Source organism: Paenibacillus sp. B2(2019) (assembly GCF_008370385.1).
In the GTDB taxonomy this organism is placed as follows: Bacteria; Bacillota; Bacilli; order Paenibacillales; family Paenibacillaceae; genus Paenibacillus_AQ.
On sequence record NZ_VTZR01000002.1, the window covers coordinates 980415 to 1095757 of the forward strand.

Here is a 115343-nt window from a genome sequence, read left to right on the forward strand (position 1 = left end):
AGCGCCAGCTTTCCGAAGTAGATGATATTGTCCTTAAAGCTCAAGAAGCAGTCATGAAGCACCATTCATCAAAAAGAGATAATAACTTCTTAATTGGAGAGATTTGCCCTTTCAATTACTGAAATGGCAGGCCGCGAACGATGAAGGAGGACAATGATACAAGCCCAAATTCTAAACCAAAAAACCAATATTGAAAAAAGGTGATGGATGTGCAAATCAATAAAGAGTCATGCCGAGGGATCATTCTGGAATTCGACATTAGGAGAACAATTATTCTCAATTTATATATTAAAGAATGGTCTATGCCAGAATATAGAGTCATAATGACAAAACCGGAGATTGGCGTATATATTGAGTTATTTTATTTTCCATCAATTGACGTTAATATTCCTGCAAGATTCGCAACAGTCGGCTTATCTAATTCCATTCGGAAAACTGGAAAACCTATTGAGAATGAATGGATGATAGCTTTAAAACCCGATTTGGGACAAGAAAACATTGATCGCATATTCTCATATTTCTGTGACATAATTGCCCATAATATTGAACATATACAATCTTCGGAAGTACCACGAGTAATGACTGAGAGCGCACTCGCACCAGAAAATTGGACTACAAAAGCCCTCTTGATTGATGAACTAAGAGGAGAAAGTGAGGATTTAGAACAAATAAAAATAGGTGAAGAAATAATTAATGTCTTGTGGGTAGTACCAATTACCCCCAAAGAATCTCGTATAATTTTACAAGAAGGCATAGATGCTTTTGATGCTTACATAGATAATCATCACTATTCCATAATTGATCCCACTCGTCCTGATTAATAAGAGCAGTTCAATATCATTTGCACTAAACCAACCATACCCCTACAGGTGGGACCTTGGCTCGCGAACCACGTTGTGGAAATTCAAACCATGTCTACGGTGGTGCCAGAAAGTCCAAATGACACTGTGAAGCGCTTGCTCGGCTAGGGCATTATTTTCCTTGAACAGGGGTAATGGTTCTAGAGTATGACAGCGGAATTCTTGGATGAGAGTACAGGATTACTGATGTACAAGGTAGAAGACAACTGAAAGTAGAACAAAAGAGTGAATTCCTTCCAAAAGCGCCGCAAGGCGTTTTTCATTGTGCAGTTTGTCTTTGAAATCCGATATGATACTATAAGCTTAATGTGCCGAAAACGTATAAAAGAGAGGGATACATATATGACCAACAAACTATACTACAATTCTACATACCTTACTGATTGGAAGACCTGTATTACTGAAACCATAGAACGAGAAGATGGACTCTATGTTATTTTGGAGAAGACCGCTTTTTATCCGCATGGCGGTGGGCAACCTTGTGATTTAGGGACTATTGGGGATATCCCGGTACTTGATGTAATCAGTGAGGAAGATCTTGTCCTGCATAAGCTGCAACGTCTGCCTGATGATTTATCCGTCACTTGTCAAATCGATTGGAAGAGAAGATTTGATCATATGCAGCAGCATAGTGGACAACACTTGCTCTCAGCCATCTGTCTCAATTTGTACCAGTTTATGACTCTAAGCTTTCATTTAGGTGAGGATTATTGCACCATTGATATAGAAGTGCCAGAACTGTCGCCTAAACAACTTCATTCCATAGAGTGGGAGGTTAATCGGCAGATTTACCAGAACCATAGTATCCTGAGCTATTTTGTAACAGGGGAAGAGGCTTCACAGCTTAAATTGGTCAAACAACCTAAAGTGACGGAGAACATCCGGATTGTAGAAATTAAAGATGTTGAATATAACGCTTGCGGTGGTACGCATGTATCTTCAATAGGTGAGATTGGTATAATTAAGCTTCTGAAAGCGGAGAAACAAAAAGGCAATACGCGGATCTATTTTAAATGTGGATACCGTGCTTTGGAGGAGTTTAATAGCAGTCTGCAAATTGTTGGAGCTCTATCTTCCAAGTTCAATACGGGAAAAGATGAAATTATCGATCGCATTGAAAAATGGGAGAATGAACAAAAGCAGCTGCAAGCTGAAATTACCCTACTTAAAGAGAAGAATGATGATTATGTCGTACAGGAGCTTTTAGCACAGCAAGAAGGAAAGCTGATCTCAAAAGTGTTCGAGGATAAATCGCTGAAAGATTTACAAAGTTTAGCTAACAAGCTTACCGCGAAATGCGATGTTCCGGTTTTATTGGCTAGTTCTGCTGAGAATAAGGTTGTATTTGCACAGAATGGCAGCGCGGAGATCTCCTGTGGAGCTTTTTTCAAAGAGCACCTAAGTACCTATAATGGAAAAGGCGGAGGCAGTGATAAACTAGCGCAAGCAGGATTCCAGACATGGGGAGATGCCTTGGCGTTTTATGAGTTTGCAGGAAGTTAAGATTACTTTATAAAAGACAGAAGACCTGACTGCGGTAGTCTACCATGGATCAGGTCTTTTTTATACGTAAAACGGAAACAAGAAACTTTTTCCAAATCTTGTCGTCTAATTACATATGACTATAGAGTCGAGGGAGACGAAAAGAAATGAATAAATGGAAGGTAACGCTAGGAATCTTGACTGTTTTGATTTTAAGTACGGGGTATGGATCGGTATCAGCCCAAGCAGAAAACCAAATTCAATTCAACTATAAAGAAATCGGAATCAGCAGCAAACAGGTGATCACGGAGAATACAACTTTTGTGCCCCTGAAATCACTCGCAGATGCTATGGGGTATACATTATCATGGGATCAACCGTCCAAAACGGCCAAACTGGTTCGTCCTGGGCGTGAGGTTATCTTCACGGCTGGTACTGTAAAGTCAAAAGTGAATGAGGCAGTGGTGACCTTAACAAAGTCCCCACGTATTATAAAAGGCTCGGTGTACGTGCCATTGGTCTCGGCGGTCAGTGCGCTTGGAGGTAAAGCGGGGCTTAATAAAACGGATGGGGTTATCCAAATTATAGATGAAGCTAGATTGGTTTCTGCTTCTGTAGATGGAAGATCCTATTGGATATCTCAAAAAAACGGCGATTTGTATTACCGTGCAACGGAAACTGGGAAACCAGTAATTATTGGTCGACTACCTTTTAAGAAATCTGCGTACAACTACGCTTTTGAGATTGAAAAAATGGGCAATGGTACGGACTTACTCCAGTTAACGGACAATCATTATGCCATGTTCACCGATTTTAATAGCAGTTATCAAGTATTGGTTAAAGCGGGCACTATTCTCAAGCAAATGGACTATCATTACAATAACTCGGCTTATATCCATGCACCACAAGTGCCTTCCACTCAGGTGTATATAACCGACGGGAAGAACGTTCAATATATTACTAAGGATGGCGGTTTGGGCAAGTTATTTGAGATGGAAAAGTTAACAGGAGCAACCGGAGATTTCATAGTGGAGTATGCTGCGGAAGACGTTGTGCTCGTTCGTTTATTAGATACGACACACTTATATTTAGTTTATAGCAACACCGGTGAAATCATTAATCTCTATGAAAAACTAATTACTAGTGAAGATTGTAAGGAATGGGATAGAGTAAATGATGGCAGAGATCCATATGTATTGACCAGAATGTTAGTGTTGAAGAGTCGCAAAGGGAATGTAATGACATTCACCTATACTCCAATCCTTGAGGAAAAAGCAAAAACAGTGACATTTACACTTCAATCCAAATAATTGCACTCACTTTTATGTAACTAGCAAAAAGAGCGATGTTTAAAATCGCTCTTTTTTGCATTTTGGATTATTTCATCATCATCGTACTTCCACCTTTAATCTGAAGAGGTTGATCATTTACGGATACCCAAACATCAATAGCCGAGTTGTTACGGATGACCGTTTTGTCAGCACTCATCTTCAGTGAATATAGCGCAGCAACATAATCATAAATCTCTATATTGGTAGCGTACCAAATATCCGAATGTCTACCTGCTTGTTGGCAAAAGGATTCGATAAGCTCCCAATTGTTCTGCTGTGCAAATTCATAACTATGACCCCAAACATAACAGAGTCTCAGTTTTTGGGATGGCCCTTCCGTTGTAAATCGCTCCCATACGTGATGCAGATCTTCTATATGATGACATGTTGGATGCCACTCCATGAAATTCAAAGGCATATCAAACTGTTTGGTAGAATGGACAGTTCGGCTGTATTCAATCCCAACAGACTGTAGATGAGCAATGATTTCCTGAGAGTATGTACCGTATGGATAGGACATGCCTCGTACCGGATAATCCACTAGTTTCTCCAGTCGCTTACGGTCTTCGAACAGCTCATCGATTACCATAGGTAAAGGTAGACGCTCTAGATGTGGATGGGTAACGGAATGGGCAGATACCTCATGGTTTCTGAGCGAATGTTTAACATCAGCAGATGATAAGAATCCGGGTGCGTTTATCATTGCGCTATTTAAATGGAAAGTACCTTTAATCCCATATTGATCAAAAATCTCCGCCAAGCGAATATCGTGTTTCTGTCCGTCATCATAGCTCATGGTGAGCGCCTTGGGCAATCCGTCCGGGAATAAGTTAAATTGAAGTTTCATGAATGTACACTCCTGTTCGTTTGGTCATTTCGAAAATCACCTCTTCCAATTATAAACATTAAACGTTATAATCGGTTTCCACGTCTAAACAATGAAAGTGTTTACAGAATGGAATACACTTATAAGGAGAGATGCTGCCTGCCTGACTTTCTCTATGTTGTAAAACTATTATATGTGAAAGACAGAAGAAACTCACTTTTATATTTTATCACTAACTTACTGAGTGCCCCAATCCTTTTTGCAGAATTATTCACAACGAAATATGTGGTTGACCTCATTCAGAACTTCAATCCTAACACCTACCAACATATCTTGTTATTAGTAAGTTTGCTTATGGTAATGTTATATCTCGCGGGCCTTAATAGTTCTCTTCGAGCGATTGCTATCACCAATTTAACATCCACCAGTATATATGAACTGGAACATAGCATTTTGGAAAAGACTTCTAAATTATCTACGGCACTTTTGGAGGACCCCGCTACAAAAACTAAAAGAGAAAAAGCAAAACGGCTTTCCTTGATTGATCTGTTAGACCAATGGACAGGTGTGACAGTTCACCTAATAACATTAGTTGCGTTAATGGTTGTCTTATCTGTTTATGGCTTCTATATTCTGGCTTTGATTATTTTAGGGGTGCAGATTCTACAGCTTTATCTTATGAAGCGAATGTCACAGAAAGTAGAGTCCATTTCAGCGAATCAAACCTCCTCTGTGCGAATGATCAACTATTTAGTCGATTTGTTGATTAACAGAAATTCCATTCCGGAAGTAAGAATGTACAGAATGTCCTCCTATTTGTTTTCCTCGATGAAAGAGAGCTTTACGAATAACTTCAAACAAATGCACCGTAAGGTTATTTATTCTGAAACCCACAACTTCTCCCAAAGCTTAATCATGATCTTATTAAATGGGACTACGATTGCCATTCTAGCAATTACGATCGGAAGTAGCGGACAGAGTGCTGGGCTTTTTGTGTTATTACTTCAGATATCCAGTCAATTATTCATCGTTATTCCTGCATTAACAAGAGTTTACGCTGACTTAGCTAAGAGTCGTTTACGGTACGAGGATTATACGTCTTATTTAGATTTGGAAGAGCAAGTGCTTAGAGATCAGGAGGTGAATTCCAATAAGAACACCGATCCGATGAAGGTCCAAGTTCATCAGCTGTTTTTTAGATATCCGACCAACGCTAAGAACACCCTGAGTAATATAAACATGACTATTCATCCAGGTGAACGAATTGCTTTTGTAGGTGAGAATGGCTCGGGTAAATCTACGCTTGTTAAGTTGATCTTAGGGTTGTATCCTGCAACAGCTGGAAACATCCAGTGGTTTAAAGGTGAGAATGAAGTCTTAGCGCATAACGTGACACAGGATACCAGAGTTGTTTTTCAGGATTTCATTAAGTTACAAAGACCAATTAGAGAAAACATTGCATTAGGTAATATGGCTACTATTCATGACGATTCAAGATTATTAGCCGCGATGAGAACAGCAGAAGCTGATAATTATGGTGTTCGGTTAGATACTTTAGTAGGTCCTCAGTTTGGAGGGATAGATTTGTCTGGGGGACAATGGCAAAGACTAGCGATTGCTCGAGCCTATCTCAAGGATGGCGCTCTTATGATTTTTGATGAGCCGACTGCTGCCTTGGATCCTTATGCGGAACAACAGGCGTTTGATACCTTTATGAAATTAGGAGAGCAGCGGACCTCCATTATTGTGACTCACCGGCTGTATATGTCCAAGTTCGTCGATAAAATTTTTCTATTTGAGGATGGAGAAATCGTAGAAAGTGGAACTCATGAAGAATTAATGAGGGTGGATGGTAAATACAAAAAGATGTTTAATCGCCAGTCCTCTTTATATGTATAAGAAAGGAGAAATCCATGCTGAAGTCTGACATCACTAATCTTGTAATGATACTCGTGAGAATGGTTAGAAAAAGTCCGATGATCTCAACAATCACTATCATAGTCCCTATAATCAGTGGATTATTAACTTTTTATTCTTACGCTGTCCAAGTGAATATCATTAACGGTGTGGCTCGCGGTGTTATGACGCTGCTCCCTATTCTATGGTTTGTTGTGATTCATGGCGTACAAGCTTGTTCATTAAGCATAACCAACATGATGAAGAATCGAATGAATGCGGAACTAACCCTCGCTTTTCAAGCCGAATTGATAGATATTGCAAACCGGGTTGATTTTGAGGATTTTGATGATGAAGAGTTTGGAAATAAACTGCAAAGAGCTAAAAAGGTAGTTGGAGAAGATTTAGAGGGGATTACAGGTTTTTTGGTATCGAGTGTAGGAATTATCTCAGGACTAATAAGCATCATCTGGTTGTCTGCGACAAGTGGTTATTTCTTGGTCACATTCGTAGTAACACTAATGATCGTGACTACCTTAACCATTCGATTATTTACGGAAATTAAAGTGAGAAGAACAGGAAGAGAGCTCACCTTTGATGGAAGAATGGGAGACTATCTTGCTAACACTTTGGAAGACCCTAATGCGATTCGAGAAATGCGAATTTATAACTCCATCTCTTATTTTACAAATCTCTGGGCAATGATTATGAAGAAGCAGCATAATAAAAGATTTAGCGCCAGAAAATTCGAGATCAAAACAGGGATGGTCGTGGCTATGGTCCAGACGAGTGCTATCTTTGTAGTTCTAGTGTACCTGTTAAACAAAATGGGGGAGTCTAATACAGTTACAATTGGAACAATTTCGGTGTTATTTCTGGCGCTGTTATCGAGTGGTGGTAAAATTATGAGTTTGACCTGGCCATTAAGCAAGCTTTACATCAGCAGTAGCAAATTATATGACTTAAATGAAGTACTTACATATAAGAACAGGGATTTTCGCAAAAATAACATCAATAATTCAACTGATGCTATGCTCCCAATTACCGTTTCAAATGTCTATTTTAAATACGCCAAATCGAACAAGAATGTCTTATCTAACATCAATATGACCATAAAGCCGGGTGAGAAAATAGCCATCGTCGGGGAAAATGGAGCAGGGAAATCTACGTTGATTAAAATGCTATTAGGTCAATATAGACCGAGCTTCGGAACGATTTGCTGGAAGGATCATTTAGAACCTCACGGAAAGGTGTCCGTCGTATTCCAGAATGCTGTAAAGTTTGAACTGACACTAAGAGAAAATATCCTATTGGGCGATGCGAATACACCTTCAGATGATGCTAAAATACTAAGGGTTCTAGAACAATGTGAGCTGATAGATATGCTCCATGAATTAGGTGGATTAGATGTGAATTTGGGGCAATTAGTAGAAGGAAGCAGGCAGCTATCAGGTGGACAATGGCAAAAGCTGGCGATTGCGCGCGCGTTATACAATGATGCGGAGCTTATAGTATTCGATGAACCTACTTCTGCAATTGACCCGAATGCCGAGATGGAGATCTATACGAAATTATTAGAAATCTGCCAAGATAAAGCAGCTATTTTTATTTCACATCGCTTGGGTTGGGCGAAGAATGTTGATACGATCTATGTTATGTATCATGGAGAAATTGCTGAAGTAGGAGATCATCAAGACTTAGTACATCACAATGGGATTTATGCAAACATGTACGCTTTACAATCCTCTTGGTATAAGTAGCTTATTAGATGTGATTGCGGTTGATATAAGATGGCATATTCTCCTTAACTATACTCATGAGGTTTACTAAAAAAATCCACAACAAATTTCTGGAATTGTATAGCCGCTTGTGATAAAAAGTGTTTTCTGCTCCAAGCGATGCCAAAAGTGCGCTGACAAAGCGGATCGGTTATTTTCAATTGAACGATTTCTGTGTTTTTACTTCTCCTGCTTAAGGCTAAAGGGAGAGTAAAGGTGATACCCAGTCCCATCTCGACTAAGGTTTGAACGGCACTCACTTCTTCGAGCTCGAAAGCAATTAGCGGTTCAAATCCAGCTTGACGGCAAAATGCATCTGTAATTTCACGGAAATTAGATCTAGAAGACAAAGAAATGAAATTCTCACCAGCAGCTTCAATCAAAGAAATACTCTCGCGATTGGCAAAACGATGATTCTTCGGCACACTTAAACATAATTCCTCTTCTACTAAGGTAAACCATTCGATGTCTGGTCCGGTAACAGGTGTCGAAGATATGCAAAAATCAATCACTGCACTCTCCAGATCGTTTCTCATTTCTAATGCTGAGCCAAGCTGACGCTGAATGATCCGAACGTGCGGGTGAAGGGTAAGAAACTCTTTTAGTAAAGTGGGCAATACATACGGTAGAGTAACTGCTATAGATATTACACCATGTTCAAGTCCGGCCATATCCATGAGCTCATGCTGACCTTCATCCAGTTCCAGAAATGCTTGCTCCACACGACGAAGATATGTTTTTCCGAATTCGTTCAATTTTAAATTTCTGCCTTGGCGTTCAAATAAGGGAACACCTAAGGTTTTCTCTAACCGTTGGATGGAATTGCTAAGTGAGGGTTGAGATACATTTAATTCTTTGGCGGCATTAGTCATGTGCTCAAGACGAGCAACTACACGGAAATATTGAAGCTGAAGGAATTCCATAACATTGACCTCTCTTTATTCATAACTCTAATGTGATATATCCATCATATAATATGTATTTTACTTAATTAATTTTCGGTCCTATACTATTGTAACATATAAAAAGATATAGGTAGGATGGAGAGAGTCTGCTGTGATTAGAGAGAAAATATGGACCCGGAATTTTATTGTTGTTTGTTTGAGTAGTTTTTTTATGTTTCTGACCTTTTACATTCTGGCGACTGCATTCCCGTTATACGTGAAGGAAAGCTTGCACGGGAATCAGCAGCAAATGGGGTTAGCCATTACCATCTATGTCCTCGGAGGTGTATTGATCCGTCCTTTTTCAGGACAATGGGTTGATAAATTCGGTAAAAAGAAAATGGCGGTTATTGGGCTAGTCTTATTTCTACTCGCCTGTATAGGATACTTCGGAGCTAATGGAATTGTATTGTTTCTGGTGATTCGTTTCATTCACGGTATGAGTTATGCGGTTGCCTCGACAGCGACAAGCACAATAGCTTCCACGCTAATCCCGTATTCACGCCAAGGTGAAGGCATCGGTTATTTCAGTATGTTTATGAGCATTGCGATGGTCATTGGACCAGCTTTGGGTCTTTTTCTATGGAAAGATGAGAACATTCATGTACTGCTGTTAGGTGTATGTGTGATTGCTGCGCTTTCGCTGTTATTCACATTAGGCGTTCGTATGCCCAAAGAAGAGAAGGATACGGTTAAAGAAGCCGTTAAGGAACCTGTGAAGATGCGAAAGGGTCTTCGCTGGAGTGACGTCATTGAACCCAAAGCACTGCCCATCTCGCTTGTTGGATTTACGCTTGCGTTCTCCTATAGTTCTTTATCTGGTTTTATCGCTTCTTTTACAAAAGAAATTAACCAATCACAGCTTACCGGTTATTTTTTTGTGGCCTTTGCGATTATGATTGTGCTGTTTCGACCGCTAATCGGTAAAGTATTCGATAAATATAACGAACATATTCTCATTTATCCCGGAATTCTGATCTTCGCTGTAGGTCTGCTTAGCTTAAGTCAAGCTAAATCCGGATTCATGCTGATGTTCTCAGGCATCATTATGGGGGTTGGGTATGGCGCACTTATGCCATGCTTTCAGACGCTTGCACTTAAATTAGCTGATAAAGAACGTAGAGGAAGCGCAAACGGAACCTTTTTCTTGTTATTTGATTTGGGGTATGGAGCGGGTTCTTATATTATGGGTGTAGTTGCTTCTTATACAGATTACCGTATGATGTACGAAGTTGCAGGGTTCGTGACGCTTATCTCAGTTGCTGTATACTATTTGCTTCATCACCTACCTCAATCTAAGCTTCGCGTTCAAAAATCTAAAGCTGACGTTGCATAAATGTATACGTTCAGCTGTATGATATAATTGTTGAAAAAAATGCATGGGGAGAACAATATGACAACAATCATTGATAAAATCGCCTGGATTCATATCGAGAATGGACAAGTCTTATGTGCGCGTTCCAAAGGGAAAGATATGTATTATTTACCTGGGGGAAAAAGAGAAGCCGGAGAAACAGACGAAGAGACGCTCGTGCGCGAAATCGAGGAAGAGATTTCTGTTCAGATCAAGACAGAGACTGTCTCTTATTTTGGAACGTTTGAGGCAGAAGCTCATGGGAAAGCAGAGGGTGTTACAGTCAAAATGACCTGTTATATTGCGGATTATGAAGGGACATTAACGCCAGCGTCCGAAATCGAGGAATTATCTTGGTTAAGCTATAAGGATCGGGATCGCGTGTCTGTTGTTACCCAAATTATTTTTGATCAATTGCATGAGAAGAATTTGCTCTCATAATCAACCATATACAGCATTTGAAGTCCGTTTTAAGCCAGCAAGTTGGCTTGAGACGGTCTTTTTATTTCTACGAGCCAAAGGTCGTTGTTGGGCGATAGCAACGTTTCTTCTCATTAAGGACAGATGTCCTTTTTTAAACCCTTGAATTGCTATTTAATATGTAAGAGATCGAAGTTGAGGAGAGAGAGAAATGAGAGGAATTATATTTGCATTTTTAGCGGGGGCTTGTATTACGCTACAGGGCGTGTCAAATGCTCGAATTAGTCAAGATATCGGGACTTGGCAGGCGGCTACAATTACACAATTAACAGGGTTCATCATGTCCTTTCTCATTCTTTTGTTCGTTAGAGATGGGAAAAGGGGAGGCTTTAAGCAAGTAAAACCCTTATATTTGATCGGTGGCGCTTTTGCGGCTGTTATTATTTTCAGTGAAGTAACGGCCATTCAGCAAATTGGTGTTACGTTTACGATATCCTCATTGTTGATTGCTCAGCTATGTCTGACGTTCTTAATTGATATTAAAGGCTGGTTTGGAATGGAAAAGAGAAAAATGAGACTGCCGCAGTTCATCGGCATCGGGTTGATGATCGTTGGCGTAGTGATACTGAAATTCTAATGGCCTTGCGTAAAGTCGATAAATGGAGGAGTTAAGTTATGATTATTGGTTTGATATTAGCGCTTATCGCGGGATCACTAGTGAGTCTGCAAAATATATTTAATACAAAAGTTAATGAAAAGGTTGGATCTTGGGCCACGACAACTTTAGTGTTAGGGATGGGATTCCTAGCTTCATTTATCATGAGTCTTATCGTTGAAGGAAACCGTATATTTACTTTGAGAAATATGGAGCCTTGGTATTGGATCAGTGGTTTGATCGGGGTTGGGGTAGTAATATGCCTTGTGCAAGGAACTAAGCGGTTGGGCCCTACGTATGCGATTTCGATCGTATTAATCTCTCAGCTTGGGTTTGCACTGCTCTGGGATTCACTAGGCTGGTTAGGGCTTGAAAAGGTTCCTTTTACTTGGAAGCAGTTGGTCGGAGTGATTGTTATTGTTGGAGGTATTCTCGTGTTTAAGCTAGGTGGTGAACGGGAGACGCAGAAGGCGGTTTAATTTATGCTCAGACTCATGTCTGTCAAAATAGAAGTGATGGCAGTCACACGAGGATGGAAGCAAAGCAAATTATACTTTGGGAAAGTAATAGCTCAATTATAAATAAGGAGTAGATCATCCTATGTTCATACAATTGAACTCCCAAACTATTGAAAAGTTAGAAAAAAGCCTTGGTGAACGACCAGGATATTTTAAATTATTCTTCGATACAGAGGGCTGTGGTTGTAATGGCGTGATCGTAATTCAGGTCATTAGTGAACCTCATGCTACAGATATTGAAGTTCAGAAAGAGCCTTTTACTTTTTTTGTTGACCGGCAACAGGAGTCTTTATTTGATGAACAGATGCGACTTGAAGCAGATGAGAATTACCCGTCATTCCGATTAAGTAGTGATTCGAGTCTGTTAGGAAGTAATATTCGTGTAAAAGATATTCGTTAGGCAGGTTGGAGCAGTTGAATGCAGAGTGTGTAGAATGGCTGATGAAGCGATTCTACACACTTTTTTTATTTTTTTTCGAGCATTAATATTGTCTACTATGTCACGACGTGATATAGTCACGTTAAGACATATTTAAATGCGACGTATAAATAAAGGGAGCTGGGCATGTTGAACCCTGAGAAAGTATTGAAGAAATACGTACCCATGACTGAAACAGCGTTCTATATTCTTTTATCCTTAGATGAACCACGTCATGGATATGGAATAGTGAAGCATGTGGAGAAAATCACGAAAGCACGTCTTTTGTTAGGTTCAGGTACAGTTTATGGCACGTTAACGAAGATGCAAAAAGATGGGATGATTACTGTTTTTGCTGATGAAGAGAGAAAAACAGTTTACGAAAGAACAGACTTAGGGATGCTAATTCTTGCTACGGAGATTAATAGGCTTAAAGAGCTACATGAGAATGCTATAAAATTTGGAGGTGACATAGATGATTATCAAAATATTTAGACCCTTTTGGAGTTATGATGTTCAGAAAACCGAAGAATGGTTAGCTTCTATGGCCCAAAAAGGCTACGTACTTATCCGAATCAACCGTTTAACAAGATATTTTTACTTTCAGCAGGGCGAACCGAAAGCAGCAAACTATCGGTTCGTATTCGATAAAGTTCCAAATCAATCCCTTTCTAAAGGATTATTAAATTTTGGATGGACGAAGGTGTTAAAGAGCGGCAAATGGGTTGTGACGATGAATAGGCTGCCTTTAGAACAGATAAGGACATTTCCTGATCGAGAAGGGATCGTAAAGCATAACAAGAAGATCATGTATATTTTTACGGGGATATTGATTTATTTAATGGTTGCATTACTCAATGTAATTTTAATAAGTACGATAGCAATGAGTGTTTCCAAGTCTGGTCATTTTAATGTCTTCAACGGACCTTATGGTTTTATTCCCGCTACTGCATTAGGACTTAGCATTATCTTATGTATTTTCACCGTATATTCTTTGATCACATTAAACAAGACGAACCAAAGATTAACAGAAGAATTCATACAACCAAACAAGCAAAATGGTGAGGGGACATCCTTTCTTCAAGGCAGTCTAAGTAAGAATGAAGAGAAACGCTTGAAAAGCTCAGGTCAACTTGTTATGAAGTGGAAGCTTGGATGGATGTATGCTCCTGATCGGCTTGAGGCGTGGCTAGAGGGAATGGAAGAAAAGGGATATAATCTGTACAGAGTTGGCAAAACAGGAACTGCCTTTTATTTTAAAAAAGGGAAGCCTCGTAAGCTGTGTTATTGTGCGGACTTACAAAATACTGCTGATACCAATTACTTCAACATTCATACGGATTCTGGCTGGGTATGTCTGTATAAATCGAGTTCATGGAGTCAGAAATGGGTTTTATGGGGCCAAGAATATGTACCAGGTAAAGCCAAACCGCAAATATACAGCGATAAGTTAAATCAGTTGAAACTAGCTAGACGTATAGCTTTAACGTATTCTGCTATGTTCTTACCCCTCACTATTTTATATATGTATATCATTGGTTTAAATGTAAGATTATCGACTTATTCTAACCTGGATCGATTGCAGATCATAAATATGATCTTGTACGCCATCTTAATTCTAATGTTTGGATCATATGTTAGTCGAACATGGCTATATTACAACCGGCTTCGTAAACATCATCAATAATATCTTGGAGGTGTATGATGCAACAGAACATTTATGACAACCCTGAGTTTTTTCAAATGTATAAGAACTTAAGGGAGTCAAGAATTACATACAATGACTTTATTGAACAACCTGCAATAAGAGGGTTACTTCCAGACCTACAGGATTTAAATGTTCTCGACCTTGGCTGCGGTTTTGGAGAACAGGCGAACTATATAATTGATAACCACGCTTCACAGGTGACAGGTGTAGATATATCAGAGAAGATGTTAGCTATGGCAAGGAAACGACCTGAGATCCGTTATATACAGGGCTCTATGGAAGAAATAGAATTCAATCGAAATGAATTTGATTTGGTAGTAAGTTCGTTAGCTTTTCATTATGTCGAGGATTATAAAACACTCATTAGTAGGATTTCAAAGTGGATTAAACCAAATGGCTACCTAGTATTTTCAACAGAACATCCTGTTGTTTTATCAAATAAGATTCAAAGTGGGTGGGTTAAAGATTCCGATCAAAATATCCTACATTGGCCCATTGATAATTATGGAGAAGAAGGTCTCAGAAATCAGTTTTGGGGAATCGATGGTGTCATAAAATACCATAGAAAACTTTCAACATTACTTAATACTTTGATCCAAAATGGACTGACTGTTGAAGAAATTGTTGAACCTGAATCCAACCTTGAGGGTCTTGAGAAGATGCCCAAATTAATAAATGAAAGAAGGAGACCTTCATTTTTATTAATTAAGGTTAGGAAAACAGTTATGCATGGACAGTAATCTTCAGTTATGAATAAACTTTACCAACCGATGAAGGACGATTACTTTATACTTAAGAATACAGCATTTTGCAATGATAATAAGGGGAGTGTTTGTATGCATGAAATACCTCATGAGGATTATTATAAAGTGAAGCCACTACTTCAAGGAGAGCATATCCATCCCGAAATTCTCTCTGTGATTGAAGGCAATAATCCTGGTTGGATCTTTGTCGATCAACTTACAGCACCAAAGAGTGCGTTAGTATGGAGTCAGGGGATTGAAGGATTTTATCTTATCGGCGATCACACCAATCAAGCCTTTATCCATGCACTGGACAGTTATGTAACAGATCATATTGTACCTAGAATGAAGGAACTCGGGATGGAACATTTCGAAGTTTCTGGTCAACATGATGAATGGAATCTGGAATTGATGTTTCCTTCTAGGAAGCTATATCCGTTTGAACAGATGGTGTTCAAGTTACTTCACAAGCCGACTACGACGCAGACTAATGGGACTAGAACTATAAATCTTAAAATGCTGGATTGGGAGAACTCAGATCTAAAGAATATAGAATTTGTACATGAAAATATTGATTTATTCTGGTCATCGAAAGAAGACTTTGCCGAAAAAGGCTACGGATATGCTGCTGTTGAGGGATCTGAGGTTATGGGTGTGTGTTATTCTAGTTTTGTTACACGGGATACACACGCAATCGGAATTGAAACCCTTCCTAAATATCAGAAACAAGGAGTGGGGACACATTTAGCAACGCTAGTAGTTGAAGATGTGCTTGCCAATGGCTTTATTCCTTACTGGGATTGTTCACTAGATAATGAAGCTTCGAAAAAATCGGCACTACGGCTAGGGTTTCAGCAGATACATCAATATAAGTGTGGTGCTTTTGCAATTTAATCCTTTTAGAGACGTCTATTCCATGGAGTAGACGTTTTTATTATATTTACCGTGGAGTTGTAAATACTTTAATATGAATTGTAATTTGGTATAACTCTATAATTATGAGAGAATGATCATCGGAACGAATGGAACGATTGAATATATTATAAGGTTAGGATGATCATCCATGAAAATTTTTCTTGTCGAGGACGATAGAACGATAGCATCAGGACTTGAATATTCATTACAGCAGGATCATTTTGAAACCCTTCTATGTTATGACTTCACCTCAGCCAAAGCGGTGTTATCTGAGCAGTTATCAGAGCTCACCTTATGCATCTTTGATCTCTCACTGCCGGATGGCAGCGGTTATGAACTGTGCAAGATCGTGAAAGCGCAAAGTGATATACCGGTAATTTTTTTAACGGCGATTGATGATGAGGTCAACGTGGTGATGGGACTCGATATGGGGGCAGATGATTACATAACCAAGCCTTTTCGGATTCGGGAGCTGCTATCGCGGATTAAATCCGTCTTAAGGAGATATAACAAGCAGGCTCAGACCCAATCCAATATCGAATTAGAGAATATACGGATTAACACGCTTGAAGGAAAGGTTTATAAGAACGGCGATGAAGTGCTATTGACCGCATTAGAATATCGATTATTACTGATCTTTGCTAACCATGTTGGTCAGGTTCTCTCAAGAAATCAATTGTTAGAACGGATTTGGGATGTGGCAGGTGAATTCGTGAACGACAATACATTATCGGTTTACATAAAAAGACTTAGGGAAAAGTTAGAAGATAACCCCCAAGAACCAACACTGATCAAAACAGTTCGAGGGTTGGGTTACAAGGTTGGTGATTAGGATGCTTCGTAATAGAGAATTTAGATGGTTATTGTTTACGATGTGCTTGATCAGTCTTGTGGCTACAGCGGTGGCGACATTTATATCGTTAGAGGCGGTAGGGCTCACAGCTGGGACTTCAGCTTTGCTTATAGCTTGCAGTGTATTGTTTACCCGCTGGAGATATGGTGAAATTGAAAAGCTCTCAGGGTATCTACGTCAAATCAGTAGTGGGAATTATTCGCTCGATGTTCGTGATAATCAGGAAGGTGAGCTTAGTATCCTGAAGAATGACATTTATAAAGTGACGCTGATGTTATCCGAGCAGAGTGCGCAATTACAAGAAGATAAAATGAAGCTTACTAATGCGATTTCGGATATCTCTCATCAGCTCAAAACCCCGCTTACTTCCATGACTGTGATGGCAGATTTATTAAGTGATCCTGAGCTGCACACTGAGAAGAGAATGGAGTTTACCCGGAAAATTACGATCCAACTCGAACGAATTGGCTGGCTGGTCTCCTCTTTATTAAAATTCTCCAAGATCGATGCAGGAACCATTCATTTTAAAAAAGAGCTTGTTCTGGTGAACAAGCTAGTTCAAAAATCTTTGGAGCCCATGTTAATTCCAATGGATATTAAAGAACAACGGGTCTTGATTGATGGAGATGATAGCACCACATTTATGGGCGATCTCAATTGGACAACTGAGGCGATCATTAATATTCTGAAAAACTGTGTAGAGCACACACCTGCTGGGGGAGAAATTTCGATTTCTTTTGAAGAAAATGCACTGTTTACGGAAATTATCATTACAGATAACGGCAAAGGAATCCCAAAGGCAGAGATCCCCTATATCTTTAAACGATTCTATAAAGGTAAGAATGCAAGCGAAGATAGTGTAGGGATTGGACTTGCCTTGGCACAAAGCATTATCACAGGACAAAACGGAACGATCGATGTGAAGAGTGAAGTGGGAAAAGGTACACAATTTCAGATTAAATTTTATAAGCAAGTCATTTAGCACTTGTAACATAGTGACTAGAATGTCACTTTAGAGTCACTGGATAGTCATTGTAGACAGATATACTGATCTCATCAACAAATGGAGGTCTAACAATGGACATTTTAAAGATTGAACATCTGTCTAAAACATATGGAAAAGGCGAAACAGCGGTAAAGGCACTGGATGATGTATCTTTTTCAATTAAAAAAGGTGAATTCGTAGCGATTATCGGGCCATCTGGCTCCGGGAAATCGACCATTCTGCACTTATTAGGCGGAGTGGATAGACCGACAAGCGGCAAAGTATTCGTAGATAACACGGATATTTATGAATTGAATGAAACACAGCTGGCGATCTTTAGACGCAGACAAATTGGGCTGATTTATCAATTCTATAATCTTATACCGGTCTTAACGGTCGAAGAGAACATCACACTTCCTTTACTCCTTGATCAGCACAAGGTAGATAAGAAACAATTTGCGGATACTGTAAAGGCGTTAAATTTGGAGAATCGCTTAAACCATCTCCCAAATCAGCTGTCAGGCGGACAACAACAGCGGGTCTCTATTGGTAGAGCGTTAATTAGTAATCCTGCAATCATGCTGGCAGATGAGCCAACCGGTAATCTGGATAGTAAGAACAGTGGTGAAATTATAGATTTATTAAAAATGTTTAATAAAACCTATAATCAAACACTGATTGTCATTACTCATGATGAACGGATTGCATTACAAGCGGATAGAGTGATTACCATTGAAGATGGAAGGATCGCCAAAGATGAGGTGATTCGTCCGTGAATATCGTAAATAAATTAACGCTTAGACATTTGAAGCAAAATAAACGAAGAACATTGGTTACTATCATTGGAGTCATCATTTCTGTGGCTATGGTGACGGCTGTGGCAACGCTTGGTTTTTCATTTATGGAATTAATGAGGCAGCAGAGTATCTCAACAAATGGAGAATGGCATGTCCAATATAGAAATGTTACTAAAGCTCAGCTTAAAGCGATAGAAGCGGATGATGCAACGAAAACACTTGTCATCTCAAATGATCGTGGCTATGCCCCTTTAGAGGGGGGACAGAATGAGAACAAGCCCTACTGGTATATTAAGGAATATAATTTAGCTGGTTTTAAACAATTTCCGATTGAACTTCTGGATGGAAGACTCCCGAAGACTAACTATGAAGTAGTCATTTCTGAGGAAATTGCAAAAAACGCTAAAGTAACATACAAGATTGGTGAAACTTTAACTCTCGATGTCGGAGAGCGAGTCACTAGGGATGATAAAAATAGTGGGCAGCCCTTATCTCAGAACGAACGATTACGGACTGAAGAGGATACCCTGAATGAAGAGATCATTCATAAAAAACCAATGAACTACACGATTGTGGGAGTGATAAAGCGCCCTACTTGGGAACCAACATGGTCCCCGGGTTATACTGCTCTAAGTTATGTGGATGAAAGCTTGATTGGAGCAGCTGAAAAAACTACAGCGACGGTTGTATTAAATAAGGTGGATAGCTCCATATACAAGCATGCAGAGGAATTGGCACAAGAAAACAATATCGAGTCGATCTCTTATAATAATAGTTTGCTCCGCTATTATGGTGTGACGAATAACGATGGCTTACGTAACACACTTCTTTCATTGTCAGTCATCGTTATGACTGTGATAATCATTGGTTCCGTTTCTTTAATCTATAATGCTTTCGCAATTTCTGTCTCGGAACGTGCACGCCATTTAGGAATGCTCTCCAGCGTAGGTGCTACAAAGAGGCAGAAGCAGAATTCAGTGTTTTTTGAAGGGATGATCATCGGTTTAATTAGTATACCTATTGGGATCCTTTGCGGAATTACAGGAATCGGGATCACTTTTATGTTTATCAATTCGATGATTCAAGATGTATTAGGGATAACAGAAAAATTAACGTTGGTTGTTACACCTCTATCTCTTCTAACCGCTTGTGTAGTTTCAATTATGACGATTTTTATATCCACCTATCTTCCAGCCCGAAAAGCTTCAAAGATCTCGGCAATTGATGCGATCAGACAATCAACCGATGTTAAGCTCTCTGGTAAAGAGGTGAAAACATCCAAGTTCGTTCGCAAGTTGTTTGGAATTGAAGCAGAGATTGGTTTGAAGAATTTAAAGCGAAATAAACGCAGGTACCAAGCAACCGTATTCTCACTTGTCATTAGTATCGTTTTATTTTTATCCGTAACTTCGTTCACTTCTAATATGAGAAAGTCGGTAGAACTCTCACAGGATGGTTTGAACTATGATATCCAAGTCTATATGGGGACTGAGGACGCTCAAAAAGTAGATCGGCTGACGAAATCGATAACTGCCTTACCTAATATAACGGAATATAATGTGGTCAGGGAACTAAGTTTGAGTTCATGGATTGATGAAAAAGATATGGCAAAAGAATTGCAAGAGATCGTGGAGAAGGATAGCAGTATTTTAAAGAACGGGAAATATCCTTACTACATTCAGATCCATGCACTAAATGAACAGAGCTTGAGAACCTATGCAGAATCGGTCGGTGTAAGTTATGAACAATTAACAGATCTCAATCAGATGTCTGCTATTGTGAATGATACGGTCACCTTTGAGGATGAGAACGCCAAAAAGATTATTGAGACCAAAGCTCTTCATTCGGAAATCGGCCAGAAGCTTGATTTAATTTATACGGATTGGAACACAGAGAAAGAGACGAAATTACCACCAGTAGAAATCGTCGCATTAACTGATAAACGCCCTATGGGTGTTCATTCAGCACTAGTTGGTGGATTAAACATCATTGTCTCTGAACAAGTCTTCGATCAATTAACAAATGATACGATGAGTAACGATATACAAAGCCGACTAAACTTGAACAGCTCTGATCCATTAGCGACACAACAAGCCATTGAGGAAATGAAAGAGCGGAATGTCTATGTTCAAAATGTGTTTCAAAATAGACAAAATAGTGAGCAGATGATCATGTTAATGTCTATTTTTACCTATGGTTTTATTGCTTTGATTACATTAATATCGATTGCGAATATTTTCAATACGATTTCAACTAGCATATCACTTCGTAAAAGAGAGTTTGCGATGTTGAAGTCTGTAGGGATGACGCCAAACGGTTTTAATAAAATGATTAATTATGAAAGTATCTTCTATGGGATAAAATCACTATTTTACGGGCTTCCGATTAGCATAGTCGTGATGTACTTGATCTATAGATCCATGATGAGTAGTTTCTCCTATGGATTCGCACTTCCGTGGATGAGTATCTTGTATGTCATAGTCGCAGTCTTTATCATCGTTAGCTCAGCTATGCTTTACTCCAGTTCAAAAGTGAAGAAGGAAAATATTATTGATGCTTTAAAACAGGAGAATATATAAAGATTAGCCGCGATAATCGCGGCTTTTTTGACTTTTCTGAAGGTTTATATTTTTTGGGGGTGTTTTGTGTCATATATGACACGAACGGTATGTTATTACATATAAATCCCTATGATATAATGTATTCAATTGAATTTAACAGATTATAACTTTAGAGGCAGGTGTCAACGCTTGAGAACGGTCGTCGTGATTGGCGGGGGAATTACTGGATTGTCTACCGCTTACTATCTACAGAAATCTATACAGCATAATAAGTTGGATGTAAAAATCATTTTGGTTGAAGCCAGTGATAGACTGGGCGGCAAAATTAGAACACTTCAGCATGATGACTTCATCATGGAGTCTGGTGCTGATTCAATTGTCACTCGTAAGACAAATGTAGCACCATTGATTGAAGAATTAGGCATTCAGGATGAGGTTGTATATAACGCGACAGGAATATCATACATCTACACAGAAGGTAAGCTGAAGCAAATTCCTAAAGATGCAGTCTTTGGCATCCCTCTCAGTATTGAATCGCTTGCTACTACAGATTTGATCTCTGCTGAAGGTAAAGTTGAAGCACTTAAAGATTTCTATACTCCGAATGATCGTTTTACGAAAAACGATTCTGTAGGTGACTTTCTGGAAGCTTTCTTTGGAAAAGAACTTGTCGAGAAGCAAATATCACCTGTCCTATCAGGTGTATATTCCGGGAAATTGAGCGAACTTACCATTGCCTCGACCCTTCCTTATTTGATTGATTATAAAAATGAATATGGAAGTATTATTCAGGGATTGTCCGCGAATAAGGCTAAATTCCAGGGGAACGGCGATAAGAAGTTTATGTCTTTTAAGGGTGGCGTATCTGCTCTGATTGATGCCATGGAAGAACAGCTGTCCGATGTTGAGATCATCAAAGGGATTCGGGCAGAGCGCATTGCAAAGGATGGAGAACGGTACCGGGTAACACTAGCAGATGGACGAATCTTGGAGAGCGATTTTGCCGTACTAGGAACGATGCATTCTACTGCACAAGCATTACTTCAAGACGAAGCGCTGAATGAAGATTTCAAACAGTTGTTTAACAGCTCAATGATTAGTGTGTATATAGGATTTGATATCCCTGACAGTCAACTGCCAGCGAACGGTACAGGGTTCATAACAGCCAACAGTGACGATGTTCTTTGTAATGCTTGTACGTGGACAAGTCGTAAGTGGGAGCACACGTCTGGTCAACAACGTCTGCTTGTCAGACTCTTTTATAAAAGCTCAGGACCGCATTATGAGTCCTTGATTAAGCTTTCAGAAGAGGAATTATTAAAGGTGGCGTTGAATGATATACAGACCAGTCTTGGAATTACTGGACAGCCAGTTACCCACGATGTGACCAAATGGCATGATGTTATGCCAAATTACCACAAACGCCATCACGAGATTGTAGTATCCTTAGAGAAGAAGATTGCAGATCATTATCCGAATGTAATCCTTGCTGGATGTTCTTATTATGGCGTGGGTATTCCTGATTGTATTGCAAATGGAGAGAAGACAGCGGAACGCATTTTGGAACAAGTAATTACACATTAAACAAAGGAGGGCGGACAATAGTGAGAAAATTAGCGATAAGCTCTATGCAAAGTCTAGACTATAAACAACGGCGGTTGTTTGTATAGAGCGAATGAAAATTGATTTACCGCCAGTGCACTGTGCAGGGTTGTTTTTAGAATAGACTTTGCTACCTTCAAACTCAAAAAAAGTTTAAGGAGCAGAGCGACTATGAAATATGTAAATGCAGATACGATTTTTCCAAAAGAATTATTAGAGGAAATTCAGAAATATATTAACGGTGGTTTGGTGTATATTCCTAAGCCTGAAGAAGCACATGTAAAATGGGGCGAGAAGTCAGGGAGCAGAAAATACTTAAGATCTAGAAATATTGAGATTTGTTTAAGGTTTGCCGTTGGAGCAACGGTTGACCAGCTTTCGGATGAATACTGCCTATCAAGGGACAGTATTAAGAAGATTGTTTACACAAAAAAATAGCTATAATCCCAAAAAGCCACGTTAGAGGAAGCTCTGACGTGGCTTTTTGGGATTTAATTATCATTCAATCTTAAATACCGTACTTTTTCCGATATTTATCGATCCCATCTACAAACTGTCCTTCATATTTCACGCCTTCATCCATCTTTTTATTTGCTGCTTTAAAATCGTTGCTAGAAATTTTTGTTTTGTATAAGGCCTCTTTCATCATTGTCATTGCTTCCAGTTGTGTTTTTATAGCTTTTAAATAGATTTGATGCAAAGCCTGCAATTCTGGATTGGGTGCTTTAATTTTTTTTGCTTCTACTACCAGTTTAGTGTAATTAGGAAGGATCACATTATTAAACGCAGTGTAGCGTTGCTTTCTATTGGTACCCGTGTCTATTCTGTTCTTAATATATGCCTCATTGGCAATTTCGTCATATTGAATAATAGCTGCTATCTGATTAGAATAGGTTGTGAAATCTAACACTTCTTGAGGTGTTTTCATCTTTTCTTCGTAAGCAGCCTTGGATAGAACGGTAATTGGATATCTTTCTTCAGTCCAACCAGGAATGTTGAAGACTACTTCTGCAGAACCTTCTTGAACGCCTGTAACAATATAATCTGAATATCCATCCAATTCAACGGTAAGTATGGATTCATCAGAAACTTCCGGTGTCAATTTTGCATATGTAAGACTGGTCATTTCAGCTAGTAAGCGAACTTTTATTTTTGTAGTTCCACCCACAGGAATAACATCGCTAGACAAAGTAATACTTGCCTCATTGAGTAATTTCTTATCAGCAGCAAACACAGTGGATGGCATTAATAAAGCAAAAACCATAGTACAAAGTATAAAACATTGATTAAACCTTTTCATTAGCAATCATCCTTAACGTTTGATTTTGTAGTCACTCGAAGTAATCTTGTATTCCATAAAATTCCTGATTCCTCCTGAGTTTTACTATAAATTGTTTCTTCGCAAATACCAACTATTTTTTAAAAGCTTTGGGGTGGATCACCGAAACAAACGAATTCAAATATAAAGATGGATAGGGCGACAACCTGTATTTTTGATACAAGTAGTCGCCCTATCCATTAAATATGTAAAGCTATACGATTTGTTTATTCATATTCAAAGAGGCTTCAAATGCATCAATAATATAGAGGAATCTTTCAGCTTCTCGGAATACATGATCCGCAAGCAGTGGATGAATGATGCTTTTTATACGACATTCTTCAATAAGATCTCGAGCGGTTTTCTTGAAATCACGGAGGGATTTAACCGAGACTTTATTCTCGTCAAGTTGTTGACTTAGCAGGGGTTTGGTTTGGGATTGAGGACGCATGGAGCTAAGATCAATAGCTTGATACAACAATGTATCGAAATCATGGCTGAAATTTCTCGCTTGTTCAACGAGTTGACGTTCAGAGGGGTCCAATAAATGTCCAATGAATTTGGCATGATCCGCCATTATACGTAGAAAGAACACATTTTCATTGATAATTGCGTCAGGCAAAGGATCTAACCTACCTAGATTCAATTCTTCCAGTCGATTTCGAAAATAATTGGCTTCCCTGCTGACATGATCCACTAATAAAGGGAAATTCGTACCTCCTGGAAGTTTGCATTGTAAAATTAATCCTAATATTTTCCTTTTAAAAGCCCAGATATGTGAAGCAGCACTATGAACTTCCTCATTAAACTTCCGTATAACTGCCGGATCAGAATCCACAGTAAATCCGAGGGATCTATTCTCGATGGCTTCGAATGTGGCGTAGAAATGGTTCGCTTCATTAATTAGTTGCGTGTCTTCACAACGAAATCCTAATTTAAGAAAAAAAGAATGTTCTTTCATAATTCGTGACCAGAATCTAATTTCATCAAGAGATCTCGAAACAAAAGGATCCGGCATTTTTAAAACGCACCTCCCATTTTTATACAATCATAATATGCGTGAAGTTTGTACTATATCCGCAAGAATTCAGGCGAATATGCCGAAGTACACAAACGCTTACGATCTGGAACTACTGTAGTATATAATTGACTGTATGTTCATTAACTACGAGGTGGAAGATTTATGGCAGAAAAAACATACTTAGATTTACGGATAAGGAAGACAAGAAAAGCAATCCGGAATGCTTTTATAGATTTATTAGCAGAGAAAGAACTGAATAAGATCTCGATCAACGCTATTACGCAAAAGGCTGAAATCAATCGAGCCACATTTTATTTACATTACAAAGATATTAATGATTTGATTGATAGTATCTTGGATGATTTATTAGCAGATTTAAAGAAAATACTCATTGATAAATTTGAAGAATCCTATAAACCAGGGGATGAACTTACCTCGCTGATTTTATTGCTTGAGCATATTGCAGAGAATTCTCATATGTATAAGGTGTTGCTTGTAACCAAAAATATTCCTTATTTCACACCGAAATTGATGGATCTGTTATATGAATTGATATTAACAACAACAGAACAACAATCGATTCAAAAAACAGAGGATTTCTTAACCGTCGATACTCCATCTGATATTGCAGCTTGGTATGGAACATCGGCTATCATTGGTACAATTTCCATGTGGCTAGGCAATGATATGCCTTATACACCTAAATATTTAGCAGAACGAATCATACAGTTAAATCCATTTATACCTGCAAAAAATAAAAAGATATAGTGAATTGTTTCACTATTTAAATTTTAATTAACACATATTTATCAACTGTTGCTTTATTAACGCTTTCAGTATTATTGTAGATTGCTTAGCTCCTTAATAACTACTACCATGAAAGTAATAGATAGTAATAAGGAGTGTTAATGAATGATGAAAGTCGGCATTTATCACGGTCAAAATTGTGTGGGGATAGAAGAGCGTCCGATGCCTCAAGTAGGAGCAAAAGATGCGTTGGTTCGGATTTTAGCTGGTGGAATTTGTGGTACAGATATCAATATAGTAAAAGCAGGCTCAGAAATGGGTATCCGTTTCGGCTCAGAGTTTGGACATGAAATGTTTGGTGAAATCGTCGAATTAGGTTCTGATGCGGAAACCGATTTGACAGTTGGCATGCGTGTAGGTGTGAATCCAATTACTGCAAAACGTGCAGGTCGTCGTTATTCGTTGGAGGTAGGAGCCTTTTCACAATATGTCTTAATTGAAGATGCAGCACTTAATTATAACCTTTATGAATTTGATGATTCCGTTTCGGCAACAGAGGCCGTATTAATGGAACCCATGAGCGTAGGCTTCCATGGCGCTTTTAGCGTACTGCCCAAACATGGAGACAAAATCGTAGTTCTTGGTGCTGGTCCTATTGGCTTATCTGCAGCTGCAGGATTAATTGGTGAAGGCATTAAAGATGTTTGCGTAGTGGATATTGACAACTGGCGTTTGGATAAAGCAAAAGAATTAGGCGCATTAACAGTTAATACGTCGACTAAAACATTGGCAGAGGGTTTAATCAAACACTTCGGCGAAGTGAACGTATACGGTGTGAATGTACCCAATGTAGATGCTTTTGTGGACGCAGCGGGCGCTCCAATATTATTTGAACAAGTGATGCAGATTGTAAAGCCACAAGCAAGAATAGCAATCATTGCCGTTTATAAAAATGAAGTACCTATAAGCCTTGCTCAAGTGATGAGTAAAGAAGTTAACATAGTTGGAGCTAGTGGATACACACATGAAGATATTGTAAAGGTAATTGAACATATAAACGACAAGAAAACGAATATCTCTACAATGGTGACACAGACTTATAAATTAGAGGATATTCAAGCCGCCTTCGATAAAGCAATTGCAGCAAAAGAAACGATCAAGGTTATTGTAGATCTAACTTAATCATCAGGTAATTATATTGGAGTTCATTTGAGTGTAAAACTCAGGTGAACTCTTTTTATTTTAGAAGAATAATGACGTTATATAAAATTTAATTCTAATTGAACATGGCATATTACAAGTGTGTGGTCGTAATTATACTGAGTATAGAAGTGAAATTAGAGAAAAAACGTGGAGGTATGATGGAAATTAATCTTGTTCCAGTAACGTTTGAAGATAAAGAGGTATTGACTAATCTATATCAATTTTACAATTATGATTTCAGTTTATTTACAGATCAAGACGTAAACCAGCATGGGGAATTCGAGGTGAATATTGATTATTTTTGGGAAGGGGATCATCGATGGAATCCATATTTGATTGAGGTTTCAGGAAACGTAGCTGGATTTGTGGTTGTTCTTTTTGAAAACTTAGATACAGACCCAGATCCAACTCATGTGATCTATGACTTTATGATTTTGCAGAAATACAGAAGAACTGGAATAGGTACTGCTGCCGCAATAAAAACACTTGATCTATTTAAAGAAGCTAAATGGAAACTAGCTCAAATGGAAAATAATAAATCTGCCATACATAGCTTTCTGGCGAAAAGTTCTTAAGGATTATACAAAAGACAACTATACAGAACGTTATTTGAGTGATCTCCAAAAATATATTCAAGCATTCGATAGAAGGGGGAGAACGAAATGAATATCACCGTAACATTAACTGATAGCACAACGAAGTTTATGATTAACAATCTCTACCCACTATACTTACACGATCTATCAGAGATATGGGGGAATCTTCCTAATCAATACGGGGTATACGAGGATAATGAAACACAGACGCTGAATGAACAGAATAAAGTCTTCGACATATGGTGGGAGAAGCTGGGGATTTTATATCCTTATTTAATAAAAGAGGATGGAATTCCTGCTGGCTTTGCATTAGTAGCGACACCACCTCATACACCACCAGGTTGTGAATTTTATTTAAACGAATTCTTTATCCTGCGGCCCTTCCGAGGTACGGGAATCGCTGAACGTGCGGCTAAGGAGGTATTTAATCTTCATATTGGAAAATGGGAGCTACAAACCAATCCCACAGCTACTAATAGGAGAGCCCAGCATTTTTGGAGAAAGACACTAAAAGAATATACTGGTAATAGCTTTCAAGAAGAATGTAAGAAGTCTTTTGATGATGAATTAAAGATGATTTTTAATTTTTGCAATGGATAAAGCTAATCAAATCGAAATAAGGGAATTATATCTTCTATTGACTTATAGTGGATTAGGGCTTACAATTAGAAAAATTATATATCAAAACAAATGCTTTGATGGAGAAAAGTAGTTCAATACCTCTTTACAGGGAGGAAACGCCGGAGATTGAGAGCGTTTCTAGAGAAAAGGGTTGATCGAAGTTCACTCTGGAGCAGTCCCTTGAAACCATTGTTGGCAAGTAGAGGTGTACCGGTGTTAACCGTTAAATATTTAAGTGAGAACATTTCTGTTTGTTGTACAGAATAGTTCTAATTTAGGGTGGTACCGCGGCTCCTCGTCCCTTTTCGGACGAGGGGTCTTTTTGTTTCCGTTTAGAAGAAATATTTGTATCCTTGTAAGGCTCGGTAGCTCAGTTGGTAGAGCATAGGACTGAAAATCCTAGTGTCGGCGGTTCGACCCCGTCCCGAGCCATCTTAATTTTAATAGTAAGCTTTCTATAAAAACAGCCTGTTTGATCACTATGGATTGAGATCTGCCTGAGGTTTGCTGCTGGTGCAACCGTCGACCAGCTCTCAGGTGAATACTGTCTTTCTAAAGATAGTATTAAGAAAATTGTTTATACTAAAAAATAGCCGGTCAACCGTAGGGTTGACCGGCTATTACATTTATTTGAAGCGTTAACTCGCAAATATATGCTTACCAATTTTTAAGTTCTGAGGACGAGTCCAGATCCATGCACTAGTAGCTGTATCTGGATTGAAATAATAGATTGAATTGTTTGTTGGGTCCCAACCTCGGACAGCATCAAGAGCAGCTAAATAGGCAGTCCGGTTTGGAGTAAGCCAATACTGGCCGTCAGATACGGCTGTAAATGCGCCTTTTTGAAATACAACGTTTTTTATATTGTTTGGAAATTGACTAGATTGTATGCGATTCATAACTACAGCACCAACTGCGACTTGTCCTTTATAAGGCTCACCGCGCGATTCACTGTAGATTACTTTCGCCAAAATATCCATTTCCTCAATATTAAGCGTGTATTTTTTTAGAGCATTCCAAGTTTTTGTACCAGTAACTCCATCGGCATTTAATCCGTAGGCCTTTTGAAATTTAGCAACGGCAGCTTTCGTTTGTGCTCCATATACACCATCTAAAGGCTGAGTATAGAAATTCAGAGTTTTTAATCGATACTGAAGATCCCACACATCTCCAGAAGAACTCCCTACGGTTAATACCGGAGCAGCACTAGCAAAACCGATCATAGTAGCCATACTTACCAGACCCAAAAGAAGCTACAAAGTGAATATTTTAGTCTTCATTGTAGTAGCCTCCTTTCAGAAAACATTATAAATAACCTTCAATAACTGAGACAACACTCATTTATTGGTAATCTAATAATCCATTTAACATTTTCGCAAATACTTCATTAGGTTTGTGATCTTATGAAATGGGTAAATGAATAATCAGAGGCACATCAACTTCGGAGGTTTTATATATGAAAAAGCAATTATATCTATTCATAATCGCAGCTGCACTCACTCTTAGCGCATGTGGTAATGATAATAGCTATGGCAATAAGATAATGGAAGATACCTCATATTCCAGTTCAAGCGACGTACCTGAAAATTTGAAGGTGTCAGAGAATCCTACTTTTAAAATAGGAAGTAAAGCGATCATCCAAGCGGACCATATGGAAGGTATGAAGGGGGCTACTGCAACAATAGTTGGAGCTTTTGACACCACAGCGTATATCGTTTCTTATAGACCTACAACAGGCGGATTTCCAGTTACAAATCACAAGTGGATTATTCATGAGGAAATCAAAAAAGCAGCCGACAAACCCTATGAATCCGGCTCGGAAGTTATAATGGAAGCTGACCATATGAAAGATATGAAAGGTGCAACAGCTCAAATTAACGCAGCGGAACAAACCACGGTATATATGATTGATTACACACCTACTACGGGTGGAGATAAAGTGAAAAATCATAAATGGGTAACGGAAGATGAGCTTTCAGCAATAAAGTAACCAATAGAAATTAAGCTCTTAAGTAATGAAAAATGATCAAGGTAGGAACAGTCATGGACTTTGTTAAAGTTCTAGGCTACTCCTACCTTTTTGATTGCTTCTTTTATTGGTAGTGAAGTGTTAAAATATCTTTATAAAGCACTGCTATACAAAATATACCATTCTAATTGATATTTTCTTAGAAGGTAGGAGCGTGATTGAAATGCCTAGCTGGCAGGTGAAATTCGATGAAGAAATGCTTAAACAAGCTGCACAACAGATTCAAGTCGATTGGACAACGATTAAGTATATTGGTGGTTTTGAAAATGTTGTCTATAGCTTTCCAAAAGATGATCATGAATATATTTTACGTGTAACACATCATTCTCATCAGGAGCAGGAGATGGTCATCTCTGAACTTGACTTTATGGACCATCTTGCAAAACATGGCGTGCAACTGGCTCGCCCCATTCCCTTTCTGGATGGCAGCTTGGTACAAACGCTATTCAAAGATGAGGAAAGATTTATGATCTGTGTAATGGAGAAAGCACCAGGTGGTCATGTTAATGCTTCCGATCCCAATTGGGGAACGGAGCTTTTTGAGCAATGGGGTGAGGTAACAGGAAGAATGCATGCTTTAACTCTGCAATACAATCCGGAGACTGTTTTGGCAAGACCACATCAGGGTAAGCTAGATTTTGACTTTGCTAACTTTGGTACTGTTGAACAGCAGCTTTTTGAAAAGTTGCTTCAAATAAATGATCGGATTAACCAGTTGCCGCGGAATCGAGAAGGCTATGGACTATGTCACCGTGATTTGCATCCGGGTAATTTCTTCGTGCATGAGGGGCAGATCACCGTGTTTGATTTTGATGATTGCGGATACGACTATATGGTGCATGATATTGCCATTGCCGTTTATTATTCGACCATCTTTGGGGATTGGCGAAAACCGGAGGTAGAGCAGAGTAGAACTTCTAGTCTTGCGGCAGCCATGCTGAGGTCTTTTATGAAGGGATATAATCGAGAGTACTCACTCGACAATAAGTGGCTAGAAGAGCTCCCGCTCTTTATTGAGAAGCGCCGACTGGAATTAGTGCTTTTGTTATTTCAAGAGTTTTCGGAGTCACAGCGTGAGCAGGATAGAGAGTGGCTTGCCCGTAATATTCAGGATGCCCTAAATGACAAAGCTTGTTTAGAGCTTTAATAAATCCTTTTGAGTAGTTTTTAATATATTTAGAATAGATAATGAGGATATATCATATAAAAAAGGAGCATTTATTTGAACCTAGCAACTCCTGTAACACCTATTCAACTTATGCAAGTACTTCTAAACGTTTCTGTGATCCGCCCTGTTTTTATTTGGGGGGCGCCTGGTATTGGAAAGTCTTCTCTTGTAGAAGCTTTTGCTGATCAGGTGGGTCTTCCATGTGTTTCTCTTCTGGGTTCTCAACTAGCACCGGAAGACATCATTGGGGTCCCTCAAATCGTTAACGGCAAGAGCCAATTTTGTCCTCCGAAAATGATTGCTCGGGACGAACCGTATTGCTTGTTCTTAGACGAGCTTAATGCCTGTTCTCAAGAGGTGCAAAAAGCTTTTTATAGTCTTATCCACGAACGCCGCATCGGCGATTATCACCTACCTGAGGGCTCTATAGTAATAGGAGCTGGTAACCGTGCACAAGATAGTGCAATTGTTAAACCTATGTCCTCCGCGCTTATCAATCGGATGTTCCATATACAGCTAAATGTATCTTTTCAGAATTGGATCTCTTGGGCATATGAGAATAGCATTCATCCTATGGTTATTGAATATCTGGAATTGCGTCCCGATCATCTGTGGAGTGCACCTCCAAAGACTGAAGAGCCTTTCTCCACGCCACGCTCTTGGCATATGCTTAGTGATGCACTACATGAGTTTGGGGATGATATAAATGTGGATACCGTGGGGATTTTAGCGAATGGTTCACTGACACCTTCTCACGCCACACACTTCAGGGCTTTTTATAAAAATCTAACTGGAAAATATGAACTTAATCAAATTATTGATGGTAAATCCTCATTCCCAACGGCTCCAGAAGATCGGGATCTCCTGTATTTCCTAGCGCAATCCTTGCGAGCCCAGATTATTAAAGAACTCCCTCCGATTAAAGATAACGTACGAGATGGACATCGCCAATTTGCACACACTGTTAAAAAACTGATTAAAGACCTGTCAGTCATTAGCTTTGAAATTGCACAGCTAGTAGTTGCTAAGCAGGAGCAAAGTGATAATATTCCAGATTGGTTAATGGTTGAAATTGTGCGTGATTTACCACGTCTTGCAATAAAAGATAGGGGGTAAATATGGCTAAAAAGACAACTCCAGAAAACCCCGCTTTGAAAAATTTTAATGAAGCATGTTCGTTAATCGCGGATCATCCTATTTTTGCACCGTTATCTGTTCGAGCTTCGATTATCCATAATGAAAATAGTCCCTATCCTGAAAACGGCTGGGCAATTGTCACTAATAACGGTTATATTTACACTCATCCTAAACGGCGTGGTGAGGTTGCTGAATGGATGTACGTTTTGGCACATTGTTTTCTTCATTTAGGACTTGGGCATTTAAAGATTAAAGAGAATCAAGTGGCGTGGAACGTTGCATGTGATGTGTACATAGCAAAGTTTTTAAATGACTTGAAGTTTGGGAAAGTACCCGCAGATATGGAGTCGCGAATTAATCTTACAATTAAAGATGAACAACAGCTTTACGAGCAATTTATGATAAAAGGAATTCCGGACAACTCCAGATATTTTGGCACTGCGGGTGTTTCAAAGCTGGACATGAATGTTCGAGATACCACCAAAAGATACTGGGGAAAAGCACCAGATTGGGAAGCCTATCTTGCTTATGGGTTATCCAATGCTGTGACGAATGCAGTTAGTGTTGCTGGAGGACACGCTAATACTATTAGTGACCCTGCACTTTCATTAACAGCTCCACAACGTGCAAAACGATGGTTCATGGACAGATATCCTTTATTAGGTGCGCTTGCCGCCGGCTTTGAGATTATAGAAGATCCAGCGATATGTCGGCGATTAGATATTTCCATAGCTGCCATTGACGTTGTTGATCGCAAAATATTTATGAACCCTGCAGCCGGACTAAACGATGAGGAGTGTATTTTCGTGATGGCGCATGAGCTTCTGCATGCGGGGCTTCAGCATCACGAGCGATGTCTTGGTCGAGATCATTATCTTTGGAATGTGGCTTGTGACTACGTAATAAATCTTTGGCTAATAGAAATGAGTGTAGGGGAGTATCCGCGAATTGGACTCTTATTAGATCCTGAGCTTAAAGGTTTATCTGCTGAAACGATTTATGATCGTATGGTCGGAGATATCCGCACTTATAAGAAACTGGCAACCTTGAGAGGCAACGGACTCGGTGATATTTTAGATAACGGTTCATCTAGTTTTTGGGATGTGAGAGAAGGACAAACGCTTGATGATTTTTGTAAGAATGCTATGCAACAAGGACTTATGTATCATGAAGAGCAAAGCCGCGGTCTTTTGCCATCAGGACTAGTTGAAGAGATTAGAGCGCTGGGCCAGCCACCTATTAAATGGGATGTAGAGCTTGCTCGTTGGTTTGATCATTATTTCTCACCGCTTGAGAAGACCAGATCTTATTCACGAATTAGCAGACGTCAATCTTCTACGCCTGATATCCCTCGACCACAGTGGGTTCATAGCGGCGCTGCAGATGATGGCCGTACTTTTGGAGTTATTTTAGATACCTCAGGCTCAATGGATAAAAAGCTTCTGGCCAAAGCATTAGGGGCCATTTCAAGTTATGCGCAGGCTCGTGATGTTCCTTTTGCACGGATTATATTTTGTGATGCTTGTCCTTATGATGCAGGTTTCATGCCCCCCGAGGCTATCGCAGATCGAGTACAAGTGAAGGGAAGAGGGGGAACGATCTTACAACCAGCTATTGATTTGATTCAACAAGCTGAGGATTTTCCGAAAAAAGGACCGCTTCTAATTATTACAGATGGTTATTGTGACAAGCTGACCATTAAAAGAGAGCATGCTTATATTTTGCCAAAGGGAAATGACTTACCTTTCTCACCCAAAGGACCTGTATTCAGAATTAACTAAGGTAGAAGATCTTAGAAATGATTAGAGGGAGTAACCGATATGACAACCCCAAAACATATTCTTTCCGCAGCTACCGTTGTATTCAATGAACAGGGAAACCAAAGAAGAATCGGGTATTGATATAGAGATTAATAAGTTCTGCGGCGTCTTTCAAAATGTAGATCGATCTATTTGCACTACATTATTTCTGGGTAAAGCTATCGGTGGTGAGCCTGCTACTAGTTCCGAAAGCTTGGAAGTGGGTTTTTTTTCAATAGAACAAGCGATGGATATGCTCACATGGAAAAACCTCAGATTGCGGCTAGAGTATTGTTTAAATGATGATGCGCAGCCGTTTTACGTAGAATTACGGGGCACAGAAGTTGAAAAAATTATTATTACACATCTGAGTTAATGTAGGGAGCACAATGGACAAGTGTTACGATCAACAAAGATTCATTTTTTTTATTTTATAACATTTTCACTTGATTACAGAACTTTTCATACGTTTACAGCGTCTTACTTATGAACGATAAATCGACGGTAAGGACTGAAACATTATGAAAGACAACACGAAGCTTTTCAGAAATAATATGAGGAGCCAGTCTTCTATACAATCTGTAGGCGGCAGGCGTTATGTGCCAGGAATTGATGGTCTAAGGGCTTTATCAGTACTCGCTGTAATCGCATATCATTTGAATCTGAATTGGGCTGAGGGTGGACTTCTCGGCGTTGGAATATTTTTTGTAATCTCCGGATATCTCATTACTGACCAAATCATTAGCCAGTGGGAGCGGCACCGAAGGCTGAACCTTGTAGACTTTTGGGTTCGTAGGGCGCGGAGGCTGTTGCCTGCGATGGCCGTTATGCTTTTTGTGGTTGCCATATGGCTTTTAATTATAGAACCATCAAGATTGTTTGGGCTCAAGGGTGACTTTATGTCTTCCTTATTTTATTTCAATAACTGGTGGCTAATATTTCATAATGTTTCCTATTTTGAAAGCTTTGGCCCACCATCTCCTATCGGACATTTATGGTCGCTTTCTATTGAAGGACAGTTTTATATTCTATGGCCAATAGTTCTCATCATCGTGATGAAAATCGCTCGTCGGCGAGGTAAGCTTATTGCATGGATAATGGCTTGCGCAGCAGTCTCTGCTTTAGCCATGGCATTGATCTACGTACCGGGGACTGACCCAAGTAGAGTGTATTATGGAACGGATACCCGCTTATTTGCGCTTCTCATTGGAGCAGCACTTGCAGTTGCTTGGCCAAGTCAGAAACTTAATGATAACGTCTCAGAACCGGCTCGGCGTGTGCTTGATATTGTAGGGGGATTAGGACTCATTCTATTGTTGGTACTTTTTAATCAGGTTAATGAGTTCGATGATTTACTTTACCGTGGTGGGTTTTTAGTGATTTCTTTGATTGCAGCTGTAGTTATTGCCGTTCTAGCTCATCCTGCTAGCCGTCTGGGATCGATCGTAGGCTGTAAACCTTTGCGTTGGATCGGGCTGCGATCATATAGCTTGTACATATGGCATTTTCCAGTCATTATCCTTAGCAGTCCGAATGTGAGTACTGAAGAAAGCAGCATGCTTCGGATCATCATTCAGGTAGCAGTAAGTTTTCTTCTAGCTGCATTGTCATATAAGTATGTGGAGGAGCCCATTCGTCGAGGTTCATTTAAAGAAACATGGAAGAACATCAGTGTAAAACGAAGGGGTGGTCTTCGTCCAGGCTTCTTAATGGCTATTATTGCTGTGATTCTTATCCCAATCGCATGCAAAGGTTATTTGTTAAACGCTGGATCGGATACGTCTGCGATCGAATCGGCAGATTTGCAGTATGAACAACAACAACAACAACTGCAACACCAAGAACAACGACTGCAGCAGCAAGAACAACAAGATATGGGAAGAAAGAATGATCCCGCAGATCATAAAGCGATAGACGAAAATGTAACTGATAAACCATCAATACCAGCCTTGGCAACAGCTACAACTGAACCTGAAGTGAAAAAAGCTGATACTAAGGTGGGAACTACAAATACAGAAATAGCAAAGCCTGAATCAGAAGTGGAAAAATCTGTTCCTGAAGAAAAGAAACCTGTGGCTGAGAAGAGTCAAGCTGGAACGGATGTTACGGCCATTGGAGATTCTGTCATTTTGGATGCAGCACCATACCTTTCAGAGGAATTACCTGGCATTGTCATCGAGGGAAAGATTGGTCGGCAGATGGCTAAAGCTCAGGAGGTAGTGGATCAGCTTAAAGCTCAAGGCCGGCTGGGTAAAAAGGTTATAATCGAGCTTGGGACTAACGGATCCTTTAGTTCAAAGCAATTACGTAATTTACTGGATTCATTAAGTGATGCTGAGCAGATTTTTTTGGTCAATACACGGGTCCCAAGAAAATGGGAGAATAATGTGAATCACAATATTTCAAAAGTTTCCAGTGAATATAGTAATACGACCGTAGTAGACTGGTACTCTGCAAGTGAAGGAAAAGACGATTATTTCTACCAAGATGGTGTACATCTTAAACCAGAGGGCTCCAAGTGTTACGCCTCACTTCTTGCGAAAGCCTTGGAAAGTAAGTAAGAATTAATTGAATCTCCAAACTTTTTGATATTATATTTTAAAAGACCGGCAAGAGAGTTCTCTCTTTGCCGGTCTTTTTTTTTCATAAACGAATGATCTTTGAAGAGCTAATTAATTCCTAGTCGTAGATAAAATGCTCCACCACAGCCACAGTCTTAGTTATGTCTGGATCAGAATTATCGATCACTTTCACATTAGAACTTGGAAGCGGCCACTTCACACTGCGGTTTCCAAATGATTTGCGAAATTCATCCCAATGCTGGAACTTCCATTCATCTAATGGTGATTGTCGATCGTGAATTCGTGTCCGATACAATTCCTCATTGGCTAGTTCGACCAAGACAACTTTAACCTCAACATCTTGCAGCGAACGTCCGATTCGAGATAACTCACTGCTGATCCAGTCAGGGTTGGCAGCTTCTTTAGTAAATGGTCCAACCACAAATGCATCTACATTCAGGCCTATATTGTCTAGCGCTGCGTCCATCGTAATCCGGTAGCCCAAATCACGGCATAATCTTTTGTAATCGGCAGAGTCTCTGTCTGCCGGGTCCAATCCGTGAAAGGTCATGATGGCGTCTGCCGCTGGTCGTAAAAGGATATCCATATCAAAGAAGGGGACTTTACGCCGGGAAGCGATCGCTTTAGCTAATGTCGTTTTGCCTGCCCCAGCTGGCCCTAGAAAAAATACAAGTTTGTTCATCATTGTCTCTCCTTAGAACCTCAATTCATTGCTACAGTCTATCTCTAAATATTATCATATAAAAGAAGATGAGTAATCGCCAGCGTAAAATCCTCATCTACCGTAGGTTTTGAGAACCTGAGATATTTCGCGTTACGGTCCATAATATGATATTTTTTTGCTTCTCCATTGAGTTTTTGTGTAATCCTGCTTATAATATAGCGAGAAAAATAAGAAAAAGGTGTCCATAAATGAGCATATTAAATGTAGAAGGATTAAGTCATGGTTTTGGAGATCGTGCGATCTTCAAGGATGTTTCATTCCGTCTTCTAAAAGGCGAGCATATCGGATTATTCGGCGCTAACGGCGAAGGTAAATCCACTTTTATGAATATTGTTACAGGAAAGCTGCAACCGGATGAAGGTAAGGTCGAATGGTCCAAACGGGTGCGTGTTGGCTACCTCGATCAGCATGCAGTGTTGACCAAAGGCATGACCATTCAAGATGTACTTAGAGGCGCTTTTCAATACCTCTTTGATCTTGAGCAAGAGATGAATGATATGTACGGCAGAATGGGTGACGTGTCGCCTGAAGAGTTGGAAAAGCTGCTTGAAGAAGTTGGTACGATCCAAGATACGCTTACAAATCAAGATTTCTACATGATCGATGCGAAGATACAAGAAACCGCGCGCGGTCTAGGAATCACAGATATTGGATTGGATCGTGACGTAGCTGATCTTAGTGGTGGTCAGCGTACCAAAATCTTGCTTGCGAAGCTGTTGCTTGAAAAACCAGATATTTTGCTCCTAGATGAGCCTACGAACTATCTGGATGAGCAGCATATTGAATGGCTGAGACGTTATCTTCAAGAGTATGATAATGCATTTATTCTGATCTCACATGATATGCCTTTCTTGAACAGCGTTATCAACCTGATCTACCATATGGAAAATCAAAAGCTGACCCGTTATGTGGGTGACTATGAGCAATTCCAACAGGTCTACGAAATGAGAAAACAACAGCTTGAATCTGCTTATAACCGTCAGAAACAAGAAATTGCAGAGCTGAAAGACTTCGTTGCACGTAACAAAGCCAGCGTAGCTACCCGTAACATGGCAATGTCCAGACAGAAGAAGCTCGACAAGATGGAAATCATCGAGATTGCAAAAGAGAAGCCAAAACCACAGTTTAACTTTAAAGAAGGTAAAACTGCGGGCAAGATGATTTTCGAAGCTAAAGAATTGGTTATCGGATATGACACACCGTTGTCCAGACCGCTAAATTTGTTAATGGAGCGTGGACAAAAGATCGCGTTGGTCGGTGCGAACGGGATCGGTAAAACCACCTTGCTTCGCAGCATCTTAGGCGAAATCCAAGCATTGTCCGGTTCGGTAGAACGTGGATACCATCAAGAGATTGGATACTTTGAGCAAGAAATGAAAGAAGGCAATTACAAGACTTGTATCGAGGAGATATGGGATACATTCCCATCCCTATCACAATTCGAAGTACGTGCTGCCCTTGCCAAATGTGGACTGACCACGAAACATATCGAAAGTAAGATTGCTGTTCTAAGTGGTGGAGAAAAAGCTAAAGTGCGTCTATGTAAACTCATTAACAGTGAGACCAACATTCTCGTATTAGATGAGCCGACGAACCACTTGGATATCGATGCCAAAGATGAACTGAAACGTGCGCTGAAAGCATATAAGGGAAGCATTCTCATGATCTCTCACGAACCAGATTTTTATCAAGACATTGTCACCGATATCTGGAATTGCGAAGATTGGACAACAAAAGTATTCTAATAAGCAAATCTTTATTAAACAAGCCTATGAGGTGTTAACGAATCAGTTACGCTTTATAGGCTTTTTTATGGATAGTGGGGAGGGTCTATGTGTTAGAGAATAAAATGGATCAGCTTAACATCAGTGTTCAACGAATTTTTGGAGAACAAGAAATAGAAATAGTCAATTTCACTTGCGAGGATTTAGATTATAAAACACCTAACTTTACAACAGCGGGTATCTTTCATCTTCAGGGTATCGCACTAATTAATAACGAGCAGCTTCCATGGTCAATCATATTAAAAATCATCAAGTCTGATAGTGTAGAAAAAGAGGATCCAGCACATCACAATTACTGGCGACGAGAAGCCCTAGTCTTTGAATCTAAGATTCTGGATGAGCTTCCTAGCTCAATCCAAGCTCCTAAGTGTTATCTTGTTGAAGAACAAGTAGATGGTACCGTATGGTTATGGATGGAACGAATAGACGGGGGATATGCGCATACGAAGGAGCGGTTTGATTTTATCGCCGAGCAGTTGGGAAGATTCAACGGGGCATATCTTAATGTGAAGAACATTCCTGATGCTAAATGGATATGCAGAAGCTGGCTTAAATCATGGACTACTGCAAGTAAAATGTATGCACCTAACCCTGAGGAATATATTCATCAATTACTTAGAGACAATGAAAAAAATCTTTGGACATGGTTCAAAGACTTTACTAATCAGATAGACAGTAACTTGAATGCTCTCCATCGCTTGCCGCGAGTATTAGCCCATCAGGACCTCAGTCAAATGAATATGCTGTTAACTCAAACCGGAGAGTTAGTCTTGATAGACTGGCAATTTATGAGCATATCAGGTTTAGGTGAAGATCTTGGTAAAATGTTTGGCGTAAATATGAGTCTTGGTGTGATTCCTATCGATCGTTACGAGGAATTCAAAGAGTCTTTATTCCATTCGTATATCAAAGGATTAAAGGCTAGCGGATGGCAGGGGGACGAATCCCTTGCAAGATATGGTTATTGTTTAAGCACTGCTTTACGTAGTGTCTGGGAAGTGCCACAATACTTTTCTCTGAATGCTCAGCTACAATCTGACCTGTTAAACGCTAATCTTCAGGAGCGGGTTAATCGTCTAGAGCAAATCATTATTATTCATCAAAAAATGACGCTAGAAGCAGAGACATTGAAATTATGGATAACATAGTTCTTAATTCTCATTAGATATGAAAAAGGAGCCCCTATTACAGGAGCTCCTTTTTACTACACCTCAATAATGATGGGGAGAATCATTGGACGTCGTTTCGTTTTTTCGTACAGGAATCTACTTAGGGTCTCCTTGATGGTCTGCTTGATGATATTCCACTCGCCTAGGTCAGCCTCACTCATCTTTTGAAGGGTGGAGGTTACAAGCTTGTTGATCTCCTCCATTAAAGTTTCTGAGTTACGGACATAGATGAATCCTCTGGATATGGTATCCGGCTCGTTTAATAAACGTCCATCTTCTTGGCTTAATGTAATCACTGTAATCAAAATACCGTCTGCTGACAGCTGGCGACGATCGCGAAGAACGACATTACCAATATCTCCAATCCCAAGGCCATCCACTAGGGTTTGTCCAGCTGCCACTCGGCCAGATTGACGGACGACACCTGATGATGACTCGACGATATCTCCATTTTTTAGAATAAAGATATTATTGGGGTTAACACCAACTGCCTCTGCTAATAAGCTGTGATGATGTAGCATACGGTATTCACCATGAATCGGTATGAAATATTCAGGTTTCATCAAGGTTAACATTAATTTAAGCTCTTCTTGGCTTGCATGCCCAGATACATGAAGCTCGCTGCGTGATCCATAGATGACTTTAGCGCCAAGCACGTATAAATTATCGACGATTCTAGATACATTGCGTTCATTCCCGGGAATGGGATTAGCTGCTATCAGAACAGTGTCGCCTGCCTGGATTTCCATCTGCCTATGACTTGCGTTAGCCAGTCGAGATAACGCAGCCATGGGCTCTCCTTGACTGCCTGTACATAATACAGTTACTTGCTCTGGAGGGAGTTTGGCAGCTTCTGTAGGCTCGATCAGCATGTTATCTGGAATGCTCAAGTACCCGAGTTCCTGGGCTACTCGGACAACATTAACCATACTTCTGCCAAGTAAGGTTAATCTACGATCGGTTAAACGAGCAGCTTCAATGATCTGTTGTAGACGGTGTACATTTGAAGCAAAGGTAGAGATAAAAATTCTACGGTTAGCTTTCATGAATGCTTCTTCTATATGAGCGCCAACGAGTTTTTCAGAGGGGGTGAAGCCTGGGCGTTCTGCATTGGTACTCTCTGAGAGCAGGAACTTTACACCATTCTTCCCGATGTCAGCCATTTTATGTATATCGGGATACTGCTTATTAACAGGGGTCATGTCAAATTTGAAATCCCCTGTATGAACAACGGTCCCTTCTGGGGTATCGAATACAACACCAAGGCAATCCGGAATACTATGATTGGTATTAAAGAACGTTGTAGTAATCGCTCCTAGCTGTAAAGTAGACTCAGAATCAATGACATGAAGCTTGGTCTGACGTAATATTCCGTGTTCCCTCAGTTTATTTTCAATTAGACCTAAGGTTAACCGAGATGCGTAGATCGGAAGATTTAATTGTTTGAGTAGATACGGAATTCCTCCAATATGATCCTCATGTCCATGTGTAACTACTAATGCTCGAATCTTATCAAGATTGCTTAATAAATACGTAACATCAGGAATAATGAGGTCAATCCCCAGTAGACTTTCGTCCGGAAATTTAGAACCGCAATCAATGACAATAATATCATCAGCATATTGCAGGAAATACATATTCTTACCAATTTCATTCACACCGCCTAATGCTGCAATCCAGAGCTGCTTAGCTGCCACTTTCATTAAAGTCCCTCCTTTTATAAATTCACCTATATTATGTATGAAATCCCTTATAATTATCCTTTCATTGAGGTGGTACAATAGTATAACAATAGATTGATATTCAAAAGTTAGGGGACAGATTGATCATGAACATCAGAAGAATACATAAGAACGATAATCGTGCGATTGAACAGATTATTAGGAGCTGTCTGATTGAGTTTGGCGGGAATAGGGCGGGGCTTGCGTGGGAAGATGACAGCCTGCAGCATTTATATGAGTATTACAATCATAGTGATAATCAGGCCTATTGGGTTGTAGAAAAAGATGGAAATATATTGGGCGGGTGTGGCATTGCGCCTTTCGGCAATAAGGGCGACATATGTGAGTTGCAAAAAATGTACTTATCTCCGTCCGTTAGAGGTAATGGGATAGCTTCTGAACTCCTAAATACGGCGCTGGATTTTGCCAAGCTTCATTACAATAAATGTTATTTGGAGACATTACAGAACATGCATGCAGCTAACCGTTTTTATATGAAAAACGGTTTCGAACTTTTAGATGCCCCTTTAGCTGGCTCAGAGCATTTCGCATGTGATGCTTGGTATATTAAAGAGTTAATTTAATTATGGTTTAGTAAGCCTGGATTAGCAGGCTTATTTTTTATTTGACAATAAAACCGTCCAGACGGTATAGTAAATAACAGAGGTGATTAATGTGAACAGTAATTCTAAACGTAAAACTATTTTATTGGCTGCTTCCACAGTTGTTAAAAATAATGGAGTAGAGAAGCTTACGCTTGAAGCTGTGGCTAAAGAAGCCGGGGTCAGTAAGGGCGGGCTACTGCACCATTTTCCAAATAAAGAAGCTTTGATCATAGGGATGGTCGAAGATCTAACGAACCATTTTTTTACCAATGTTCAAGATAGAGCAATGAGCGAAACGGTTGAAAAAGGGAAGTGGAGTCGTGCTATTACTGAAGCCATGGATGTTGATATTAAAGAGGGCAAAGAGATTGGTACCGCGCTTCTTGCTGCTCTTTTCACAAATCCAGATATTCTTAACAAATTTCAAAGTCAATATGCAACATGGCAACAAAACATAGAGAACGATGGCATTGATCCTGTACGCTCCACTATCATTAGGTTGGCAGCAGATGGGTTATGGTATTCCGAAATGTTCGGATTGGGTGTGCTAGATGATGAATTACGCACGAAAGTCATTCAAGAATTGATAAATATGACGAAGTAAGGAGAGGTTATCTTTGAATTCATATGTATTACTTGCAACAGCGATCATCTGTGAGGTATTTGGCAGTTCAATGCTAAAAGTGTCTAACGGGTTTAAAAGGGTATTCCCATCCATTGGCGTGATCCTTGGTATGGGCTTAGCATTTTATAGTCTTTCTTTAGCGCTAAAAACAATTCCATTAGGTACAGCTTATGCGATTTGGTCAGGGGTAGGTACAGCTTTGACAGCTATAATTGGCGTAGTTTTTTATAAAGAGAATTTTAATCGTAAGAAATTACTAGGTCTTCTACTTATTATTGGTGGTGTAATCATTATGAAGCTCTCAGGTGGGGCTCATTAGAATTTGGAGGCTGCAGCATGAAAAGAAATGTAGGATATATTGCTCTAAGTATAGCGATTGCTAGCGAAGTCGTAGGGACTACTATGTTGAAAATGTCAGAAGGATTCACGCAATTACTCCCTTCTATAGGGGTTATTATTGGTTTTATTATTGCTTTTTATAGTTTATCCATAAGCCTTAGAGAATTACCGTTAAGCTTAGCTTATGCGATTTGGTCGGGAGTAGGTACTGTTCTAACTGCAATTGTGGGTATTGTTGTGTGGGGAGATCCATTTGGTATTCTTACTTTTGCCGGAATAGTATTAATAGTAGGAGGAGTGGTATTATTAAACTCTCCTGCCAAAAGTGAAGACAAAGAACGGGCCTGATAAATCAGGCTCTTTTTTTATTTTTAAACGGATGTCATAGATTCCATAAATCGCATAGTTTCGCGATAATGGTATCACTTACCTTTTCCGTAGAATTACATCTTATAGTTTGAGCTACTATTTATCTATAATGAGTGTGTCTGAAAGTGAAGGGAGGGTGTGGTTCTTTTTAATGTGCTCTGGATGATCTCTATTGAAAACGCTACCATTTGAGCACTCTGATAGGTTCGTGAATTTTTGAGAATCTAACATATTTAAGGAGGATTAAAATTAAAATGCGTAACAAGTATGTTGTATGGTCGCTGGTAGTATCCATGCTGATTTCAAGTTTATTCTTGGCTGCGGGCCCACTTAATTTTGTTTCAGCCTCCGGAGGACCAAACCTGACACTGGGCAAAAATGTAACTGCGAGCGGTCAATCACAAACTTATAGTCCTGACAATGTTAAAGACAGTAATCAAAGCACGTATTGGGAAAGTACGAATAATGCATTCCCGCAATGGATTCAAGTCGATTTAGGTGCAAATACGAATATTGATCAAATCGTTCTAAAGCTCCCTTCTGGTTGGGAGACGCGGACGCAAACATTGGCTGTTCAAGGTAGCACAAACGGTTCGACATTCACAAACATTGTAGGGTCTGCGAATTATGAATTCAATCCATCAGTGGCAGGGAACAGTGTTACCATCGACTTTGCCTCAACCAGTACGCGTTATGTTCGTCTGAATGTAACAAGCAACACAGGTTGGCCGGCAGCTCAGCTCTCTGAATTCGAGATTTACGGCACTAGTGGCCCTACTCCAACTCCATCGCCTTCCGGCACTCATGAAGCTGAATCTGCTTCACTGTCTGGAGGAGCTAAAGTGAACACGGATCATGCCGGTTACTCCGGCGCGGGCTTCGTGGATGGATATTTGACACAAGGTGCAACAACGACATTCACGGTTAGCGTGCCAGCAGCAGGTAGTCGTGAGGTGACATTGAAATACGCTAATGCAAGTGGCAGTGCAAAGACAATAAGTGTCTATGTCAATGGTGCTAAAATTGGCCAGACCTCATTATCTAACTTACCAAATTGGGATTCATGGAGCACTAAAGTAGAAGTTCTTAATCTAAATGCGGGTAACAACACCATAGCATATAAATATGATGCTGGTGATTCTGGCAATGTTAACCTTGACCAAATCACTGTAGCGTCGACGACAACAACACCACCTGCAACACCTACTCCGACACCGACAGCCACACCAACACCGTCAGCAACACCAACACCAACACCAACGCCAACACCAACGCCAACAACCACACCAACACCGACGGTCACACCAACAGCAACGCCGACACCAACACCAACACCGACGGTCACACCAACACCTGCTCCTGGGAGTAATATTGCTGTCGGCAAGACGATTACCGCTTCTTCCAGTACACAAACGTTCGTAGCAACAAATGCGAACGATAATGACACAAGCACGTACTGGGAAGGTGGCAGCAATCCAAGTTCACTCACCCTCGACTTAGGGGCGAACCACAACATTACGTCAATCGTTTTGAAGCTGAATCCAGCCTCTGCATGGAGTACTCGCACACAAACGATTCAGGTGCTCGGTCACAATCAAGACACGACTACCTTCGGTAATTTGGTATCGGCTCAATCGTATACGTTTAATCCAGCTTCGGGCAACACAGTAGCCATCCCGGTTACGGCAACGGTTAAACGTCTGCAGTTGAATATCACTTCGAACTCTGGTGCTCCTGCTGGGCAAATCGCGGAGTTTCAAGTATTCGGTACACCAGGGGCGAACCCTGATCTAATGATAACGGGTATGTCCTGGTCACCTACTACTCCTGTCGAGACAAGTGCAATTACATTAAATGCAGTTGTTAAGAACAACGGTAATGCTAGCTCCGCAGCAACCACTGTCAACTTTTACTTAAACAATGAGCTCGTTGGATCTGCTCCAGTAGGTTTATTAACTGCAGGCGCATCAACAACAGCCTCAATGACATTAAACGCTGGAGCCAAAACCGCTGCGACCTATGCTCTCAGCGCTAAAGTAGATGAGAACAATGTGATTTTCGAGCAGAACGAAGGGAATAACAGCTATACGAACGGGGCATCTCTTGTTATCGCTCCAGTCTCCAGCTCTGACTTAGTTGGTGTGACTACATGGACACCAAGTAATCCAGTGGCTAATAGTACAGTAGCTTTTACCGTAAATCTCAAGAATCAAGGAACCATTGCTTCTGCAAGCGGTTCTCATGGTGTTACTGTAGCTCTTAAAAACTCAGCGGGTACCACGATTCAAGCATTTAATGGATCCTATTCCGGGACCCTTGCTGCTGGAGCTTCCGTTAACGTCACGATTCCAGGGACATGGACAGCAGTCAACGGTAATTACACTGTAACCACTACTGTTGAAGTGGATGCTAATGAGGTAACAGCGAAGCAATCAAACAATATAAGCACAACTAATCTGGTGGTCTATGCTTTACGTGGTGCAAGCATGCCTTATAGTCGGTACGATACCGAAGATGCTACTCTCGGTGGTGGTGCTACGTTGAAATCAGCACCTACGTTTGATCAAGCACTAATTGCTTCAGAAGCATCTGGTCAGCGTTATGTAGCCCTTCCTTCAAACGGCTCGAACGTGGGATGGACAGTCAGACAAGGACAAGGCGGCGCGGGTGTGACTATGAGATTTACTATGCCTGACTCTTCGGATGGTATGGGACTGAATGGTTCACTTGACGTGTATGTGAATGGAGTAAAAGTCAAAACGGTATCGTTGACATCCTACTACAGCTGGCAGTATTTTTCGGGCGATATGCCTGGTGATACTCCTAGTGCTGGGCGTCCGCTCTTCCGATTTGACGAAGTCCACTGGAAATTGGATACTCCTCTTCAGCCTGGAGATATCATCCGTATTCAGAAGAACAATGGAGATAGCTTGGAGTATGGTGTTGATTTCCTCGAAATCGAACCCGTTCCTACTGCAGTCTCTCGTCCGGCGAACTCCGTGTCAGTGACAGATTATGGTGCTGTAGCAAATGATGGTCAAGATGACCTTGCAGCTTTTAAAGCAACGGTGAATGCAGCTGTTGCAGGCGGTAAGAGCATGTATATTCCTGCCGGAACATTTAATCTTAGCAGCATGTGGGAAATTGGTTCTGCCAGCAATATGATTAACAACTTTACGGTGACGGGTGCTGGAATCTGGCATACGAACCTCCAGTTTACTAATCCTAATGCGGCGGGAGGCGGTATTTCACTCCGTATTAGCGGCAAGCTAGATTTTAGTAATGTATACATGAATTCGAATTTGCGATCCCGTTATGGACAAAATGCAATTTACAAAGGATTTATGGATAACTTTGGTACTAATTCAATTATCCATGATGTCTGGGTAGAACATTTTGAATGTGGCATGTGGGTAGGGGACTATGCTCATACACCTGCTATTTATGCCAGTGGGCTTGTGGTTGAAAACAGCCGGATTCGGAACAATCTTGCCGATGGTATCAACTACTCCCAAGGCACTAGCAATTCGATTGTTCGAAACACCAACGTAAGAAATAACGGTGACGATGGTCTTGCAGTATGGACTAGTAACACCAATGGTGCTCCGGCGGGTGTAAATAACACATTCTCCTACAACACGATTGAGAATAACTGGCGTGCAGCAGCCATAGCATTCTTTGGAGGCGGCGGTCATAAGGCTGATCACAACTACATCATCGACACTGTAGGTGGTTCTGGTATTCGTATGAACACCGTTTTCCCTGGTTACCATTTCCAGAATAATGCGGGCATTGTTTTCTCAGATACTACGATTATCACAAGTGGTACCAGTAAAGATCTGTATGGTGGAGAACGTGGAGCCATCGATTTAGAGGCATCGAATGATGCCATCAAGAACGTCACCTTTACCAATATTGATATCATCAATACACAACGCGATGCAATCCAGTTCGGTTATGGTGGTGGATTTGAGAATATCGTGTTTAACAACATCAATATTAATGGTACTGGGCTTGATGGTATTACTACTTCACGTTTCTCTGGGCCACATCAGGGTTCGGCAATCTATACTTACACAGGCAATGGTTCAGCAACGTTTAACAACCTGACGACTACGAATATCGCTAACCCCAACCTGAATTATATTCAGAGCGGTTTTAATCTGACGATTCATTAAGCGATAGTGTGAGGGAGGAGTTCTTCGGAACTTTTCCTTTTTTTATATTGTGGATAGTGAAAATTTAAAACTTCGGAGAAGGATATTGACTTGATGAGCAAGAAATAAATGGTAGGATATAGTATTTATCTCATAAGAAATAAATTTTTAGGAATGTGTCGATTTCATCATCTTCCGTTCGTCGTTTAAATAGAAGTCCGGATATCAGACGTTAAAGCGAAGGAGAGATGAAATGCATTTAGTAACTTCAATGGACGGAACTAAGATTGCTTATGACAAAATGGGTCAAGGGCCAGCACTTATATTAGTGACAGGTGCATTTAGCTACCGAAAATTCCCAGGTCAGGTACAGTTAGTTGATCTGTTGTCTGAGAATTTCACAGTCTTCAATTACGATCGACGAGGTCGTGGCGATAGCGGAGACACTCAGCCATACGCAATAGCTCGTGAGATCGAAGATCTGCAGGCTATAATTAATGCGGCCGGAGGATCGGCATATGTCTGGGGATTGTCTTCTGGAGCAGTTCTTGCTCTACAGGCAGCAGCGGATGGAGCAAATATTACAAAATTAGCTCTGCATGAGCCTCCATTTGTTGTCGATGCTTCGGATCCTAAGCCGCCTCTAGATTTCGTAATGAATGTTACTGAGCTTATTGCTACAAATCGCCGATCTGAGGCAATTAAGTATTTTATGACTAAAGGTATGGGAGCACCTGCGTTTGTTGTTAAATTGATGCGCTTAATGCCAAGTGTATGGTCTAACCTAATGGCTGTAGCGCACACTCTTCCCTATGATGCTGTTTTATTGGATGGGTATATGGACGGAAAGCCGCTTCCTGCCACATTGTGGAGCGCAGTTACCATTCCAACGCTGGTCCTCGAAGGTACGGAGAGTCCTGTTGGCTTACGGCATGGTGCTCAAGCAATAGCTAAAGTACTACCTAATGCGAAACTGTTAAGTAAAAAGGGGCTCGGTCATACGAAGAAACTCAATACAAGGATCATTTCAACTGAGCTTACTGCATTCTTTATGGGAAATTAAAAATAGGAGGGATACACCTATGAGATTTATGATGATTGTTAAAGCTACCACAGATTCAGAGGCGGGAATTATGCCTAGTCAAGAACTGATTGATGCTATGCAGAAGTATAATGAGGAATTGGTGAAAGCAGGTGTGTTGCTGGCTGGCGATGGATTGCAACCGAGTTCCAGTGGTATTCGAATTTCATATCCGGAAGCTGGCGGCAAACCGAAAGTTATGGATGGTCCGTTTACAGAAGCTAAAGAAATGATCGCTGGATATACGCTGATTGAGGTCAAATCAAGAGAAGAAGCCATTGAATGGGCTTTACGTATGCCGGACCCTCATGGATTTGGCCAAGGAGAGATTGAGTTAAGGCAGGTATTCGAGCCGGAGGAATTAATGGACGATCCCGAAACATTGGCGAAAGAAGCAGCACTTCGTAAACAGGTTGAGGAGCAGAAGCAAACGTGAGTTTCTCCCATACGCATCGAACGATTGATACAATATGGCGAATGGAATCGGCAAAAATCATTGCGGGTTTAACGCGCATGGTACGGGACGTAGGTCTCGCAGAAGATCTTGCTCAGGACGCATTAGTAATTGCCCTTAATCGATGGCCAGAGACGGGGATTCCAGATCATCCAGGTGCTTGGCTGATGACCACCGCGAAACGGCGTGCGATTGATCTTATTCGCAGGACCAAGCTTCGAGATCAGAAATACGTAGAGGTTGCACATAGCATGGATTTATACACTGAGGTAGATATAGATGATGCGTTAGATGAGGAGATCAGTGACGATCTCCTTCGTCTGATCTTTATGACCTGTCATCCTGTGTTGTCACAAGATGCCAGAGTAGCCCTGACCCTTCGACTGTTATGTGGAATGACGACAGATGAAATCGCACGTTCTTTTCTAGTCGCCGAATCAACGATTGCTCAGCGAATTGTTCGGGCGAAGAGAACCCTAAGTGCTAACAAGGTTCCTTTTGAGGTACCCGTTCAAGAAGAGCTTAAAGACCGTTTGTCTACGGTGCTTGAAGTCCTTTACCTTATGTTTAATGAAGGTTATTCTGCAACCTCTGGAGTGGATTGGATCCGTCCGCTGTTATGCCAGGAGGCGCTGAGGTTAGGACGGGTACTAGCTGAGATTGCCCCTTATGAACCTGAGGTTCATGGACTGGTCGCCCTTATGGAGATTCAATCTTCGCGTTTTAGGACGAGGGTTAATAGCAAAGGGGAGCCTATTCTACTTATGGATCAAAACCGGGCACAGTGGGATCAATTACTGATCCGCCGTGGCCTGACTGCATTAGAGCGTAGCCGAAAGCTTGGACGTCCGCCCGCACCTTACTCACTTCAGGCTGCAATTTCTGCTTGTCATGCACAGGCGTCTACTGCAGCAGAGACAGACTGGATCCGTATTTCTGCACTGTACGAAGCGCTTTCGAGAGTCATGCCTTCGCCGATCGTCGAATTAAACCGAGCGGTCGCCATATCCATGGCGTTTGGCCCAACCTTTGGACTGCAAATTGTGGATGAGCTGAATACTGAACCATCCATGAGGGAATATCATCTGCTGCCCAGCGTTCGTGGTGATCTTCTACTGAAGCTGGGGCGATATGATGAGGCGCGTACAGAGTTTGAACGTGCCGCATCCTTAACCGAGAATGAACGTGAAAGGATTCTTTTGCTGAATCGGGCGGCAGCGTGTAACTTAGGAACATCGTAGTTAATTCAATAGTATTTTAAACCGATACGTACATAAAGGAGAGATAAAATATGAATCAAGAAGTCATCGATTTTATTGAAGCATTAAAAGAACCATGGCAGGTGGAGTTATCTACTAATCTTCGTGAGGTTGTTCACCAAGCAATCCCAGATGTACAAGAACGAATTCAGTATAAGAAGCCTCATTTTTTGAAAAATGGTAAGTACGCAGCAGCTATTTCAACTTCAAAAGATGCGGTAAGCTTTGTTATTTTTAATACGAATGAGCTTGAGTTTCCAGAAGGAATGTTCGAGGGCCCTCCGGAGAGAAAAACACTGAAACTACGAAAAGGGGATACAGTGGATACGGCTCAATTAGTGGCTTGGGTCAGCCAATCCTCAGCTTCCCTTTAATTGCAAGATTCATGATGTAGGACGGTATCTCAAAGTCATTTGACTTCATGGGATATCGTCTTTTTTGGACGGATTTGGCTCCATCAATACATAATCATTCAATAAATTGTGAAAAATACATCAAGAGCTAGCAATGAAGGGAATGAAACCCATGAAGATATTAAAACAAACTTGTTTACTACTGCTTACGGTCCTTGCACTTAGTGCATGCTCAAGACCAGTAGCAGATAAATCCCAGCTACCACCTCCAACGGTTGTGCCAAGTGGAGCTGAGGAAAGATTTAGCCTTGAGGAACTTGCCACTTTGATTGGAAAAGAGGATGCTCAAGTTGTCCAAGCTCTCGGCAAAGGCGCACCTAATCGTAATGAAGGTACGAATTCTACTCTTTTATCCCGCGAATATAACGAGAAGATTGTGAATCACGAAGCAAATCTTCAGGTCTCCTATGATCACACTGGAAAAGTGATTGGAGAGACGATTCATTTTGAAGAAGCTACCAAGGAAAAATTAACGCAAGAGATAACGCAACAACTTGGAGAGCTTACGACTAAGAGTGAAGGTAGCACAGCAGATATGGAAAAAGAAGGCGAAGGTACAAACTTTCGTAGGGTATGGCAGACGGATAACGCCAAAATTTCTTTAATTGAATCCAATGGAAAGCTGTCTATTTCCATAGATACGAAGTAACATTCGAATAATGTGAGAAAAAAAAGGACAATACCCATTGTAATTAGACAATGGGTATTGTCCTTTTTTGATGAATAATTAAGGCTTAAGTAGAAGAATTATTGTTTGTTGCGGAGCTTAGACGATGAATCTGCTCTTCCAGAACCGCACTTGCTTTGCCAACAAATTGTGTAATAAGTTCAAGCTCTTCATCCGAGTAGGTGGAAGCTAATTTAAGCATCTCGGCATGCAGGGGAAGGTAGGCATTCCCGACCTCATTATTTTCATACAAAGGGACAATAATTACCTTACGACGATTACTGGGGTCATTTTGTCTGCGGACAAAACCGTTATTTTCAAGTCGATCAATTAATGCCGTAACACTGCCTGTAGCCAGTCCGGTTAGTTTGGACAGTTCACCAGCGGTGATGGGACCTCTTTCATGGAGGATATCTATGGATAGATAATCATTATTATATAACCCAAGTGAAGCTGCCACATTTTGCTGATATAGTATCGTTCGACTTCCTAGGCCCCGCATACGCAAGGTGAAGTCTTCCTGCTGATTTTTCGCTTGATTGTGTCGATCTCTTGACAAAAGAGAGCCCTCCTTTTAAAATATTAATATCTTGATAATCGAGATATTAGATAATAAAGATACTCGATGAACGTGCGATTAATTGAATTCATTTTATCGGAATTATTAAAGTTTTGCAAAAGGTAATGCATCAAGAAGTTTAGAGAGAGGCTGGTGTGCGATCTTATAACGATAAGATTAAATTCGAAAATAAGGAAAAGTGGAGGGAACAAAAGAGAATGGTAAAGAACTTGGAGAAGAAAAATAATGTAGGGATTATTATAGCGGCTCTATTGCTGGCCACACTTATGGCATCCATGGATAACACTATATTAGCAACTGCAATGGGAACAATCGTAGGGGATCTTGGCGGTTTTGACAAACTGATGTGGGTGACTTCTGCTTATATGATAGCTGAGATGGCAGGAATGCCGATTTTCGGAAAATTATCGGATATGTATGGCCGCAAGCGTTTCTTTATTTTCGGAATTATTGTATTTATGATCGGATCTGCTTTATGTGGTACCGCAAACTCTATAGTTCAGCTGAGTATTTATCGTGCGATTCAGGGTATTGGTGGAGGGGCACTCGTTCCGATTGCGTTCACCATCATGTTCGATGTGGTTGCTCCGGAAAAACGGGGGAAGATCGGTGGATTATTCGGAGCAGCTTATGGTATATCAAGTATTTTCGGACCTCTTATTGGCGCTTACATAGCGGATTACATTCATTGGTCTTGGGTCTTTTACATCAACTTACCTATAGGTGTTATTGCCTTCTTTTTGATTGCTTTCTTCTACAAAGAGTCTGTCGAGCATTCCAAGGAAAAGATCGATTACCTAGGTGCGTTTACACTTGTAGCTTCCATCCTATGTCTCATGTTTGCGATTGAGCTGGGTGGAAAAAAATATGCTTGGGACTCTGCTATGATTTTGGGGTTGTTCTTAGCTTTTGTAGTGTTTATCGTGGGATTTATTTTTATCGAACGTCGTGCAGAAGAACCCATCATTACTTTCGGCATGTTCAAGAATCGTCTTTATTCTACGAGTAATGTTATGGCTATATTTAGCGGAGCAGCATTTATTACAGCCTCGGTGTACATTCCAATCTACATTCAAGGGGTGCTTGGCGGCTCAGCAACGAATTCGGGTCTTGTTCTACTTCCTATAATGCTCGGCTCCGTTATCACTGCAGCGGGGGGCGGATTCCTGCTCTCGAAGTTCAATTATCGCACCATCATGATATCGACGTTAATACTGCTTGTTTTAGGTATCGCCTTGCTAACCACATTAACACCAGATTCTTCACGGTTCATGGTCACCATATTTATGTTTCTAGTAGGTCTTGGAATAGGTTCTTCATTCTCTGTTCTAAGTAACGCAGCCATTCATGGATTTACAGCAAGGCAGCGTGGTTCCGCAAGTTCGACACTTAGTTTTACAAGGGAACTAGGAATGACACTCGGCATAACAGTATTCGGTATTATCCAAAGTCATGTGTTTTCGAATAAATTAGCATCCATGTTCAGTAGCGGTGGTGCGGCACCTATAGGGGTAAATTTAAGCGATCCAAGTACTATTTTGACTCCGGATACTCGTGAGAAAATCCCTACTGAAGTTCTTGATAAGATTACAGAGGGATTATCCTCATCGATTGTTCACACTTTTGCATGGGCAATTATTCCGTCTGTTATCGCTCTACTGGCTGCATTTGTGATGAGTAAGGAAAAGTTTGATCCGGCTTCTGAATTGGGAGAGTATACGGCTTCGCATTAAAGGATGGTTGCTTTGTAATATTAACGAATGCACTAGTGAAATGTTACATTTAAACAGATTGAGCCCTCTATTCATAGGTGCTCAGTCTATTTTTTTAAATAATGATTTACATTATATTCCTATTGTAATATTATCAAATTTGACAATTGTAAAATTAGATAATAATGGAATTAGTTGGAGATAGGAGGATTTTCGTGTCAATTGTAGGTATTTTAGGAGTGGTTCACGATGATGAACTTAGGCAAAAATATCATTTTTCTTTAGAGTTCATAAAGGATTTAATTTTAGAGTTTAATCCAGATATTATTTGTGGAGAAGTCCTTCCTAGTAGTTGGGAACATTATAAGAAGGACAGTAACTACCGTGGATATTGGGGAGAACCTGCAAGTGAATATTGGGATCTCATTTTCCCTTTGTGTAAAGAAGAGAATTATGAATTTGTCCCTATTGATTGGGTTGAATTGGATGTTTGGACAGATTTTGATCCTTTTAATAGCTATAAAGAAGATCAGAGAAAAGAATTGGAATATGAGTTAGAGCAATGGTTTCAAAGACAGCTTTCTACAGTGGATTCAAGTGCAATTCCCTTTAATTCATTAGAATATGACACTATTACGAGACAGAAGTATGAATGGTTAGAACGAATCAATCCGCAAGCACATCAGTTCAGATGGGGTTGTAGACATCTTATAATGATTCAGCGAATCAAAAACGCCATAAAAGGCCACTCAGAGAAAAGAATCTTGTGTATTGTAGGTGCAGACCATAATCATTCGTTATATGAAGGACTAATTACAGAGAAGGACATACAACTTATATATCCTTTAACTCGAATTACTCAAGCTTGAGCAATATTGTAGCGTGAATGCAAATACCAAATAAGTTCTCTACGGCTGCTGACATTTGCTTTGCTAAAAATGGACTTTAAATGATCCTGGACGGTGTATGCAGAAATATGCAGTGCAGAAGCCAATTCTTTAGTGGATAATCCTCGAATTACACCGTGTAATAGCTGTTGCTCACGTTCCGTCAAACCATAAGCTTCAGCAATGATGGGGAGCATGTCAGCAGGACGCGCGGGTTCGAATGAAATGGCAATTTGGTTCTGACCGTTGGAAGCCTTAAGAAGACTTGCCCGAACGACTAAATAGGGCCCCTCAGTCATACGAATGCATGCCTTCGCTATCCCCATAGATTCGGAAGGGCTGTTTAACGCTTGCGTGCTTACAGCACGGATTGGACGAGGTAGAACATGAGCCTCGATCATTTCCAATGAGCGGAGTTTGCCTAACCAGCGATCCGCTGAGGGATTGGAGGAAAGAAGAGCCAAGACATCAGATAAAACTGCAATGCCCGAACCGTAATGATCTTCAAGCCAAGTCTCATCTCTCTCTGGAAGCTCAAGACTGAAAGCCCGCATTCTTGCTGCAATCAGAGGGATGAGCAAGGTGATCCAATCACATTCCTCTTGTGAGAATTTCGATTGATCTGCATTCCTGTACAGCGTCAAATATCCCCAACAAGATTCGCCAAGAATAAGGACTGCACGTAGTTCATCCCCAAAGCCTGCAGGAGACAAAACCTTTCGATAGCGTGCACTCCGCTCGGGTTTCTGCATGGTTGCCTCATATATTGTAGCGACGAGGAGCTTGCTATGAACCATTTGCTCATAGGTGTTAACATCATCCTCACCGTATTCGATCTGGAACAAGTGGGGATGAATGGACTCTACATTGTCTTCAGTAACCGCACCTGTCGAAAGCAATGTCTGTGGATCAACATGAGTACAGCAGGCAGCATCAAAGGGAACAGCTTCACGTAAGAGAGTCAGCAAGGAAGTACGGTAGTTGTGAGATGAATCAGTAACCATACCTAGCTTAACGATTTGTTTCTTTATTAGAATGAATTGTTTATGGGTATTCATTGAGTAGCCCTCTAGTCCTTAATGGATTATATCGAACTCCCACATTTGTGGGATAGTGAACGGAAGCGAAATCCGTATAATTGAGAATGATTCTTAATCAACTCTATTATATAGGATGCGGTGATAATAATGCAGGAAAAAGAAGATATTGTTGTTGTTGGTGGTTATGGACATGTAGGGCGTACCATATGTGAAATATTAGAGAAGAAGTATCCAGGTAAAGTATTTGCTGCAGGGAGAAGTCTTGAAAAAGCAGAGAGGTTCAGTCAATCTACTCACGGCAGGATCAAGCCGTTACAGTTAGATATTAATAAGCCGATACCTCCACATTTACTAGATCAAGTGAAGCTAATCATTATGTGTTTGGATCAAACGAATACGGATTTTGTAAAAGCCTGCTTTCGTAGTGGTACGTATTATGTGGATGTATCAGCGAGCGGTCCGTTTTTATCTCAAATTGAGGCGTTATACGAAGAAGCTGCACGACATGGATCTAGCGCCGTTCTTAGTGTAGGGCTTGCACCCGGAATAACCAATCTAATGGCTCTTGAAGCAGAAAGACTGATAGAACAGACGGAGGAAATCGAAATCGCGATTATGCTCGGACTTGGTGATTCTCATGGTAAGGCGGCGATCGAATGGACAGTGAATAGTTTAGGAGAAAAATTTGAAGTTAAGCAGAAGAATTGTCAGGTAGAGGTTGAGAGCTTCACAGACAGCAAACCGTATCATTTTGGTGAGGATTTAGGGAATCGATATGCTTATCGTTTCCCATTCTCAGATCAACAGACGCTTGCCCGAACGCTCAAAGCATCGTCCATCTCCACGCGATTTTGTCTGGACTCAGTTTTCGTTACTAAAGTGCTGGCTATAGCCAAAAAAACAGGGGCCGTTCGTTTGTTAAAGACAAGCTGGGTGAACAGGTGGATGGTTCGTGCTATGGAGCGGCTGCATATTGGGAGCGACCAGTTCGCTATCAAGGTTGAGGCTCGTGGAAGAAATCGAGAGGGGAAGCCAATGCATGCTGATTTAATATTGCAAGGAAAGAATCAATCCATTATCACTGCAAAAGTGACAGCAGCAGTATCAAAGCTCCTCTATGATTATCCGTTTCCTGGCGGCGTTTATCATATCGAGCAGATAACAGATTTAGCATATATACAAAAGGAATTAGGATCGACGCTCTCGCTAAAGATCCAAGTAAAGGAGCATAATGCAGATTAATCTAAATAGAATAATTTGTGTATAGTTATTTTGAAAGAAGCTTGATTAGTCAAGCTTCTTTTTCGTAACCCAAAAGAGTTTTGACCGTATTAACTGATGAACATTTCATTCAGGAAGAAATTCTGTTCTTCCCTAATGGGGCATGTTAACAAAAAGAGAAGTTGAGGTCATCACCTATGAATGAAAAATTTACAGATTACGCCGATACAGGATATTCGATCGCTGAGCAGAAGGCAGCTCAGTATTTTGCATCTCTTCGTGAACAGTTCAAAGAAAAAACTTATGTGTCTACCTTGATTGAAGATTTTCAATTGTGGAAGAAGAACCATATTCATCGCCGTTCATGGTTGTCCTTTTTATCAAGAGGAAAGAGGAAACCTGATTCTCAGGATTGTCATAGATATCTAGGATGGCTGAATCAGACCGGTAAATTGGATGATTATTTGGATCGAAGTGTTTCCTATCTTTATATGAGAGATCTGGGGCAAGCTTTGGATTCACCGAATACACAGCTCCGGATTAAGCGTATGGTTGCCGACATTAGAAATCAAATGATTCTTCCAGGCTCCACAAGTTCGGAGGATCAGTCAGATTTCATGAATTTCACCGGGATTTACCGTTGGGCTCAGAAGGAAGGCGTTGAAACGGCCACGATTTGGGTGATAGACAAACTTAAGCGGGTATCAGCACATCTTCCGAAGGAAATGAATCCCGAGCAAGCGCAGCGTAAATTAATCAAGATCATTATTGGGGTGATTCTCCATGTGATGGAAGAGATGGACGATGACGTACCACCTGTGGAGCGATCTAAGAGGATTGGTGAAGCCATTAGACTTGGTTATTCATATGGCCTAACTTATCCATTCATTGATGATCTCCTTGATTCCAGTGTCTTAACCGACCAAGAGAAAGAACAGTATTCTCATATGATACACACTGCGATCCTTAATAGAGTTGTACCGGAATTGGGTGAATGGTCCGGAGAGAACATGCCGTTCATTCGATTTGTACATTCGGAGCTCAAGGAGGCTTTTGAGTATATTAGAGGGTATCAGCGGGAAGAAATGCAGGATGCATTTTTCGAGCAGTCTTTTGTATTTTTCCATTCTCAGGAATTGGATCGTATGAAGGATCTTTCTAACTCTGAATACAGCAATGAAGAGCTTTTCATACCCATCATTTTAAAATCCTCTTCTTCCCGTTTAATTGTCCGATCCGTAATTAGTGCTCCAGCAGATGACGGATTTGATCAACGTACCTTTTTCTATGGGTTATATAATCAGCTGGCTGATGATTTTGCGGATATGTTTGACGATATGAAAGCGGGAGCGGTAACCCCCTATACTTATTATTTAAAATACCGTAGTCAACGTACAGATCTGATCAATCCTTTTGAATTATACTGGACGGTCATTTCCCATTTAATACACACTGTGTATCGCTCTGATCCTAAAACCCGTGAAGTAATATTAGATCGCGCCATTAATGGTCTCAAGCGATGTAAAGAACGTGTAGGAATTGAGAAGTATAAAGAGATCATGGAGATTTTTGCTTCTGGTCACCCAGCGTTTAATCGGCTTGTCCAGCAGATGGTGCAGAAAGCGGACGATGTGGATTTTTTTGATAAACTGCTTCGGGATCAGTTGCTTTTGAATCTAAAAAACAGCAAGAAGGAAAAAGCGGAATTTCGAGATACGATTCAAAGGGTCCGCGATCAAATCAATAAACAATTGCTGATAGCCAAGCCAGACGGGACGCCAGAAATGAAAGAGTTGCTTATTGATGCGGCTAATTATAGTCTAGCAGGCGACGGCAAGCGGATAAGACCTATATTGACTTGGGTCATGGGTGTTAACGAATATGGTCTAGATGCATCCGCAATTGTGCCACTTCTGAGATCTTTGGAATATATGCATACCGCTTCTCTAATCTTCGATGATCTTCCATCCCAGGATAATGCCTCAACTCGAAGAGGTCGTGCAACTCTACACGAAATGTATACTAGTTCAACGGCGGAATTAACCGGACTATTTCTGATTCAGAAGTCGATCGAGGAACAGGCGTCACTTCATTCTTTTGATGCAAAAGCAGTGCTAGCCTTGATGCAATATTCAGCCCAAAAAGCAGAAGATACATGTATGGGTCAGGCAATGGATCTGAATTCTAAGGGAAAAGCATTGACGCTAGAGCAATTAAATATGATTTGCTTTTATAAGACCGGAATTGCATTTGAAGCTTCACTAGTGATGCCAGCGATTCTGGCTCAGGTTAAGAAAACTGAAGTTCTGGCTTTGAAAAAATTTGCCTATCATGCGGGGATTGCCTTTCAGATTAAAGATGATTTGCTCGATTTGGAAGGAGATCATCATTTACTAGGTAAGCCGATAGGTCAGGATGTGGAGAATAACAATTCAACGTTTGTATCTATCCTTGGTGCTGACGGCGCAAGAAAAGAGATGTGGGAACACTACTGTCTCGCTATGGAAGCGTTAAAGGAGATCCCTCGTAATATTGCTTTTCTGAAGCATTTATTGAATTACATGATTAATCGAAATCGATAATTGTTTGTAGAGTGTTGGCATTATTGCCAGCACTTTTTTATATTTTTTTTGCAGATCATTTATTCTTTTGTTAATTGAATTTTATTGTTTATAATCGAAATTACGTGTATGATGAAGTTGAAAATAGGTAAAGGAGGTGTAACTTGTGAAGCTAGGAATTTTCTCAAAAGTATACTTGAACTATGAACTGGGGATCGCCTTACACAAAATCAAAGCCCAAGGCATAAGTAGCGTTCAATTCAATTTTGCTAATGTAGGACTGGAAAGCTTGCCTAAAGAGATTAGTCAGGAGACCATCCATCAAATCAGAGAAGCAGTAATGAACAGTGGAGTTAGCATTGCTGTGATCTCAGGAACGTTTAATACGCTAGAGCTAAATGAGGAGAAGAAAGTTGAAAATCAGCAGTGTTTTAAAAATGTAGTTGAGGCTGCAGCTGCATTAGCTGTTCCGTATGTTTCGATTTCTACGGGTAGTTTGAACCAAGAAGATTTCTGGAGTTCTCATCCTGACAATCATACAGTGAGGGCATGGTCACTATTGCATGAAAGTCTTGCGTGGATGCTGAAAATTGCAGAAGAAAACCAAGTAACGCTAATATTTGAACCTGAACAAGCCAATGTGGTGAGTACGGCAGAAGATGCTTTGAGACTATTACAAGATCTAGACACACCCTATCTTAAGGTTTTGTATGATGCAGCAAATCTAGTAACCCCACAGGATCATAAGGACCTCTTAGGTAAGATTTCAAAAACGCTAACAGCGCTGAAGGAGCACATTGCCATTGCGCATTGCAAAGATGCTTTTGTATCCGAAGCGAAGATCACTTTTGCACCGGTGGGAAAAGGAAACTTGCCCTTAATGGAATATCTAAATGAATTAAGTAAGGTTTATGACGGTCCTGTTATTATGCATGGGTTAGCTGAGGACGATGTAGCACATGCTTTGAATTTCTTTAACTAGAATAGGAGGACATGAATATGAAAAAGGAAAACCAATTGTTGAACATCGGCGTATTAGGTTGCGGTCAGATTTCACAAGCGGCGCATTTTGACTCTATAAGGCGTTCACGTAATGCTCACCTTTACGCAATATGCGATGTAGATGAATACTTGCTTCAAAGAATGAATGCTATCTATGAACCTGACAAGATATATACGGATTATGATCAAATGCTGGCGGACCCGAGCGTACATGCTGTAGTTATTGGGATTGCCGATCAATTTCATGTGGAGGCAGCTAAACAAGCCTTGCGTGCAGGTAAACATGTCTTGGTAGAAAAGCCTCTAGGTGTATCCATCGAAGAAGTGGAAGAATTAAAAGAGCTAGTGGAACGTACCGATCTCAAAGTGCAAGTGGGGAATATGAAGAGATTTGACCCCGGTATAGTAGCAGCTAAAGAGTTTGTGGATCATGAAATGGGTGAGATTATTGGCCTAAAAGCTTGGTATTGTGATTCCACCTATCGATATACCGTTACCGAGAATGTTCAGCCAGTGATTATATCCGGTAAAAAAATAAAGAGACCTGCTGGAGATCCAAAAGCGAACAAGGAACGCTATTATATTTTAGGTCATGGAAGCCATTTGTTCGATACCGCAAGATATCTAGGTGGAAATATTGTAAGTTTGAAAGCATGGAATACGCAAAAATTCGGTGCCTATTGTTGGTTTATTACTGCGGAGTTTGAAAGCGGCTTTGTAGCTCAATTGGATTTGACCATTGCGGTTCGGATGGATTGGCATGAAGGATTCCAAATTTATGGTGAATTCGGATCAGTAGTAGCAAAGACATACAACCCGTGGACATTAAAATCAAGCGATGTAGAAATTTTCAAAGCTAGTGATAACAGCTACCATAGACCGCTTGGAGCAGATGGACATTTTTATAGATTGCAGATTGAAGGTTTTGCAGATTCTATTCTCCATAATAAGCCAGGTGTAGGTGCAACGATTGAGGATGGGATTGCTACGATGAGAGCGATGCTCGCTGTGGAAGAATCGGTTAAGACCGGAAATACGATTTACCTTAGTGACGTTTCGGGTCCGTTATAAAGGAGGGAATCTTGTGCCTTACTTTACCTACGATCACATTCGATTTTATTATGAAGATGATGGAGGGGATGGAGAGCCTTTTATTTTTCTTCATGGTCTGGGCGGAGACGTTAATCAAACTTTCGGTTTAATGAAGCAAACAGATCACATACGAAGGATCTCAATAGATTTTCGAGGTCATGGAAAGACGGTGGCGTTTGGCCATGCGGATGACTTTTCTTTTAAACAATTCGCCGAGGATGTGATGGCTTTAACGAAATACCTGCATATCAGTCAATTCAGTATTGGAGGGATTTCCACAGGTGCTGGGGTGTCGCTACATTTGGCATTGAGATATCCGGATAGCGTTAAGAAGCTTATTCTGTCACGTCCAGCCTGGGAAGATAAACCGCAAGAGAAGTTGGTTCGTGAAGCTTTTGCCAAAATTCATGATGTACTGCAGGATACAGATACCCTAACCGCTCAAAATAGATACGAAAATTCAGAGATCTATAAAACCATGTCTTCATTATCGTCTTATGCGGGTGAATCCTTATTAGGGCAGTTTAAATATCCTTATGTAAAAGAAACCTCTATGAAGTTTGTGAAGCTGCCTATGGATTGTCCCAATACTGATCGTGAGGCCTGGAAGAACTTAAAGCTGCCCACATTGATCCTTGCTAGTCAACTTGATCCTATTCATCCATACGCATACGGATTATTACTCTCAGAATATATCCCAAACGCTCAATTTATTGAGATTACTTCGAAAACGCTCAGCAATGAGCAGCATAATCATGATTCCTATAAGGCTATTGATAGCTTTTTAAACGAAAGATGAGCACAAGCTTCAGGCGGTGTTCATCTTTTTTTGTACTAATATAAGAACGTATTATACTGTAACGACGTTAACTCCAAGTTTTTTATATGTATCAACAATTTTATTGTCTACTGTACCTTCAGTGATTAAATAGTCTAACGCGGATACCTTGGCTACAAAAAAAGTAGATATTTTCTCCAGCTTTTCTTTTGTAGCTATGGCGATAACCATGGAAGATTGTTCAAAAAGTTGATTCTTAATGATAGATTCCTCATAAGAGGGAACAGTTATGCCCACCTTTGAATCCAGCGTGGATACGCCAAGGATTGTTAGATCCAAATGGATTTGCTGTATCGCTCTAAGCGTTGAAGCTCCGAATAACACTTGGTTCTTTTTATCGAGGTCGCCACCTAACAAAGTTACACTAGCTTTGGACAATCGGCACAGCGATAATGCAATTGAGGGGGAGTTGGTAATAATTCTTCCATCAAAATGCTCAGGGATGTTCTCAGCTACTTTTAAATTTGTGGACCCGCCATCAATAAAAATAACCTTTGCATTCTCAATAAGTCTGCAAGCTCGTTTAGCTAAGTCAGCTTTGGTCTGGCTATTAAATTCTACACGTGAATTGAAATCTTTCATGTCACTAATAAGGCTATGAGCACCACCATGAATTCGTTTGAGAAGTCCCAGCTTCGACAAGCTTTGTAAATCTTTTCGTATGGTATCTTCTGTTACATTTAATTCCTGTGTTAATTCTTGGACAACGACGCGGCCTTCGGTCTCTACTTTTTTTAGGATATACGCCTGTCTGTCAGCTTTTAGCACCGATCCACCTCTTTTCACAAAATGCTCTAAAGGTTGTACTTAACGTTACTATTTTACTACATATGAAATGAATTTGAAAAAAATCAATCGTTTTTACGTTCAACTCCGTCTTACTTATAGATATATGAGGTGGATGCATCTTCCTGATAGAAGATAGAGGGGGTGGTGGAAGGTGGAAAACACAATGGATGAAGTCAGAATGGTAGATTTTGCGCAAATGGATGAAGAAGCTTTTTTTAGTCGATTGTATGTGGAACATCGAAAAATGTACGCTATTGCCTACAGTTATCTGCGAACAGAGTCAGATACGCTGGAAGTGATCCAAGAAGCGTCATGCAGGGCATGGATGAAACGTAAAAAATTAAAGGATGAACAGTCCTTCACACCTTGGCTGATCCGAATAACGATCAATTGCTGCATGGATGAGCTACGGCGCAAAAAGCGTGTGATTGTAGCGGAAAAGATGGTGGAGGAAGCGGCACAGGAAATGAAGAGTAATGACCGAATTGATCTGGAGCGTGCGATGAATCGGATAAAACCTAAATACCGGCATGTCGTAACGCTGAAATACTACCATGACATGACCACAATCGAAATTGCTAAAGTGCTAAAAAGACCAGAAGGTACCATTAAGACTTGGCTGCGAGAGGGACTCAAACAGCTTAGGAGCTATTTATAGCAATATTGGAGGTGAACGGAATGACAGAAAAAGAAGAACGTATTCTACATAAGAACATCGATGAAGTGCAACAAAATGTCGAAGCAATACAGGAGATGAAAATTTACAACGCCATGAGAAAAGGAATAGCAAAAGGGAAAAAGCAAGAGAAACGGCGTATTTATACTACAGGAATGGGTGTCGTTGCAGCTGCAGCGGTTGCGTTACTGGTTACATATTCAACAATTGGATTACCGAATAAGGGAGCGGTACAACCTTCAGTACAGTCGGCCAGCACTAAAAATACGGATAATTTCAAAGCTTATCGCTCGTTCTCAAGGTTAGAGCCTGCATTAGCCAGTGCCCTTGAGCAGAATCTCGTTGTGCCAGTTGGACAGAGCGCTGAAAACAAGGGTTACCGGATAGATGTGACAGGTGCCGTTACAGATGGACGGAAGGTTTATGTTTTATACAGTGTTCAGAACAATACGGACGAAGTAGTTATACACGCGGATTTTGAGCTTAAATTTGAAGGTATACAGGAGTCGCCTCTTCACAAAGGCGCATCATTAAGTATGCTCGCTAGTGAGAGCCGAATTCAACCCGGACAGTCTATGGATTTTATATACTCCACTAATCTTTCACCATCGGTAAAATATCCAAAGAAAGTCAACTATAATATAATTCTTACCGAAACTTCAGATAAGGCTCTCCTATCCAGTAGTAATAAGTATCGGACTAGCCTAGATGTTGCTTTCGAGCTTGATCCTGACATGCTCAAAGCACAGGAACGTATGCTGGATACAGACGGAACACTGACAGTGGACGGGCAAAAGATTAAAGTGAATAAAGTTCAATATACTCCGCTTAGCACTTATGTAGATCTGGAGTATGATCAAAACAATGATAAACAAATTTTTCAATTAATTAATCCAGTACTGATTAGTAAAAAAGGGGACACAGTTGAGAAGTTGTATTACCCCGATATCATCAATTCTGACAATTCCGAAGTCTATACGGACAACTCCATGTTCACGTTAGTGTTCAAGAATGGTAAGGGCAGCCAACAGCCGGATTCTGTGACGTTGAAAGCATTCGGAATTTCGGCTGTCGAAAAGGATCAAATGAAAATTGTCGTGGATCTTAACAAATATCAGCTTATTGAAGCGCCCGGAACTGGACTTGAGTTAATTACGCCAAAACAAGAGAATAATGTAGAGGAAGGAGAAATCCTCCTAAGACGTAATCTTGAGAATGCTCAATATTTAGAAGGCTCTACTAGACTTGCTGAGACTTTTACTGACGCAAAAGGGAAGGTACATAATAGAGCACCTTCCACAAGCAGCTTCAGCAGCTATACGACTTCTAAGGATGGGTCAGCCGTGAACGAGTTTGGATATAATTTTGGCGCGGAAGCGAAGAACTATCCTCAGCCATTAACGATAACGTTAGAGAAATATACAAATCCAATTATGGATACGCAGGCTGTGGAGTTGTACTCGAAGAATTAGAAAGCAATGAATGATTAAACAAAAGATTGAATTTTATATTAACTCTTTTAGCCGTTGATAATTCTATCAACGGTTTTTCTGTGACCCCACATCTTCATTGTTTGAAATTTAAGAAATACTTAATATATACCGTACTTCTTTTTAAACAGTTTTACTTATTCTAAGTACATGAAGGAGGTTACTGAAAGAATGATAAACCCAATTATGAAGAAATGGCTCCGAAAGGATGTCTCAGCGGCAATAATGTTCCTGGCACCAAGCGGTATCGGATTCGCGATGTTTTACCTTATACCGTTTGTTATGGGAGTATTCTATTCTTTTATGGACAGCACGATAGAGGGCCACTTTGTAGGGTTTGATAATTACCGAGAGCTGCTAGATAGCGATTCTTTCCGTAAAGCAGCATCTAATACATTTTATTTTAGCGTGATAAGTGTTCCACTAATGCTTGTGCTCTCGTTAGGATTAGCGATGTTATTGAATAAAAATACATATTTTCGGAATTGGCTGAGGACTGGATACGTGTTGCCGCTTGTCGTACCTGTCGCCTCCATCATTCTGATCTGGCAGATGCTCTTCGATTGGAATGGCTCGCTTAACGCCTGGCTGAACAACTTCGGTATCGATCGTGTGGATTGGATGAAGACGGATGCAGCTAGAAATGTAATCATTGTTGTTTATTTATGGAAGAACATCGGTTATAACGTGATTTTATTCTTGGCGGGATTGCAGCAAATTCCAAAGGATTATTATGAAACAGCTCAAATTGAAGGTGCTGGACGATTACGGCAGTTTCGCAGTATTACGCTTGTCTATCTAACCTCTTCGATGTTTTTTGTGGTCATCATGTCGATCATTAATTCATTCAAAGTGTTTCGAGAAACGTACTTGATCGCAGGCGAGTATCCGCATGACAGTATCTACATGCTGCAGCATTATATGAACAATATGTTCATGTCGCTCGATGTTCAGAAGCTGACTGCCGCAGCGACCTTAATGTTTGGTTGTATTTTATTGATCGTGTTGGGATTGTTTGCATTTGAACGGAGGCATAGACAATTCATGGAATAGGGGTGAGAAGGTTGTGCCAGTTGTCAAAGTGTTGCGAAAAGGGACATTAACATTCGTCATGGCTATTATTGCAGTCTTGTTATTATTCCCGATTGTGATCACATTCACAAATTCTCTTATGACAGAGAAAGAAATTGAGATCAATTATGGACCTATCGGGCAAATGAATGAGGTGATTGAAGGGAGAGAAGATCCTTATGTGAATTTAAAATTGCTGCCGGATCAAGTGTCCTTGGACCAGTATACTAAGGTTCTCCTAGACAACCCTAAATATCTGACGATGTTCTGGAACTCAGTATTCATGGTTGTGCCCATCATTGCAGGACAAACATTGGTAGCAGCACTCGCTGCCTATGCTTTCTCGAAGCTGAAATTCCGGGGACGAGATCCTTTGTTTCTTATTTATGTCCTAACGATGCTTATGCCTTTCCAAGTGACGCTAGTACCGAACTATATTATGGCGGATAAGCTAGGAATATTAGATAGTTCATATGCAATTATATTGCCTGGAATTTTCGCAGCTTTTGGTGTGTTTATGCTCAGACAGTTCATGCTAGATATACCGTATGCGTATATCGAAGCAAGCAAAATGGATGGTGCTGGACATTTTCTGATCTTCTACAAGATTATTATTCCGATGATTAAACCTGGTCTGGCAGCACTCGTCATATTATTGTTCGTGGATTATTGGAATATGGTGGAGCAGCCGCTTATTTTTCTAAATGATCCGTTTAAGCAGCCATTGTCAGTCTTTTTATCGAGGATCAATGAAGGCGAGAGAGGAATTGCTTTTGCTGCATCCATACTTTATATGGCTCCGATGGTGATGCTGTTTCTGTATGCGGAATCGTATTTTATTGAAGGCGTTCAATTGTCTGGTATCAAAGGTTGATTGGAGGAGAATGACGGGATATGGAGTTAGGTATAGAGTCGACTGATCGTAGACGTAAACGAAATATTCAAGTCGTCTTCATGGTTTTTATGGGATTATTGTTGTTTTTTACATTGTTCAGTAACACGATACAATCTTTGACCTTGCCGAAAGTTAGAACCGAAAAACCAACAAAGGGAAATCTTTTATTTACGATTGAAGGTAGTGGGATCTTGCAGCCACTTGCTGAAGTTAAACTTTCGAATACTTCCGGACTAAAGGTTGAACAAATTCTAGTGAAAGAAGGACAACGTGTAAAAAAGGGACAAAAGCTTATTATCTATGAGAGCATAACTGCTGAGCAAGAATTGAAAGAAGAAATAACAAATTTAGAAAAGCAGAAAGTTGATCAACAGGATAGGCAAGATCAGTACATCCAATCCGCGCTCGAAGAGGATGAATTCAAAATCAGAAATGCAAGACGTGATATCGAAAAAGGTAAGTTAGATATCTTAGCTCAGGAAAATAAGATTAGCGGGCTAAAAAATCGTCTAACAAGCGAAAAACAACTATTCTCTCCTTTCGATGGTCTGATTTCAAAACTGAATGCCGTCGAAGGGTTAGCTTCAATGGGAGAACCGGATGTAATTGTATCCAACAGTAGTCGGGGTTACAGATTGGATATTATTATGGATTCCGTGCATTTGTCCAATTTAGGGATTTCTGCTGGAGAAAAGATAGAGGTTGAGGTTGATATGAATCACGGACAAGAAGCCCGGATCCTAAACGGCTCCATTGAAGAAATTTCGAATTCAGAGTCACGTACTGATAGCCCCTCTAGTAATGAGACCGGGAAGACTCAAACCATTCCTCAAAAGAATCTGAGAATAAAAGTCGTTGATCCAGAACTTAAAGGAGGTGAACAGGCTCGGATCAAAATCGAAAAACATTCACTCCAAGAGGGATTACTCCTATCCAATGAAGCTATTCATGAGGATCGCGAAGGTTTGTTTATCTATAAAGTTGACGAGCAGCGGGGGGCATTAGGCAATGTCTTTGTCGCTCAAAAAGTTCGTATTCACTCCAGTGAAAAAAACGAGAAAGAAACGATGATTCAATCGGATATTCTCTATGAGGAGGATTCAATTATTCTGGAAAGTAATGAACCTCTTGAAGACGGGAACCGAGTTCGACTGCAATAAGAAATCATATAAATGAGAAAATAGGAGGAGGAAATCAAATGATTAAAAGGTCTATTTTTGTACTATTAATGGGTGCTTTGATAATGACAACGGCATGTAATACCGGAGGTAATGAGAAAGTGGAAAGCAAGGGGGAAACGACAACTGAAGAGGGAAAGACAATCTTGACTCTATCCCTAGCAGAATCGAGTGCATTCTATCAGGCGCTAGAGAAAAAGTTTGAAGCGAAATACCCGGATATCGACCTACAAATTAAGGCATATAAAGAAGTGGGAAATGAGTGGGGGGAGAATGGTTATGTAGAATATAAAAAAACAACGAATACAGCCCTACTCTCTGGAAAAGGTGCAGATATTTTTGATGTAAGCGCCTTTTCAATCAATGATTATGTGAGTAAAAAGTTGCTTGTGAACATGAATGATATATTTGAACACGATAAAACGGTAAATAAGAGTGATTTAGAAATGAATGTTTTGGACGCAATGAAGGTAAACGACGGCCTATATTTCATTCCTACCGGGTTCGCTTTTAGAGCGTTCATAGGTGATGGGAATATGATTAAGAACTCAAATGTGAAGATTGACGATAAGAATTGGACTTGGAAAGAGTTTGGGGAGCAATCGAAGGAAATTATACAACAGGCTGGGAAGGACGCTAAAAACAAACTTTATGCCCTAACGAATTACCCGCCGGAAGTCACACTGCAAGAAATGAGCGTGGATAATTATAATTTTTTTGTTGATAGTGACGCGAAACAAGCGAAGTTCGACTCTCCTGCTTTTGTGGAATTGTTGGCACAAGTCAAGAAAATGTATAAAGAACAAGTTATGACTTCGGAGGCACCGGAGATAGGTAATCAGCTATTTAACTCCATCGTTATATGGTCACCAACAGACTTTATCGATGGTCCATATTCTTACTTTGAAAATCCGGTGTACCTTCAAAAGCCACATGCAGGTCAGACTGGTGGTATGAGAATCATTCCTTCATCTTCGCTCGCCATACAAGCCAATACTCCGGTGAAAGAAGAAGCTTATAAGTTTATGACCTTCTTGTTATCTGAAGAAGCACAGTCATTGCAAGATAGAGAAGGATTCTCTTTGCTCCAATCCGTGAACGATAAGAATTTAAACGATATTCAGGAAAAGATGAAAAGTGGAGCATATAAGCTTCCAACCGGAAGAGCCGCTAAGGTTTCTGATGAAGAATTTACTAAGTTTAAAGAAATCATTCATACTCTAGATCAATATGCGGAACTGAATAATAAAGTGCTTTTTATTATTGGAGAGGAGTCCTCATCATTCTTCAGTGGACAAAAATCTGCGGAAGCTGTTGCAAAGCTGATCCAGAATCGAGTAACAATCGTTCTAAACGAATAGATGTATTAAACAGGATTTTGTATAAGGAGGGGGACTCATGCACAAATCACCAAAAACATATGCTGTAGTTCTGCTCAGCGCAATGCTATTAAGCCAACCTTTTGCAAACAGCATATATGCAGCATCGACAAGTGATTCAGCTACAGCGGTATTCACGCTGGACAAACTTGGTACGATCGCTTTAAAAAACAATGTCAACGTGAAGCTAATAGATATGGATATTATTGAGCAACCGAGTGGCAATATACTTATATACACACTTAGTTATAGCAATGGTAGTAACAATAGTGTAGCTCACGTTGATTATTTCTCAAGGGTTACTACAACTGGGGGGGTTGTCATTCAAGGCAAACCTGTCACGAGAGATGTCACCAAAAAAAACATCCCTCCAAAGAGTAGCCAAATTGTAACTTACTATGTGAATATTGGACAGTCTACTAAAATGAACGGCACTAAAGTGACCCTATTGAAGTGGGATTTCAGTAGTCAGGATTATCAGAAAAAACTAGGCGAATTCGCCATTCCGGCAAGTTATTCAGTTGTCGTTCCTCAAGGCCAGAGCAAGAAGCTCACGATGGATAATCTGCTAGTAAACATCAAAGCGGAAAGTCTACAAAGGCTTAAAAGAAATGGAAAAGTATATATGAGAGTTGGCGTTAGTTTCACGAATTTGGATAAAAAAGTGCTAAGCGGCTCCACTTATATTGCTTACTTGAAATCAGTCGGTGGCTCGGTGTTCGAACTTAAGCAGGAGGATGCCAGAAGCAGTATCAATGTACAGTCTCAAGAGAAGAAGACGGTTTACTATTTAACAGAAGTTCCTTCCTATATGAAGACTGAACATATGATATTGCAATTTGCACAAGAAGATGAAACTTTGAAAATAATGCTACCTGTTAAATCGTTTAAGCTTCCTGCATTAACAACTGTCGACTTTGCTGTGGCTAATTATGCTGTTAAAAAGATTTCTGTTAAGAATAATACGGTTGAAACGCAATTGAAGAGTGCTTCCGTATATTCGGAGAATGACTCCGCGAAATGGAATCTTCAATTCCGTCTTAAGAATCTTGGGAATAAACCTATCACTCTACCTGCATACGAGCTTACGGTTAAAGCGGCTGAAGGATTTAGTATTCCAGTAGATTCAAAAGCACTTGCGAATGTAACCTTGAAACCGCTTGAAGAGAAGATCGTCAGTCTCAGGGCAGATGTGCCATTAATTCTTAATCAAGGTACCTTAAAGCTAGAGTGGACGGAACCTGCTGTTGATGACAAGGTTATTTTCCCAACTGCGCTGTATAACATACCTTATGCTCTAGAAAACAATAATCTGATAGGACAAGGGTATTCGGTCGAGAATAGGTATGGGAAATTCATGGTGAAACTTGGATCCTATCAGCGTTTGCCTTGGGATGATGGTGATCAAATCGTAACTACTATCAGCATCCGTAACACCGGCTTATCCTCAGTACAGCTACCTTCTTTAAAAGCTATAGTTAAAGCAGGAATGAGTGATCTTAGCAGTACAGCCCAGATCGTGACCACAAATACACAATCGATGCTTGCTCCTAATGAAGCGACAGAAATCTATGTGATAGCGAGCGTCCCATATACTTATAGTTTCAATCAGCTAAAGATAGTGTTGCAAGACACCTCCGGAGATGAAGTCACGAAGTTTCTCTCTATGAATACAAATTCGCTAAATAATGTGATCAATACGATTGCTGTTGGTGAATCTCACCAAGTGAACTCGTTAGGCAGAAAAGCAAAAGTTCGCGAGCGTCGGACAACCACTTATAATGAAAACAGTTCTAGCTTGATCTATACGGAACTGGAAATGATTAACGAAGAACCACGCCAGTCGAAACAGGCACAGCTTGTGGCTTATTACAAAACATCTGACAATCAATTTTTCAAGGCGATGGTTAGCCAATCGACAACTCCAACTAGCCCAAATGGTAAAAACCTGGTTACAATCTGGAGTAAACTTCCGCAAGGGGTGAATACGTCTGAGCTTGTGCTTTATATTGGGGAAGGGGTTGCTGACGGTAAGCTTACAGATTTAGGGGGAACATCCACTGGATTTATCAATAGTGTTAAATTAGCACTTACCCCTATGACAGCAATCTCACAGAATAATCTAACAAGTGTCGATCTATTCCCTTACAACCTTTCGGTTGCAAATGCAGCGGGTACGATTACTGAAGAGAAAGGTACATTAGATATAGTTATGAATTATAGCTTATTCGAAAAAGACGCCTTTGAAGCAGGTGCCTATGAGCATAAGCTAGTCTTAGAAATTATTGACCCTTACGGACAATCCATGGAGAAGACTTTGCAACTGGGGTCTGATTTGCCAATGGGTAAGAATAAATCATACTCCATCTCATTTAATAGTAACTTCCACAAAATATTAAGGGGAGGAAGCATTCGTATAAATCTATATGATGAATTTCAGGGTCATAGGATGTTGTTAGGGAGTCAGTCTTACCCATTAAATTACGTTTCATCGGAACCGAGAACAACTAAAAACACTGACAATTAAAATTGTAGTGAGCTGGGTTAAGAACCAAGTCAAATGTGTTGGCATAATTGCCAGCACTTTTTTTATTTCTCGCCTATACTTATGAACTTTTTATGGAAATTCCTTCAATGTATGTTCTTTACATTGACTGTTCTCAGTCTTTTCGTTAAGATTACCTCTGCGCTTCAATGCCAAAAAGCAAAAAAGCTTAAAAGTGCGGAAGCGTTCGATCATTATTTTTATACCCAATACAATGTTAAGGAGCATTATTTTCATGGAACGACAGCTTAGTTTCTCAAAAAGCATGATCATCATCGTTTTTATTTTAGCACTTCTATTTGTATCCATCTTTCTATTGAAAGCGGAGCCGCATCTACCGCTTCTAGTAACTACAATAGGCACGGCCGTCTTACTAGGAATGTTTGGTTTCTCTTGGAAGAAGATCGAATCAGCCATTATTCAAGGGATACAAACGGCCATAATGCCAATTCTTATCCTCATGCTGATTGGAATTCTGATCGCTGTGTGGATGATGAGCGGTACAGTACCGTCGCTTTTATATTATGGTATGGATTATATTATTCCGAATTATTTTGCGGTGAGCGCATTATATGTCACGATCATCGTCTCGATGTTCACTGGAAGCTCCTTCACGACAGTAAGCACCATCGGCGTTGCTTTAATGGGAATTGCAGTAACGACGGGGATTTCCCCAACTTTGGCTGCTGGAGCGATTATCAGTGGGGCTTGTTTTGGTGATAAAATGTCGCCACTTTCCGATACAACGAATTTTGCACCTGCTGTAGCGGGGATATCCTTGTTTACACACATTCGTAATATGGCATACACTACGGTGCCGGCGCTTCTTATCACCACTCTCTTTTTTATGTTCGCACCAAAAGGGAATTCGATCGACTTATCTTCGATTAAGGACATCAAGCTTGCGTTACAAGATGGATTCCATATTCATTGGTTAACGCTGCTATCTCCGCTAGCTGTCATCGCTTGTTCGATCAAGCGGATACCGATCCTGCCTACGTTAGTTGTTGGTATTGTCAGTGGTCTTCTTGTGACGGCTTTGATTCAGCAGCAGACTGAAATCGATGTCTGGTTTAGTGTAATGCAGAGTGGATATAACAGTAATATCGCGAATGAAATGGTTGCTTCTATCGTGAACCGCGGAGGAATGCAATCGATGATGTGGTCTGTATCTCTAATCTTAATTGCCTTATCCTTAGGTGGTTTGATTCAGCATTGCGGTGTCATTGAGGCCTTTTTCCGTAAACTCATTCAACCGCTCAAGCGTAAAAGCAGCATTGTACTGATGAGCGGAGCGTCATCCATTGCGGTAAATGGCATGACGGGTGAACAGTATCTTTCGATTCTTTTGCCAGGTCAAATGTTCAAAGATGAATATAATCGCCGTGGCATTCCAGCGAAGACACTGTCCCGTACGCTAGAAGATTGCGGCACTCTCGTTAATCCATTGATTCCATGGGGTGTCAGTGGTGCCTTCTTCGCAGTGACTCTGGATGTACCCGTGATAGAATATGCGCCTTATGCAACTTTCTTATGGTTAAGTCCATTCATCACGTTTGCTTACGCGTTGATCCCTAAATTACAAAGGAACTCATTGGGTAAAGATTAAGAAATCTCAAGATAATGGACACCTAATGCATTGATTCAACGTATATAAAGAATACTATGCGTTGAGTCAATGTGATCAAGCTAGTGATTTAAGCTTAAAAAGTGGTCAATTTATCGGAGGTAATAACAGTGAGTCGCAGTAAGTTACAGGATAGAATCAGATTAGCTAATGTCGAGACTAAGCACGCAGAACAATTTAATAATCTATTACGTTATGTATTTCAAGTGACCAATCGTGATCTGCAAATCTTTGGCTGGGAGAATCGTGAAATCACTCAGGCTAAGTTGCCAGTTCTTAAGTATGCTGATGTTGTAGGTTGGTTTGATGGAGACAAGCTCATCTCTCAGTTAGCTGTATACCCGTTTCAGGTTAATATTTTTGGGCATATCTATGAGATGGGTGGACTAACGGGTGTTGGAACCTATCCCGAATATGCTAATTTAGGTTTAATGAATAAACTGATGCTTCATGCTTTAACTAAAATGCGGGATCGTAAACAATCGATATCTTATCTTTATCCGTATTCAATCCCTTATTATAGAAGAAAAGGCTGGGAAATCATCACTGATAAAATCTCATTTGAAGTGCCAGATACCCAGTTGCCAAAAATGAGAAATGTCCCAGGAAATGTGGAACGTGTATCCATTGAACATCCAGATATCAAAGTGATTTATGATCAGTTTGCCGTGCAGCATCATGGGGCGATGATTCGTAATGAGTTAGCTTGGGAAGAATATTTGCGGTGGGATTTAGATGATATGACGGTAGGTATTTATTACAATAACAACGATGAACCCATGGGGTACTTGTTGTATTGGGTCGCCGAAGAAATATTTTATATCAAAGAGATGGTATACATTGTTGAAGAGGCTCGAACGGGCTTGTGGAATTTTATTAGTGCGCACTTTTCAATGATTAAGCTGGTTAAAGGGGATATTTATAAAGGAGAACCGTTGTCATTCATATTAGATGATGGGGATATCAAAGAAACGATCGCTCCATACTTTATGGCACGGATTGTAGATGTCCGTTTATTTATCGAACAGTATCCTTTTAAACGGCAGGACAAAGACTGTGAGCTCATTTTTAACTTAAGCGATCCGATGCTGGAATGGAATCGAGGGACATTTTCACTAACTGTAGATAAAGAAGGGAAGGGGACCCTGCGAGAAGGGGGATTAAATCCTTCACTTACGATTGATATTCCTACCTTAACAACCATGTTAATGGGCTATAAGCGGCCAACCTACCTGGCTCGCATCGGACGTATTCAGACGGATGAAGCCACAATTCATTTGCTGGAAGGACTGATTAGACCAGAGCATCCTTATTTCTCTGATTATTTTTAAAATATGTGAACCTTTGAAGCATACTCTAATGAGTGTGCTTTTTTGCTCTTTTTATAGTAGAATAGTCTCTCAGCAACACAATATGATATGAGGTGTAAGAATGGCAATTAATTTTACTAAACCAATGATCACTAAATTACAACAAGAAATTTCCGAGCTCGAAAACAAAATCAAGAGCACACAGAACAAAAAAGAAAAATCTAAATTTAAAATTAATCAATTAGAACAGGATATGAAATTTAGCAAGTCTCACACAGATTTGAGCAGTAAAATGTCGCGAATCAAAAAGCTGAATGATGAGATAAAAACCTTAAATCGTATGCAAGCTGATCTGTCAAAAGAATTAACCGCAAAGAAAAACTCGCTAAAGAAACTTCAAATGAACGAAACCGCACCTGTTACGAATGATCCTGCAAAAGGATAAATTGATTATAGTTTATAGCATAAACGCTTACCGTCCTTATAAGGACGCCGAAGGCGTTTATGCTTGTTTTATCGGCTCATCCGTTTCTCCTCGTAACAATGAAATCTCATGCTTATAGGGCGGGTTGACATATTTCTTTTCACCGATGGAGGGGGTCTCCAGGAGCTTGGGAATGGTTGTTAGCTGTGGATGGTGGACTACATATCGAAGCGCCTGAAGGCCGATATATCCATGTCCGATATTTTCGTGCCTGTCTTTTCGCGAGCCGATGATATTCTTTGAATCATTTACGTGAATGACCTTTAGGCGCTCTATTCCAATTATGCGATCAAATTGATCCAATATGCCATCAAAATCTTCCTTCACATTATAACCAGCATCGTGGATATGGCAAGTGTCCATACAAATAGACAGGCGCTCATTGTGCGTCACTCCATCAATAATAGCCTCAAGTTCCTCAAATGTAGTTCCGCATTCACTACCTTTTCCAGCCATGGTCTCTAATGAAACCTGAACATTTCGTTTATTGGCTAACACTTCGTTTAAGCCTTCTACGATCCGAGAAATTCCGGCCTGTGGACCCGCACCAACATGGGACCCGGGATGAAGGACAATTTGTGTTGAGCCTAAAGCTTCCGTTCTTATAATTTCTGATTGAAGAAACTCAATACTATGTTCAAAGACTTGATTCGATTGCGTATTCCCTAAGTTAACAATAAACGGAGCATGCACAACAATATTTGAAATGCCGTTAGCTCTCATGTGAGCTTGTCCAGCTTCAACATTCAAAGCTTCAATGGGTTTGCGACGTGTATTATGAGGAGCTCCGGTATATATTAGGAAGGTGGTCGCTCCATAAGATGCTGCCTCTTCACTAGCTCGAAGGAGCATTTTTGGTCCAGTCATGGATACATGTGACCCTAGGAGTAAAGTCATCTGGTTCAACGCTTCCTTTCTTCAGAGAAAGAGACCGAAATTTAGTCACTACATGTCTATTAATATTTGTAGAAGGCCCTAATTATATGTATTTCAGCGCAGGCTAGGTTGTCTCGTCCGTCTATCTCATAAGGGAGACAACCTTACCCACCCAGAATGATCGTTATTCAGCAGCGGTGATCGTCTCGCCTTGGATCGGCTTCAATCCGTTCCCCCACCTAACAGGGATAGAACGAGAGTTGAATAAATCCACTCCGTCAGAGATCTGGAAATGTAAATGGGGCTCACTAGAGTTGCCCGAGTTACCCGTCAGCCCAATGATATCACCTTTTTTGACTTTATCGCCTGGCTTAACTGTAATCGAACCTTTTTTGAGATGTGCTAGATGGCTGAATTCACCACCGTGATCGATGACCACGTTATTGCCGGTTGCCTGGTTTGGATTCATAACACCGACAGGTTCATTATCTTTAATATCATTCATAACCGATACGATTGTACCATCTGCAGGGGCGAAGATTTTTTCCCCAAAGGCATAATAGCTTTTGTTTTTTAGCGGATCACCTTTATAAGAATAGTTCTCCTTGGCCTGAATGAAATCATAGGCGTAACGCTGGATCTCTACTTCATAATGATAATTTACGAGAACATTTTCTCCGCCCCAAAATACAAACCAGTCACCTTCGAAAGGCAATGCGTATTCATGCTTACTAAGTTTTGTATCGGTTTCAGGGGAGGATGTCAGTTCTTGAATCTGGATTAATGAAATGGTTCCATCCGGATCAAACATTCCGATGAGCCCTTTATTACCTGTATCACTCAACCAAGTACGTCGATCAAATCCATTAAGCTGCATATCAGATGCTTTGTTCAGTGTCTGGATATCCTTAGTGAATTCCTTAGCGGTCTCAGCTAATTCAGTTTCACTTACCTCATCCTTCAAAGGCTGGCTAAAGTGGGCGTACATTTCTTTATAGTTCCCTTTAAGCAGAAAATTTGGCAGATCATCAGGCAGGAACATTATTTCGTTTGATTCTACAGCTGAACTGGATGTTTTCTCCACTTTCGCATTATTTTTCATATCCGTTTTTCCTCCTCCACAAGCTGTTAATAGTAAGGCAAGTGATCCTATTGCCAAAACTGTTTTTACTGACATTCAATATCGCCTCCCAATAGTCAAATTATAGCAAATGAGTCTTAGCTCTTCTGAAACACAGTATTAATACGATCTTAACTTTTGGTGTAGTAGACGAATACGAATTAAGCTTCTGTTAAGGTAAGTGCGATTGATAGCGTCAAGAATCATGCTATGATGATAAAAACAAGGGCTATTTGGAAAGGGAATTTCACAATGAATGAAGCATCGATTTTACTTGTAGATGATGAGCAATCGCTTTTGGAGATTATGGAGACTGTACTACGCAAGGAAGGTTATATGAATATTGATACTGCGGTGACGGGTGAAGAAGCGATAAGCGCCTGCGAAGCCAAAAAATATGATTTGATTGTATTGGATGTGATGTTGCCAGGGCGCAGTGGAATTGAAATCTGTCCTTTTATCCGGCAGACGACGGACGCACCTATCCTGTTTCTTACGGCTCGAACCTCTGATTTTGATAAGCTGACCGGATTTGCTATAGGTGGAGATGATTATATCACTAAACCCTTTAATCCACTTGAAGTTGTCGCTCGAATAAGAGCGCAGTTGCGGCGATACTTAAGTTCACCTGCTCCATCAGGTACTGATAAGATCACAGCGACAGTTCACAGCAAATCTGCGAACGTTTACGATTACGGGAGATTTAAACTGGATGAGACGGCAGGGGAGCTGCTGGTTGAGGGTGAGTCGGTCTCTTGTCCGGCACTTGTATTCCAATTGCTGCTGTTCTTATGTAAACATCCCAATCAAATATTCAGCAAAAGTGAATTATATGAAAAGGTTTGGGGTGAAGAAGCCTTAAGTGATGATAATACGGTCATGGTGCATATTCACCGCATAAGAGAGCGTATAGAAGCTGACCCATCCGATCCGAAGTATATCGTTAATGTTAGAGGTCTTGGGTACAAATTGGTTAAAGTAGAACGCCAAGAATTGTCTGCGCCATGAATATTAAGCGCCGTTTAACATTAAAGTTTGTTCTACAGCTCGCAATTACGGGCATGGTAGTTCTCGCTATTTCTGCCATAACATTTACTTGGATTTTGCTGCGGTTTCTTGATATTAGTCTCACGCGTGATTTTGCCAATGTGGGTCTTGAACAATTGGTAGAATCTTCTAAGATTGATGAGGATGGCATACATTTTTCTCCGAGTTTACTGGAGCAAGTGAAGAAAAATAAAGGATGGCTACAAAGTCTAAATGAAGATGGGCAAGTTGAGAGTGCCTATAATACACCTAAAGATGTACCCATTCAATATGGTCCTGGCGAAGTAGTTGCCTATTGGACGGGCACTCAGCCGTTTCCTTATAATCTGGCATTATGGATTCAAGAAAAGGATGGTAAACAGCTCGCACTGGTGTATGGTGCGCCTAATGTATTAGGTCCACTATTAAAGAAAGTGAGTGAGGGGACATTCGCTGTTGCGAAAGGGGAACCAGTACTTCCTGATGAACTTGAAAAAGAAATTAAATCAGCCCAAGCTTTTGTTCAACTTATAGATTCATCAGGCAATGAAGTGGTTTCTTATAATAGACCTAATATGATACCCACTCAGTACTCCGTTCAAGAGCTTGCTCTTCGCACCCTGTACAGTGAGCGATATGGGTACCATGTTCTTTCTTCTTTTGATAAGGAGACAGGTCGTACTTGGATCGTGGGAGAACCCAATATCAAAGGGACAGATCCAGGTAAAAAAGTGTGGATACCAGAGGAAGTAAAGGTCGTGATCATCGGCTCAATTGCCATGCTTATCGCTTTATTGATCGCGTTTGTGTTGCTCTCTTTATGGCAAGCTCATCGTTTCGGTGCACCTATGCTGCATATGCTCGTGTGGCTCGATTCCATCGGAAATGCCATTTATACAGAGCCAACGGATCGTAAAGGACTTCGTCGTAGTCGAACAGCCGTGGGTAAATGGAGGAGAAGATACCGTGTTTTTGCTGATGTGATGGTTTCAATTGAGAAATTATCGGCAACCTTGAAGAGTGATCAAGTACTGCGGGAAGAGACGGAGAGCTTACGCGAGGAATGGATCGCCGGTGTTACTCATGATTTGAAAACCCCATTATCCTCTATCACAGGATATGCTCATTTACTGGCAGAACCAAAATACGATTGGTCGAAAGAGGAAGTTCGAAAGTTTACAACGACTATGCTAGATAAATCGGCCCATATGGACATGCTGATCAGTGATCTTGCAATGACCTATCGTCTAAAGTCAGGAATTAAACCACCTGAGACGATGGAAGTTGAATTGAACACTTGGCTGCAACAAGCTCTCGAACAAGCTGCTGCCAATCCTGCTTACGGGAAGCAGCGAATAGTATTTCTACCTGCACAAACCGATGTAAGAGCTCAATTGTATACGCCATGGTTAGAGAGGGTTGTCAACAATTTAACTGCGAATGCGCTGCTCCACAACCCACCGGATACGAAGTTGACCGTTTCGCTTATTCATAAAGATAGGGACACCGGATTTATCATTCAATTTGCTGATGACGGCGATGGAATGGATGAAGAAACAATGATTCGGCTATTTGAACGATATTATCGAGGAACGGATACAGCGTCTACCTCCAACGGTTCTGGGCTCGGCATGGCGATTTCTAAAGGACTGATCGAATGTATGGGGGGCCAGATTACTGTCAAAAGTCACGCAGGTAAAGGAACGGTTATTAAGTTAATATGGAGCTGATATCTTCATTCAAGCCCTCGCTGTATTCCAACCGGATACCGCGAGGGTTGTTTGTATTTATTAGGATGAGTCAAGGCTATAAAAATAAAGGAGTTGACATCTTTTTTAAATGTAACTACAATAGTTACAGGTAAACGATTATTAAGAGGATGAAATTCATCCTAATTTGAGGAGGATTTTAAAATGAAAATAGCTATAACAGGAGCAACAGGTCAATTCGGATCATTGGTGATAGAGTCTCTACTTAAAACTGTACCCGCAGGGGACCTTGTAGTTAGTGTCCGGAATCCAGATAAAGCAAGTGATCTTAAAGCACGTGGTGTGGAAGTCCGTCATGGTGACTTTGATAAGCCGGAAACATTGGATGTAGCGTTTGCCGGTGTGGATCGACTGCTAATTGTATCTTCAGATGGAGATAACGAGACTCGGATTCGCCAACATAAGGCAGCTATTGATGCAGCCGCTAAAGCTGCTGTTGGATTCATTGCCTATACAAGCGTAGGACATGCAGAGAAGAGTGAGCTGTTCCTTGCTGAAGTACACCGTGTAACCGAGGAAGCCATTCGAGCTACCGGAATTCCTTACAGTTTCCTTCGCAACAACTGGTACATGGAGAATGAGATTGGATCTATCCAAGGCGCCGTAGCAGGTGCCCCATGGGTAACTTCTGCTGGTAGTGGTAAAGTTGGCTGGGCAGCACGAGGAGATTATGCAGAAGCTGCTGCTAATGTTCTAGCTGGGGAAGGACATGAGAATTCTGTCTATGAATTGTCTGGCAAGCCTTTAACACAAGAAGAATTGACTGGAATTATAAGTGGCGTAATTGGTAAAGAAATTAAAGTGCTGCAAGTTGACGACGAAGCTTATGCGAAAATCATGGCTGAGGTTGGTGTACCAGAAGCTGCTCTGCCATTCGTTGTTGCGATTCAACGTGGTATTCGCGAAGGATGGCTGGATATTGAAAGTGACGATCTAGAGAAAGTACTGAATCGTCCAGTCACTCCGTTAGCGGATGTTATCAGTGATCTTGTAAATAGTCTGCAAGCTTAAATAATATGTCAAGATTCAAGGCTTCTTCTCGGGGAATAACCAGAAGGGGCCTTTTTTGTGTATCGTTAACATCAATGATAAAGGTTTCGTGAAGTAATAATAATGATATAATAGGAAACATATGTGAACTATTGTTGTAATGAAAATGATTGAATCGAAGAGAAGGGGATGAATATCAATGAGGACAAAAATTTGGATGGCTTCCGGTGCAGTAGTTGTAGTTGCTTTAGGGGCTGTTTTATTTGTGGGGGGAAACGATAAAAAATCACCCGCAGCAACCGATACATCTAACGTTAAACAATTAGTGCAGGAATATAGTTCAAGCAGCATGAAAGACCTCTCTGCTTCCATCACTTCAGAGCAGCTTATTGTGACCGACAGCAACAATCAATCAACCAAATATGACTTACCCAAAGATGAGTTTTTTGTTTCCATCGCACCATATGTTAAGAATACACACCCGTGTGCAACACATAGCTTGACTGGATGCCAAGGGGAATTAACAGAACAAGCGTTTAATGTATATGTCGAGGACACTGCGGGCAACGTGATTGTGGATCAAACTATGAAGTCCCAATCTAACGGATTCATTGATCTTTGGTTACCTCGTGATAAGAAATATAATGTAACGATTGAACAGGATGGTGTAAAAGCGAAAGCCGCACTTTCCACTTTTAAGAGTGATAATACATGTGTTACGACCATGCAATTAGTAGAGAGTATCTAAGCATCAGAGACAGCGAAGTCACTACTTCCTCTGAAAATTCCATATCGGACCTGCCATTTTAAACCCTTCCATTTCATGAAACCTTGATCTAATAGGTTCAATTTATGGGAGGTTTTTTTATGTATCTGTAAGAATAAGAAGGTTCTAAGGTAAAGTTTAATTATAGTTATTTTCCACCTCCTGGAAATGGTATAATCTGATGGATATCAAGAATCGAGCTTTTATAGGGAGTAATCCTTGAAGAAGGGTATCGTCGAAAAACTCAAGGGTGATTCTCTATGATAAACTTTAGTTGGTACTTCATTTTTGAGAGGAGATAGAGGAATGGATAAAGATCTGATCATCGGGGATGTTTTGCAGGAGTTAGCTGGTACGCGTCGTATGCTGGAGAAGCTGACGCAGGAACATATGACATGGAAACCACACGAAAAGTCAATGAGTCTCGGTGGGCTATCCACACATCTCGTCAATCTGCTAAACTGGCAATCAGCCATTCTGCTTCACTCGGAGTTTGATTTGGCGTCTGTGCCATATCGACGAGAAGCGCTGGAGAGCCCCGCCGCGGTTCTGCAAGAGTTCGATACGAGCGCTCGCAAGATTGAAGAATTAATTTCTGAAAGCAATGTGGAGACGCTTGGTGCGGAGTGGACACTGCGTAATGGGACAGCGGTTATCCGCCGTCAGACACGGGCAGTCGCGCTTCGTACCATCGGATTGAATCACATGATTCACCACCGGGCACAGCTTGGGGTATATTTCCGACTTCTAAATATACCAGTGCCGGGCCTTTACGGCCCCTCTGCAGATGAATTAGCGAACGCCTAATAAATGAATTTCTTAATGAGTTAAGGATCGGAAAGTTGAAAAAAACAAATCGGCATGATAATATGGATACAAATTAATGATCGGAGTTGAAAAGTATAGTGTAGTAATTATTCTTGCGACACATGATGAATAAAACAACAAAAACGGTTTATTTCGTTTGTTTTATTTTTTGTATGCAAGAAAGTTACTACTTCTTTTCACTCGAACAATATATCCTTATCTAACTCCATTTGGGGCTAGATTTGCTGTATTTATTTGAGTCACAAGAAAGTAACTTTCTTGTGGCTTTTATTTTTTTCATACAGGAGGATACTTATATGTCATTAATAAATGTTACAAATCTAACCTTTGCCTATGAGGGCAGCTACGATAACATTTTTGAGAATGTTAACTTCCAAATCGATACTGATTGGAAATTAGGATTTACTGGAAGAAACGGTAGAGGAAAGACCACCTTTCTGAGTTTATTACTCGGAAAATATGAATACAGCGGCAATATTTCTGCCCATGTCACTTTTGAATATTTTCCTTTTCAGGTGGATAACAAGGAGCTTAATACCATTGATGTGATCAGCGAGATTTTTCCGGATTATATTCATTGGAAATTAATGCGTGAACTTTCATTATTAAAGGTGTCTGAAGATGTGTTATATCGGCCCTTTGACTCATTGTCTAACGGAGAGCAGACGAAAGTGCTGTTAGCCACTCTCTTCATTAAGGAAAATAGCTTCCTATTGATCGATGAACCTACCAATCATTTAGACATGACGGCAAGAAAGCTGGTCAGTGATTATCTCAATACGAAAAGTGGATATATTCTGGTCTCTCATGACAGATCTTTTCTTGATAATTGTGTAGACCATATTTTGTCTATAAATAAGACCAATATAGAGATCCAAAAAGGCAATTTTTCAAGCTGGTGGGAGAATAAAGTCAGACAAGATAACTTTGAGCTGGCAGAGGACGAGAAACTCAGAAGAGATATTAAACGCTTATCTGCTTCTTCTAAACGGACAGGCAACTGGTCACATGAAGTGGAAAAAACAAAAAACGGAACGAGAAATTCCGGCTCAAAGGTCGATAAAGGCTACATTGGACACAAGGCCGCTAAAATGATGAAACGCTCTAAAGCCATTGAGCAAAGACAAAATTCTGCGATCAACGAAAAGTCTAAGCTTCTTAAAAATATCGAAAATTCTGAGAATCTAGAGATTACACAGCTTGACTATCATAAACGTCAACTTGCTGAGCTAGACAATATTTCGATTTTTTACGGTGAAAAAAAGGTATGTTCAGACGTAAGCTTCACTATCGAGCAGGGTGAGCGTATTGCTCTGTCGGGTAAAAACGGCTCAGGTAAATCAAGTGTCATCAAATTGATGTGTGGTGAGGATATAGATTTCACAGGCACTCTCACAAAGGATAATCAGCTTATCATTTCCTACGTATCCCAAGACACCTCTAATCTTCAGGGGAATTTAACGGATTATGCCAGAGACAACGGAATCGATGAAAGTCTGTTTAAATCTATTCTACGAAAGCTTGATTTTTCAAGAATCCAATTTGATAAAGACATATCCACTTACAGTGGTGGTCAAAAGAAAAAAGTACTGATTGCCAAAAGTCTTAGTGAGAAAGCTCATTTGTACATTTGGGATGAACCGCTTAATTTTATTGATGTCATTTCACGTATGCAAATTGAAGAGCTGTTACTTGAATACATGCCAACTCTTGTTTTTGTGGAGCATGATCGGGAATTTTGCAACAATGTTGCTACCAAGATCGTTGAACTCCACTAAGAACTTTTTCCAAAGATAGTTAATCTCAAAACCACTAGACCAATATAATTATATTAATAAAGTTAATTATTATATATATTCCAGTTTTCCAATGTACTATAATGATATAGATGCATTGTTAGCATGTTATTAAAGGAATGAAGATTTCAAGAAACAACCTATAGAATTGACCAACAGGAGGAAATAAGTTGAGCACACAGAATGTGGGAATTCCATTAGAAGGTTTTGCAGAATTTAGCCGGACAGTAGCCGCTGAAGGTGCGGTGCTGGTGAAGAATGATAATCAGGTACTTCCGCTTGGCGAAGGCGATAATGTTGCGATTTTTGGCAGATCCCAAGTGAATTATTATCGCAGTGGTACAGGTTCCGGCGGTAGTGTCCATGTTACTTATACGACCAATTTATTGGATGGTCTTCGCACTAAGAAGAACTTTACAGTTAACGAAGAGCTGGCTGCTGTCTATGAAAAGTGGATTGAACAGAATCCATTTGATAATGGTGGAGGCGCATGGGCTGCAGAACCTTGGCATCAGAAGGAAATGTCTTTGAGCAATGAATTAGTTTCCGAAGCTAGAAACAAATCGAATAAAGCCATTCTTGTAATTGGACGGACGGCAGGGGAAGATCAGGATAATGCTGATGCACCGGGCAGCTACCAATTAACAAATGATGAACAGGCAATGCTGAAGCAGGTAACTACATATTTTGAGCAAACAATCGTTGTCCTGAATGTCTCCAACATTATTGATATGAACTGGATGAACGATGAAAGCTATAAATATCCAATTTCAACTGTGATTTATTCATGGCAGGGTGGTATGGAAGGCGGAAATGCGATTGCAGATGTGTTGTCTGGAGAGGTAACTCCAAGTGGTAAACTGACAGATACAATCGGTTATTCCATCAATGATTACCCATCAACGCAGAATTACGGCAATGAATTTACGAACTTGTATCAGGAAGATATCTATGTAGGATATCGTTATTTCGAGACATTTTGCCCAGATAAGGTTCAATTTGAATTTGGTTATGGTTTATCTTATACAACTTTTAGTATCGAGCCAGAAGAAGCCAAATTGATTACCAAAGAAGGCGAGTCTTTCATTGAAATCGGCGTAACCGTTACCAATACAGGAACTTCCTTTGCTGGTAAAGAGGTTGTTCAGGTCTATTATGAAGCTCCGCAAGGTAAGCTTGGTAAACCAGCTAAAGCTCTGGTGTCATTCGGTAAGACGAAAGTTCTTGAACCGGGTGAAGCACAGCGCCTTACCGTGAGTTTCTCAGCTCATTCTATGGCTTCTTATGATGACGCAGGCGTAACAGGACATGCTTCTGCCTATGTTCTCGAAGAAGGTACGTACCTCTTGTATGTGGGAACTAGTGTTAAACAAGTGGTGGCAGTCAGTGTTGAGGGTAAAGACGGCTATGTCGTTGAAGCTCTTCAAGTTGTGGAGCAATTGCAAGAAGCTCTCGCGCCTACAGAAAGCTTTACGAGAATGATGCCAGGCGCTCAGAAGGCGGACGGTTCGTACGAGATTGTTTATGTTGAAGTTCCTAAACGTAAAATTTCGTTGGCTGAGCGAATTGAAACTAATCTTCCAGAGACGATCTCACAAACAGGTAATAAAGGATATAAATTAAGAGACGTATATGAACAGAAGGTTAGCATGGAAGCCTTCATTGCACAGCTCAGTGATGAGGATTTGGCTGCAATTGTACGTGGTGAAGGGATGAGCAGTCCTTTAGTTACACCGGGCACGGCTTCTGCATTTGGAGGCGTAAGTGACAGTTTATTTAATCTTGGAATTCCAGTGGCTTGTACAGCTGATGGTCCTTCAGGGATTCGTATGGACAGCGGAGCAAAGGCGACTCAAGTTGCAATCGGAACGCTTCTTGCAGCTACTTGGAATGCGGAATTGGTAGAAGAGCTTTATGTTATGGAAGGGCAAGAGTTGTTAAGAAATAACGTGGATTCCTTGCTTGGACCTGGCCTTAATATCCGACGCAGTCCGCTTAATGGACGTAACTTTGAGTATTTTTCAGAAGATCCTTTGATCTCTGGGGTGTTCGCTGCTGCATGTACTCGCGGTATTTTGAAAGGCGGCTCAACCGCTACGATGAAGCATTTCGCTTGTAACAATCAGGAGAAACATCGTAGTAAAGTAAACGCCGTGGTGTCTGAACGTGCACTTCGTGAGATTTATTTGAAAGGTTTTGAAATCGCCGTGAAGCAGGGCGGTTCGAATTCTATAATGACCTCCTACAATCCAGTTAATGGACACTGGGCGGCTTCGAATTATGATTTGAACACCACGATTCTTCGTGGGGAGTGGGGCTTTAAAGGCATTGTAATGACTGACTGGTGGGCGATCATGAATGATGTTGTTAATGGCGGACCAGCAGATCGGAAATTTACAAATTGGATGGTTCGTGCACAAAACGACCTCTATATGGTTGTGCCTAACTATGGTTCAGAAATTAACGGATGGAATGATAACACCATTGAGTCGTTGGAAAATGGTACGTTAACCCGTGGAGAGCTCCAACGTTCTGCCATAAACATTTGTGAGTTTATCATGAATGCACCTGTATTCTCGAGAAAACAGGAAATTGTAGAAACTGTAGAGTTCTTTAAAGCTAATCCTTCACTTACTGAAGAACAAGCTCAATCCTTATCACAGAATCCACAGGTTAAACCTGTCGTAGAAGGATCGACTAGCTTTAAAGTGGAACAGGCTGGTCAATACCGTATCCTGGTGCATATCATGTCAACGGAACCTGAGCTGGCTCAAAGTGCGTGCAATGTATCAGTGAATGATCAATTGATGACAACCATTCAAACAAATGGTACTGAAGGTCAGTGGATCAGACAAAAGCTTGTGAAAGTTGAACTCGAAGCAGGTCTTTATGATATGAAATTGGAGTTCATCAAACCAGGTTTGCAGATCGATTGGATTGAATTCAATAAAATCGACTAGGTGTCATGCGTTAATGTTAGATAGATCGTTAATATTAATCATTTCTAAAAACCGCGATATTTTTCGCGGTTTTTTTGTTGTACTTATTGTTGCGGGGGGATTTCAACTCCTTTATCGGATACTAAAATATGAGAAAATTGCCCGGTATACCAACTATGGTGTGTCGGGCTTTTTGCAGATTATATACTTTACAAATACTTGTCTGCATGTACTTGTGTTTGTTCGAATAAGTTAGAAAGTAGGACCAGGACAAACCATAGGTGGAGATGCGTAGAAATGGGGATGCGTAAACAAAGCTTTATTCGTGGCACGTTCATTTTAACCGTGTCGTCATTTTTTACAAAAGGGCTCGGATTTTTGAATGGCGTTTTGCTGGCACGTTTCTTAGGAGCCGAGGGGGTAGGGCTGCTTATGATTGCTCATCCTCTGCTACCCTTGTTTATTACACTGACAGAGCTGGGGCTTCCTGTTGCGATTTCAAAGCTTGTCTCAGAAGCTGAGGTTAAGCAGGATGAAGCGCGAGTAAAGCGAATTCTCAAAGTATCTTTAAGTATTACGGGTACGTTGAGTATTATACTAACTTTAGTGGCTCTATTTGGCTCCAAATGGATCGCGTCGGTTTTTTTAGCCGATCAGCGGGCGTATTATGCTATGGTCGCTATTACGCCGATCATTCCAATTATTGCGATGTCAGCTGTATTAAAAGGTTATTTTCGTGGAAAACAGAACATGAACCCGCTGGCCTTTTCCGATATTATTGAGAATTTGGCGCAAATCATTGTCATTATCGGTGTTGTGAACGTTTTGCTGCCTTATGGGATTGCTTATGCAGCTGCGGGCGCTATGGCGGCTTCAGTGATCGGCGAAGGCTTTGGTCTGCTCTATTTGTTTGCTGTCTTCAAATGGGCAAATCGAGGGAAGATCAAACCCACCCTACCGCCTAATTCAAGTTTTTCACCCAAAGGAGACAGTACGTTGAGAGATCTGCTGCGCATCGGCTTACCGATGACAGGCAGCGGTTTTATTCATTCTCTCTATCATGCGTTTCTCCCATTGCTGATTACGAAAAGTCTAGTCCTGTTTGGTGTGGGGGTTGAGATGGCGACTAAGCAATTCGGACTTTTAGCGGGATATGCTCTCCCAATGTTGTTTCTCCCCAGCTTCTTCACACAATCGTTGTCCACTGCATTAATTCCGGCGATCAGCGAAGCAAGTGTGAGCAATAACAGCAAGCTTATGCATAGTCGGATGGATATGGCTATGCGTTCCGCGCTTATTGTTGGTCTTCCATGTACAATCATCCTGTACTTATGGGCTGTACCATTAACTACTTTGATCTATCATTCGCCAGAAGCGGGCGAGCTGCTAAGGTTGATTGCCCCCTTATTTTTCCTTTATTATTTTGGAGCACCACTGCAAGCGATTCTGCTTGGTTTGGGGAAAGCATCAACCGTCATGTGGAACCATATTCTTACGAATATCTTTGAAGTGATTGCGATCTTTGTTCTCGGTTCTAATATTGGCATCGAAGGGGTTGCTATAGGGTTCGGACTGGGGCTTTTGCTGCTGACGCTGCTGAATTTTATGTCTGTGGCAGGAACGATAGGATTTTATTTTGACTTTCGCATTGTATTCAAGGTGGGCGCGGGAGGAATTATCATGACGATTTGCGGGATGACGGCTCACGGTATTCTGGAACGAATGGACCTGGGGCAGATTATTGAACTGTCCGGAGCGCTAATCGTTTCATTGATCACCTATGCTGCAACATTGCAGGTAACTCATGCTTGGGAACGGTCACCGAAACCACCGAAGATTACGCCTGTTTCTTGAAAGGGAATATTTCGGTATCATGCTCCAAAAAGTAAATCGAATATGATGTAACCCTCTGTGTAACAGTATGGAGGCGGATGAAGGTAACGGGGAGCAGCGAGGTGTTTAACTGTATTTTGTACAGCTATAATCATTCAAAACAATTGCGCTATTGAAAATAGCTATAACTGACCTTAAAAGCAACTTTATCCTAGATTCGGAATTTCAACGGACCCACCGCCGTTATTGCCTTGAAAAATACCCCAAATGACTCTCTTTTTAAGGAATAGTTTCACTGGAGTCCGTAACCTAACTCAAAAGCGTAAAAACAGGCAAATAGCGTCTTCTGGGTCCGAAAAGCTCTGAGCTTGATCAAGACTGGGTGATTTAGAAGGAAGTGTAACGGACAAAAGTATTCAACCCCCGGTTCATAACATCAGAGCAACGATTCTCCAATAACGGATGATCGCTGCTCTGATGTTTTTTACGAATTTTTGTTTGAACTGATGAATACATACCGGAGCGGATTATTGGAAAGGGGAGCTAGATTCCCAAAAAGGGCTACATAAGTGCGATCCAAGCTTTTATGAGACACCTTGAGAAGTGAAGCAGGACTACGCTAGTTATTACCGAGTATTATCCTTGACCGTATTTTTTTCTAAAATGACTCATTGTGAGTAACGGCCAGATATAGCGATAACTATGATAATTGGAATAGAAATTACCGGGGAGACCAGCGCCTGTTGGATAAGAAGTTTTCCAATCCTCTTCATGAATAGACATCATTAATCTTTCAATCCCTTTTTCCACCGCTGCTGTTGATTTCGGCTGAATGGTGATGAGTGCGTCAAGCGCCCATGCGGTTTGGGAAGGCGTACTTTCGCCTAATGGTACATACTTCAAAAACCGATCACTATGACAAGATTCCCCCCAACCACCATCCGAGTTCTGTATGCTTAGGAGCCAATTCGCTCCTTTTTGCAATGTTTCATGTTCCAGTGGCAGGCCAACGGCCTGCAATCCTGTTATGGCAGCCCAAGTCCCATAGATGTAACAAACGCCCCATCTTCCGTACCATGAGCCATCCTTCTCCTGATGCTGAATCAGCCATTTCACACCTCGCCCGATGAATTCGTTTCGCGCATCAAGGTCGGCAAAGTTCCCGAGATACTCCAAGGTACGCCCGGTTAGATCTGCCTCCGAGGGATCAATAGCAGCAGATTTAGCCCCATCGATTGCTAGCCAAGTGAGCATTTCTTTATTGGTGTTTTTTTCAAAAGCTGGCCAGCCACCGTCTTTATTCTGCATCGATAGGACCCAGTTCAGTCCACGATTCCATGACTCTAGATAGGATGGCTGAGTTATTGATAAACTTCGAATGGCTCGTAAAGCAGCGGTCGTATCATCCACATCCGGATTAATCGTATTAGATTCTGAGAAACCCCATCCCCCCGGAGTTGTATCCGGATTATGAATACTCCAATCAGCAGTTTTATGTTGTTGTCTGGTCAGCAGATACGAAGTAGCACGTTGAATCGCGAGATGATGATCGGGAATTTGTGCCTCCTGCAAAGTATAGGCGATTAGAGCCGTGTCCCATATCGTAGACGGAGAGTTTTGAATTGTTGTTTTACTTTCAGAACGGCATTGCATCGAGGTAAGCCCATCAATGGCATTCATAATCAGAGGATGCTGCTGGTCATAGTCCAGAGCCAGAAGGGCATACACCATAAGAATTGTACTAGTTGCGTAACTGTATAGAGTCCCGTCGGATTCAATCCGCTGGAGAATAAACTGTTCTGCTTTGGTTCGGGCAACTTCGTGAATGTAGCGAGGGCTTCCAAGAAGTCTGCTTAGGCCAGTTTGAATAACGTCCTGCAGCTCTTGATATCCACGGGAAGCGGGTTCAGCATCTTCAATGCGTGTGTCTATGAGATCAGATAGATCAGGAGCATTCACTGTTGAGATCGAGAAACGTCGATCGGCCATAATAAGCATAGGCGTGAGATGCACTCTTGAGTAGCCAGAGAACTCAAAATAATTAATAGGAAAATAAGACGGGAACAACAGAACTTCTAGAGGAATCGAAGAGATCGATAAAGGCCATTTGCTCTGACCAGTAGCTGCGAGAATGACTCTGGTTAGGATGCTAGTTACTTTTCCAATTCCTCCTTTGGATTGAATATAATGCTTTGCGCGCAATATCGGCTCATCTGTCACCTTACTGTACCCAGAATAGAGAAGGGCGTAGTAGGCTTCAACCGAGGTGGATAAGTTACCATCTTCTTCATCTCTATACAATTGCCAGAATCCAGCGGACTGCTGCTCAGCAAGAATACGATCATGTAGCTGTCGAATCAGGGCTTCATTCTGTACGTTCAAAATCCGAAAGAGAATGATGACATAGGCATCGATAACGATTCCATTCTCAAAACAAAAGTGCCAAGATCCATCTTGCTGCTGTTGATCAATCAGGAATGCCGTTAAACGCTCGATCTCATTATCTACTGTGCTCAGTATAGGATTCATTCCTTAGGTACCTCCGAGGTCCTTCATTTTTAGTATTATATGATGGATGAGAGGTTGAAATGAAAAAGGACTGTAAAGTTGCTTTATGCAACCTCACAGCCCTTGATAATATTTAGCTAATCAATCGGTTAATTTTCAATCACGATACGGTTCAGCTTAAGATTTACCGGGGCAGCAATCGTGTCACCCACAGGGCATTTGCTTTCTAAAAATTGTACGAATGCTTCGACCTTCTCGGCAGGGGATGGGGTCTTTATGTAGAATGTATAGCGAATATCTGAATAGCCGGGTCGGACTTCAGAACGGTTAAAAAATCCATCGAGGTCCAGATCACCTTCCACGTCTACTCTGAAATCTTCAAGCTCTACCTCAAATTTGGAAGCATAAACTCGAGCCACAATAGATTGGCAGGCCCCTAAAGAAGCAAGCAAAGCTTCAACAGGATTCATTCCTGTATCCGTCCCCCCGAGATTTTGTGGTTCATCGATGACGAGCTCGAATTGTCTTGCTTTAGTAATGACTTTAACCCCATCTTGTAAATGGGCAGTTGCTTTGAAAGTTTGAACATTTGGCATTTGTCTACACTCCTTCTTCTGGACAACCCAATTATGATTAGATGTTTCGAACATTATGTAATTCATAGTATTTTTCTAGGAATTGTTTAGATTATAGTTCTATTCTTTATACCCTGTCAATACTTGATTAGTATTATTTGGATTCTTACATCTTCATGGGTTGGATTTTGTTAAAAAGTATGGGGAGAAGATAAAGTGTCAAATGAAATTGAGCGCTACTTGAACAGTCCTATGGTTAAAATTCTAGGGGGAGCAATAGAGTTAAGAGATGATCGAATAAAAACTAAATGGAAGACTGAAATAAAACCATTTCATCTTGCACCGAATCCTGTAACGGTGGATCTATACAATATTGTTACTAAAAAAACAACGAAGTCATACGTCGAAAACCATAAACCTGTAGTGAATGTTTCTTGGAATGATGCTATTTCTTTCTGTAATCTGCTTTCTCAGAAGGCTGGATTGAAACAAGCTTATGTTATAAGTGACGATGGAGATCATATTATTTGGGATAGGGAATCCAATGGCTATCGACTTCCAACAGAAGCAGAGTGGCAATATGCATGTAAAGCAGAAACTACTGGCTATCAATATGGCGAGCTAGATAAGATAGCTTGGTACAATGAAAATTCAGATGGTGAACTCCATGTTGTAGGGACGAAAGATCCGAATGCATGGGGGCTTTATGATATGTTAGGGAATGTTTGGGAGTGGTGCTGGGATTTATATGATGAACAAGTGTATGGCTCCTATCGGATTTTTCGAGGAGGCAGCTGGGCTGAAGAGGCCAGGGGCTGTGGAGCAACCTGTCGTCGTCGCAGCCATCCCACATTTTGTGTGGATGATCTTGGGTTTCGTCTTGCTCGATCTTTATAACATTAATTCGTCCCTACATTAATCAATTCACATTAACACAGAAAATGATTGTTCCTAAAATAGACTTACTACAGGAGGTGCTTCTAGAATTAGAAAGTTTGTAGCTATCTCCGTTGTAATTATTACTCTGCTCGTTCTAGGAATGTACGCAGCACTTCAGTTTAAATATAATTCACTTGAGAAAAACTTAAGAGAATATTTGATCACTGTTGAAGGATACTCTGAATCTGATTTACTGAGTATTAAAGCTAAACTGAGCTCAATGCCGAAGTTCCCTGTATATGTTAGATTTGCTAATGAACCAGATACGGATTATATTTTCACAGACAGAGATGCATCAGATTGGAAGCAACTAGATCCTAAGGAGCCGCAAAGATTAAAGAAGGTTAATCAATAGTTGAGATATAGCAAAAAATCTTGGTCAGTAAAATGAATAGCATCTCTCCAAGCTGACCGCACTCTGTGCGGTTTTTTCTTTGTGGATCTTGCTAATGAAAAAGATAACTTGACAGAAAACAATCGGACGTATACATTTGTATACATCAACAAATCGTATACATACGTATACAAAAAAAGGAGGAGTAAATATGCGTGATGGACATTTCGGAAAACACGGTCATAGAGAACATGGGGAACACAAAGACCGTGGAGAGCATAGAGATCGCGAGCATATCAGCAGACATGGGATGGATTCTATGGATGGTCCCCCAAAAAGTGCTCAAACCTTTCGTCGCGGCAGAGCTCTAGCATTTTTGGAAAAGCTTAATGTGAATCGAGCCACTTTACAGCGGCAGCTGCAAACACCGGAGCTGGATTCGATCAAGCAAGTGATTAGCGGTGAATTGAAGGCAACGGAAGCGATCATTGAAGAGTTTATCCATATTTTTCAGATTCATGAAGTAACGCCGGAAGATAAGACTGTTGGCGAAATTAAAAAAGAGGAGAATGATCAAAAAAATGAAAACCATTGATCTTATAAAAACCCGTAGAAGTATTAAGCAATTTAAGGCGGATTCTATTCATGAGGATGATTTATTGAATTGGCTGGAAGCAGCTAGTTATGCTCCAAACCATCGTATGAACGAACCTTGGGAACTCCTATTTATCGGGCCTGAGACTAGAGCTAAATTAAAGCATAAGACGAATTTTGGAAGCGCTCCTGTCGTTCTTGCTATCTTATCTAAACCTGGTGCAACAGCGTTTGAGCGTGACGAGAATGTTATGGCTGCCGCTTGTTTTGCACAGAACTTCTTATTAGCTGCACATGAAGTGGGGGTTGGAGCATATTGGGCTTCTTTAGGTGCTTTACCTCATAATCGTGAAATTCTAGGTGTCCCGCAAGATTACGATGTGATTGGACTATTTGGCATTGGATATCCGGAGGAAGTTCCAAATGCTAAGCCAAGAACACCGATGAAATCAAAAATCACATATTTATCTTAACAGGTGATGGAATGTGGAAACTTAAGAGTTACTTAAGGCCATATTGGTTGTGGTCTGTGTTAGCACCACTTATGATGATGCTCGAAGTGTTTATGGATTTGCTTCAACCTACACTAATGGCGAGCATTGTGGATCATGGGATTATGACGAAAGATTCATCACATATTTATTCGACGGGATTGACCATGCTTGGAGTAGCATTTGTCGGTCTAATTGGTGGGGTGGGTTGCACCGTTTTTTCGAGCATCGCCTCACAAAATTTCGGGAATGATTTACGGATTAACCTGTTTGAACATATTCAGAAATTCTCAAACAAGAATCTGGACCAATTGAAGACGGGCTCGTTGATTACTCGTTTAACAAACGATGTGGTACAGCTACAAACCTTTGTTCAGATGATTTTGCGGAATATTCGCTCTCCATTGCTATTAATCGGCAGCTTGATAATGGCTATACGGATTAGTCCTTCACTAACCCTTATCCTTGTCGTTGCCGTGCCATTGCTGGTTGCAATATTATATGGGTTGATTCGACTTTCTTTCCCTTTGTTCGAGAAAATGCAGGTCAAATTAGACGGCGTCAACACAGTATTACAGGAAAATTTATCGGGTATCCGTGTAGTCAAAGCCTTCGTCCGTGCTAAGCATGAACAGAAACGGTTTAATACAGCTAATAAGGATTACACAGAAACTGCGATAAAAGCGGTGCGATTAATGTCGTTAAATATGCCGCTCATGATGCTTGTGCTCAATGCTAGTATCGTAGCTGTTCTTTGGTTTGGTGGGCTGCAGAGCTGGAACGGCTCGCTGCCGGTCGGTCAGCTAATCGCCTTCATTAACTATATCACCCAATTGTTGATGTCTATGCTGATGTTGAGCAATATGCTCACATTCTTCTCACGTGCAAAGGTCTCCGCAGATCGGGAGAATGAAGTGTTTTCTACGATCAGCGAGATTACAGACGTAACCGAAGCTAAAAAAGATAAGCTACGAAACGGTCGAATTGTATTTGACAACGTTTCCTTTGCCTATGATCCTGCGGATGAGAACCTCGTGTTAGATGGCATCAATTTCACTGCTGAGCCAGGTGAAACTGTAGCCATTCTTGGAGCCACCGGTGCTGGTAAATCAACCTTGGTGAGCCTCATTCCACGCCTTTACGATGTATCTTCTGGATCAATCACAATTGATGGTTCCGACACTCGGCAAATTTCTTTGGAACATTTACGTCGCAAGATCGGTTACGTTATGCAGCAAGCCATTCTGTTCAGCGGAACAATCCGTGATAATATCCGATATGGCAGACCGGAGGCTACGGATGAAGAAGTGGAACAAGCAGCAAAAGCTGCTGAAGCTCACCATTTCATTTTAGAGCTACCACAGGGTTATGATACAGTGCTTGGCCAACGAGGCATCAACTTGTCCGGTGGGCAGAAGCAGCGGCTTTCGATTGCAAGGGCGTTGTTAATTCAGCCAACAATTCTCATCATGGATGACAGTACTAGCGCTCTCGATGCAGCGACAGAGTCGCGAATTCGGCAAATGTTAAAAAAACGGCTGACTAGCAGCACTAATATTATGATTGCTCAGCGTGTCACATCTGTGATTGACGCGGACCGCATTTTAATTCTAGAAAACGGCCGAATTGCTGTACAAGGTACACATGATGGTCTAATGAGTAGCAGTGAAATTTATCGAGACATCTGGAAATCACAGATGAAAGGGGAGGAGGTTCCTTATGTCAAAGCATGATAACGGCATGAACACTCCTCCTATCACTAGAGCAGGTGGATTCGGACCAGCAATAGGACCGGGATCTGGCCCCGGACGCGGCGGCGCTGTGCCAATCGTGCGCGCCAAAAATCAAGCGAGCACGCTTAAACGCATCTGGACTTATTTGAATCGTCAACGGTTCGGGTTAATCATTGTATATGTATTTACTGTGTTGAATGCACTTCTTTCATTGATCGGACCGTATCTCATCGGTAAAGCGATTGATACTGCGGTTATTCCACACGATTATCAGGGTCTTATTCGGTTTTGCATACTTCTTATTGGCATTTATGGGCTAGGCAGTGTAGTTGCCTGGGTGCAAGCATACGTCATGACATCTGTTTCGCAGAATACTGTTTTTGAGCTGCGCCGTGATCTGTTCAGCAAGTATCAGCAGCTGCCCATTAAATTTTTTGACACTCGGGCTAACGGAGAATTGATGAGCCGGGCAACTAACGATATAGAGAGCGTATCCAGCACACTCAATCAGAGTGTAACCCAATTGTTAAATAGTTTGATTACACTAAGCGGCTCCCTCGTTATTATGTTAATGCTGAACGTTCCGTTGACTGTAGTCTCATTAATCACGATCCCGCTCGTTTTATTGGCTAGTCGAAAAATCATTGGTTTAAGCCGCACTTATTTTAGAAATCAGCAGCGACATTTAGGTGAACTTGGCGGGTTCATCGAAGAAACCATCAGCGGACAAAAGGTGGTCAAACAATACAGTAGGGAAGAGTCAGAAGTTAAACGATTCCGAAAAATAAGCGGAGAACTGAATAAGGTCAGCATTAAGGCACAAATCGTATCTGGATTAGTGGGACCCGTGATGAACATGATTAATAACCTTGGATTTGCGATCATTGCCGGGGTTGGGGGCTGGATGGCTTTCCATAACATGGCTACGGTTGGTATAATCGTTAGCTTCCTTACCTATTCCAAACAGTTCGGTCGACCTATTTCTGACCTTGCTAACCAGTACAATTTAATTCAATCTGCAATCGCCGGTGCGGAGCGTGTGTTTGAAGTTTTGGAGATGCCGTCCGAATACGGGGATGAAGAAAGTGAGGATCTCCCAAGATTAACAGGGGAGGTTGTTTTTCAGGACGTTTCTTTTGCTTACAAAGCGGATTCCCCGATTCTGTCGGGCGTTACGTTTGAAGCAAAACCTGGGGAGAAAATTGCACTCGTTGGACCAACAGGAGCAGGTAAAACAACCATCGTTAACCTGCTGATCCGATTCTATGATTTGAATGGCGGTTCCATACGAATTGATGGTCGCGACATCCGAGAGCTGGATAAAAACGCACTTCGTAGTCAACTAGGGATGGTGCTGCAAGATGCGCATGTATTCTCGGGAACGATTCGTGAGAATATTCGGTTTGGCCGACTCGATGCGACCGATCAAGAGATTGAGCAGGCGGCTCAGCTAGCCAATGCGGATGCTTTTATCAAAAGATTGCCGCATGGTTACGAGACCCTCCTCAATGCAGAAGGAAGTAATTTGAGTCATGGCCAGCGCCAGCTGTTAACGATTGCTCGCGCAATTTTAGCTGATCCTGCCATATTAATTCTTGACGAAGCAACCAGTAGCGTGGACACACGTACGGAAATGCACATTCAACAAGCAATGAAGAATTTGATGAAGGGTCGAACAAGCTTTGTAATCGCCCACAGGCTTAGTACGATCCAGGACGCCAATCGCATACTCGTGATCCAGGGTGGAGGAATTGCTGAGCAAGGAAGTCATGAGGAGCTTCTTGCGATGCAGGGCGCCTATTACGAGTTATACAATACCCAGTTCAAACGAGCGATTTAAAGAAACATTTGTATGGCTTATGAAAAAACACTGACTTGGATCAGTGTTTTTTTGTTAGCGAGGTGACCACAGACCAGCGAATTGACCGCCGAAACGCTACATTGTATGCTACTACAAGATAATGTAAACAAGGAAGTGATTATTTGAGCCATTCCAGCTATGAACAGCTTGAGACCGAAGGCAAACTACCGTTTGATGTTTCTTTACATAGTGTCAACTTTGTGCCGAATCACTGGCATATGAGTGTGGAGCTGATTTTTGTGCTGTCCGGCAATCTAGAGGTTTCGACCGGAAACCGTCAATATAGGCTTAAAGAAGGCGATATGCTACTCATTAACCAGTGTTACGTGCATGAAGTTATCGGATTAGATCAGAATATCATCGCTACCTTTCAAATCCCAACAACCTATCTTAAGCAGCACATCCACAATGTGGAGAAGATCAGCTTTGAATGTTATTCTGCTGAAGTCGGTCCTGAGAAGCAAAATGGCTTAGATAACATGCGTCAGCTCATGGCTGAAATGGTACAGCTGAAGTACAAAGGTGGAGAAGCCTATGAACTGGGGATGGAAGCACGTATGCTTGGGTTATTCTCTGTTTTGGTCAAACAGTTCAAGCTGCCAAATTCCGGCGAAGCGATGAATATAAAATATATGGAACGAATGATGAGCATCATCACTTATATAGATGAACATTATAAAGACCCGGTGTCGCTGCAGACAATCGCGGAACGAGAGTATTTGTCTGTGCCGTATTTGTCCAAATTTTTTAGCGAGAACATTGGGGTCAACTTCCAGACTTACTTAACCAGCATTCGTTTAAAAAATACCGTAGAAGCCCTTTTAAGAGATCAAGATCATTCGCTTGCTGAGCTGGCACTTGAGCAGGGCTTTCCAAACGCAAAATCTTTTTACGCTGCATTCAAAAGCCGATATCATATTACACCACATGAATATCGCAAAAAATATCGGCCTCAAACTCATGCGAAACAGGAAGGTTCTGCTTCCGGCTACTTAGCATTTAATCAATTCAGCGCACTGGGTATTGTTCGGCAATTCCTCCGGCGTAGTCAGTCGCACCAGCTTGAATCCGTACATGCGGTTGTTCAGCTGTCTGCGAGTATTCCTTTAGACAGGATTCAGCGGCAAATCCAGCATAGCTGGAAAAATATCATTACGATTAGCAAAGCAAATGAAGGACTTCAAAGTGATGTACAAGCTCATTTGAAATATGTACAAGAGCGGTGTCCGTTTCGCTATTTGCGTTTTCATGGAATTTTTGATGATTCAATGATGGTATACCGGGAGGATCACGAAGGGCAGGCACATTTTAATTTTCGCTTTGTAGATCAGTTGTTTGATTTTTTGTTATCGATCGGCTTGAAGCCTTTTATAGAACTGGGGTTTATGCCTTTTGATCTCGCAGTAGACAGCAGTAAACATGTGTTTTATGAAAAGAGTTACGTGAGTCCGCCTAAATCCATGGACCGCTGGTGTGAATTGGTAGATCAGTTTATTCGCCATTGTCTCAATCGGTACGGTCTTGAAGAGGTGGAAAGCTGGAAGTTTGAATTCTGGAACGAACCGGAATATGGTTTGTTCTGGCCTGCGACGGAAGAAGCGTACAACGAATTGTATGCCCGAACGTTCGACACCCTCAAAGCCATCTCTCCGAACCTTCAGATTGGCGCTCCCGGTAGAATTATTACTCTGAACTCCAATGCGTTTTGTGAACAGTTTTTCGCTTTCTGCAAAGAACGGGGTTGTCTTCCAGACTTTATCCCGTTACATTTTTATCCGCATGAGGACATGGATGATCTGCTTAGTAGAAATTGGGAGCCTAAGGAACGATTAAGTGAAAAAGAAATATCTCCGCTTACAGTAGAGGGGTTCAACAAAGTGTCCCCAAACCCCGATTATTTGATGGAATCGCTGGAGCGTGAAATCGGGCTGCTCGCTGAGCTGGGACTTAACGGACAAGAGCTATATTTAACCGAATGGAATTCAACAGCATTTCATCGTGAACTGACCAATGACACATTATATAAAGCTGCATATATCGTAAAAAATATCATCGAAAATCTCGACAGCATCAGTGGGTTCGGATATTGGGTACTGAGTGACAATATTGAAGAAACAGCGGCTTCATCCCGGATATTTCATGGTGGACTTGGACTTATGGCTCAGTATGGAATTCCGAAAGCGGCTATGCATGCCTATGAAATGCTCGCTAAGCTGGGGAATCGGCTAGTCGCACATGAAGAGGGTTATATAGTGACAGCTGGAAGAGGTGGTTATCAGATTTTGGCTTATAATTACTGTCATTTTGATGATTTGTACGCGCTTGGTGATACTTCATTCATTACACCTACTAGTCGTTATAGTGGCTTCAAAAACGAGAGGCTTCTTAAAATTGAACTCACATTAACTGGATTACCATCTGGCAGATATAAGCAAGTGAACCATGCGATCAGCAGGGCACATGGCAGCAGCTTTGACAAATGGGTAGAAATGGGGGCTCCACCCGTTCTGACTGCAGATGACACTGCTTATCTAAAAGCTGCCTCTCTTCCAGGTAGACAGATTCAGCTTATTGAAGTAGGTGAAGAGCTTTCTGTTGTCATTAGAATGGAACCTCATAGCGTAGAGCTCATTGAGCTGACTCCATTGTTTTGAGAAAATGAGTCAATTTTTAAGCTTCATCTTGATGAATAATATTGAAACGCTTTCATTTAGATTAAAAATGAACCTAAAAGTGTGTAATAAACCACCTCTCCTCCAAGAGGTGGTTTATTTTATAATCAAATTGTAAACGGTTTCTAAAAGGACGAGGAGGAATTACAATGACTGGAGCATCGTCTAAAGGGCAGGTTCACACCCCTTTTCGTAGATTGACCTTTGGTATTCTGCTTGGTTACGGCATGATGATGCTGGCACTGATGACACCTGCCACCTTGCTGCTGACCTTTAAAATGATTGAAGTGGATCCGAATGGATATACCTCTTCCTATGGACTGGTTGCAGGAATAGGCGCATTCTTTGCTCTTATCGGAAATCCGATTGGCGGTGCACTCAGTGACCGAACTCATCTTTCGTTCGGACGGCGGCGCACGTGGATTATCCTAGGTCCACTAGTTGGCTGTGCTGCGCTGGTATGTACTGGTTTCGCCAACGAGCCTTGGCAGATCATGATTAGCTGGGCAGTCGCCCAATTTTTCTTCAATGTAGGGATGGCAGCCTATACAGCGCTCATTCCAGACCAAGTACCTCAGGAGAAACAAGGGACAATCTCGGGATTAATCGGTCTCACTATTCCAATCGCTATGACGGTAGGGATGATCATGATGACAGTGATGACCTCAGTTTCTTCAGAAATTAAGTGGCTTTTGCTAGGTGTAATCGGCATCATAGGTCCACTTCTCAGTACGTTGATTATTAAAGAAGGTAAAGTAGAACTTGTTCCCAAGACACATAATCAAATATCGCTGGGTAAGAAGCTGAGTACGATTTTTCCTAGTCCACGTAAATTCCCGGAATTCTCTTGGGCTTTCGTATCCAAGTTCCTGATCATGATGGGATATTGTAGCACTTTATACCTCACAGTCATGCTGGTAAACCGGATGGGACTTACGGAAGAGCTGGCCACCGCAAAGGTTGCTACGATTAATATCGTTATGCTAGTGGGTGTTGCAATTACAAGTATCTTCGGTGGGGTGTTGTCAGATAAATTTGGTAAGCAAAAACCATTCCTGATTGTTTCAGGGTTCATCATTGCTATTGGGGTTCTGTTGTTTGCCTTTGTGCCAAGTTATCCGGCCTACATTGCCGGAGCTACAGTGATCGGATTGGGCTTTGGCTGCTTCTCAGCCGTAGATATGGCACTCGTTGCACGCATTCTTCCAAGTAAAGAGGATTCAGCCAAAGACTTCGGGATTATGAACGTAGCTAATGCCTTGCCACAGTCCATTGTTCCAGCAATCGCTCCTGTGCTGTTAGGCATCGGTAGCTGGACCTTCTTTTACATCTTCCTTGCCTTCTGCACTATACTCGGTATGCTGGCAGTGAAGCCACTTCCAGAAGTGGGAACAGAGAAAAGAGCTCAAACTGCTGAACTAACAGCTGTCGAAGTGCAATCACAAAAAGCCAATCTGGTCTAAGAAAAAACAAACAAGAAAACAGTGGAGGGAAACCATATGAATCAGAGAGAGACTATTAACACTAAAAGCCTTCATACCATTTCTTACGTAAGCAATAAGGGGGGGCCAGCCTTGGGTTATTCCCCTGATTCTGGAGTGCAGATTCTCGAACAGGACGGACTGTTCTTCAAAGATCTGAATCGTAATGGCAAACTGGATAAATATGAGGACTGGCGATTGACGCCGCAAGAGCGGGCTCAAGATCTAGCTTCACAAATGAGTATTGAACAAATTGCTGGACTCATGCTGTATAGTCGTCATCAATCTATCCCAGCACTTAGTAGCAGCTGGTTCTCAGGAACGTATAACGGTAAATCTTATGAGGAGAGCGGAGCCAAACCATGGGAGCTTACCGATGAACAGCTGGCATTTCTGGCACAGGACCATCTAAGACATATTCTGGTGACCACCGTGGAAAGTCCGGAAATTGCCGCCCTGTGGAACAACCAGGTGCAGGCATTTGCAGAAGGAACCGGCCTTGGGATTCCAGCCAACAACAGCTCCGACCCACGCCATGGCTCAGATTCTAGCTCAGAGTTTAATGCTGGAGCTGGTGGGCAAATCTCCATGTGGCCGGAGACGCTGGGCCTTGCGGCAACCTTCGATCCGAAGATCACCTATCGTTTTGGGCAAGTTGCCTCACGTGAGTATCGTGCACTTGGTCTAGGGACGGCGCTATCGCCGCAAATCGATATTGCTACAGATCCGCGATGGTTTCGTTTTAACGGCACTTTTGGCGAGGATTCGAAGTTATCTGCTGACATGGCAAAGGCTTATGTCGACGGCTTCCAGAGCTCGGAAGATGACCGGGAGATTAACGAAGGCTGGGGATATGACAGCGTGAACGCTATGGTAAAACACTGGCCTGGCGGTGGTTCCGGGGAAGGCGGAAGGGATGCACATTATGCTTGCGGCAAATATGCTGTCTATCCGGGCGGTAACTTTGATGAACATCTTATTCCTTTTACAGAAGGAGCTTTTAAGCTGGATGGTCCAACCAAGCAGGCTTCAGCGGTCATGCCATACTACACAATTTCTACAGATCAAGATCAGTTGAACGGGGAGAATGTCGGAAATTCTTATAGTTCCTATCTTATTACCGATCTGCTTCGGGATAAATACGGTTACGATGGCGTTGTGTGCACAGATTGGCTCATTACAGCAGACGAATCAGATAGTAAGGATTCCTTTCTCAGTGGTAAACCTTGGGGCGTAGAGGGTATGTCCGTCGCAGAACGGCATTACAAGCTCTTGATGGCAGGCGTTGACCAATTCGGCGGCAATAATGAGATGGAGCCCGTCCTTGAAGCATACCGAATGGGAGTAGCTGAACATGGAGAGGTATGGATGCGGAATCGTTTTGAGCGGTCAGCTGTTCGGCTTCTACTTAATATTTTCCGTCTGGGTCTCTTCGAGAACCCGTATTTGAAGCCTGAGGAGAGCGCTCAGATTGTTGGGAATCCTGAGTTTATGCAATCAGGCTATGAAGCACAGCTGAAGTCGATCGTGCTGCTGAAGAACAAAAATCGGGTATTGCCGCTGGCAGCGAAACAAACCGTATATATTCCGAAGCGTTATACTCCAGCAGGAAAGGATTGGTTCGGCAACCCAACGCCGGAAAAGACAGAATACCCGGTCAACCTGGATGTTGTGTCTAAATATTATCATGTGACAGATCAGCCGGAAAAAGCAGACTTTGCTCTTGTCTTCATAAGCAGTCCTAAATCAGGAGTAGGCTTTAGTCAGGAAGATTCTGAGCAAGGCGGTAACGGCTATGTGCCCATTAGCTTGCAATATAGACCGTACACTGCGGAACATGCTCGGGAGCAGAGCTTAGCTGGAGATGCGCGAGATAACGATGTACTCAACCGTTCTTATAAAGGAAAAACCGTTGTTACGCATAATGAGAGCGATCTGGATCGTGTCCTGGAAGCTCGCAAGCTGATGAAAGACAAACCGGTAATTGTGTCGATGTTGCTGTCCAATCCTTCGGTTGTTGCCGAATTTGAGGGAGAGGCTGATGCTATACTTGTTAACTTTGGGTTACAGGATCAAGCACTTATGGAGGTGTTAACGGGTGCCGAGGAGCCTTCGGGATTGCTCCCAGTACAAATGCCATCAGGTATGCAAACGGTAGAAGAGCAGCTGGAAGATGTGGGCCATGACATGGAATGTCATGCGGATTCAGAAGGACATGTATATGATTTTGCCTTTGGAATGAATTGGAATGGTGTTATAGAGGATGAAAGAACGAAGAATTACCGGAAATAAGAACCGTTCTGCGGAAAAATAAAAGTAAAGCACCGCCTGAAGAATTTATCAGGCGGTGCTTTGTATATCAATCGGTTTTCCGATGGTGGAGCTATAAATTCCTTTCCAACAAAGTCCCAAGTTGTTCAGCCAAGACTTGATGTGTTACAGGCTTCTCATTCTTGAACCACCATTCCACTACCCCTGCATAAGCCGATGCCACAAAACTAATGATAACCTCTTCATTTAATCCTTGGTTTATCCCTTCCGTTACATTTACTTCATGTCTAAACTCTTTTTGAAGAAAGGTTAAGAACCGATTACGGAAATAAGGGGCGCCTTTGCTCGCCAGCATCATAGAGAAAAATGAATATTGATTATCGAAGTATTCCGTCCACTTCAACGTGGCCTCGATGAAATCTAATTCTGCTGCCGATTCGCAAAGTACTCTAAGAACTTCTATATGTTCCTCGATAAGCTTGTCTAACAAATCATATTTATCCTGATAATGAAGATAAATGGTTCCTCGGCTTACATTTGCCTTGTCGGAGAGATCCTGTATGGTAATGTCGTCAAAATTCTTCACGGACATCAGTTCAATAACAGCTTTTTTAAGTGCTTCTTGTGATTTAAGAATCCTTCTATCCACTTTAGACATTTGATTTTCTCCTTACTTTCAAAAAAAATGAACACTTTTATAGGACCTGTTCAGTATTGAACAAAACACACACATCGTACAATTGAATGTCTTCTATAACTGTTTATAATAATAGACTATGGTCTATTAATGAATCAACATATAATATCGAGAGAAGAACGTCTACATAAGCTACAGGGAGAAATTGAACAAAGTGGTGGAACAGCCATCTATAAAGTGACAGACGTTACCATCGCGCTTTTTTAACTAAATACTAAGTATTCAATCCCGCCAAATGCAAAATCTGCTTCAGACGATCTATATCCACATAGATATCTTCGAATCCCGGAAAACGAATAGCAGGATCTGGCCAGCCTTGACCATACATCATGTAATAATCAAGAGCGTTATGGTTGCTGATCATCCAATACGTTGGAACGACATGCTGTTCATGAACAATTTCAATAACTTGTGTTCCAGATTGACAAAAAGCCAGATTGGCCAGTCCAGCGCCATGTGCTCCCATGATTACCTTTGCCGAAGCGAATAACTGGATTTGCTGGGCAACTGTCCAATCCTCAAGATAAATAGGTTGAATGCTATATTCTTCAAGTCAGCGTATAACTTCCTCTTCATTGACCAAGCGCCTGGTGGTTGCTTTGTTTCGAGAAATATAAATACGCTCAGGTGTAGCGAGTGTTGATTCCCTATGAGGCAGCAATAATTTACGTAGCGTATCCGTGGTCCACGGGGGATAGTGGGAATTCATCATCAAAGAAGGGACAAGTAGCTGATTAGCTTCAAAGTAAGCTTCAGGATTTGTCCGGATTACTGAAGACTCTGATATACCGAGCATAGCCCAGGTTTGTTCCACAAATGGTCCATATGGATTTGGATTCATGATGATAGAGGTATAAGGAATTCCACTCGTTTTAAGCATCGCCAGCCTAGGGAGCACATCATACAACCAGTGGAAATAGTTATGGCTTCCGCAAAACGTCAACACAGCCACGGTTCCTTCTAAGTATTGAAGTTTTGGATCATTCCACCGGTGGAATACAGGGTGTTCCTCTGCTTCTAGCATTCTATTTTGAACGGCGTCATATTCCTGTGACAGATCAAAGATCAGCTTTCCCTCCGGAGATAGAACAGCACCAGATTCTCCCCATACCCTTCCACTCGAGATGGTGGCTACGTATCCGCCAAACGGCTGTAAACAATAAGGCGTCAGTGCAGGATGAATACTCGATTCAATGCTTTTAGGAGCGGTGAACTCGGCCACCTGACCGAAATCAAACGGAATAACCTGTCCAGCTTCATGGATAGTTCTTTTTTGTCCCCATTCTGTTTCAAGTTCCAAGATGCTCCGGTAATAACCAGAGGGCGCTCCCCCGTTCACAGAAAATCTCATCGTTTCACCTCTTTTGACCAAGTAGAACTCCAGAAACATCATTAAGCTATTCTATGGAACAAAGAACTTAACGACACAATTCCTTCTGAAAAGGGCGAGTGAACAGAGTTTGAAGCAGTCAATTTTATAAATAGCTTGACTTGGAGTGAACTCAAAGTGAAATAATAACAGTTATCAGCAAGTGAACCTTACCATCTATTGAAAGAGAGGAATCATTGTAAATGGACTATGTGAAACTGGGCAATACTGGGTTAGATGTATCCAGGTTGTGTCTAGGCTGTATGAGTTTTGGGGTAGCAGAACGTTGGATCCATCAGTGGGTACTTGATGAGGAGCAGAGTCGGCTGATCATAAAAAAAGCTCTAGAGCTCGGCATTAATTTTTTTGATACAGCTAATGTGTATTCTGACGGAACGAGTGAGGAGATTCTTGGACGAGCACTCAAGGATTATGCTAATCGAGATGAAATTGTCCTCGCCACTAAAGTCTATAATCGTATGCATGAAGGACCCAATGGTGCTGGGCTTTCCCGAAAAGCAATTATGAGTGAAATTGATAAAAGTCTTAAAAGATTGGGTACGGATTATGTGGATTTGTACCAGATCCATCGCTGGGATTATCACACACCTATCGAAGAAACTATGGAAGCTCTTCATGATGTGGTTAAGGCGGGTAAAGCAAGATATATTGGTGCTTCTGCTATGTATGCTTGGCAATTTCAGAAAGCTTTATATGTAGCGGAGAAAAATGGCTGGACCCGATTTGTATCCATGCAGAATCACCTCAACCTCATTTACCGTGAAGAAGAGCGTGAGATGTTGCTACTTTGTAAGGAAGAAAAAATCGGTGTTATCCCGTATAGTCCGTTGGCTTCTGGTAGATTAACTCGCGACTGGGCAGTATCAACCCATCGTTCTGAGACTGATCAAATCCAAAAATCCAAATATGATGGAACTGCAGCTGCAGATCAATTAGTTGTGGAAAGGGTAGCAGCGATCGCCGAAAAATATGGTGTTCCGCGGATTCATATCGCCCTTGCATGGCTGCTTCAGAAAGAACCGGTTACTGCTCCAATTATTGGTGCTACGAAAATGTCACATATCGAAGATGCTGTAGGAGCATTATCCATTACGTTAACACCTCAAGAAATTACGTTCTTGGAAGAACCCTATACACCGCACCCAATCATTGGTTTTAATTAATACCGAGCACCGGAGGATAACGAAATTATGACCATTACAGAAGTAAGTGAAAAATTTAATCTTACGCCGGATACGCTCCGCTATTATGAACGCATCGGTATTATTCCACGTGTAAATCGCAATAAAAGCGGTAATCGAGACTATTCGGAAGAAGACTGCAGGTGGATTGAACATATCAAATGTATGCGAGGCATTGGTCTTCCAGTTGAAATCTTGATTAAGTATGTTGAGTTGTACAGGCATGGGGAGGAGGCTAATCATGATAGGGTAGAGCTCCTAATTGAGCAGCGGAAGCAACTTGTATCTAGATTGGAAGAGATGAATAGAGTATTGGAACGGATGAATGAAAAAATTGAACGATTGAGTAAACAATAAGTCCTCTTTTGAGGACTTATTGTTGTATTAAGGATGTTTTTTTATGATTTTTTCCGATAAGCCTTAGGAGACATACCGTAGGTTTTGGTGAATTGTCGTGTAAAGTAATTGCTATCGCTAAACCCGCTTTCATGTGAGATCTGAGTAATACTGAAGTTAGAATGCTTCAACAAGCTGCAAGCCCGTTCCAGACGCAATCGATGGAGATAGGAGATAGGGGTCGTCTGATAGTAAGAGCGAAAGATCCGGTTTAAGTGTCTAACAGATATCCCTGAGTGTGCGGCGATTTGATCCAGCGACAACGCTTCAAGATAATGGTCTTCCATAAAAGAGAGCGACTTCGCCAAATGTATTAGATGATTATCCTGGCTGCCTTTATCCTGTTTTTCATAATGCCTTGATAAATAGACAACCAGTTCCATAAACCGTGAGACGAGCAACGTCTGATATCCTTGAAGCTCGTGGCTATATTCTTCAATCATACCGGCAATGAGTGCAGTGACAAACTCCAGCATGGGAATTGGCAAGCTTAGTTTACTTGTGTAGGTATGTTTATGACGATACAACGGTTCCAATACAAACAGCGCCTGAAAGCCGTTCGAAGTTCGCAGATCCGATCCAGCCGTCGAGAGCATTTCAGGCTTGTACATAATATTACAGATCTTAAAATCCTGAGGATCTTTAAAAGCATGTGGGGTTGAACCGTTAATCACAAAAACATTCCCCTTCTTGATGAATGATTCTTCGGTATTCACAATATGAGTAGCAGTACCACTCAAGACGATTACGAGCTCTGAAAAGTCCACATGTCTATGAAGGTCAGTATCATTGTCGTGAAAGCCGTATTGAATAAAGAATGGGAATTTCTGATCTGATGTAAACCAATTCAAATAAAATTCGCTCAATTCGTAACCCTCCAAAAGCATGTCTAGATGAATGTCTATATCATGCTATTTTACGACTGGATAATCAAGGTTTATCGTTTAGTTAGTGGAGTATAATCCTTGACATAGATGCAAATGTTCAACAAAAGGAGAATGCTTCATGAAATATAACAATCCGATATTACCAGGTTTTTATCCAGATCCAAGCATTTGCAGAGTAGGCGAGGATTACTTTTTGGTAAACAGTTCATTTGCTTACTCTCCGGGAATACCCATTTGGCATAGTAAAGATTTAGTCCATTGGAAGCAGCTCGGGTATTGCTTAACACGTGATTCCCAGCTTCAATTTGATAAATCGGTCGTGTCTGGAGGGGTGTGGGCACCAACCATTCGTCATCATAATGGTCGATTCTACATGGTGACGACAAATCAGGATAGCGGTGGACATTTCTATGTTTGGACGGTGAATCCAGCAGGTGAGTGGTCGGATCCTATTTATGTGGATCAGGAAGGGATTGATCCGTCCCTATTTTTTGACGATGGAAAAGTATATTTTACAAGCACTGGCACCAAGGATGGTATGGGAATCTACCAATGTGAGATTGATATTGAAACGGGCCATAAGCTGTGCGATTCTCGTTTGATATGGACAGGCAGTGGCGGTAAATTTTCTGAAGGACCACATCTTTATAAAATAAATGGCTACTATTATTTAATGTGTGCTGAAGGCGGGACAGAATATGGACACATGGAAACCATAGCAAGAAGTAAATCACCCTATGGACCCTATGAATCCTCACCCCGGAATCCCATTTTGACTCACCGGAGCTCGGATTACCCTATACAAGCTACGGGACATGGCGATCTGGTAGAAGCACAGGATGGCAGCTGGTGGGCGGTATTTCTAGGGATTAGACCAGTAGGATATCCATATCGACATCATCTTGGCAGAGAGACATTTCTTGCTCCGGTCCATTGGAGTGAAGATGGATGGCCGATGATTGGAGATCACGGTGTTGTTGGATTAGAAATGGAAGCTGACACTCCACCACCAGTGCTATGGGAAGACGAGCCTGAGACCGATGATTTTAATCCATCTGATTTAGGAATGAGCTGGAATTTTATTCGCAATGCTAAAAAAGTCGATTGGTCTTTGCAGGAGCGACCAGGGTGGCTAGCATTACATGGAGCGGATGTGAGATTAAGCGAACAGGGAACGCCTGCATTTATTGGCTGTAGACAGCGCCACTTGGTTTGTGAAATTTCCACTAAAATGGAATTCAACCCACTAGATGGTGATGAAGCGGGTCTTGTTGTGTTTATGGATCAGATGTATCACTATGCAATCGGACTAACCCAGGTAGAAGGTGAAAATGTGATTACGCTGCGAAGACAAGTGGGTAGCATAAGTGATGTGAAATATTCTTCTCCATTTGAAGACACAGTCGTAGAATTGAAGATTCAAGCATTACCTGAGAAATATTTTTTCTCTTATCGAGGTGCAGATCAGTTATGGCATCCACTAGGTGAAGCGGAGACACACTTGATCTCTACAGAAGTGGCAGGCGGATTTACCGGAGTGTTCTTTGGGATGTATAACTACTCTACCAACCGAACAATCGCATATTATGATTGGTTCCGCTATCAAAAGGAATAAAAATCCCAAAATATGTTAAATAAAGAAATGGCGATACTCGGGATGTTTCCCTGCACCGCCATTTCTTGTATTCGGCAATAGCTTAATTTTTCCGTATATATTCTATATACCAGTGCTGATTGTGACCGCCGTTATCACTCCATTGAATGGCCTGCGCACCGCTGGTTTTATCTTGTCCCGATATATCCAATAACTTGCCACTGGCTCGGTTTTTAATTTTATACATGTTTTGTTCACCAGTTGGAATAAGTTCCCACTGTTGGTTCCACCCGTTATTGCTCGGCCATTGAATAACACTGGCCCCATCGGATGAAGATGCTCCGTTGACATCCAATAAATCTCCGCTAGCTATGTTTCTGAAATTATAATATCCGTTTTCTGCAATTTCGAGATACCATTTTTGATACTCTGCTCCTTGATCGATGTATTGTACGATAAGCGCACCGTCTGCTTGTGAATCCGCTCCGCTGACTGACAGCACGTTATTGCTGTGTTCATTGATAATTTTGAGAGGAATTGGCACTCCAGCGTGCGTCGTTGAAGTTAGTGCGAGTGACGATGCAGATACAACTAACACAAGTGCCAAAAACATTTTCACTCCGTACCTAATTTGAACTCGTTTCATGAAAATACGCTCCTTCTTCAATTTAATTTAATTTCATAATCTGCGGCCTGTCCATTTTAAAAACAAGTTTTATGTATTCAACTTAATCACCTCCTAAATCAGTAAATGTAATGCATGACATTCGATAGAATCTGAAAGAGGACTCTATCCTCAAAAGTAAATAGATAAAATATAAATAAATAATGGTTCATTTGCTAAGAATATACTTTAATTTCAAATAATGAGTCAATATGATTTTTTTCGCTATTTATATAAAAATAATACTATCAACAGCTTTAAATGAGCACTTCAAAAACCAAAAAAATACTCATCGGACCATAAAAAGACACGGATACAAGTCAGTGTCTTTTGGTGGACATTCATGATATTTTACTTCTATGTTCAGTGCTAAAGGAAATATCTTCTTGTCTACTTTTTAAGATATTCTTGGTAAGGTAAGGGGATATCAATGAATAAGAGGTGATGAGTTGTAATGATTAAGAAATACTGCTTGTTCTGTGATGAGATGGTATCCATTACATCGGAAGGTGATTACGATAGATTTTTAGGCTGTAATTGTTCTCCTGACGGGTTCTATAACTTATTGAGAGACAGCTATGAGCCTATAAATTCTCTCGCGCATCCAAAGAAACGCGATATGTTTCATGTGATATCGGCTTATATACGGGAGCTGACAGATCGTGGAGAAAAGGTCAGTCTATCGGCCGACGATTTAGAATCCATTGTAAATTCCTCGAAAATTCCAGTGACGATTGAAGATAAAGGAAACCGTATACTACAATACTTATACAGACATTCTGAAGCCCCTGGGGAATCCGTTGTTATTCAGCCACTCTCCAGTAGCTATAACCTAACGTATTCGCCTAATCTGCAAGAACTGGTATATATCATAGATAAGCTGATTAACGAACAGTTTATGATCAGGGAAGGCATGACCTTTAAGCTGACGGACAAGGGATGGAATGAAGCTGCCGCAATCGCAGGAGGCAAAAAATTAAAACCCTGTATCGTTCTATTGTCAGATGCGGAGGATTTGCACACGGAGTGGGTGGATAAGCTGCTTCCTAAAATCGAGCAGTTTGGTTATATACCACGGTTACTAAGACATACGTCAATGCATAACCGTGAACCGTATTCTTTGGAGCTTATAGAGGAGAGTAAACTGATTATCGCTGATTTAACCGGCCAATCCCCTGAAGTGTATTTTACTGCAGGATATGCGCTCGGATTGAACATTCCAGTGATTTGGACTGTGAACAGCAGCGAAGCTAATGATCTGTTCGTACAAGTGAAAAATATCCGTCCAATCGTTTGGGATACAGCTGAAGAGCTGGTAGTCTTACTTCAGCAGAAATTGAGTTTATAGAGTCCATGTCGAATTTAAAATGAACATCCAACACAGAAGAAGCCGCGAAAAAATTGCGGCTTCTTTCTTTTTGCTATAAAAGTTAATGTCCCCACACAACGCTATTACGAAATCTTTTTTCTATTATTGAGGACTGACCCGAGACCTACGAATAGGAATGCTACAATACTGCAGAAAAAAAATAGGTAACTAAGCGGAATTAAGAAAAAAGCCGGCTCATGCAAGATTCCATCCGGTCCCACGCTTGAACCCACCATACGTGAGATCATTAAACTGATGATGCTTAATAATAATGGTGAAGCGGCTATTAGATATTTCTTTTTCATATGACATTCTCCTTTGCTTGATAATCATATAATACACAAAAAACACTCGCGAATCAACATTAATTTATTGTTATTCGATATATCATTATTGTAAATCAAATGAATTAACTTGTGCTTGGAATTGGATTTGAAAATGGGGACTTGACCATAATTGCTGGTGAGGACTATTATTTGGTTTAAACAAATTTAAGTAAGTCTCAAGGCTTTATTTGTATAGAAGGTCGCTCCGAGTCGGATGGATTGAACTGTAACAGATAAATAGAAAACGGTTACATCCAATGCTTCGTAGTAGGAAGGAATGGCGTTCTGGTCATTTGTATGACTTTTTAAATTTGTTCAATCAGTGAATGAACATAATAACAGGTTGAACAGCTGCAAGGGGGCAGATATGAAACCAATATTTAAGATTATGATTGTGGATGACGAGATGCTGGTTAGACAGGGAATTAAACATCTTTTGGATTGGGAACAAGAAGGGTATCGAATCGTCGGAGAGGCCTCTAACGGTGTTGAAGCACTGAGTATGATGGAGGAGCTGAATCCTCATATTATTATTACGGATATCGTAATGCCAATAATGGGCGGGGAGAAGCTAGTCAAGATCGTTAAGGAGAAGTACCCACACATTGAAGTAATCGTCTTAAGCAGCTTCAGTGAATACGATTATGTCCGTTCCACATTTCAGAGTGGGGTAGCAGATTACATCCTTAAGCCGAAGCTGGAAGCCGATTATCTGTTGTCCATCCTAAATAAAACTACAGCTAAGATGGCAGGGATGAAGATAAGCGACTCAGGGGCCGATCCAGAGGAAAAGCAGCTTTTGTTCGCGATCGAGAAGCTCATGACG

Annotated in this window: 100 protein-coding genes, 1 tRNA gene, 2 pseudogenes and 1 other annotated feature (2 of these 104 cut by a window edge); of the genes and pseudogenes, 84 read left to right on the plus strand and 19 right to left on the minus strand. The window is 41.0% G+C overall.

Features of this window, described 5'->3' with window-relative positions; translation table 11 throughout:
* From PAENI_RS04950 to PAENI_RS04970, 5 genes and pseudogenes are all read left to right on the plus strand, one after another.
* Window positions 1–122, plus strand: partial view of a hypothetical protein gene (locus tag PAENI_RS04950; RefSeq protein ID WP_149644440.1) — the 3' end only. It extends 499 nt beyond the left edge of the window; 122 of the gene's 621 nt are visible here — the last part of the coding sequence; the start codon falls outside the window, past its left edge; it ends in the stop codon at window positions 120–122.
* Window positions 123–203: 81 nt separating this feature from the next.
* Window positions 204–821, plus strand: coding sequence for a suppressor of fused domain protein (locus PAENI_RS04955; RefSeq protein ID WP_262495502.1), 618 nt, complete (start codon window positions 204–206; stop codon window positions 819–821).
* A 54-nt stretch (window positions 822–875) separates the two neighbouring features.
* Window positions 876–968 (plus strand): annotated as a pseudogene (locus PAENI_RS32500) (SDR family NAD(P)-dependent oxidoreductase); the annotation flags it as partial.
* A gap of 234 nt (window positions 969–1202) precedes the next feature.
* Complete coding sequence (locus PAENI_RS04965) at window positions 1203–2363, plus strand: alanyl-tRNA editing protein (protein WP_149644442.1); 1161 nt, start codon at window positions 1203–1205, stop codon at window positions 2361–2363.
* Window positions 2364–2509: 146 nt separating this feature from the next.
* A complete protein-coding gene (locus PAENI_RS04970) occupies window positions 2510–3652 on the plus strand; it encodes a copper amine oxidase N-terminal domain-containing protein (protein ID WP_149644443.1) in 1143 nt (380 codons plus the stop codon).
* A 67-nt stretch (window positions 3653–3719) separates the two neighbouring features.
* Here PAENI_RS04970 and PAENI_RS04975 read toward each other — a convergent pair whose 3' ends face one another.
* Window positions 3720–4520, minus strand: a complete 801-nt coding sequence (locus tag PAENI_RS04975; RefSeq protein WP_149644444.1) for a polysaccharide deacetylase family protein — start codon at window positions 4518–4520, stop codon at window positions 3720–3722.
* 516 nt (window positions 4521–5036) lie between these two features.
* On the opposite strand from PAENI_RS04975, the gene PAENI_RS04980 reads away from it, so the two are divergent.
* Together PAENI_RS04980 and PAENI_RS04985 are read left to right on the plus strand one after the other, a co-directional pair.
* Entirely contained in the window at window positions 5037–6398 is a 1362-nt protein-coding gene (locus PAENI_RS04980; RefSeq protein ID WP_223178902.1) for an ABC transporter ATP-binding protein, read from the plus strand.
* Between the two features lie 14 nt (window positions 6399–6412).
* Window positions 6413–8155: an ATP-binding cassette domain-containing protein gene (locus PAENI_RS04985; protein WP_149644446.1), complete on the plus strand. Its 1743-nt coding sequence runs from the start codon at window positions 6413–6415 to the stop codon at window positions 8153–8155.
* 44 nt (window positions 8156–8199) lie between these two features.
* On the opposite strand, the gene PAENI_RS04990 is transcribed toward PAENI_RS04985, so the two are convergent.
* On the minus strand, window positions 8200–9096 hold the full coding sequence (locus tag PAENI_RS04990) for a LysR family transcriptional regulator (protein WP_149644447.1): 897 nt from the start codon (window positions 9094–9096) through the stop codon (window positions 8200–8202).
* 133 nt (window positions 9097–9229) lie between these two features.
* Here PAENI_RS04990 and PAENI_RS04995 point away from each other — a divergent pair, with 133 nt between their 5' ends.
* From PAENI_RS04995 to PAENI_RS05065, 15 genes are all read left to right on the plus strand, one after another.
* A complete protein-coding gene (locus tag PAENI_RS04995; RefSeq protein WP_149644448.1) occupies window positions 9230–10453 on the plus strand; it encodes an MFS transporter in 1224 nt (407 codons plus the stop codon).
* A 57-nt stretch (window positions 10454–10510) separates the two neighbouring features.
* Window positions 10511–10912, plus strand: a complete 402-nt coding sequence (locus tag PAENI_RS05000) for an NUDIX hydrolase (protein WP_149644449.1) — start codon at window positions 10511–10513, stop codon at window positions 10910–10912.
* A gap of 190 nt (window positions 10913–11102) precedes the next feature.
* Window positions 11103–11528 (plus strand): DMT family transporter, encoded by a 426-nt coding sequence (locus PAENI_RS05005; RefSeq protein ID WP_076285787.1) that lies wholly within the window; start codon window positions 11103–11105, stop codon window positions 11526–11528.
* Window positions 11529–11566: 38 nt separating this feature from the next.
* A complete protein-coding gene (locus PAENI_RS05010) occupies window positions 11567–12025 on the plus strand; it encodes a DMT family transporter (RefSeq protein ID WP_042187996.1) in 459 nt (152 codons plus the stop codon).
* 121 nt (window positions 12026–12146) lie between these two features.
* Window positions 12147–12464, plus strand: a complete 318-nt coding sequence (locus tag PAENI_RS05015) for an iron-sulfur cluster biosynthesis family protein (RefSeq protein WP_042187998.1) — start codon at window positions 12147–12149, stop codon at window positions 12462–12464.
* A gap of 165 nt (window positions 12465–12629) precedes the next feature.
* Window positions 12630–12977: a PadR family transcriptional regulator gene (locus PAENI_RS05020; protein ID WP_410477450.1), complete on the plus strand. Its 348-nt coding sequence runs from the start codon at window positions 12630–12632 to the stop codon at window positions 12975–12977.
* A complete protein-coding gene (locus tag PAENI_RS05025) occupies window positions 12958–14169 on the plus strand; it encodes a DUF2812 domain-containing protein (RefSeq protein WP_149644451.1) in 1212 nt (403 codons plus the stop codon). Before PAENI_RS05020 ends, PAENI_RS05025 begins: the two co-directional genes overlap by 20 nt.
* Before the next feature lie 17 nt (window positions 14170–14186).
* Entirely contained in the window at window positions 14187–14930 is a 744-nt protein-coding gene (locus PAENI_RS05030; protein ID WP_149644597.1) for a class I SAM-dependent methyltransferase, read from the plus strand.
* Between the two features lie 96 nt (window positions 14931–15026).
* Window positions 15027–15827: a GNAT family N-acetyltransferase gene (locus tag PAENI_RS05035; RefSeq protein ID WP_188114477.1), complete on the plus strand. Its 801-nt coding sequence runs from the start codon at window positions 15027–15029 to the stop codon at window positions 15825–15827.
* Window positions 15828–15996: 169 nt separating this feature from the next.
* Window positions 15997–16680, plus strand: a complete 684-nt coding sequence (locus PAENI_RS05040) for a response regulator transcription factor (protein ID WP_149644453.1) — start codon at window positions 15997–15999, stop codon at window positions 16678–16680.
* 1 nt (window position 16681) lies between these two features.
* The gene (locus PAENI_RS05045) at window positions 16682–17683 is read left to right on the plus strand and encodes a sensor histidine kinase (protein ID WP_149644454.1); all 1002 of its coding nucleotides are present in this window, start codon (window positions 16682–16684) and stop codon (window positions 17681–17683) included.
* A 95-nt stretch (window positions 17684–17778) separates the two neighbouring features.
* Window positions 17779–18462, plus strand: a complete 684-nt coding sequence (locus tag PAENI_RS05050; protein ID WP_042127549.1) for an ABC transporter ATP-binding protein — start codon at window positions 17779–17781, stop codon at window positions 18460–18462.
* The gene (locus PAENI_RS05055; protein ID WP_149644455.1) at window positions 18459–21062 is read left to right on the plus strand and encodes an ABC transporter permease; all 2604 of its coding nucleotides are present in this window, start codon (window positions 18459–18461) and stop codon (window positions 21060–21062) included. The genes PAENI_RS05050 and PAENI_RS05055 overlap by 4 nt, the downstream gene beginning before the upstream one ends.
* Before the next feature lie 171 nt (window positions 21063–21233).
* Entirely contained in the window at window positions 21234–22628 is a 1395-nt protein-coding gene (locus PAENI_RS05060; protein ID WP_149644456.1) for a protoporphyrinogen oxidase, read from the plus strand.
* Between the two features lie 189 nt (window positions 22629–22817).
* On the plus strand, window positions 22818–23084 hold the full coding sequence (locus PAENI_RS05065) for a CD3324 family protein (protein ID WP_042127555.1): 267 nt from the start codon (window positions 22818–22820) through the stop codon (window positions 23082–23084).
* Window positions 23085–23154: 70 nt separating this feature from the next.
* On the opposite strand, the gene PAENI_RS05070 is transcribed toward PAENI_RS05065, so the two are convergent.
* Window positions 23155–23946, minus strand: a complete 792-nt coding sequence (locus tag PAENI_RS05070) for a hypothetical protein (protein ID WP_149644457.1) — start codon at window positions 23944–23946, stop codon at window positions 23155–23157.
* Between the two features lie 232 nt (window positions 23947–24178).
* Window positions 24179–24982, minus strand: a complete 804-nt coding sequence (locus PAENI_RS05075) for a DUF2935 domain-containing protein (protein ID WP_149644458.1) — start codon at window positions 24980–24982, stop codon at window positions 24179–24181.
* 165 nt (window positions 24983–25147) lie between these two features.
* On the opposite strand from PAENI_RS05075, the gene PAENI_RS05080 reads away from it, so the two are divergent.
* From PAENI_RS05080 to PAENI_RS05100, 5 genes are all read left to right on the plus strand, one after another.
* Entirely contained in the window at window positions 25148–25753 is a 606-nt protein-coding gene (locus PAENI_RS05080) for a TetR/AcrR family transcriptional regulator (RefSeq protein WP_149644459.1), read from the plus strand.
* 144 nt (window positions 25754–25897) lie between these two features.
* Entirely contained in the window at window positions 25898–26914 is a 1017-nt protein-coding gene (locus PAENI_RS05085) for a zinc-dependent alcohol dehydrogenase (protein ID WP_262495503.1), read from the plus strand.
* Between the two features lie 149 nt (window positions 26915–27063).
* Complete coding sequence (locus tag PAENI_RS05090) at window positions 27064–27510, plus strand: GNAT family N-acetyltransferase (RefSeq protein ID WP_262495504.1); 447 nt, start codon at window positions 27064–27066, stop codon at window positions 27508–27510.
* A gap of 87 nt (window positions 27511–27597) precedes the next feature.
* The gene (locus PAENI_RS05095; RefSeq protein WP_149644460.1) at window positions 27598–28131 is read left to right on the plus strand and encodes a GNAT family N-acetyltransferase; all 534 of its coding nucleotides are present in this window, start codon (window positions 27598–27600) and stop codon (window positions 28129–28131) included.
* Between the two features lie 86 nt (window positions 28132–28217).
* Window positions 28218–28458 (plus strand) — a binding site (T-box leader).
* 53 nt (window positions 28459–28511) lie between these two features.
* A tRNA-Phe gene (locus PAENI_RS05100) sits at window positions 28512–28584 on the plus strand.
* A gap of 206 nt (window positions 28585–28790) precedes the next feature.
* On the opposite strand, the gene sleB is transcribed toward PAENI_RS05100, so the two are convergent.
* On the minus strand, window positions 28791–29384 hold the full coding sequence (gene sleB, locus PAENI_RS05105) for a spore cortex-lytic enzyme (RefSeq protein WP_149644461.1): 594 nt from the start codon (window positions 29382–29384) through the stop codon (window positions 28791–28793).
* Between the two features lie 224 nt (window positions 29385–29608).
* On the opposite strand from sleB, the gene PAENI_RS05110 reads away from it, so the two are divergent.
* From PAENI_RS05110 to PAENI_RS05135, 6 genes are all read left to right on the plus strand, one after another.
* Window positions 29609–30142 carry a YdhK family protein gene (locus PAENI_RS05110; RefSeq protein ID WP_149644462.1) on the plus strand — a complete coding sequence of 178 codons (534 nt, stop codon included), beginning with the start codon at window positions 29609–29611 and terminating at the stop codon, window positions 30140–30142.
* Window positions 30143–30344: 202 nt separating this feature from the next.
* Window positions 30345–31328, plus strand: a complete 984-nt coding sequence (locus tag PAENI_RS05115) for a phosphotransferase enzyme family protein (protein WP_149644463.1) — start codon at window positions 30345–30347, stop codon at window positions 31326–31328.
* A gap of 75 nt (window positions 31329–31403) precedes the next feature.
* Window positions 31404–32465 (plus strand): AAA family ATPase, encoded by a 1062-nt coding sequence (locus PAENI_RS05120; protein WP_149644464.1) that lies wholly within the window; start codon window positions 31404–31406, stop codon window positions 32463–32465.
* A 2-nt stretch (window positions 32466–32467) separates the two neighbouring features.
* Window positions 32468–34267 (plus strand): vWA domain-containing protein, encoded by a 1800-nt coding sequence (locus PAENI_RS05125; protein ID WP_149644465.1) that lies wholly within the window; start codon window positions 32468–32470, stop codon window positions 34265–34267.
* An 85-nt stretch (window positions 34268–34352) separates the two neighbouring features.
* Window positions 34353–34661, plus strand: coding sequence for an NUDIX hydrolase (locus PAENI_RS05130; protein ID WP_410477451.1), 309 nt, complete (start codon window positions 34353–34355; stop codon window positions 34659–34661).
* A gap of 178 nt (window positions 34662–34839) precedes the next feature.
* Complete coding sequence (locus PAENI_RS05135; protein ID WP_149644599.1) at window positions 34840–36846, plus strand: acyltransferase family protein; 2007 nt, start codon at window positions 34840–34842, stop codon at window positions 36844–36846.
* A 118-nt stretch (window positions 36847–36964) separates the two neighbouring features.
* On the opposite strand, the gene PAENI_RS05140 is transcribed toward PAENI_RS05135, so the two are convergent.
* Window positions 36965–37549 carry a P-loop nucleotide/nucleoside kinase family protein gene (locus PAENI_RS05140; RefSeq protein ID WP_149644600.1) on the minus strand — a complete coding sequence of 195 codons (585 nt, stop codon included), beginning with the start codon at window positions 37547–37549 and terminating at the stop codon, window positions 36965–36967.
* Between the two features lie 230 nt (window positions 37550–37779).
* Here PAENI_RS05140 and PAENI_RS05145 point away from each other — a divergent pair, with 230 nt between their 5' ends.
* Together PAENI_RS05145 and PAENI_RS05150 are read left to right on the plus strand one after the other, a co-directional pair.
* Entirely contained in the window at window positions 37780–39336 is a 1557-nt protein-coding gene (locus PAENI_RS05145; protein WP_042188035.1) for an ABC-F family ATP-binding cassette domain-containing protein, read from the plus strand.
* 89 nt (window positions 39337–39425) lie between these two features.
* Window positions 39426–40523: a phosphotransferase gene (locus tag PAENI_RS05150; protein ID WP_149644466.1), complete on the plus strand. Its 1098-nt coding sequence runs from the start codon at window positions 39426–39428 to the stop codon at window positions 40521–40523.
* 56 nt (window positions 40524–40579) lie between these two features.
* Here PAENI_RS05150 and PAENI_RS05155 read toward each other — a convergent pair whose 3' ends face one another.
* Window positions 40580–42247, minus strand: a complete 1668-nt coding sequence (locus PAENI_RS05155; RefSeq protein WP_149644467.1) for a ribonuclease J — start codon at window positions 42245–42247, stop codon at window positions 40580–40582.
* A 125-nt stretch (window positions 42248–42372) separates the two neighbouring features.
* Here PAENI_RS05155 and PAENI_RS05160 point away from each other — a divergent pair, with 125 nt between their 5' ends.
* The 10 genes from PAENI_RS05160 (at window position 42373) to PAENI_RS05205 (ending at window position 52216) form a co-directional block, all read left to right on the plus strand.
* On the plus strand, window positions 42373–42849 hold the full coding sequence (locus tag PAENI_RS05160) for a GNAT family N-acetyltransferase (RefSeq protein WP_149644468.1): 477 nt from the start codon (window positions 42373–42375) through the stop codon (window positions 42847–42849).
* A 91-nt stretch (window positions 42850–42940) separates the two neighbouring features.
* Window positions 42941–43474 (plus strand): TetR/AcrR family transcriptional regulator, encoded by a 534-nt coding sequence (locus PAENI_RS05165; RefSeq protein ID WP_149644469.1) that lies wholly within the window; start codon window positions 42941–42943, stop codon window positions 43472–43474.
* 13 nt (window positions 43475–43487) lie between these two features.
* Window positions 43488–43814, plus strand: a complete 327-nt coding sequence (locus PAENI_RS05170) for a DMT family transporter (protein ID WP_149644470.1) — start codon at window positions 43488–43490, stop codon at window positions 43812–43814.
* Between the two features lie 17 nt (window positions 43815–43831).
* Window positions 43832–44182, plus strand: coding sequence for a DMT family transporter (locus PAENI_RS05175; RefSeq protein ID WP_149644471.1), 351 nt, complete (start codon window positions 43832–43834; stop codon window positions 44180–44182).
* 275 nt (window positions 44183–44457) lie between these two features.
* A complete protein-coding gene (locus tag PAENI_RS05180; RefSeq protein ID WP_149644472.1) occupies window positions 44458–48381 on the plus strand; it encodes a discoidin domain-containing protein in 3924 nt (1307 codons plus the stop codon).
* A gap of 232 nt (window positions 48382–48613) precedes the next feature.
* Window positions 48614–49423, plus strand: coding sequence for an alpha/beta fold hydrolase (locus tag PAENI_RS05185; RefSeq protein WP_149644473.1), 810 nt, complete (start codon window positions 48614–48616; stop codon window positions 49421–49423).
* A gap of 19 nt (window positions 49424–49442) precedes the next feature.
* Window positions 49443–49877, plus strand: coding sequence for a YciI family protein (locus tag PAENI_RS05190; protein ID WP_042188051.1), 435 nt, complete (start codon window positions 49443–49445; stop codon window positions 49875–49877).
* Window positions 49874–51136 (plus strand): RNA polymerase sigma factor, encoded by a 1263-nt coding sequence (locus tag PAENI_RS05195; RefSeq protein WP_149644474.1) that lies wholly within the window; start codon window positions 49874–49876, stop codon window positions 51134–51136. The genes PAENI_RS05190 and PAENI_RS05195 overlap by 4 nt, the downstream gene beginning before the upstream one ends.
* Window positions 51137–51186: 50 nt before the next feature.
* Entirely contained in the window at window positions 51187–51528 is a 342-nt protein-coding gene (locus tag PAENI_RS05200; protein ID WP_149644475.1) for a DUF1801 domain-containing protein, read from the plus strand.
* 151 nt (window positions 51529–51679) lie between these two features.
* Window positions 51680–52216 carry a hypothetical protein gene (locus PAENI_RS05205; protein WP_149644476.1) on the plus strand — a complete coding sequence of 179 codons (537 nt, stop codon included), beginning with the start codon at window positions 51680–51682 and terminating at the stop codon, window positions 52214–52216.
* Between the two features lie 85 nt (window positions 52217–52301).
* On the opposite strand, the gene PAENI_RS05210 is transcribed toward PAENI_RS05205, so the two are convergent.
* Entirely contained in the window at window positions 52302–52736 is a 435-nt protein-coding gene (locus PAENI_RS05210; RefSeq protein ID WP_188114486.1) for a MarR family winged helix-turn-helix transcriptional regulator, read from the minus strand.
* Between the two features lie 275 nt (window positions 52737–53011).
* Here PAENI_RS05210 and PAENI_RS05215 point away from each other — a divergent pair, with 275 nt between their 5' ends.
* Window positions 53012–54547 (plus strand): MDR family MFS transporter, encoded by a 1536-nt coding sequence (locus PAENI_RS05215; RefSeq protein ID WP_149644478.1) that lies wholly within the window; start codon window positions 53012–53014, stop codon window positions 54545–54547.
* 194 nt (window positions 54548–54741) lie between these two features.
* Window positions 54742–55395 (plus strand): hypothetical protein, encoded by a 654-nt coding sequence (locus PAENI_RS05220; protein ID WP_149644479.1) that lies wholly within the window; start codon window positions 54742–54744, stop codon window positions 55393–55395.
* Here the strand turns inward: PAENI_RS05220 and PAENI_RS05225 are convergent.
* Entirely contained in the window at window positions 55386–56471 is a 1086-nt protein-coding gene (locus PAENI_RS05225) for a helix-turn-helix transcriptional regulator (RefSeq protein WP_149644480.1), read from the minus strand. The genes PAENI_RS05220 and PAENI_RS05225 overlap by 10 nt on opposite strands.
* Window positions 56472–56600: 129 nt before the next feature.
* Between PAENI_RS05225 and PAENI_RS05230 the strand changes: the two genes are divergently transcribed.
* The 5 genes from PAENI_RS05230 (at window position 56601) to PAENI_RS05250 (ending at window position 63128) form a co-directional block, all read left to right on the plus strand.
* Window positions 56601–57695 (plus strand): saccharopine dehydrogenase family protein, encoded by a 1095-nt coding sequence (locus PAENI_RS05230; protein WP_188114478.1) that lies wholly within the window; start codon window positions 56601–56603, stop codon window positions 57693–57695.
* Between the two features lie 176 nt (window positions 57696–57871).
* A complete protein-coding gene (locus tag PAENI_RS05235; RefSeq protein ID WP_149644481.1) occupies window positions 57872–60256 on the plus strand; it encodes a polyprenyl synthetase family protein in 2385 nt (794 codons plus the stop codon).
* A gap of 145 nt (window positions 60257–60401) precedes the next feature.
* Entirely contained in the window at window positions 60402–61217 is an 816-nt protein-coding gene (locus PAENI_RS05240) for a sugar phosphate isomerase/epimerase family protein (RefSeq protein ID WP_149644482.1), read from the plus strand.
* A 17-nt stretch (window positions 61218–61234) separates the two neighbouring features.
* Entirely contained in the window at window positions 61235–62308 is a 1074-nt protein-coding gene (locus PAENI_RS05245) for a Gfo/Idh/MocA family protein (protein WP_149644483.1), read from the plus strand.
* A 13-nt stretch (window positions 62309–62321) separates the two neighbouring features.
* Entirely contained in the window at window positions 62322–63128 is an 807-nt protein-coding gene (locus PAENI_RS05250; protein ID WP_188114480.1) for an alpha/beta fold hydrolase, read from the plus strand.
* 51 nt (window positions 63129–63179) lie between these two features.
* On the opposite strand, the gene PAENI_RS05255 is transcribed toward PAENI_RS05250, so the two are convergent.
* Entirely contained in the window at window positions 63180–63935 is a 756-nt protein-coding gene (locus PAENI_RS05255) for a DeoR/GlpR family DNA-binding transcription regulator (protein ID WP_149644485.1), read from the minus strand.
* Window positions 63936–64119: 184 nt separating this feature from the next.
* Here PAENI_RS05255 and PAENI_RS05260 point away from each other — a divergent pair, with 184 nt between their 5' ends.
* The 10 genes from PAENI_RS05260 (at window position 64120) to PAENI_RS05305 (ending at window position 76572) form a co-directional block, all read left to right on the plus strand.
* A complete protein-coding gene (locus tag PAENI_RS05260) occupies window positions 64120–64614 on the plus strand; it encodes an RNA polymerase sigma factor (RefSeq protein WP_149644602.1) in 495 nt (164 codons plus the stop codon).
* Between the two features lie 20 nt (window positions 64615–64634).
* A complete protein-coding gene (locus PAENI_RS05265) occupies window positions 64635–66104 on the plus strand; it encodes a DUF4179 domain-containing protein (RefSeq protein WP_149644486.1) in 1470 nt (489 codons plus the stop codon).
* Window positions 66105–66308: 204 nt separating this feature from the next.
* The gene (locus PAENI_RS05270; RefSeq protein WP_149644603.1) at window positions 66309–67175 is read left to right on the plus strand and encodes a carbohydrate ABC transporter permease; all 867 of its coding nucleotides are present in this window, start codon (window positions 66309–66311) and stop codon (window positions 67173–67175) included.
* Window positions 67176–67233: 58 nt separating this feature from the next.
* Complete coding sequence (locus PAENI_RS05275) at window positions 67234–68067, plus strand: carbohydrate ABC transporter permease (RefSeq protein ID WP_188114487.1); 834 nt, start codon at window positions 67234–67236, stop codon at window positions 68065–68067.
* A gap of 20 nt (window positions 68068–68087) precedes the next feature.
* Window positions 68088–69248 carry an efflux RND transporter periplasmic adaptor subunit gene (locus PAENI_RS05280; RefSeq protein WP_149644488.1) on the plus strand — a complete coding sequence of 387 codons (1161 nt, stop codon included), beginning with the start codon at window positions 68088–68090 and terminating at the stop codon, window positions 69246–69248.
* A gap of 38 nt (window positions 69249–69286) precedes the next feature.
* Window positions 69287–70627, plus strand: coding sequence for an ABC transporter substrate-binding protein (locus PAENI_RS05285; protein WP_149644489.1), 1341 nt, complete (start codon window positions 69287–69289; stop codon window positions 70625–70627).
* A 37-nt stretch (window positions 70628–70664) separates the two neighbouring features.
* Entirely contained in the window at window positions 70665–73172 is a 2508-nt protein-coding gene (locus PAENI_RS05290; protein ID WP_149644490.1) for a hypothetical protein, read from the plus strand.
* 253 nt (window positions 73173–73425) lie between these two features.
* Window positions 73426–74799 (plus strand): Na+/H+ antiporter NhaC, encoded by a 1374-nt coding sequence (gene nhaC / locus PAENI_RS05295; RefSeq protein WP_149644491.1) that lies wholly within the window; start codon window positions 73426–73428, stop codon window positions 74797–74799.
* A 128-nt stretch (window positions 74800–74927) separates the two neighbouring features.
* The gene (locus tag PAENI_RS05300) at window positions 74928–76148 is read left to right on the plus strand and encodes a GNAT family N-acetyltransferase (protein ID WP_149644492.1); all 1221 of its coding nucleotides are present in this window, start codon (window positions 74928–74930) and stop codon (window positions 76146–76148) included.
* Between the two features lie 100 nt (window positions 76149–76248).
* Entirely contained in the window at window positions 76249–76572 is a 324-nt protein-coding gene (locus PAENI_RS05305) for a coiled-coil domain-containing protein (protein ID WP_149644493.1), read from the plus strand.
* 57 nt (window positions 76573–76629) lie between these two features.
* Here the strand turns inward: PAENI_RS05305 and PAENI_RS05310 are convergent, their stop codons facing one another.
* Both PAENI_RS05310 and PAENI_RS05315 read right to left on the minus strand, forming a co-directional pair.
* Window positions 76630–77508, minus strand: a complete 879-nt coding sequence (locus PAENI_RS05310) for a deoxyribonuclease IV (RefSeq protein WP_149644494.1) — start codon at window positions 77506–77508, stop codon at window positions 76630–76632.
* A 163-nt stretch (window positions 77509–77671) separates the two neighbouring features.
* Window positions 77672–78664 (minus strand): M23 family metallopeptidase, encoded by a 993-nt coding sequence (locus PAENI_RS05315; RefSeq protein ID WP_262495506.1) that lies wholly within the window; start codon window positions 78662–78664, stop codon window positions 77672–77674.
* A 195-nt stretch (window positions 78665–78859) separates the two neighbouring features.
* Here PAENI_RS05315 and PAENI_RS05320 point away from each other — a divergent pair, with 195 nt between their 5' ends.
* From PAENI_RS05320 to spoVB, 8 genes are all read left to right on the plus strand, one after another.
* Complete coding sequence (locus PAENI_RS05320) at window positions 78860–79615, plus strand: response regulator transcription factor (protein ID WP_149644495.1); 756 nt, start codon at window positions 78860–78862, stop codon at window positions 79613–79615.
* Window positions 79612–81363: a sensor histidine kinase gene (locus PAENI_RS05325; RefSeq protein WP_149644496.1), complete on the plus strand. Its 1752-nt coding sequence runs from the start codon at window positions 79612–79614 to the stop codon at window positions 81361–81363. Before PAENI_RS05320 ends, PAENI_RS05325 begins: the two co-directional genes overlap by 4 nt.
* Window positions 81364–81546: 183 nt before the next feature.
* Window positions 81547–82413, plus strand: coding sequence for an SDR family oxidoreductase (locus PAENI_RS05330; protein WP_149644497.1), 867 nt, complete (start codon window positions 81547–81549; stop codon window positions 82411–82413).
* Between the two features lie 178 nt (window positions 82414–82591).
* Entirely contained in the window at window positions 82592–83140 is a 549-nt protein-coding gene (locus tag PAENI_RS05335; RefSeq protein WP_149644498.1) for a CueP family metal-binding protein, read from the plus strand.
* A 324-nt stretch (window positions 83141–83464) separates the two neighbouring features.
* Entirely contained in the window at window positions 83465–83965 is a 501-nt protein-coding gene (locus tag PAENI_RS05340; protein ID WP_149644499.1) for a DinB family protein, read from the plus strand.
* A gap of 317 nt (window positions 83966–84282) precedes the next feature.
* Entirely contained in the window at window positions 84283–85764 is a 1482-nt protein-coding gene (locus PAENI_RS05345) for an Lsa family ABC-F type ribosomal protection protein (protein WP_149644500.1), read from the plus strand.
* A gap of 188 nt (window positions 85765–85952) precedes the next feature.
* Complete coding sequence (locus PAENI_RS05350; RefSeq protein ID WP_149644501.1) at window positions 85953–88742, plus strand: glycoside hydrolase family 3 C-terminal domain-containing protein; 2790 nt, start codon at window positions 85953–85955, stop codon at window positions 88740–88742.
* A 276-nt stretch (window positions 88743–89018) separates the two neighbouring features.
* Entirely contained in the window at window positions 89019–90575 is a 1557-nt protein-coding gene (gene spoVB, locus PAENI_RS05355; RefSeq protein WP_149644502.1) for a stage V sporulation protein B, read from the plus strand.
* Window positions 90576–91190: 615 nt separating this feature from the next.
* Here spoVB and shc read toward each other — a convergent pair.
* On the minus strand, window positions 91191–93083 hold the full coding sequence (gene shc / locus PAENI_RS05360; RefSeq protein WP_149644503.1) for a squalene--hopene cyclase: 1893 nt from the start codon (window positions 93081–93083) through the stop codon (window positions 91191–91193).
* A 128-nt stretch (window positions 93084–93211) separates the two neighbouring features.
* Complete coding sequence (locus tag PAENI_RS05365; protein WP_042188137.1) at window positions 93212–93658, minus strand: OsmC family protein; 447 nt, start codon at window positions 93656–93658, stop codon at window positions 93212–93214.
* 231 nt (window positions 93659–93889) lie between these two features.
* Here PAENI_RS05365 and PAENI_RS05370 point away from each other — a divergent pair, with 231 nt between their 5' ends.
* The 9 genes from PAENI_RS05370 to PAENI_RS05410 all read left to right on the plus strand — a co-directional run bounded on the left by PAENI_RS05370 (window position 93890) and on the right by PAENI_RS05410 (window position 106034).
* On the plus strand, window positions 93890–94534 hold the full coding sequence (locus tag PAENI_RS05370; RefSeq protein ID WP_188114489.1) for a formylglycine-generating enzyme family protein: 645 nt from the start codon (window positions 93890–93892) through the stop codon (window positions 94532–94534).
* Between the two features lie 106 nt (window positions 94535–94640).
* On the plus strand, window positions 94641–94931 hold the full coding sequence (locus PAENI_RS33005) for a hypothetical protein (protein ID WP_405176747.1): 291 nt from the start codon (window positions 94641–94643) through the stop codon (window positions 94929–94931).
* Between the two features lie 190 nt (window positions 94932–95121).
* A complete protein-coding gene (locus PAENI_RS05380) occupies window positions 95122–95505 on the plus strand; it encodes a hypothetical protein (RefSeq protein WP_149644506.1) in 384 nt (127 codons plus the stop codon).
* Window positions 95492–95977 (plus strand): nitroreductase family protein, encoded by a 486-nt coding sequence (locus PAENI_RS05385; protein WP_076285740.1) that lies wholly within the window; start codon window positions 95492–95494, stop codon window positions 95975–95977. Before PAENI_RS05380 ends, PAENI_RS05385 begins: the two co-directional genes overlap by 14 nt.
* 11 nt (window positions 95978–95988) lie before the next feature.
* The gene (locus tag PAENI_RS05390) at window positions 95989–97728 is read left to right on the plus strand and encodes an ABC transporter ATP-binding protein (RefSeq protein WP_149644507.1); all 1740 of its coding nucleotides are present in this window, start codon (window positions 95989–95991) and stop codon (window positions 97726–97728) included.
* Window positions 97715–99568, plus strand: a complete 1854-nt coding sequence (locus tag PAENI_RS05395; protein WP_149644508.1) for an ABC transporter ATP-binding protein — start codon at window positions 97715–97717, stop codon at window positions 99566–99568. Before PAENI_RS05390 ends, PAENI_RS05395 begins: the two co-directional genes overlap by 14 nt.
* Window positions 99569–99711: 143 nt before the next feature.
* Entirely contained in the window at window positions 99712–102243 is a 2532-nt protein-coding gene (locus PAENI_RS05400) for a GH39 family glycosyl hydrolase (RefSeq protein WP_149644509.1), read from the plus strand.
* 167 nt (window positions 102244–102410) lie between these two features.
* Window positions 102411–103724, plus strand: coding sequence for an MFS transporter (locus tag PAENI_RS05405; RefSeq protein ID WP_149644510.1), 1314 nt, complete (start codon window positions 102411–102413; stop codon window positions 103722–103724).
* Between the two features lie 36 nt (window positions 103725–103760).
* On the plus strand, window positions 103761–106034 hold the full coding sequence (locus tag PAENI_RS05410) for a glycoside hydrolase family 3 protein (protein ID WP_149644511.1): 2274 nt from the start codon (window positions 103761–103763) through the stop codon (window positions 106032–106034).
* A gap of 91 nt (window positions 106035–106125) precedes the next feature.
* Here the strand turns inward: PAENI_RS05410 and PAENI_RS05415 are convergent, their stop codons facing one another.
* Together PAENI_RS05415 and PAENI_RS32505 are read right to left on the minus strand one after the other, a co-directional pair.
* The gene (locus PAENI_RS05415; protein ID WP_149644512.1) at window positions 106126–106671 is read right to left on the minus strand and encodes a TetR/AcrR family transcriptional regulator; all 546 of its coding nucleotides are present in this window, start codon (window positions 106669–106671) and stop codon (window positions 106126–106128) included.
* A 253-nt stretch (window positions 106672–106924) separates the two neighbouring features.
* Window positions 106925–108103: pseudogene (locus PAENI_RS32505) on the minus strand (glycosyltransferase family 61 protein).
* Window positions 108104–108282: 179 nt separating this feature from the next.
* On the opposite strand from PAENI_RS32505, the gene PAENI_RS05435 reads away from it, so the two are divergent.
* Both PAENI_RS05435 and PAENI_RS05440 read left to right on the plus strand, forming a co-directional pair.
* The gene (locus tag PAENI_RS05435) at window positions 108283–109263 is read left to right on the plus strand and encodes an aldo/keto reductase (RefSeq protein WP_149644515.1); all 981 of its coding nucleotides are present in this window, start codon (window positions 108283–108285) and stop codon (window positions 109261–109263) included.
* Between the two features lie 27 nt (window positions 109264–109290).
* Window positions 109291–109638, plus strand: a complete 348-nt coding sequence (locus tag PAENI_RS05440) for a MerR family transcriptional regulator (RefSeq protein WP_149644516.1) — start codon at window positions 109291–109293, stop codon at window positions 109636–109638.
* Window positions 109639–109679: 41 nt separating this feature from the next.
* Here PAENI_RS05440 and PAENI_RS05445 read toward each other — a convergent pair whose 3' ends face one another.
* On the minus strand, window positions 109680–110543 hold the full coding sequence (locus PAENI_RS05445; protein ID WP_149644517.1) for a helix-turn-helix domain-containing protein: 864 nt from the start codon (window positions 110541–110543) through the stop codon (window positions 109680–109682).
* A gap of 139 nt (window positions 110544–110682) precedes the next feature.
* On the opposite strand from PAENI_RS05445, the gene PAENI_RS05450 reads away from it, so the two are divergent.
* Window positions 110683–112179 (plus strand): glycoside hydrolase family 43 protein, encoded by a 1497-nt coding sequence (locus PAENI_RS05450; RefSeq protein ID WP_149644518.1) that lies wholly within the window; start codon window positions 110683–110685, stop codon window positions 112177–112179.
* 82 nt (window positions 112180–112261) lie between these two features.
* On the opposite strand, the gene PAENI_RS05455 is transcribed toward PAENI_RS05450, so the two are convergent.
* Window positions 112262–112804 carry an RICIN domain-containing protein gene (locus PAENI_RS05455; protein WP_149644519.1) on the minus strand — a complete coding sequence of 181 codons (543 nt, stop codon included), beginning with the start codon at window positions 112802–112804 and terminating at the stop codon, window positions 112262–112264.
* Between the two features lie 472 nt (window positions 112805–113276).
* Here PAENI_RS05455 and PAENI_RS05460 point away from each other — a divergent pair, with 472 nt between their 5' ends.
* On the plus strand, window positions 113277–114170 hold the full coding sequence (locus tag PAENI_RS05460; protein WP_149644520.1) for a hypothetical protein: 894 nt from the start codon (window positions 113277–113279) through the stop codon (window positions 114168–114170).
* A 104-nt stretch (window positions 114171–114274) separates the two neighbouring features.
* Here PAENI_RS05460 and PAENI_RS05465 read toward each other — a convergent pair whose 3' ends face one another.
* Window positions 114275–114496, minus strand: a complete 222-nt coding sequence (locus PAENI_RS05465; RefSeq protein WP_149644521.1) for a DUF3955 domain-containing protein — start codon at window positions 114494–114496, stop codon at window positions 114275–114277.
* A 388-nt stretch (window positions 114497–114884) separates the two neighbouring features.
* Here PAENI_RS05465 and PAENI_RS05470 point away from each other — a divergent pair, with 388 nt between their 5' ends.
* Window positions 114885–115343: the 5' end (the start) of a response regulator transcription factor gene (locus PAENI_RS05470; RefSeq protein ID WP_149644522.1), read on the plus strand. Its footprint extends 1101 nt past the window's final position; 459 of the gene's 1560 nt are visible here — the first part of the coding sequence; its start codon is at window positions 114885–114887; the stop codon falls past the right edge of the window.

Excerpts from the sequence above, each read along its gene's own strand:
- PAENI_RS04955 (WP_262495502.1), top strand. The coding sequence starts at position 204 with ATGGATGTGCAAATCAATAAAGAGTCATGCCGAGGGATCATTCTGGAA.
- PAENI_RS04965 (WP_149644442.1), top strand. The coding sequence starts at position 1,203 with ATGACCAACAAACTATACTACAATTCTACATACCTTACTGATTGGAAG.
- PAENI_RS04970 (WP_149644443.1), top strand. The coding sequence starts at position 2,510 with ATGAATAAATGGAAGGTAACGCTAGGAATCTTGACTGTTTTGATTTTA.
- PAENI_RS04975 (WP_149644444.1), bottom strand. The coding sequence starts at position 4,520 with ATGAAACTTCAATTTAACTTATTCCCGGACGGATTGCCCAAGGCGCTC.
- PAENI_RS04985 (WP_149644446.1), top strand. The coding sequence starts at position 6,413 with ATGCTGAAGTCTGACATCACTAATCTTGTAATGATACTCGTGAGAATG.
- PAENI_RS04990 (WP_149644447.1), bottom strand. The coding sequence starts at position 9,096 with ATGGAATTCCTTCAGCTTCAATATTTCCGTGTAGTTGCTCGTCTTGAG.
- PAENI_RS05000 (WP_149644449.1), top strand. The coding sequence starts at position 10,511 with ATGACAACAATCATTGATAAAATCGCCTGGATTCATATCGAGAATGGA.
- PAENI_RS05005 (WP_076285787.1), top strand. The coding sequence starts at position 11,103 with ATGAGAGGAATTATATTTGCATTTTTAGCGGGGGCTTGTATTACGCTA.
- PAENI_RS05010 (WP_042187996.1), top strand. The coding sequence starts at position 11,567 with ATGATTATTGGTTTGATATTAGCGCTTATCGCGGGATCACTAGTGAGT.
- PAENI_RS05015 (WP_042187998.1), top strand. The coding sequence starts at position 12,147 with ATGTTCATACAATTGAACTCCCAAACTATTGAAAAGTTAGAAAAAAGC.
- PAENI_RS05020 (WP_410477450.1), top strand. The coding sequence starts at position 12,630 with ATGTTGAACCCTGAGAAAGTATTGAAGAAATACGTACCCATGACTGAA.
- PAENI_RS05025 (WP_149644451.1), top strand. The coding sequence starts at position 12,958 with ATGATTATCAAAATATTTAGACCCTTTTGGAGTTATGATGTTCAGAAA.
- PAENI_RS05030 (WP_149644597.1), top strand. The coding sequence starts at position 14,187 with ATGCAACAGAACATTTATGACAACCCTGAGTTTTTTCAAATGTATAAG.
- PAENI_RS05035 (WP_188114477.1), top strand. The coding sequence starts at position 15,027 with ATGCATGAAATACCTCATGAGGATTATTATAAAGTGAAGCCACTACTT.
- PAENI_RS05040 (WP_149644453.1), top strand. The coding sequence starts at position 15,997 with ATGAAAATTTTTCTTGTCGAGGACGATAGAACGATAGCATCAGGACTT.
- PAENI_RS05045 (WP_149644454.1), top strand. The coding sequence starts at position 16,682 with ATGCTTCGTAATAGAGAATTTAGATGGTTATTGTTTACGATGTGCTTG.
- PAENI_RS05050 (WP_042127549.1), top strand. The coding sequence starts at position 17,779 with ATGGACATTTTAAAGATTGAACATCTGTCTAAAACATATGGAAAAGGC.
- PAENI_RS05065 (WP_042127555.1), top strand. The coding sequence starts at position 22,818 with ATGAAATATGTAAATGCAGATACGATTTTTCCAAAAGAATTATTAGAG.
- PAENI_RS05070 (WP_149644457.1), bottom strand. The coding sequence starts at position 23,946 with ATGAAAAGGTTTAATCAATGTTTTATACTTTGTACTATGGTTTTTGCT.
- PAENI_RS05075 (WP_149644458.1), bottom strand. The coding sequence starts at position 24,982 with ATGCCGGATCCTTTTGTTTCGAGATCTCTTGATGAAATTAGATTCTGG.
- PAENI_RS05080 (WP_149644459.1), top strand. The coding sequence starts at position 25,148 with ATGGCAGAAAAAACATACTTAGATTTACGGATAAGGAAGACAAGAAAA.
- PAENI_RS05085 (WP_262495503.1), top strand. The coding sequence starts at position 25,898 with ATGATGAAAGTCGGCATTTATCACGGTCAAAATTGTGTGGGGATAGAA.
- PAENI_RS05095 (WP_149644460.1), top strand. The coding sequence starts at position 27,598 with ATGAATATCACCGTAACATTAACTGATAGCACAACGAAGTTTATGATT.
- sleB (WP_149644461.1), bottom strand. The coding sequence starts at position 29,384 with ATGGCTACTATGATCGGTTTTGCTAGTGCTGCTCCGGTATTAACCGTA.
- PAENI_RS05110 (WP_149644462.1), top strand. The coding sequence starts at position 29,609 with ATGAAAAAGCAATTATATCTATTCATAATCGCAGCTGCACTCACTCTT.
- PAENI_RS05115 (WP_149644463.1), top strand. The coding sequence starts at position 30,345 with ATGCCTAGCTGGCAGGTGAAATTCGATGAAGAAATGCTTAAACAAGCT.
- PAENI_RS05125 (WP_149644465.1), top strand. The coding sequence starts at position 32,468 with ATGGCTAAAAAGACAACTCCAGAAAACCCCGCTTTGAAAAATTTTAAT.
- PAENI_RS05130 (WP_410477451.1), top strand. The coding sequence starts at position 34,353 with ATGAACAGGGAAACCAAAGAAGAATCGGGTATTGATATAGAGATTAAT.
- PAENI_RS05135 (WP_149644599.1), top strand. The coding sequence starts at position 34,840 with ATGAGGAGCCAGTCTTCTATACAATCTGTAGGCGGCAGGCGTTATGTG.
- PAENI_RS05140 (WP_149644600.1), bottom strand. The coding sequence starts at position 37,549 with ATGAACAAACTTGTATTTTTTCTAGGGCCAGCTGGGGCAGGCAAAACG.
- PAENI_RS05145 (WP_042188035.1), top strand. The coding sequence starts at position 37,780 with ATGAGCATATTAAATGTAGAAGGATTAAGTCATGGTTTTGGAGATCGT.
- PAENI_RS05155 (WP_149644467.1), bottom strand. The coding sequence starts at position 42,247 with ATGAAAGTGGCAGCTAAGCAGCTCTGGATTGCAGCATTAGGCGGTGTG.
- PAENI_RS05160 (WP_149644468.1), top strand. The coding sequence starts at position 42,373 with ATGAACATCAGAAGAATACATAAGAACGATAATCGTGCGATTGAACAG.
- PAENI_RS05175 (WP_149644471.1), top strand. The coding sequence starts at position 43,832 with ATGAAAAGAAATGTAGGATATATTGCTCTAAGTATAGCGATTGCTAGC.
- PAENI_RS05180 (WP_149644472.1), top strand. The coding sequence starts at position 44,458 with ATGCGTAACAAGTATGTTGTATGGTCGCTGGTAGTATCCATGCTGATT.
- PAENI_RS05185 (WP_149644473.1), top strand. The coding sequence starts at position 48,614 with ATGCATTTAGTAACTTCAATGGACGGAACTAAGATTGCTTATGACAAA.
- PAENI_RS05190 (WP_042188051.1), top strand. The coding sequence starts at position 49,443 with ATGAGATTTATGATGATTGTTAAAGCTACCACAGATTCAGAGGCGGGA.
- PAENI_RS05200 (WP_149644475.1), top strand. The coding sequence starts at position 51,187 with ATGAATCAAGAAGTCATCGATTTTATTGAAGCATTAAAAGAACCATGG.
- PAENI_RS05205 (WP_149644476.1), top strand. The coding sequence starts at position 51,680 with ATGAAGATATTAAAACAAACTTGTTTACTACTGCTTACGGTCCTTGCA.
- PAENI_RS05210 (WP_188114486.1), bottom strand. The coding sequence starts at position 52,736 with ATGCGGGGCCTAGGAAGTCGAACGATACTATATCAGCAAAATGTGGCA.
- PAENI_RS05215 (WP_149644478.1), top strand. The coding sequence starts at position 53,012 with ATGGTAAAGAACTTGGAGAAGAAAAATAATGTAGGGATTATTATAGCG.
- PAENI_RS05225 (WP_149644480.1), bottom strand. The coding sequence starts at position 56,471 with ATGAATACCCATAAACAATTCATTCTAATAAAGAAACAAATCGTTAAG.
- PAENI_RS05230 (WP_188114478.1), top strand. The coding sequence starts at position 56,601 with ATGCAGGAAAAAGAAGATATTGTTGTTGTTGGTGGTTATGGACATGTA.
- PAENI_RS05235 (WP_149644481.1), top strand. The coding sequence starts at position 57,872 with ATGAATGAAAAATTTACAGATTACGCCGATACAGGATATTCGATCGCT.
- PAENI_RS05245 (WP_149644483.1), top strand. The coding sequence starts at position 61,235 with ATGAAAAAGGAAAACCAATTGTTGAACATCGGCGTATTAGGTTGCGGT.
- PAENI_RS05260 (WP_149644602.1), top strand. The coding sequence starts at position 64,120 with ATGGATGAAGTCAGAATGGTAGATTTTGCGCAAATGGATGAAGAAGCT.
- PAENI_RS05265 (WP_149644486.1), top strand. The coding sequence starts at position 64,635 with ATGACAGAAAAAGAAGAACGTATTCTACATAAGAACATCGATGAAGTG.
- PAENI_RS05270 (WP_149644603.1), top strand. The coding sequence starts at position 66,309 with ATGAAGAAATGGCTCCGAAAGGATGTCTCAGCGGCAATAATGTTCCTG.
- PAENI_RS05275 (WP_188114487.1), top strand. The coding sequence starts at position 67,234 with ATGGCTATTATTGCAGTCTTGTTATTATTCCCGATTGTGATCACATTC.
- PAENI_RS05280 (WP_149644488.1), top strand. The coding sequence starts at position 68,088 with ATGGAGTTAGGTATAGAGTCGACTGATCGTAGACGTAAACGAAATATT.
- PAENI_RS05285 (WP_149644489.1), top strand. The coding sequence starts at position 69,287 with ATGATTAAAAGGTCTATTTTTGTACTATTAATGGGTGCTTTGATAATG.
- PAENI_RS05290 (WP_149644490.1), top strand. The coding sequence starts at position 70,665 with ATGCACAAATCACCAAAAACATATGCTGTAGTTCTGCTCAGCGCAATG.
- nhaC (WP_149644491.1), top strand. The coding sequence starts at position 73,426 with ATGGAACGACAGCTTAGTTTCTCAAAAAGCATGATCATCATCGTTTTT.
- PAENI_RS05305 (WP_149644493.1), top strand. The coding sequence starts at position 76,249 with ATGGCAATTAATTTTACTAAACCAATGATCACTAAATTACAACAAGAA.
- PAENI_RS05310 (WP_149644494.1), bottom strand. The coding sequence starts at position 77,508 with ATGACTTTACTCCTAGGGTCACATGTATCCATGACTGGACCAAAAATG.
- PAENI_RS05315 (WP_262495506.1), bottom strand. The coding sequence starts at position 78,664 with ATGTCAGTAAAAACAGTTTTGGCAATAGGATCACTTGCCTTACTATTA.
- PAENI_RS05320 (WP_149644495.1), top strand. The coding sequence starts at position 78,860 with ATGAATGAAGCATCGATTTTACTTGTAGATGATGAGCAATCGCTTTTG.
- PAENI_RS05325 (WP_149644496.1), top strand. The coding sequence starts at position 79,612 with ATGAATATTAAGCGCCGTTTAACATTAAAGTTTGTTCTACAGCTCGCA.
- PAENI_RS05330 (WP_149644497.1), top strand. The coding sequence starts at position 81,547 with ATGAAAATAGCTATAACAGGAGCAACAGGTCAATTCGGATCATTGGTG.
- PAENI_RS05335 (WP_149644498.1), top strand. The coding sequence starts at position 82,592 with ATGAGGACAAAAATTTGGATGGCTTCCGGTGCAGTAGTTGTAGTTGCT.
- PAENI_RS05340 (WP_149644499.1), top strand. The coding sequence starts at position 83,465 with ATGGATAAAGATCTGATCATCGGGGATGTTTTGCAGGAGTTAGCTGGT.
- PAENI_RS05345 (WP_149644500.1), top strand. The coding sequence starts at position 84,283 with ATGTCATTAATAAATGTTACAAATCTAACCTTTGCCTATGAGGGCAGC.
- spoVB (WP_149644502.1), top strand. The coding sequence starts at position 89,019 with ATGGGGATGCGTAAACAAAGCTTTATTCGTGGCACGTTCATTTTAACC.
- shc (WP_149644503.1), bottom strand. The coding sequence starts at position 93,083 with ATGAATCCTATACTGAGCACAGTAGATAATGAGATCGAGCGTTTAACG.
- PAENI_RS05365 (WP_042188137.1), bottom strand. The coding sequence starts at position 93,658 with ATGCCAAATGTTCAAACTTTCAAAGCAACTGCCCATTTACAAGATGGG.
- PAENI_RS05370 (WP_188114489.1), top strand. The coding sequence starts at position 93,890 with ATGGTTAAAATTCTAGGGGGAGCAATAGAGTTAAGAGATGATCGAATA.
- PAENI_RS05380 (WP_149644506.1), top strand. The coding sequence starts at position 95,122 with ATGCGTGATGGACATTTCGGAAAACACGGTCATAGAGAACATGGGGAA.
- PAENI_RS05385 (WP_076285740.1), top strand. The coding sequence starts at position 95,492 with ATGAAAACCATTGATCTTATAAAAACCCGTAGAAGTATTAAGCAATTT.
- PAENI_RS05390 (WP_149644507.1), top strand. The coding sequence starts at position 95,989 with ATGTGGAAACTTAAGAGTTACTTAAGGCCATATTGGTTGTGGTCTGTG.
- PAENI_RS05395 (WP_149644508.1), top strand. The coding sequence starts at position 97,715 with ATGTCAAAGCATGATAACGGCATGAACACTCCTCCTATCACTAGAGCA.
- PAENI_RS05405 (WP_149644510.1), top strand. The coding sequence starts at position 102,411 with ATGACTGGAGCATCGTCTAAAGGGCAGGTTCACACCCCTTTTCGTAGA.
- PAENI_RS05410 (WP_149644511.1), top strand. The coding sequence starts at position 103,761 with ATGAATCAGAGAGAGACTATTAACACTAAAAGCCTTCATACCATTTCT.
- PAENI_RS05415 (WP_149644512.1), bottom strand. The coding sequence starts at position 106,671 with ATGTCTAAAGTGGATAGAAGGATTCTTAAATCACAAGAAGCACTTAAA.
- PAENI_RS05435 (WP_149644515.1), top strand. The coding sequence starts at position 108,283 with ATGGACTATGTGAAACTGGGCAATACTGGGTTAGATGTATCCAGGTTG.
- PAENI_RS05440 (WP_149644516.1), top strand. The coding sequence starts at position 109,291 with ATGACCATTACAGAAGTAAGTGAAAAATTTAATCTTACGCCGGATACG.
- PAENI_RS05450 (WP_149644518.1), top strand. The coding sequence starts at position 110,683 with ATGAAATATAACAATCCGATATTACCAGGTTTTTATCCAGATCCAAGC.
- PAENI_RS05455 (WP_149644519.1), bottom strand. The coding sequence starts at position 112,804 with ATGAAACGAGTTCAAATTAGGTACGGAGTGAAAATGTTTTTGGCACTT.
- PAENI_RS05460 (WP_149644520.1), top strand. The coding sequence starts at position 113,277 with ATGATTAAGAAATACTGCTTGTTCTGTGATGAGATGGTATCCATTACA.
- PAENI_RS05465 (WP_149644521.1), bottom strand. The coding sequence starts at position 114,496 with ATGAAAAAGAAATATCTAATAGCCGCTTCACCATTATTATTAAGCATC.